92 protein-coding genes, 1 pseudogene and 1 riboswitch (2 of these 94 running past the window's edge) are annotated in these 114,763 nt (G+C 66.9%); of the genes and pseudogenes, 42 read left to right on the forward strand and 51 right to left on the reverse strand.

Features of this window, described 5'->3' with window-relative positions; translation table 11 throughout:
* From ACZ5AC_RS05715 to ACZ5AC_RS05740, 6 genes are all read left to right on the forward strand, one after another.
* Positions 1–3, forward strand: partial view of a hypothetical protein gene (locus tag ACZ5AC_RS05715; RefSeq protein WP_464249992.1) — the end only. Its footprint begins 1,110 nt before the window's first position; 3 of the gene's 1,113 nt are visible here — the last part of the coding sequence; the start codon falls outside the window, past its left edge; the stop codon is at positions 1–3.
* Between the two features lie 94 nt (positions 4–97).
* Positions 98–4,381, forward strand: a complete 4,284-nt coding sequence (locus tag ACZ5AC_RS05720; protein WP_464249993.1) for a hypothetical protein — start codon at positions 98–100, stop codon at positions 4,379–4,381.
* A 39-nt stretch (positions 4,382–4,420) separates the two neighbouring features.
* Entirely contained in the window at positions 4,421–5,584 is a 1,164-nt protein-coding gene (locus tag ACZ5AC_RS05725) for a WD40/YVTN/BNR-like repeat-containing protein (RefSeq protein ID WP_464249994.1), read from the forward strand.
* A gap of 25 nt (positions 5,585–5,609) precedes the next feature.
* Positions 5,610–6,926, forward strand: a complete 1,317-nt coding sequence (locus ACZ5AC_RS05730) for a hypothetical protein (protein ID WP_464249995.1) — start codon at positions 5,610–5,612, stop codon at positions 6,924–6,926.
* Positions 6,927–6,980: 54 nt separating this feature from the next.
* Positions 6,981–8,573, forward strand: coding sequence for an outer membrane protein assembly factor BamB family protein (locus ACZ5AC_RS05735; RefSeq protein WP_464249996.1), 1,593 nt, complete (start codon positions 6,981–6,983; stop codon positions 8,571–8,573).
* Between the two features lie 33 nt (positions 8,574–8,606).
* A complete protein-coding gene (locus tag ACZ5AC_RS05740; protein ID WP_464249997.1) occupies positions 8,607–11,177 on the forward strand; it encodes a hypothetical protein in 2,571 nt (856 codons plus the stop codon).
* A gap of 100 nt (positions 11,178–11,277) precedes the next feature.
* Here ACZ5AC_RS05740 and ACZ5AC_RS05745 read toward each other — a convergent pair whose 3' ends face one another.
* Entirely contained in the window at positions 11,278–15,012 is a 3,735-nt protein-coding gene (locus ACZ5AC_RS05745; RefSeq protein ID WP_464249998.1) for a hypothetical protein, read from the reverse strand.
* Positions 15,013–15,196: 184 nt separating this feature from the next.
* Between ACZ5AC_RS05745 and ACZ5AC_RS05750 the strand changes: the two genes are divergently transcribed.
* Together ACZ5AC_RS05750 and ACZ5AC_RS05755 are read left to right on the forward strand one after the other, a co-directional pair.
* Positions 15,197–17,731: a hypothetical protein gene (locus tag ACZ5AC_RS05750; protein WP_464249999.1), complete on the forward strand. Its 2,535-nt coding sequence runs from the start codon at positions 15,197–15,199 to the stop codon at positions 17,729–17,731.
* A 1-nt stretch (position 17,732) separates the two neighbouring features.
* On the forward strand, positions 17,733–20,966 hold the full coding sequence (locus ACZ5AC_RS05755; protein ID WP_464250000.1) for a hypothetical protein: 3,234 nt from the start codon (positions 17,733–17,735) through the stop codon (positions 20,964–20,966).
* 91 nt (positions 20,967–21,057) lie between these two features.
* On the opposite strand, the gene ACZ5AC_RS05760 is transcribed toward ACZ5AC_RS05755, so the two are convergent.
* The gene (locus ACZ5AC_RS05760) at positions 21,058–25,602 is read right to left on the reverse strand and encodes a glutamate synthase-related protein (RefSeq protein WP_464250001.1); all 4,545 of its coding nucleotides are present in this window, start codon (positions 25,600–25,602) and stop codon (positions 21,058–21,060) included.
* Positions 25,603–25,739: 137 nt separating this feature from the next.
* Between ACZ5AC_RS05760 and ACZ5AC_RS05765 the strand changes: the two genes are divergently transcribed.
* From ACZ5AC_RS05765 to ACZ5AC_RS05780, 4 genes are all read left to right on the forward strand, one after another.
* On the forward strand, positions 25,740–26,081 hold the full coding sequence (locus ACZ5AC_RS05765) for an HU family DNA-binding protein (protein ID WP_464250599.1): 342 nt from the start codon (positions 25,740–25,742) through the stop codon (positions 26,079–26,081).
* 99 nt (positions 26,082–26,180) lie between these two features.
* Entirely contained in the window at positions 26,181–27,110 is a 930-nt protein-coding gene (gene cysK / locus ACZ5AC_RS05770) for a cysteine synthase A (protein WP_464250002.1), read from the forward strand.
* A gap of 2 nt (positions 27,111–27,112) precedes the next feature.
* Positions 27,113–28,006, forward strand: a complete 894-nt coding sequence (gene epsC / locus ACZ5AC_RS05775) for a serine O-acetyltransferase EpsC (RefSeq protein WP_464250003.1) — start codon at positions 27,113–27,115, stop codon at positions 28,004–28,006.
* 212 nt (positions 28,007–28,218) lie between these two features.
* Positions 28,219–29,370: an iron-containing alcohol dehydrogenase gene (locus ACZ5AC_RS05780; RefSeq protein ID WP_464250004.1), complete on the forward strand. Its 1,152-nt coding sequence runs from the start codon at positions 28,219–28,221 to the stop codon at positions 29,368–29,370.
* Between the two features lie 57 nt (positions 29,371–29,427).
* Here the strand turns inward: ACZ5AC_RS05780 and ACZ5AC_RS05785 are convergent, their stop codons facing one another.
* Positions 29,428–31,143: a potassium channel family protein gene (locus ACZ5AC_RS05785; RefSeq protein WP_464250005.1), complete on the reverse strand. Its 1,716-nt coding sequence runs from the start codon at positions 31,141–31,143 to the stop codon at positions 29,428–29,430.
* 180 nt (positions 31,144–31,323) lie between these two features.
* On the opposite strand from ACZ5AC_RS05785, the gene ACZ5AC_RS05790 reads away from it, so the two are divergent.
* The 3 genes from ACZ5AC_RS05790 to ACZ5AC_RS05800 all read left to right on the forward strand — a co-directional run bounded on the left by ACZ5AC_RS05790 (position 31,324) and on the right by ACZ5AC_RS05800 (position 34,112).
* On the forward strand, positions 31,324–31,806 hold the full coding sequence (locus ACZ5AC_RS05790) for a GNAT family N-acetyltransferase (protein WP_464250006.1): 483 nt from the start codon (positions 31,324–31,326) through the stop codon (positions 31,804–31,806).
* An 81-nt stretch (positions 31,807–31,887) separates the two neighbouring features.
* Entirely contained in the window at positions 31,888–32,550 is a 663-nt protein-coding gene (locus ACZ5AC_RS05795) for an HAD family hydrolase (RefSeq protein ID WP_464250007.1), read from the forward strand.
* A 44-nt stretch (positions 32,551–32,594) separates the two neighbouring features.
* A complete protein-coding gene (locus tag ACZ5AC_RS05800) occupies positions 32,595–34,112 on the forward strand; it encodes an NAD(P)/FAD-dependent oxidoreductase (protein WP_464250008.1) in 1,518 nt (505 codons plus the stop codon).
* Positions 34,113–34,163: 51 nt separating this feature from the next.
* Here ACZ5AC_RS05800 and ACZ5AC_RS05805 read toward each other — a convergent pair whose 3' ends face one another.
* Positions 34,164–34,715, reverse strand: a complete 552-nt coding sequence (locus tag ACZ5AC_RS05805) for a hypothetical protein (protein ID WP_464250009.1) — start codon at positions 34,713–34,715, stop codon at positions 34,164–34,166.
* 428 nt (positions 34,716–35,143) lie between these two features.
* Here ACZ5AC_RS05805 and ilvB point away from each other — a divergent pair, with 428 nt between their 5' ends.
* The 3 genes from ilvB to greA all read left to right on the forward strand — a co-directional run bounded on the left by ilvB (position 35,144) and on the right by greA (position 37,742).
* Positions 35,144–36,823 (forward strand): acetolactate synthase large subunit, encoded by a 1,680-nt coding sequence (gene ilvB, locus ACZ5AC_RS05810; RefSeq protein WP_464250010.1) that lies wholly within the window; start codon positions 35,144–35,146, stop codon positions 36,821–36,823.
* Positions 36,816–37,100, forward strand: a complete 285-nt coding sequence (ilvN, locus tag ACZ5AC_RS05815; RefSeq protein WP_464250011.1) for an acetolactate synthase small subunit — start codon at positions 36,816–36,818, stop codon at positions 37,098–37,100. The genes ilvB and ilvN overlap by 8 nt, the downstream gene beginning before the upstream one ends.
* A 153-nt stretch (positions 37,101–37,253) precedes the next feature.
* Complete coding sequence (greA, locus tag ACZ5AC_RS05820; protein WP_464250012.1) at positions 37,254–37,742, forward strand: transcription elongation factor GreA; 489 nt, start codon at positions 37,254–37,256, stop codon at positions 37,740–37,742.
* A 168-nt stretch (positions 37,743–37,910) separates the two neighbouring features.
* Here greA and ACZ5AC_RS05825 read toward each other — a convergent pair whose 3' ends face one another.
* The 9 genes from ACZ5AC_RS05825 to ACZ5AC_RS05865 all read right to left on the reverse strand — a co-directional run bounded on the left by ACZ5AC_RS05825 (position 37,911) and on the right by ACZ5AC_RS05865 (position 47,199).
* Positions 37,911–41,120, reverse strand: a complete 3,210-nt coding sequence (locus tag ACZ5AC_RS05825) for a PAS domain S-box protein (protein WP_464250013.1) — start codon at positions 41,118–41,120, stop codon at positions 37,911–37,913.
* Complete coding sequence (locus ACZ5AC_RS05830; RefSeq protein WP_464250014.1) at positions 41,120–41,470, reverse strand: SUI1 family translation initiation factor; 351 nt, start codon at positions 41,468–41,470, stop codon at positions 41,120–41,122. The genes ACZ5AC_RS05825 and ACZ5AC_RS05830 overlap by 1 nt, the downstream gene beginning before the upstream one ends.
* A 93-nt stretch (positions 41,471–41,563) precedes the next feature.
* A complete protein-coding gene (locus tag ACZ5AC_RS05835) occupies positions 41,564–42,520 on the reverse strand; it encodes a phosphotransferase family protein (protein ID WP_464250015.1) in 957 nt (318 codons plus the stop codon).
* On the reverse strand, positions 42,508–43,173 hold the full coding sequence (locus ACZ5AC_RS05840; RefSeq protein ID WP_464250016.1) for a TIGR04282 family arsenosugar biosynthesis glycosyltransferase: 666 nt from the start codon (positions 43,171–43,173) through the stop codon (positions 42,508–42,510). The genes ACZ5AC_RS05835 and ACZ5AC_RS05840 overlap by 13 nt, the downstream gene beginning before the upstream one ends.
* 1 nt (position 43,174) lies before the next feature.
* Positions 43,175–43,879 (reverse strand): TIGR04283 family arsenosugar biosynthesis glycosyltransferase, encoded by a 705-nt coding sequence (locus ACZ5AC_RS05845; RefSeq protein WP_464250017.1) that lies wholly within the window; start codon positions 43,877–43,879, stop codon positions 43,175–43,177.
* A complete protein-coding gene (locus ACZ5AC_RS05850) occupies positions 43,876–44,130 on the reverse strand; it encodes a FeoA family protein (RefSeq protein ID WP_464250018.1) in 255 nt (84 codons plus the stop codon). Before ACZ5AC_RS05850 ends, ACZ5AC_RS05845 begins: the two co-directional genes overlap by 4 nt.
* Positions 44,130–46,295, reverse strand: coding sequence for a ferrous iron transport protein B (gene feoB / locus ACZ5AC_RS05855; protein ID WP_464250019.1), 2,166 nt, complete (start codon positions 46,293–46,295; stop codon positions 44,130–44,132). The genes ACZ5AC_RS05850 and feoB overlap by 1 nt, the downstream gene beginning before the upstream one ends.
* A complete protein-coding gene (locus ACZ5AC_RS05860) occupies positions 46,288–46,512 on the reverse strand; it encodes a FeoA family protein (RefSeq protein WP_464250600.1) in 225 nt (74 codons plus the stop codon). Before ACZ5AC_RS05860 ends, feoB begins: the two co-directional genes overlap by 8 nt.
* Positions 46,513–46,689: 177 nt before the next feature.
* Positions 46,690–47,199, reverse strand: a complete 510-nt coding sequence (locus ACZ5AC_RS05865; RefSeq protein WP_464250020.1) for a metal-dependent transcriptional regulator — start codon at positions 47,197–47,199, stop codon at positions 46,690–46,692.
* 197 nt (positions 47,200–47,396) lie between these two features.
* On the opposite strand from ACZ5AC_RS05865, the gene ACZ5AC_RS05870 reads away from it, so the two are divergent.
* A complete protein-coding gene (locus ACZ5AC_RS05870) occupies positions 47,397–47,747 on the forward strand; it encodes an Hpt domain-containing protein (protein WP_464250021.1) in 351 nt (116 codons plus the stop codon).
* Here ACZ5AC_RS05870 and ACZ5AC_RS05875 read toward each other — a convergent pair.
* The 3 genes from ACZ5AC_RS05875 to ACZ5AC_RS05885 are packed head-to-tail and all read right to left on the reverse strand — an operon-like array spanning position 47,744 to position 50,359.
* Complete coding sequence (locus ACZ5AC_RS05875) at positions 47,744–48,955, reverse strand: aminopeptidase (RefSeq protein WP_464250022.1); 1,212 nt, start codon at positions 48,953–48,955, stop codon at positions 47,744–47,746. The two genes, ACZ5AC_RS05870 and ACZ5AC_RS05875, sit on opposite strands and share 4 nt — an antisense overlap.
* Entirely contained in the window at positions 48,949–49,563 is a 615-nt protein-coding gene (locus tag ACZ5AC_RS05880) for a class IV adenylate cyclase (protein WP_464250023.1), read from the reverse strand. Before ACZ5AC_RS05880 ends, ACZ5AC_RS05875 begins: the two co-directional genes overlap by 7 nt.
* Positions 49,564–49,567: 4 nt before the next feature.
* Positions 49,568–50,359: an undecaprenyl-diphosphate phosphatase gene (locus ACZ5AC_RS05885; protein WP_464250024.1), complete on the reverse strand. Its 792-nt coding sequence runs from the start codon at positions 50,357–50,359 to the stop codon at positions 49,568–49,570.
* Positions 50,360–50,485: 126 nt separating this feature from the next.
* Between ACZ5AC_RS05885 and ACZ5AC_RS05890 the strand changes: the two genes are divergently transcribed.
* Positions 50,486–51,289, forward strand: a complete 804-nt coding sequence (locus tag ACZ5AC_RS05890) for a hypothetical protein (RefSeq protein ID WP_464250025.1) — start codon at positions 50,486–50,488, stop codon at positions 51,287–51,289.
* On the opposite strand, the gene ACZ5AC_RS05895 is transcribed toward ACZ5AC_RS05890, so the two are convergent.
* A complete protein-coding gene (locus ACZ5AC_RS05895; protein WP_464250026.1) occupies positions 51,290–52,831 on the reverse strand; it encodes a flagellar hook protein FlgE in 1,542 nt (513 codons plus the stop codon).
* On the opposite strand from ACZ5AC_RS05895, the gene ACZ5AC_RS05900 reads away from it, so the two are divergent.
* Positions 52,830–53,534, forward strand: a complete 705-nt coding sequence (locus ACZ5AC_RS05900) for a DUF3047 domain-containing protein (RefSeq protein ID WP_464250027.1) — start codon at positions 52,830–52,832, stop codon at positions 53,532–53,534. The two genes, ACZ5AC_RS05895 and ACZ5AC_RS05900, sit on opposite strands and share 2 nt — an antisense overlap.
* Before the next feature lie 171 nt (positions 53,535–53,705).
* On the opposite strand, the gene ldhH is transcribed toward ACZ5AC_RS05900, so the two are convergent.
* The 3 genes from ldhH to ACZ5AC_RS05915 form a co-directional block, all read right to left on the reverse strand.
* The gene (ldhH, locus tag ACZ5AC_RS05905) at positions 53,706–55,844 is read right to left on the reverse strand and encodes an L-lactate dehydrogenase (quinone) large subunit LdhH (RefSeq protein WP_464250028.1); all 2,139 of its coding nucleotides are present in this window, start codon (positions 55,842–55,844) and stop codon (positions 53,706–53,708) included.
* Positions 55,844–56,476, reverse strand: coding sequence for a LutC/YkgG family protein (locus ACZ5AC_RS05910; protein WP_464250029.1), 633 nt, complete (start codon positions 56,474–56,476; stop codon positions 55,844–55,846). The genes ldhH and ACZ5AC_RS05910 overlap by 1 nt, the downstream gene beginning before the upstream one ends.
* A 205-nt stretch (positions 56,477–56,681) precedes the next feature.
* Positions 56,682–59,495, reverse strand: a complete 2,814-nt coding sequence (locus ACZ5AC_RS05915) for an FAD-binding and (Fe-S)-binding domain-containing protein (RefSeq protein WP_464250030.1) — start codon at positions 59,493–59,495, stop codon at positions 56,682–56,684.
* Between the two features lie 276 nt (positions 59,496–59,771).
* Between ACZ5AC_RS05915 and ACZ5AC_RS05920 the strand changes: the two genes are divergently transcribed.
* The 3 genes from ACZ5AC_RS05920 to ACZ5AC_RS05930 all read left to right on the forward strand — a co-directional run bounded on the left by ACZ5AC_RS05920 (position 59,772) and on the right by ACZ5AC_RS05930 (position 62,689).
* A complete protein-coding gene (locus ACZ5AC_RS05920; RefSeq protein ID WP_464250031.1) occupies positions 59,772–60,827 on the forward strand; it encodes a DctP family TRAP transporter solute-binding subunit in 1,056 nt (351 codons plus the stop codon).
* Between the two features lie 90 nt (positions 60,828–60,917).
* Positions 60,918–61,415 (forward strand): TRAP transporter small permease, encoded by a 498-nt coding sequence (locus ACZ5AC_RS05925; protein ID WP_464250032.1) that lies wholly within the window; start codon positions 60,918–60,920, stop codon positions 61,413–61,415.
* Positions 61,415–62,689 (forward strand): TRAP transporter large permease, encoded by a 1,275-nt coding sequence (locus ACZ5AC_RS05930; protein WP_464250033.1) that lies wholly within the window; start codon positions 61,415–61,417, stop codon positions 62,687–62,689. The genes ACZ5AC_RS05925 and ACZ5AC_RS05930 overlap by 1 nt, the downstream gene beginning before the upstream one ends.
* 72 nt (positions 62,690–62,761) lie before the next feature.
* Here the strand turns inward: ACZ5AC_RS05930 and ACZ5AC_RS05935 are convergent, their stop codons facing one another.
* Positions 62,762–64,213 carry a GGDEF domain-containing protein gene (locus tag ACZ5AC_RS05935; RefSeq protein WP_464250034.1) on the reverse strand — a complete coding sequence of 484 codons (1,452 nt, stop codon included), beginning with the start codon at positions 64,211–64,213 and terminating at the stop codon, positions 62,762–62,764.
* Positions 64,214–64,389: 176 nt separating this feature from the next.
* Between ACZ5AC_RS05935 and ACZ5AC_RS05940 the strand changes: the two genes are divergently transcribed.
* Complete coding sequence (locus ACZ5AC_RS05940) at positions 64,390–65,982, forward strand: glycosyltransferase family 4 protein (protein WP_464250035.1); 1,593 nt, start codon at positions 64,390–64,392, stop codon at positions 65,980–65,982.
* Positions 65,983–66,005: 23 nt separating this feature from the next.
* Here ACZ5AC_RS05940 and cobJ read toward each other — a convergent pair whose 3' ends face one another.
* From cobJ to ACZ5AC_RS05990, 10 genes are read right to left on the reverse strand one after another with little or no spacing between them, the layout of a single operon-like run.
* Positions 66,006–66,758, reverse strand: a complete 753-nt coding sequence (gene cobJ, locus ACZ5AC_RS05945; protein ID WP_464250036.1) for a precorrin-3B C(17)-methyltransferase — start codon at positions 66,756–66,758, stop codon at positions 66,006–66,008.
* Between the two features lie 2 nt (positions 66,759–66,760).
* Positions 66,761–68,545, reverse strand: coding sequence for a precorrin-4 C(11)-methyltransferase (gene cobM, locus ACZ5AC_RS05950; RefSeq protein ID WP_464250037.1), 1,785 nt, complete (start codon positions 68,543–68,545; stop codon positions 66,761–66,763).
* Complete coding sequence (gene cbiE, locus ACZ5AC_RS05955) at positions 68,542–69,858, reverse strand: precorrin-6y C5,15-methyltransferase (decarboxylating) subunit CbiE (RefSeq protein ID WP_464250038.1); 1,317 nt, start codon at positions 69,856–69,858, stop codon at positions 68,542–68,544. The genes cobM and cbiE overlap by 4 nt, the downstream gene beginning before the upstream one ends.
* Positions 69,855–70,916 carry a cobalt-precorrin-5B (C(1))-methyltransferase CbiD gene (gene cbiD, locus ACZ5AC_RS05960; RefSeq protein ID WP_464250039.1) on the reverse strand — a complete coding sequence of 354 codons (1,062 nt, stop codon included), beginning with the start codon at positions 70,914–70,916 and terminating at the stop codon, positions 69,855–69,857. The genes cbiE and cbiD overlap by 4 nt, the downstream gene beginning before the upstream one ends.
* Entirely contained in the window at positions 70,913–72,265 is a 1,353-nt protein-coding gene (locus tag ACZ5AC_RS05965) for a cobyrinate a,c-diamide synthase (RefSeq protein WP_464250040.1), read from the reverse strand. Before ACZ5AC_RS05965 ends, cbiD begins: the two co-directional genes overlap by 4 nt.
* 15 nt (positions 72,266–72,280) lie before the next feature.
* On the reverse strand, positions 72,281–72,991 hold the full coding sequence (cobI, locus tag ACZ5AC_RS05970; RefSeq protein WP_464250041.1) for a precorrin-2 C(20)-methyltransferase: 711 nt from the start codon (positions 72,989–72,991) through the stop codon (positions 72,281–72,283).
* Positions 72,988–73,857: an ABC transporter substrate-binding protein gene (locus ACZ5AC_RS05975; RefSeq protein ID WP_464250042.1), complete on the reverse strand. Its 870-nt coding sequence runs from the start codon at positions 73,855–73,857 to the stop codon at positions 72,988–72,990. Before ACZ5AC_RS05975 ends, cobI begins: the two co-directional genes overlap by 4 nt.
* Positions 73,841–74,626, reverse strand: coding sequence for an ABC transporter ATP-binding protein (locus ACZ5AC_RS05980; protein WP_464250043.1), 786 nt, complete (start codon positions 74,624–74,626; stop codon positions 73,841–73,843). The genes ACZ5AC_RS05975 and ACZ5AC_RS05980 overlap by 17 nt, the downstream gene beginning before the upstream one ends.
* The gene (locus tag ACZ5AC_RS05985; RefSeq protein ID WP_464250044.1) at positions 74,623–75,630 is read right to left on the reverse strand and encodes a FecCD family ABC transporter permease; all 1,008 of its coding nucleotides are present in this window, start codon (positions 75,628–75,630) and stop codon (positions 74,623–74,625) included. The genes ACZ5AC_RS05980 and ACZ5AC_RS05985 overlap by 4 nt, the downstream gene beginning before the upstream one ends.
* Before the next feature lie 2 nt (positions 75,631–75,632).
* On the reverse strand, positions 75,633–76,517 hold the full coding sequence (locus ACZ5AC_RS05990; protein ID WP_464250045.1) for a sirohydrochlorin cobaltochelatase: 885 nt from the start codon (positions 76,515–76,517) through the stop codon (positions 75,633–75,635).
* A gap of 88 nt (positions 76,518–76,605) precedes the next feature.
* A riboswitch (cobalamin riboswitch) is annotated at positions 76,606–76,784 on the reverse strand.
* A 164-nt stretch (positions 76,785–76,948) separates the two neighbouring features.
* On the opposite strand from ACZ5AC_RS05990, the gene ACZ5AC_RS05995 reads away from it, so the two are divergent.
* The 4 genes from ACZ5AC_RS05995 to ACZ5AC_RS06010 all read left to right on the forward strand — a co-directional run bounded on the left by ACZ5AC_RS05995 (position 76,949) and on the right by ACZ5AC_RS06010 (position 80,500).
* Complete coding sequence (locus ACZ5AC_RS05995) at positions 76,949–77,545, forward strand: TetR/AcrR family transcriptional regulator (RefSeq protein WP_464250046.1); 597 nt, start codon at positions 76,949–76,951, stop codon at positions 77,543–77,545.
* A gap of 53 nt (positions 77,546–77,598) precedes the next feature.
* Positions 77,599–78,609, forward strand: a complete 1,011-nt coding sequence (locus ACZ5AC_RS06000) for a TRAP transporter substrate-binding protein (protein WP_464250047.1) — start codon at positions 77,599–77,601, stop codon at positions 78,607–78,609.
* 98 nt (positions 78,610–78,707) lie between these two features.
* Positions 78,708–79,193: a TRAP transporter small permease gene (locus tag ACZ5AC_RS06005; protein ID WP_464250048.1), complete on the forward strand. Its 486-nt coding sequence runs from the start codon at positions 78,708–78,710 to the stop codon at positions 79,191–79,193.
* Positions 79,190–80,500 (forward strand): TRAP transporter large permease, encoded by a 1,311-nt coding sequence (locus ACZ5AC_RS06010; RefSeq protein ID WP_464250049.1) that lies wholly within the window; start codon positions 79,190–79,192, stop codon positions 80,498–80,500. Before ACZ5AC_RS06005 ends, ACZ5AC_RS06010 begins: the two co-directional genes overlap by 4 nt.
* Before the next feature lie 269 nt (positions 80,501–80,769).
* Here ACZ5AC_RS06010 and ACZ5AC_RS06015 read toward each other — a convergent pair whose 3' ends face one another.
* The 12 genes from ACZ5AC_RS06015 to ACZ5AC_RS06070 form a co-directional block, all read right to left on the reverse strand.
* Positions 80,770–81,057 (reverse strand): amphi-Trp domain-containing protein, encoded by a 288-nt coding sequence (locus tag ACZ5AC_RS06015; RefSeq protein WP_464250050.1) that lies wholly within the window; start codon positions 81,055–81,057, stop codon positions 80,770–80,772.
* A 60-nt stretch (positions 81,058–81,117) separates the two neighbouring features.
* Positions 81,118–81,876 carry an MlaA family lipoprotein gene (locus tag ACZ5AC_RS06020; protein ID WP_464250051.1) on the reverse strand — a complete coding sequence of 253 codons (759 nt, stop codon included), beginning with the start codon at positions 81,874–81,876 and terminating at the stop codon, positions 81,118–81,120.
* On the reverse strand, positions 81,869–82,447 hold the full coding sequence (locus ACZ5AC_RS06025) for an MlaC/ttg2D family ABC transporter substrate-binding protein (protein WP_464250052.1): 579 nt from the start codon (positions 82,445–82,447) through the stop codon (positions 81,869–81,871). The genes ACZ5AC_RS06020 and ACZ5AC_RS06025 overlap by 8 nt, the downstream gene beginning before the upstream one ends.
* Positions 82,444–82,902 (reverse strand): outer membrane lipid asymmetry maintenance protein MlaD, encoded by a 459-nt coding sequence (mlaD, locus tag ACZ5AC_RS06030; RefSeq protein WP_464250053.1) that lies wholly within the window; start codon positions 82,900–82,902, stop codon positions 82,444–82,446. The genes ACZ5AC_RS06025 and mlaD overlap by 4 nt, the downstream gene beginning before the upstream one ends.
* Entirely contained in the window at positions 82,899–84,089 is a 1,191-nt protein-coding gene (locus ACZ5AC_RS06035; RefSeq protein ID WP_464250054.1) for an ATP-binding cassette domain-containing protein, read from the reverse strand. Before ACZ5AC_RS06035 ends, mlaD begins: the two co-directional genes overlap by 4 nt.
* A 4-nt stretch (positions 84,090–84,093) precedes the next feature.
* Positions 84,094–84,885 (reverse strand): MlaE family ABC transporter permease, encoded by a 792-nt coding sequence (locus ACZ5AC_RS06040; protein WP_464250055.1) that lies wholly within the window; start codon positions 84,883–84,885, stop codon positions 84,094–84,096.
* Positions 84,882–85,724 (reverse strand): HAD hydrolase family protein, encoded by an 843-nt coding sequence (locus ACZ5AC_RS06045; protein WP_464250056.1) that lies wholly within the window; start codon positions 85,722–85,724, stop codon positions 84,882–84,884. Before ACZ5AC_RS06045 ends, ACZ5AC_RS06040 begins: the two co-directional genes overlap by 4 nt.
* Positions 85,721–86,593 (reverse strand): pyridoxamine kinase, encoded by an 873-nt coding sequence (locus tag ACZ5AC_RS06050; RefSeq protein ID WP_464250057.1) that lies wholly within the window; start codon positions 86,591–86,593, stop codon positions 85,721–85,723. Before ACZ5AC_RS06050 ends, ACZ5AC_RS06045 begins: the two co-directional genes overlap by 4 nt.
* Positions 86,594–86,704: 111 nt before the next feature.
* A complete protein-coding gene (locus ACZ5AC_RS06055; protein ID WP_464250058.1) occupies positions 86,705–86,980 on the reverse strand; it encodes an HU family DNA-binding protein in 276 nt (91 codons plus the stop codon).
* Positions 86,981–87,367: 387 nt separating this feature from the next.
* Complete coding sequence (locus ACZ5AC_RS06060) at positions 87,368–89,224, reverse strand: YgiQ family radical SAM protein (protein ID WP_464250059.1); 1,857 nt, start codon at positions 89,222–89,224, stop codon at positions 87,368–87,370.
* A gap of 109 nt (positions 89,225–89,333) precedes the next feature.
* A complete protein-coding gene (locus ACZ5AC_RS06065) occupies positions 89,334–89,891 on the reverse strand; it encodes a periplasmic heavy metal sensor (protein WP_464250060.1) in 558 nt (185 codons plus the stop codon).
* Between the two features lie 185 nt (positions 89,892–90,076).
* Positions 90,077–90,418, reverse strand: a complete 342-nt coding sequence (locus ACZ5AC_RS06070; protein ID WP_464250061.1) for a nucleotide pyrophosphohydrolase — start codon at positions 90,416–90,418, stop codon at positions 90,077–90,079.
* A 172-nt stretch (positions 90,419–90,590) separates the two neighbouring features.
* Here ACZ5AC_RS06070 and zraS point away from each other — a divergent pair, with 172 nt between their 5' ends.
* Together zraS and ACZ5AC_RS06080 are read left to right on the forward strand one after the other, a co-directional pair.
* Positions 90,591–91,955 carry a two-component system sensor histidine kinase ZraS gene (gene zraS, locus ACZ5AC_RS06075; RefSeq protein WP_464250062.1) on the forward strand — a complete coding sequence of 455 codons (1,365 nt, stop codon included), beginning with the start codon at positions 90,591–90,593 and terminating at the stop codon, positions 91,953–91,955.
* A complete protein-coding gene (locus ACZ5AC_RS06080; RefSeq protein ID WP_464250063.1) occupies positions 91,952–93,289 on the forward strand; it encodes a sigma-54-dependent transcriptional regulator in 1,338 nt (445 codons plus the stop codon). Before zraS ends, ACZ5AC_RS06080 begins: the two co-directional genes overlap by 4 nt.
* Before the next feature lie 6 nt (positions 93,290–93,295).
* Here the strand turns inward: ACZ5AC_RS06080 and ACZ5AC_RS06085 are convergent, their stop codons facing one another.
* Both ACZ5AC_RS06085 and ACZ5AC_RS06090 read right to left on the reverse strand, forming a co-directional pair.
* Entirely contained in the window at positions 93,296–94,081 is a 786-nt protein-coding gene (locus tag ACZ5AC_RS06085; RefSeq protein ID WP_464250064.1) for a carbon-nitrogen hydrolase family protein, read from the reverse strand.
* An 84-nt stretch (positions 94,082–94,165) separates the two neighbouring features.
* Positions 94,166–94,546: a response regulator gene (locus ACZ5AC_RS06090; protein WP_464250065.1), complete on the reverse strand. Its 381-nt coding sequence runs from the start codon at positions 94,544–94,546 to the stop codon at positions 94,166–94,168.
* Between the two features lie 416 nt (positions 94,547–94,962).
* Here ACZ5AC_RS06090 and ACZ5AC_RS06095 point away from each other — a divergent pair, with 416 nt between their 5' ends.
* The 4 genes from ACZ5AC_RS06095 (at position 94,963) to ACZ5AC_RS06110 (ending at position 99,352) form a co-directional block, all read left to right on the forward strand.
* Positions 94,963–95,274: a DUF485 domain-containing protein gene (locus ACZ5AC_RS06095; RefSeq protein WP_464250066.1), complete on the forward strand. Its 312-nt coding sequence runs from the start codon at positions 94,963–94,965 to the stop codon at positions 95,272–95,274.
* Entirely contained in the window at positions 95,271–96,818 is a 1,548-nt protein-coding gene (locus ACZ5AC_RS06100; protein WP_464250067.1) for a sodium:solute symporter family transporter, read from the forward strand. Before ACZ5AC_RS06095 ends, ACZ5AC_RS06100 begins: the two co-directional genes overlap by 4 nt.
* 36 nt (positions 96,819–96,854) lie before the next feature.
* On the forward strand, positions 96,855–97,904 hold the full coding sequence (locus tag ACZ5AC_RS06105; RefSeq protein WP_464250068.1) for a putative nucleotidyltransferase substrate binding domain-containing protein: 1,050 nt from the start codon (positions 96,855–96,857) through the stop codon (positions 97,902–97,904).
* 146 nt (positions 97,905–98,050) lie between these two features.
* Positions 98,051–99,352: a (Fe-S)-binding protein gene (locus ACZ5AC_RS06110; protein WP_464250069.1), complete on the forward strand. Its 1,302-nt coding sequence runs from the start codon at positions 98,051–98,053 to the stop codon at positions 99,350–99,352.
* 90 nt (positions 99,353–99,442) lie between these two features.
* Here ACZ5AC_RS06110 and ACZ5AC_RS06115 read toward each other — a convergent pair whose 3' ends face one another.
* From ACZ5AC_RS06115 to ACZ5AC_RS06125, 3 genes are all read right to left on the reverse strand, one after another.
* A complete protein-coding gene (locus ACZ5AC_RS06115) occupies positions 99,443–99,979 on the reverse strand; it encodes a carboxymuconolactone decarboxylase family protein (RefSeq protein ID WP_464250070.1) in 537 nt (178 codons plus the stop codon).
* Between the two features lie 67 nt (positions 99,980–100,046).
* Positions 100,047–100,625 carry a TetR/AcrR family transcriptional regulator gene (locus tag ACZ5AC_RS06120; protein WP_464250601.1) on the reverse strand — a complete coding sequence of 193 codons (579 nt, stop codon included), beginning with the start codon at positions 100,623–100,625 and terminating at the stop codon, positions 100,047–100,049.
* A 60-nt stretch (positions 100,626–100,685) separates the two neighbouring features.
* Complete coding sequence (locus tag ACZ5AC_RS06125; protein ID WP_464250071.1) at positions 100,686–101,912, reverse strand: HD domain-containing phosphohydrolase; 1,227 nt, start codon at positions 101,910–101,912, stop codon at positions 100,686–100,688.
* 238 nt (positions 101,913–102,150) lie between these two features.
* Here ACZ5AC_RS06125 and ACZ5AC_RS06130 point away from each other — a divergent pair, with 238 nt between their 5' ends.
* Together ACZ5AC_RS06130 and ACZ5AC_RS06135 are read left to right on the forward strand one after the other, a co-directional pair.
* Entirely contained in the window at positions 102,151–104,466 is a 2,316-nt protein-coding gene (locus tag ACZ5AC_RS06130) for a cysteine synthase (protein WP_464250072.1), read from the forward strand.
* A gap of 37 nt (positions 104,467–104,503) precedes the next feature.
* Positions 104,504–105,088, forward strand: coding sequence for a flavin reductase family protein (locus ACZ5AC_RS06135; protein ID WP_464250073.1), 585 nt, complete (start codon positions 104,504–104,506; stop codon positions 105,086–105,088).
* Here the strand turns inward: ACZ5AC_RS06135 and sbtM are convergent.
* From sbtM to ACZ5AC_RS06150, 3 genes and pseudogenes are all read right to left on the reverse strand, one after another.
* Positions 105,085–106,671 (reverse strand): thio(seleno)oxazole modification radical SAM maturase SbtM, encoded by a 1,587-nt coding sequence (gene sbtM / locus ACZ5AC_RS06140; RefSeq protein ID WP_464250074.1) that lies wholly within the window; start codon positions 106,669–106,671, stop codon positions 105,085–105,087. The two genes, ACZ5AC_RS06135 and sbtM, sit on opposite strands and share 4 nt — an antisense overlap.
* 162 nt (positions 106,672–106,833) lie before the next feature.
* A pseudogene (sbtA, locus tag ACZ5AC_RS06145) lies at positions 106,834–107,010 on the reverse strand (SbtA family thio(seleno)oxazole RiPP natural product precursor).
* Positions 107,011–107,234: 224 nt separating this feature from the next.
* Complete coding sequence (locus ACZ5AC_RS06150) at positions 107,235–108,641, reverse strand: aspartate kinase (RefSeq protein WP_464250075.1); 1,407 nt, start codon at positions 108,639–108,641, stop codon at positions 107,235–107,237.
* A 217-nt stretch (positions 108,642–108,858) separates the two neighbouring features.
* On the opposite strand from ACZ5AC_RS06150, the gene ACZ5AC_RS06155 reads away from it, so the two are divergent.
* From ACZ5AC_RS06155 to ACZ5AC_RS06175, 5 genes are all read left to right on the forward strand, one after another.
* On the forward strand, positions 108,859–110,670 hold the full coding sequence (locus tag ACZ5AC_RS06155; protein ID WP_464250076.1) for an extracellular solute-binding protein: 1,812 nt from the start codon (positions 108,859–108,861) through the stop codon (positions 110,668–110,670).
* A 276-nt stretch (positions 110,671–110,946) separates the two neighbouring features.
* Entirely contained in the window at positions 110,947–112,050 is a 1,104-nt protein-coding gene (locus tag ACZ5AC_RS06160) for a microcin C ABC transporter permease YejB (RefSeq protein ID WP_464250077.1), read from the forward strand.
* Positions 112,047–113,063, forward strand: a complete 1,017-nt coding sequence (locus tag ACZ5AC_RS06165; protein ID WP_464250078.1) for an ABC transporter permease — start codon at positions 112,047–112,049, stop codon at positions 113,061–113,063. The genes ACZ5AC_RS06160 and ACZ5AC_RS06165 overlap by 4 nt, the downstream gene beginning before the upstream one ends.
* A gap of 43 nt (positions 113,064–113,106) precedes the next feature.
* The gene (locus ACZ5AC_RS06170; RefSeq protein ID WP_464250079.1) at positions 113,107–114,672 is read left to right on the forward strand and encodes an ABC transporter ATP-binding protein; all 1,566 of its coding nucleotides are present in this window, start codon (positions 113,107–113,109) and stop codon (positions 114,670–114,672) included.
* A gap of 4 nt (positions 114,673–114,676) precedes the next feature.
* A protein-coding gene (locus ACZ5AC_RS06175) for a TrkH family potassium uptake protein (protein ID WP_464250080.1) crosses the window boundary here: on the forward strand, positions 114,677–114,763 show its 5' portion. Its footprint extends 1,260 nt past the window's final position; 87 of the gene's 1,347 nt are visible here — the first part of the coding sequence; its start codon is at positions 114,677–114,679; the stop codon falls past the right edge of the window.

Below are 114,763 nucleotides of genomic sequence, written 5' to 3' on the forward strand. Positions count from 1 at the left end.
TGATGCGAAAGGCGTTGGTTGTGGTATTTTCCGGAGTCTTTTACCCCATATCAGGCGGCCCTGTTCCAGGGCTGGAAATGTCCATCACGAGGTGTTCATGAAGAGGAAGCTTCTTTTCGGCGGCCTGCACGTGTTTCTGCTCGTATTCCTTCTGCCTTTCCTCGCCCTGGCCTGGACCGCAGGGCTGCAGGAGGCCGCCGAAGCCGTGGCCCGTGGCGCGGCCACGCCGGCTCAGGAGATGCTCGTGTTCGTGCACAACAAGGAGGTCAACCTCCTGGCGCAGGAGGGACGGATTTCGCTGTCCAGCTACGAGACCTGCCAGGACAAGTTCTTCGAACTCAACGAGGACCTGGTCAAGAAATCCGTTCGGGATGCCGGCTTCGACTCGAGCATCAGCGACCGCAAGTTCAACCCGGGCACGGACACGGATGTCAACGTGAAGGGCACGGGCGGCAGGCAGGTGACCCTGGAGGACATCAAGAACATCGACGCCAACTATCAGAAAAATCTCAAGCAGCACTTTAAGGAAAAGGGGCTCGATCCCCCAACCGGCAAGGTCAACACCGAGACGGACTTCATGCCCCATCCGGACCACACGGATCCCGACGAGTTCAAGCGCATCGTCAAGTACGTCAACGAAAACGGCGGCACGGCCTACACGGACCCAAGGGCGGCCTCGGCCCAGGGCAAGCTCGGCACCGACAGGGTGATCCGGGTCGACGAGGCCTCGTCGTTCAGTTCGACCATGAAGGACATGGCCGACATGAAGATCCAGAAGGCCAACGCCCTGCGCAACGAAGCCGGCGCCATCCGCAATTCCAACCCCGGACGCGCCGAATACCTCGAAGCCCAGGCCCGGCAGTACGACTATCAGGCATCCAAATACCACGAGCGCATCCGCGACATGAACGCGCAGATGCGGCGGGACTACCTCGGGGAGAAGGGGGCCGTGCCCGGCGCGGCGGACGACGCCGCAAAGGGGACTGGGAACGTGAAGAAAGGGCTGGAGAAGGCCTCGGGCAACATCAAGTCCGGGGGGCGCAACCCCTTCACGGGCAAGGACGCCGCGGCCGTGCACAACCTGCATCAGAGCGGGCTGCAGGGGGCCACGGACGACATGATCGACACCCTGACTGCCATTGCCAAAAAGGACCCGACCCAGCTCACGCAGGTCCGCAAGGCTCTGGAGGTGGAGGTCAAGAGGCTGCCGGCCAACAGGGCCGTGCAGGCCGTGGACCGCATCGACGACGCCTTGAAGGGCGTCAAGGGCGTCGACGGCAGCTTCGCCAAGGTCGTCTTCGGAGAGGCCAAGTCGGCCAAGCAGGCCGCGGATGCCGCCGCCAAATGGGGCGCGTACAAACAGTCCCTGAAGAACGTCAGCGGCATCAGGAGCATGACCAAGATTTCCGTGGTCATGACCGCCGGCGGGGCTCTGCTCACGGGTTATCAGGGGGTGAGCATCGCCTTGGACAACGTCAAGGCCACGGACACCCTGTGGGATTTTTTCCGCAACTGCTACTACCACTCCGCCTGGGAGGGCACGGGCATCGGACCGGCCTTCGAGCAGGCACAGCGGGAGGAGATCGAGCGCTACATGAAGGAGTTCGAGGCCGGGCAGTCGCCGTCCATGACCAAGCACGTGACCTTCACCATCCTCAAGACCGGCGTGTACCTCGGCAAGGAGGCCCTCATCGGCGTGCTGTACCTGCCCGACACCATCTGGGAGTACTTCACCCAGGAAAAGGAGATGGAGGCCTACGCGGCCATGCAGAACGAGCTGGCCAAGGTCATGCGCCAGATGGTGCTGGACCGCCAGGCCTTCGAACAGGTCATGGCCGACATGAAAAAGATGGGTCTGCACGACTCCGACGCCAAGGACTACCTGAACTGCCTCTGCGGGGGCTGCGGCGGGTCCCTGGGCGGGTTCTTCAACCCCGGGTGCACCGCGGAAGTCGGCCACGGCCCCTGCCAGTGCAACGGTCCCCTGTCCATCTGGAAGACGCCCCTGCCCGCCGGCGACAAGCAGGCGCAGTACGACTGCTTCAACAAGGTGGCCAAGATGCGCTACGACGAGGCCCGGGCAGTCTTCGACCAGTGGAACCGGCAGGCGGCCGAGGAGAACGCCAAAAGCGTCCAGCCGCAGATGGACAAGATCCGGGCGGACATCGTGAACCGCAAGGCCATGGAGGATGAGGATACGGCCCGGGCCATTTCGGACCGCTTCGAGGGCGTCAGGGAGCTTCTGCGCCCCGAGGACGCCGACTACGTACGCGGTACGGTCGGGCCCTACCTGGAGAATTTCGCGGCCAGGAATGTGGAGCGCGGCGACATAGCCAGGGCCGTCGACAACCAGGGCCGGGCCGTGAACAAGGTCGGCACGCGCGACTTCCAGTCCGAGGCGTACGCCAAGCAGCGCCTGGCCCAGTACGAAAAGTGGGACAAGGCGTGGGGTGAGGCCAGGAAGACATTCCCGCAAATCGAGGGCCTGGCGCGGGCCGGGAAGGTGCAGCAGGCCGCCGGCGCCATCGAGAACCTCGAATACCGCATGCTCAAGGACCACCTGCGTCCCTTGCCGCCGGCCGTGAAGGACCCTGACTTCCTGGCTCTCAAGAAGCGCGTGGACGGCTACATGGCGGAGTACCGGGAGTTCCTGGCCAAGGAGTCCGAGCGGATCTCGGCCCTGGTGCGGGAGCGGGAGCGACGCGCCGCCGTCAGGGCCATCGGGGAGCTCATCGAGTCATGGGAGCACGCGCCGGCCAAGCTCAACGAACTCAACCAGTGGCTGGCGGCCTGCAAGGCGGGGGTCAAGGAGGCCGAGAACGCCAAGGCCATGGGTGAGCACTACGAAAAGGCCGGGGACATCGCCCAGGCCATCCATCAGTACAAGGTCAGCCTTACCCTGCAGGTCGATGGCGACGTGACGAGGGCCCTGGAGAGGCTGCAGCAGCAGTCGGCGCAGGGCGCCGCCGCCGAGCCCAAGACAGCGGCCAAGGCGCAGCCTGCGGCCTCTGCCTCCCCGGTGCCGTCCCCGGCATCGGCTCCGGTATCGGCTCCGGCATCGACTCCGGCTCCGGCATCGACCGCGGCGTCGGCTCCAGGCGCCACGCAGACGCCCGCGGCCCCTCCGGCCCCGAAGGTGGAGATGTCCAGGGGGTTCGTGGGCCAGTGGGAAACGGACTGGGGAGTCATGGTCCTGCAGATCGCGTCCGGATCGGGACAGGTCACGGGCACGTATCCTCATGACGAGGGCCGGATTTCCGGCCAGCTCTCCCCGGACGGCACGGTCCTCACCGGGACGTGGTCCGAGGCGCCGACGTACAAGCCGCCGCAGGATGCCGGGCGCATCGAGTTCGTGCTCGGGAGCGATCTCAATTCCTTCACCGGCAAATGGGCGTACGGCGACAAGGACATGACCGGCACCTGGGTCGGCAGGCGTTGGACCGGAAGCCAGGCCGCTGCGGGTTCCTCCGATCAGAAGGCGCCCGGCGCCGCTTCACCGCCCGCGCCGAGTCAGGACGCGGCCCCCGCCAAGGGCCGGGATGACGCGGCCGCTGCGATGTCAAAGGCCCCGCAGGGGTGGCAGAGCGTGACCATGGGCAATGTCCGCTTCGCCGTTCCGGCCTCGTGGCAGCACCAGACCCGCGAGGAGAGCGCCGTGGACGTGCTCCATCTATACTGGGAGGGCGGTTTCGAGAACCCGGTGCACGGCGTGTCCGGGGGCGTCACCCGGGACTATGCCCGCGCCCGGCAGGAGCTGCCCGGAGGCCGCGTGGTGCGCATCGGCGGGGCCGAAGTGCTGCGCGCTGACGACGGCCCGGCCGTCAACCTGCTCTTCCCGGCCATGGAGGGCGACACGGGCGTCATGCTGGTGCTTTTCCGCGGCCCTGCAGGGAGCCAAGCGACCATCGACGCCATCATCGAGACCATGGAAGTCGGGGCCGCGGCGCCCGCCGGAAACGAGGCCGCTCCAGACGGAGCTGGGGCCATCCCCCAGGGCTTGGACGGCACGCCCGAAGTCGTCTTCAACAACGGCAACATCTACACGGTCCTGAACGGGCCGACCCGCGCCACGACCTTCACCCTGGACGGACCGAACGTCCTGGCGCTGATCGAGAACTACCACTGGAACAACGGCCAGGGCGCGACCCCGGGCACCATCGCCCTGCGCGGCGCCGACGGGAAGACCTACGGCCCGTGGCAGGCCGAGGGCATGGAGGGCATGGGCGGCGTGCCCAACGCCTCCTGGACGGTCTGGCCCATGGTCCGCCTAGCCGCCGGAACGTACACGGTCATCGACTCGGACCCCGGCACCTGGGCTCACAACGAACAATCCGGCGGCAGCGGCTTCACCCGGGTGGAGATCCTGCGCCATGACCAGTAAGCCCCGGGGAATGCGCCTGCGGGGGACAGGGAGGATCACGTGGCCCTTTGCACGATGAAGAGAACGCTGCTTGCGGGCCTGCTGCTCGTCGCGGGCGTCCTGACCTCGGGCGTCACGGAATGCCGAGCCGGGGAAGGCCCGCGGATCACGCAGCTCGCCGCCCTGGACGGCGGACGCGTCCTGGTCCTGACCACGGAAAAGGGCGGGGTGTACCTCGCTCAGGGACAGGGCTGGCGGCGCGCCGGCGGCGCGCCCGAACTGTTCGTCCACCGCGCCGCGGCGTCCCGGGGCGGCCGCGTCCATATGGCCACGTCCCAGGGGCTCTACGTCTTCCGCGACGGCGTCTGGGACAAGGCGGCCGCGGGCGCCTTCGCCGGCTTCTTCCCCGACGCCGACGGAGCGCAGGCCCTGCTGCACTTCTGGGGTCTGGGTCTGCACATCCTCGACGCGCGGGGCATGACGCAGGAGTCCCTGCAGCTGCTGCGCGAGGCCTCGGCGCGGGAGGAGGCCCTGGCCCGCGAAGAGGAGGAGCTGCGCCGCCAGATGGCCCTCCTGCCTCGCGGCGATGCCGCCACCCTCGACGAGAAGCGGGCGGTGATGCGCGTCTACCAGCAATGGCAGGACGTGCAGCGCCGCCTGGAGGAGGCCGCGGGGCAGGCCCGTGCGGGTGAGCCCCGGCCGGTCATGGAAGGGCTGCCCGATGGCGCGTTCGTTTCGGGCGCGGCCCGGCGCGGGGACGGCTGGGTCGCCGGGGTCTTCGGGCACGGGACGTTCGCCCTGTCCGCGGACCGGCGGCGCTGGGAGCCCCTCGGCCACGGCCTGCCCGGGCCCTGGGTCCTGGCCGTGGAGGCCGCGCCCTGGGGTGCGGTGTATGCGGGACTCTACGGCGCCGGCCTGCATGTCCTGGCCCCCGGCGCCACGGTCTGGGAACGGGTGGACGGGGTGCCGGGCGACAGCACGGTGCAGGGCGTGTCCTTCGGCCGGGACGGCCAGGTCCTGGTGGCCACGCGCGAGCACGGCGCGCTTTTCTCCCCGGACGGCGGGCGGACCTGGCCGGGCCCGGGCGGCGGCCCGGAGGGCAACGTCCAGGGCGTGGCCGTCGGCGACGATGGCAGCCTCTGGGCCGGACTGTGGGAAGGGGGGCTATTTGTCTCCACTGACGGCGGGACCACCTGGCGGCCCTGCGAACGACTCGAATATTGAACGCCGCCTGCGGGGCGGAGGTAGCATGATTCTTTTGCTCAGAAACATCGTCGCGGCCTGCGTCATCGCCGCCGCGGTCATGGCCTGGTGGTACCCGGAGCCGGTCCTGCTGCGGGGCGAACTCGTGAACTGGGGCAAGCTCTACGAGGACCGCAACACCCCGCCCGGCCGCATGTCCGGCGCCATGGGCCTGGGGAAGGCGTTCGTGCAGTCCGTCTCGGAGCCCCTGCCCCTGACGGAGTTCATCGCCGCCAAAACCAGGGGGCGCACCGTGACGGTCACGGGCCCCGCCTGGGCACAGGCCTTCGGCGAACTGGAGCGGGCCTTGGCCGCCGGCAGCCGACCGGTGCGATTCGACCGGCCGGACCTGCGGCCCTTCGGCGAACTGCCGGGGCCGTCCGGGTACGCCGAGTTCCGCGACGGCTCGGGTATCCGCCACATGGACTACAGGCGCATCCCGGCCAGGGAGTACGGGACGTCCGACGTCCCCGACGAGGCGGCCTTTCCCCTGCGCCGTCACTGGTCGTGGCTGCTGGGGGCCGGACTGGGCGCCCTGGCGATGGGCCTACTGGCCGGCAGGGCGGGTGATGTGGTCGCATGGAGCTCGGCCGGCAGGGGGGTGCGCTGGTCGGCGGTCTGCGCGGTCTTGTTCGGCGCCCTGGTCCTGTGGCCCTTCGTCTTCGACACCGTGGGCAGCGGGGCGAGCTACGCATCCATCGTGGTCGGCGGCCTGTTCCTTTTCGGCTCGCTCCTCGGCGTGTGGCTCTTCGGACGTCAGGTCGGCCTGCTCCGCGACATGGTTGAAGGGGGGCGGCACCTGGCCCATTTCACCTTCGAACCCGAGGAGTGGAAAGCCTTCGCGCGCTGGGAGTACGGGGAGGAGTCCTCACAGAAGAGAAGCCTCTGGCTGCTCATCTTCGGAATCTCCGTGGTCGTCGGCGCGGGCCTCATGATCGTCAAACGCGACGAGGCCTCGTTTGTGGTGTTCGGCTTCCTCATGGCCTTCATGGCGCTGCTCCTGCTCCTGGCCACGGGCCTGCCGGCCCTGACCTACCGTCGCAACCTGCGCAGGCTCGGCGAGGTCTATGTCGGGGAGCGGTGCGTGTACGTCAACGGGACGGTGCATTCCTGGGGCACGCTGGGCAGCAGGCTCGATTCCGTGAAACGCGAGCGCAAGCCCCTGCCGCACATCCGTCTCGTCTATTCGTACATCATGGTGGCCGGGCGTTCCCTGTATTTTTTCCGCAATTACGTCACGGTGCGCATACCCGTGCCGAGCAGTCAGGCGGACGGCGGGGACATGATCGTCAAGGCCCTGGAAAAATCGGCCCACGGCGGCTGATCGTATTCGGTCACGCGAACTTTTTGCGGCATGTCTGCCGCGCATGGAGGTTTCATGCGACTCTGGCTCCTGCTTCTGTTTTTGTTCGTTTGTCCGGCGTACGCTTCGGAACCCGCCGTGGACGCGCTGCCGCCCGAGCTGGTCAGGCTGCGTGACGACGGGCGTCTGACGGTGCGGGCCCTGTGGGCCTGGAAGCTCGTGCCCGCGTCCACCGCGACCACGGCCATGGAGCTGCGGACCATGGGCCTGGACCTCATCGGGGCCGACCGCGCGCAACTGGCGGCGTGGGTCCGGGAGGCGGAGGAAGGGACCGCGGCATTCTCGCCGGCTCAGCGCGAGGTCCTGTCAGGCCTGCTGGCGATGATGGATTCCGGAAATGCCGCCGCGCCTGCGGACATGCAACCGGCCGATGCCTCGGCCGCTGCGGCTCCGCCTGCGCCCGACGCGGTCCCTGCGGTGTCCGACGCGGTCGATGCGGTCCCTGCGGTGCCCGACATGGCCGCTGCGGCCCCTCCTGTGCCTGACACGGTCGCTGCGGCCCCGCCTGCATCCGAAGTGGCAGGTTCTGCCCCGCAGCTACCCGATGCGGTCGAGGCCGCACCGTCCGTGCCCGGCGGCGCTTCGGGGCCGGCCATGTATCGCGGAGGGGCGGCCCGCACGGGCGTTTCCGAAGCGTCGGGCCCGGCCGGGCCTGCGGCCGTGCTGTGGAAGCTCAAGGTCGGCGGCGGGACGTGCACCGCCCCGGTCGTGCTCGACGGCCTGGCGTGCTTCGGCAGCGTGGACGGCCATCTCTATGCGGTGGATGTGGCCGCAGGAGCGCTGAAGTGGAAGTTCTTCGCCGAGGACTGGGTCGACCAGCCTCCGGCCATGGCCGGAGGAACGGTCTTTTTCGGCAACGTCGTTGGCGATAGGAGCGGCGACCGCCATCTTTTCGCCTTGGACGCGGCCACGGGCAGTGAGAAATGGCGCTTCAAGTCCCTGTATTACGGCGTGAATTCCTCGCCGGCCATGGTGGACGGCGCCATCTGCTTCGGAGCCGGAAAGCACGTGTACAGCGCCGACCCGCAGACGGGCGACGCGAAATGGGGTTTCGAGGCGTCTGATACCGTCGGCACTCCGGCCGTCTCCGACGGCACGGCCTTTTTCGCCCATGCCAACCGCCTGACCGCCGTGAACCTGGGCTCCGAGGCGGAAAAATGGACGTTCCGCGCCGGAGCCAACATCACCACCTGTCCGGCCGTGTCGGATGGGCTGGTGGTCTTCGGCAGCGACGATTTCAACATTTACGCGGTGGACGTTCAGACTGGAGTGGAGAAATGGAAGTTCGGCACCGGGCTGATCCATCACCCTGCGGCGGTGCATGACGGTGTGGTCTATGCCGTCAGCGCCGACAACCTGCACGCCCTCGATGCCGCCACCGGCGCCGTGAAGTGGACGGTCAACACGCAGCGCGCCCACCTGAAGGCCCCAGTCGTTGACGGTGATGCCCTCATGCTTGCGGCCGGCAATTTCCTGCTCAGACTGGACAGGGCTTCCGGTCAGGAGAGCTGGAGATTCGAGGCCGGCGGTGAAATTACGTCCCCGGCCCTGTCCGGCGGCGTAGCGTATTTCTGGAGCGAGGACGGGCATCTGTATGCCGTCCGCTAGTCTTGTGATCAACGCGGCAACGAGGAGGCTCACATGCGTTCTTCCCTGATCATTCTGATGCTGGCCGGGCTTCTGTGCGCGGCAGGCCCGGCATTGTCCGTTCCTGCGCAAGGGGCCGCGCCCGAAGTCGAGATAGCCACGGGCCCGGACGGGCTCCTGCAGATGGAAGCTGAGGGCAAGGTCACGGTCCGCGCCCTGCGCGGCTGGGGGCGCCTGCCCGACACGTTCGTCAAGCTGGCGCAGCGGATGCGGCAGGAAGCGGGGCTAGATCTGCTGGGCGCGAATCTGGATCAGGTCCGGAAATGGACCGCCGATGAGGCCGCGGCCGCGTACAGGGCCGACCTGCAGGAATTGGCGACCTTCATGGAGCGCGGCGAGCATCTGGACTGGTCCCCGTCCGCTCCGGGCGCCGCCGTGCCTGCGGGCACCCTGCTGCGCAGCGGCGGCGTCCGCTGGGCACAGGCCGCCGACGGGCCCGCCGTGGCTCCCGCCGCGCCAGCCGAAGCCGCACCTGCCCAGGCCGAGACGGAGCGGGGGGCGGGAACGGAGGCGGCCTCTGCCCTGCCTCCGGCCGCACCGAGCGATTCGGGCCCGGCGGAAGGCGTGGAATTTCCCATCAACGACCAGGTTCAGGGCACGTACAGGGTCAGGCTGCAGGCCGAGGGCATCACGGTGGCCGGGCCGCAGGACGACCCCTATTTTCAGCGGCGCCTGCAGGCCTTGCTGCCGGGGGCCCCGGCGGTCGCGGAAGGGGAGAAGCGCCATTTCGACAAGCTTGCCGAGAACATGGGCGTCAAGGCCGCCCTCGACGGTGACGCCCCCTACAGCCGGGTCCTCGGGTTCGTCACGGCCGATACTCCCGTGGTCATCCGCGTCGACGCCCCGGAGAACCCCGAGATTCCCCTGAGCGAAAAGGAGGCCAAGGACGGGGTGTCCTACCGCGTGGCGGGCAAATCGGTGTATGTCTACCGGCACGACGACGCCGGGGGCGACGCGGACATCGGGTTCGAGGAGAGCCGGGACGGCGAGGTGCGCTGGACCCCCCGCCTGGACCCCGCCACGGGCCGCCCTGTGGGCCCTCGGGCCTTTGGCGTCTACATGGCCTACCGGGTCAAGAAATTCATCGGCGACAACGAACTGGGCACCCTCAGCACTAGCGTGCACCGTGTCGGCTGGGTCGTGACGGCCATGCCCGGCGACGTTTACGAGCACGAGGGGACGCTCTACGCCGTGGGGCAGGAGGAATCCCTGTCGGCCGGCGCGCCGGGCGGACCGGCTGCGGCCGCGGAGAACTTCGATTTCGAGCTGCCGCAGTACGCCCTGGACGAAAGGGCCATCAAGCTGTCCGACGACCTGCGTCACGTGGCCTGGGTCGAGGGCGAGAAGAAGGGGAAGAAGCGCGTCGCGGTCAACGGCGTGCCCGGAAAATGGTACGACGACGTCAAGGGGTACTCCATGCTCTTCACGCCCAAGGGCGAGACCTTCTGCTTCGAGGCGGAGCTGGGCGACAAGGAGGTTCCGGTATGCAACGGGGCCGACGGCCCGGTCTTCAGCGAAATCGATTTCCTGAAAATGAGCGAGGACGGGGCCCATGTCCTGGTCGGCGGGAAGGCCGGCGACGTGTACCGGGTCTATCTCGACGGCAAGCAGGTGCGCGAGACGCCCGTCCCCGTGCGGGAGGGGGCCGTGGCCTGGAACGGCAAGGCCGCCTGGGTCGAGCGGGGGCGTGACGAGCAGACCGGCGCCGACTTTGCCATGGTCGTGACCGCGGACGGTGCCGTGGGGCGGAAGTACCCGGCCGTTCACGGCAACCTCCTGTTCACGCAAAACCGCGCCGAACTCTACTACATCGCCGAGAAAGAGGGCGGAGACCGCTTCCTGGTTCGGGACGCCGAGGAGCTCACCCCCACCATGGGCAGCGGCTACAAGTTCACGGTCACCCCTGACGGTGCGTATTACGCTTTTGTGGCCCATGTGGACGACACGGTCAGGTCCATGGTCGTCAACGGACAGATCGGTCCCGATTTCGAGGATATCTGGGATCCGGCCACGTTCAGCCCCGACGGGTCGCGGCACGCCTACGAAGCCAAGAAGGGCGGCGAGGCGTTCCTGGTGGTCGACGGGCAGGTCTTCACCCATGATTTCGGGGCGCTCAAAAGCGTAGCGGGTGAAACCTTCAGCCCCGACGGACGGCATTGGGCCGCGGGCTTCCAGATCGGCGACGAGGAATACGTCGTGGTCGTGGACGGCAAGGAGGTCGGCCGCGGCCAGGGCTCGCCCAGGGGCATCGTCTTCAGCCCCGACGGGACGAAGGTGGCCTGGCTGGAGAAGGGCAAGTCGTCCTGGCGGGCCTTCCTCGACGGCCAGGCCGGCCCGGAATTCCGGGAGATCTTCGGCGACGAGCCCCCGCAATTCAGCCCCGACGGCAGGCATCTGGTCTACTTCGCACTCGACAAGGAGAAGAAGGTGCACATCGTCGTCTTCGGGGGCGAGGACCGCGTCCACGACATCATTCCGCCCCGGGCGGCGTTCGCCAAGGGCGGCGTGGAGTACCTGGCCGTCGACGGGAACCGCTTCCGGCGGCAGAGCGTGCCGCTGCCCTGAAACGGTTCCGTCTCGGCCGTCCCTCCCGGCGGCCCGGACAGACATGAAAACAGGCCGGAAACCGCCATGGTTTCCGGCCTGTGTCTTTTCGGGGTGACGCCTAGGAACGTTTTCCGAACTTGACCGCCCCTTCCAGGAGGTAGGTCATGTCCTCCACGACCTCGGGGATGCTCTTGCCGCCGGTCAGTTCGCGGATGCGGCGGTCGGCGGTGACGGGATCGATGTTGTTCTCGCCGAAGTCGGCCAGGATCTGGCGGACCTTGTTCCAGTGCTCGCGGGCGTTCTGGAATTTGGTCAGGCTCTGGCCCGTGGGTTTGACCTGGTCGAGGATGGGGTTCAGCTTGGTCTGCATGTCCTTGGCCGCGCCGCGGCTGATCTCCTGCAGTTTGGTCATTCTGTCGAGGCTCGGGTCGTTTTGCATGTGCCAGGACTTGTAGCGCGTCACGTCGGCCGCCTGCTCTCCCCAGGCCTTGGATACGCCGGACTTGTCGGGAGAGAGCCAGGCCAGGTCCTTGTAGCTCTCGGCATGGCCGCTGGTGGTCACGGTTTCCCAGGCCTGTCCGGCATTGCGTCCGGTTGACGCCTCGTAGGCCTCGTTCCAGGCCCTCTGGGCGTCCTCCTGCCACTGGTTCAGCTTGGCGGGCTTGCCGTCCCGGGTCAGGGCGCGGGCCGCCTGCTCGTCCAGGCCGATGTCGAAGTCCATGCCTACGGACCCGGCGCTCGCGGAGTTGCGGAACTCCTTGAGGGGTTGCTGGTTCCACCCCTTGGCCTGCATGTTGGCGTGGAACTTGGCCTCCACGTCGGCGTGCACGGCCCGCAGGTGGGCGTTGTAGGCCTGCTGCGAACCGGCGTCCCCCTTGTACTTGAGGAAGTTCTTGGCGTGGGGGCTGCCGTTGACCGCGGCCACCTTGTCGCGGACCTCGGCCTGGAGTTTCATGATCTCCGCGGGCGAGGCTCCGGCAGCGCCCGCCTCGGAAAGGCGCTTCTGGGCCTGCCGGAAGTCCTCGACGAGGTCTTCGCCCTGCTTCCTGGCCTGCCTGAACTGCTCCAGGGCGCGCTGGTCCCCGGATTTCGGCAGCTTGGCCACGGCCTGCGGCGCCGTCCCGGAGGACGCCGCCGGCTTCGCCGCCTGCGCACCCGGCGCGGTCCCCTTGGCGGCGGGCGCGTCCGGGCCGTCGACGCCGCCCCCTTTGCCCATGACCTTGCCCATGCCGTACTCCATCCCCTTGGCCGTGGCCAGGGAGAAGGCTCCGCGCTTCAGGGCCTCCTGCACGCCGCCCTCTCGGTAGCCGCGCATGGCCTCGGCCGCGGCACCGGCCGTGGGCCCGAACATGGAGGCCGTGCGCAGGGCGGCTTCGGCGGGCCCTCCCTCGATATAGCCCGTGGCCGCCTGGTAGGCCGCATCCACGTATTTTCCGCCGAACAGGGACAGGACCATCATGCCCGAGTCGGCCGCGGTCTTGATGTTCTCGGCCGCCTCCAGGCCAAGGGTGGCGTAGGCGGACTCCTCGTCGCTCTTGGCCTGCTGCCCCAGGTAGTGGCCCTCCACCTTCTTGCCCAGCGCGTCGGCGATGCGCTTCACGGCGGCCTGGTCCATGTTCAGGCGCACCTCCGGCGTCAGTTGGCGCTCCACGAAGGCGCGGGCCTCGCTGCCCTCATCCCCCGGGAGCATGCCGGCGAGCTTGAAGAGGGCGTCGCTGGAGCGCTGGAAGTTCTCCATCTGCCGCTGGCTCTGCCTGATGTTGGCGATGAATCCGGCATGGGCGTAGTCGTCGAAGGCGGTGCGGGTGCGGACCAGTTCTCCGGTCTCCACGGATGCGACGAGGTCCTTTTCGCCCTGCAGGTCGGACATGGCGCCGACGATGCGGAACTCCAGCTGCGCCCGCCGATTGGGGTCGGTTTCCTTTTCCAGTTCGGCCCGGTCCCGGTCCAGGTTGCGCTGGATGATGACCATGTTTTGCTTGTGGAACTCGATGCGTTCGAGTCTTGCCGCTTTTTCGGCCTCGGACGCGTCGTCCGCGGCCTTCGGCGCTTCGGGCGCGGCGGCCTTTTCGGACGCCTGGGCCACTGCGGTCTGAGCCGATTGCGGCGGCGCCTGCTGCGGGCCCAGGAACCTGGCGAACATGACTGACATGGCCTGGCGGTCCTGGGCCAGGGTGGTCCCTTCGGAAAAGGGGCGATCCTTGAGCCACTGCCGCGCGGCGCGGAGGAAAGCCGGGGTCCACTCGTTGTGGCGGCGGACATCGTTCAGTTCCGACACGGCGAACTTCTCGAACATGGAGACCATGGCCACCCCGACGACCTGCTGGGCCGTCTGCTTGAGGGCCTGGTCGGTGCTTTCGGCCGGCGCGGCGGGGGCGGACTCCAGCGTCTCGCGTTTTTCGGCGTTCTTCTTGGTCGCCTTTTCGAAGGCTGCCTCGACCGTGTCCAGGGCCACAGGCGGCGGGTACTCGAAGGAATCGGCGCCGTCGGCCAGGCGATCGGCCATGACCGTGATCACGTAGGTGTCCTCCTCGTCCTTCATTTCGTAGGTAGTGCGCAGGGAGCCGTCCCCGAAGGCGGGGAGCATCCCGGGCATGTCGGGCGAGTCACCGTCGCTCAGGCCGAAAATTTCGATGTAGGGATCCGTCTTCTCGTCGTAGGTCGCGGCGTCCATGCGCAGGGCGCGGTAGCGGGGGTTGGCCGGGTCGCCCACGGCATAGACCACGAAGAGCAGCGGCGACCCCTTGATGCCGTCGATCCAGCCGTCCTCGTCAAACTCCGAGGACCCGTACCAGATGCCTTCCAGGGACGGGGCCTCGACGAGGAGTTCCTTGACCGTGTCGACGGCGGACTTGTGGCGCGAGCGCGCCTCCTCCTTTTCCGCCACAGGGTCCGGGGCCTCGCCCAGTTCCTGCAGGGCCTGGGCCAGCTGGCGGCCCCGGGCCTCCAGGGAGACGAGGTAGTCCTTGAGCATGTCGGCCTGGGCCAGGGCCGCGTCGGCCCCGTCCAGGCTGTCGTACTCGGCGGCCAGCCCGGCTTCGTTCCAGGCTTGGTCGAAGGTGGCGGAGGTGGTCGCAATGGCTTCGCGGATGTTCAGGAATTCCGAAAGAATGGGCGTGGCCGCCCGGAAGTGTTCAACGATCTCGGCCGAAGGGTGGTCGTAGTAGGCCGCCCAGCGCTGCTCGAATTTCCGGGTTTCGGCTTCGGAAATGTCACCCATGAGGGTGCGGGTGGCCTCCTTGGCCGTGGTGATCATGCCCGCGTACTGGGCGCTGCCGAGTTCGACCATGGGCAGGGCCGGGGGCAGCGGCATGGGCGGCAGGGGGGCCGGGGCCGGGCGGGCAGGCACGGTGGCTCCTGCTGCCTGCGCCGGAGGTGTGGCGGACGTTTCGGCTACGGAGACGGCGACCTCTTCTTCCTGTGCAGCAGGCGGGGAAGAGGGCTCGCCGGACGCCTCTTTGCCGGTCTCGCGCATGATGCCCGCCACCCGCTCCAGGGCCTGCTTTTCGGCCGCGCTCAGGGTGCCTCCGTGTTCCTTGAGGATGGCGTCGAGCTGCTGCGGCGTGGCCCCGAGCACGTCGATGCCCTTGCCGCGCAGGCCGGACAGGGGGGCCATGGCGGCTGCGGGGATGCGGCCGAATCCGACGAGGGCGCGGACCGTCAGGGCGTCCTTTTCCATGAGGCCGCGCAGGGCCTCGGCGTCGGCGCCGGTCGAGGCCCCCTGCCGCGGGCCGGACGCGGCCGGAGTCCCGCTCTGGGCGTGCACGGGCCATGCGGTCAGAAAAAGGAGGAGGAGGGAAAGGGCGAGAATCGGCAAGCGGTCCGGGGTGGTCGTGACGCGGGAAAAGAGCATGGCATCCCCCTGAATGTGGTTTAGCGGAATACCTAGGAACTTTTGCCGGAAAAAACAATCCGGCCGCTGCACTCCCGCAGCGCAAGCGGCTTGCCCTGCCTGTCGTCTTGTGGGTATGCGTAAATATGGTCCGATGACTGATTCGTTCCTGCTGTCATTCACATCGTATCCGGGAGGGCCCACGATGCATTTTCGTTTCGCCATGGCGGTATTTCTGTTGCTGGCTGTTGCCGCGTCCTGTCCGTCTCGTGCTGCCCATGCAGCGGGCCTGGAGACGGCGGTCGGGCCCGAAGCCCTGGTTCGGCTCGAACTGCAGGGAAAGGTCACGGTCAGGGCCCTTGGCGCATGGGGGAAGATGCCGGAACGGTTCGTGCGCCTGGGGCAGACTCTGCGCACGGAGGCGGGTCTGAACCTCCTCGATGCGGGCACCGCCCAGGTCGCGGACTGGCTGGCCTTGGCCCGTGGAGGTGACGCACGACTCGCTCCATCTGCGGAAGGGCTCGCGGATCTGCACGGCTACCTTGAACGCGGCGATTTTCTGGAGTGGGTGGCCGTGGCCGACGAGGACGCCGCCGCGCCGGGCGCGCTGCTGCGTCGCGACGGCCGTCGATGGGTTCGGGGGCCCGACGGACAGGGGCCGGCATCCGCGTCGGGGTCTTCCGCACCGGCCGCGCAAGTCGCACAGGCAGCCGAACCGCTTTTTGCCGGCGACATGTCCGCGATGTGGGCCCCGTACCAGGCTGATGGTGGAAAATTCAAGAATTTCGCTAAAATTGAAAACGGCATGTTCATCGTGGACGTGCCGGAAGGGAATTCCTGGGGGCGCACTGGCATGTACACCAACGCCACCGTCGTCGAGCATCCCCGCGGCACGCAGCATGGGGTCAGGCTGACGGCGCTGCTCGACCCGGGCGCCTCGACCGACCTTGTCCTGTCCCTGGTCCCGGCCGAGGCCAGGACCGACGAAGAGTGGCGGTTCCATGATGTGCGCGTGGGCATGCATTTGGAAACGGTCGACGGCCCCCGGACCCTGACCCTGTGGATCGAGCAGCAGGTGGTCATGACCCGGGAGATCGCCGAGGTCCCGGAGCGCATCGACCTCGTCCTGCGACCCGACGACGCTGTCGTGGTCACCGACGCCGGGGGCAAGGTGCTGCTGCAGGGCATCATGCCCGGCGACGTCCCAAAGGACGGCTACCGCCTCTACGCCCTCGCCGGCGCCACGGCGAGCCGGCGCGGCAAGCCCGTACGCCTGGCCCTGAAGCGGATCGAGCGCAGCCGGGAGCCTTTCGCCGTGCAGGCTGCGCATGACGCGCCCCTTGACGGGGCTCGGCGGACCATCCTTTTCGAAGACGGCGTGCTGGGCCGCTGGCTGACTCCACTGGCCGGGCAGGGCGGGGATTTCCGCAAGCATGCCAGTCTGGAGGACGGTGAGGTCGCGGTGGACGTCCCTGCCAATTCCAGCTGGGGCAAGGTCGGCGTCTATACGCCGGGTCCCGTGCTGTGGCTGGACGGATTCGGCCCCGGCTCCGAGGCGGGCGTGACCTTCGAGTTCGATCCGGACCGCACCACGGGCTTCGTCGTGGCCCTGTCCCCGCGGTACAATCTCAAGAACAACGACCCGAGCACGCCGTACGTCTGGGCCCAGTGGAACCGCAAGGAGGACGGCTCGGGCGGCAGGGGCATGCTGCTGATCGATCCGGACTCGCGCGAGGGGGTATGGAGGGTCGAGACGGGAGCTCAGGCCCCGGGCAGAGTGACCCTGCGCATCTCGCCCGAAGGGGTCATGGCCCAGGGCCTGGGCGGGCCCGAAGAGCGCTTTCCCTGGAAATGGGCCGTGCCGAATCTGGGTTTTCGGGTCTACGCCTTCAGTCAGGCCGAGAAGTCGGGAGCGCCCGTGCGCATGGCCCTCAAGCGCATCGTCATGGACCGCGTGACCGGCGTTCCGCTGCCCCCGGAGGAACCGGCGCCGGGCGTCGAGCCTCTGGAGGTGGAAACCCTGTTCGACGGCCGGGACGGCGAGGCCTGGGAAGGTTATGGCATCCGCGGGGCCGAGTTCGCCAAGCACGGCCGTTTCGAAGGCGGGGCCCTTGTGGCCGAGGTGCCGGCCGACACCTTTTCCTGGCCCAAGGTCGGCGTGGTCTCCAGCAAACCCGTGCTGAGCTTCAACGAGCGTATCCTGCGCACGCCCTACGCCGTGCGCATCGCCTGCGACCGGACGCGCACCAGCGGCGTCGAGGCCGTGTTCCGGTCGGCCAAAACCCCGGAAATGGACAAGGGTACTGAGGTTCAGGCCAGTTTCGTCCGCCACGACACAGGGCCCGACGCGGGGAAGTACGTCCTGTCCCTGAGCGGCGAGAACGCCATCTACCTGAACTGGTCGCGCCGACTCGACGCGCGCTGGGTGGACGCCAACTGGGACGGCGTGCTGGAGGTCCGCTTCGGCGACGGCTGGGTCGAAGCCGGTCTGCCGGGCGGTCCCCGGATCCGCGGCGTGGGCCTGAGGTCCGGGAAAGGCTGGGAATACCATGTGGCCCTGACCACGTGCCCCGCGATCAAGAGCGGTGCGTCCTCCCTCGCTTTGAAAGGCGTCGTCGGAGGCTGGGTCACCCCGTCGGGCATGACGGCCGACGAGCGCTGGACGCTGGTCGACGACGAGGACTTCCAGGCGGAGGCGTTCATCGACCATGTGGCGGAATCATTGCCGGAGGAGAACTGACATGATCCAGAGACAGCACAAATCCGTCCGATCCCGCGTCCACGGTCCGGAAATCGCCCCGCAAGGCGTGCGGTTCCTGACGTATCTCCTGGCCGCGGCGGCCCTGGTTTTCTGGCTGGCCGGACCAGCGCACAGCCATGACCTCGAATCGCTGCGCTCCCTGCAGCAGAAGGAACTCGACGCCATCGAGGCCAAGTACTCCGAGATGGCCCGGAAGGCGGCCGGAAACCCCGACGGTACGGTCAATGTCGACAGCGAGGCCTACCGCAAGGTCGAACAGGAGTATTTCCAGCAGATGCAGAAGACGCGGGAAAAGTACACCAAGTTGGACCCCCGCATGCAGGAGCTCACGCGTATCCAGGAAAAATATGACGGGCTCATCGAGAATTCCGGCTCGGGCGCCACGGCGGCCGACGCCAAGGCCGAGAAGTCCTCTGCCAAGACCGATGCTTCCTCCGAGAGCGGGAAAAAGAAGAAGGACCTCAAGCCGCCCAAGGACGTGCGCGCGGACCTCGATCTCACGGCCAAGACCGACGAGGCGGCCCGGCAGCTCGTGGACGAGTGGCGCAAGAACGGCGACTACACCATCACCTACGACCCGAAGACGGGCAAATACGTCAGCAAGATGCATGACGCCACCATCTGGGAGCCGGCCACGCCCGAACGGCAGAAGGCGCGCCAGGCCGATTCCGACGCCTTCGTCACCCCTGGCGGCAAGAAGGCCGTGGGCGTGACGGGGCCCGAGGCCATGACCGACCCCCTGGGTTATGCCCTGGACAACAAGCAGAAGTTTCAGCACGCCCGCGAGGTCAAGGACATGAAGACCCTGGGCAAGAGCCTCAGCAAGGTCGCGGAGACCGTGGGGCACACGTCCCCGGTCACCCGCCAGGCCGACGATTTGCGCAACTACAAGAGCCTGAACGAGGCGGGCGTCACCCGGCTGGGCGAATCCAAGGAGGTGCAGGAGCGCAAGATCAAGGAATACACGAACAAGGCCGAGGCCGATTTCGAGGTGGCCGAGCACAAGGCCCGGCAGCGCAGCGAGAGGCTGCAGGAGGCGCGGCGCAACATGGCTGACACGGTCGAAAAGACGTCCAAAAGCAGCGCCGATCAGAACTGGAAGGACCAGCTCGGCGACGAGCCGGGGCAGAGCAAAAAGAGCAAGGGCGGCGGGAGCGACGACACGGCCGAGCAGGTCCGGAAACGGGCCGACGCTCTCGACGAGGCCAACGCCGAAGCGAAGAAGCGCGTGGACGGGACGGATACGAAGCCCGCACCCGGTTCCGGCGAGCAGGGGGCGGGGGAACCCGACGCCCCGGCGCAAAAGGCCGATGCCGATTCGGACGCGAAGCGCACTGCGGACGGTGATGCCGACGCGGGACGGAAATCTCCGTCCGATGCCGACGCGGACGCGAAGCGCACTGCGGACGGTGATCCCGATGCCGGGCAGAAAGCTTTGGGCGATGCCGATGCCGGGCAGAAAGCTTCGGGTGACGCCGATGCGGACGCGAAGCGCACTGCGGACGGTGACGCCGATGCAGGGCGGAAATCTTCGGCCGACGCCGATGCGGACGTGAAGCGCACCGCAGACGCCGCCGGGGAGGCCGATGCGGGGCGGAAGTCATCGACCGATGCCGACGCGCCCGCCAGGCGCACCGCGGACGCCGACTCGACGTCCGGGGGCAAGCGTGCCGCCGCGGATGCGGACGGGCCGGCCAAGCCCGGGGTCCCGTCGGGGGACGGCATCGTGCAGAAAGGCATGAACGCCGCGGACAAGGCCGACATGATCATCCAGGGCATCGAGATCACGACCACCGTCGTCGAGGGCATCAAGGAGGGCGACGCGGCCAAGGCGGCCTCGCCCCTCCTGGGCCAGGACACGTCCGAGCGGGCCAGGATGAAGAACGCCTACGAGTGGGCCGAACTGGAGGGCAAGGCCTTCGAGGCCAAGGACCGGGAGGTGGCCGCCGAGATCGAGGCCAAGCTGCGCCGCATGGGCGCCACGCAGGCCGAGGCCCGGGAGGCCCGGAACAGGTTCGAAAGCGGCGACCGGAGCGGGTTTCGCCAGAACGTGGCCCGCATCAAGGAAAAGGGGGTCAAGGACGACGGCCAGCGGGCCCTGGACGCCGGCGGGCCCTTGCAGGAGGAGGACGGCATGAAGGAGCGCCTCAAGGAGGGCGGCAGGCAGGCAGGCAAGTATGTCGACTGGTTTTACGGGGGCATCGTGGAGAAGACCGAGGCCGCAATGGAGGGGCGCAAGCAGTTGGGTGCCATTCAGGACCGGACCCAGGGCGGCATCCAGGACGACGTGGACAACCAAGTGGTCAAGAAGATGATGCGCATGGGCGTGCCCTACGATGAGGCGCGCCGGGCCGTGGACATGAGGCGCGCGGGCGATTCGTCGGAGTTCAACAGGATCGCCGAGCGTCTGCACCGGGAGGGTGTCGTGGACCCGGAGGCCGGCACGTCCGGTCTGGATGCCACGGGACTGACCGATACCTTCGAGGGCGGCGACATCTGGAAAGAGGTCTCGGGCAACGCGTGGGAGATGGTGGAAAGCAAGGGCCGGACTGTGCTCAAGCCCCTGGACATGATCTACGAGTGGCAGGAGGAGAACAACCTCGAGGCCATGCGCAGGAACGAGCGCGCGGCCAAGGTCTACCAGGTCCTGCGCGGCAACGGCGTGCCCAAGGACGAGGCCCTGTCCGCGGCCAGGTCCTTCGCCGAGGACGAGAATTCCGCGGAGCTGCGGGAGGTCTACGACAAGTACGTCAAGGGCAGGAAGGGCGGCAAGGCCCCGGCCGCCGAGGTCGAGGTCAAGCACAAGAACCTGGTGGAGTTTTTGAAGAGCCTCAACCACACGAAGCTGGAGAGCGTCTTCGCGCAGATGGGGGTCGCCCCGTCCCAGGAGTTCCTGAACTGCCTGTGCCGCTCCGCCGGATACGGCAGCCCGGGCACGACGCAAATCTACCACCCCGACACCATCGGGGACTACAACCCCAAATACAGCTGCAACAAGCCGGGCGAGCCGTGCATCGTGTCCGGCTTCGGCTGCCTGCGCCATCCCCTGCCCTCGGATGCGAACATCTGGGAGGGGTGCATGGCTGCGCACAGGACGAACATGGTCACGGGCAGCGACGGCAAGGTGGTGCCGGATTCCGGGGAGCGTCTGGACGACGTGATGATGCGGAAGATCCGCGAGCGCAACGCGGCCAAGGCCGCCATGCGGCAATAGGAGGCTCGGTCGCGCCCCGTTCGGGGCTGGACCGGTATCGAAGACGAGTGAAGCGGATGGCGCCGGAGTCTTGCCGGCGCCATCCGCGTTTCTATTCCGGTTTGATGCCGGTGCTCGATCCCGGCACGATCTTCACGAAGCGGCTTTCGGCCTCGTCGGCCAGGGCCTGGACCAGATCGGCCTCGGCGTTCTGGAAGCTCTGGCGCAGGGAGGCCGTGTACTTGCCCAGCAGTTCCCTGATCTGTTCCGCGTCGTCGCCGTCGAGGCCCCGGACGACCACGTGGGCGCCGCGGGCGAAGCGGCGTTTCAGGTTCTCGCGGCCGAAGCCGAACTCGGGGTAGAGGCACTGGTAGACGACGCCGCCGGTCATGCCAGCGCACATCCACGGGCCCGGGTCGCCCAGGACCACGGCCCGGCCGCCGGTCATGTACTCGAAGGCGAAGCCCTTCAGGTGCGCGCGCGAGGCGATGTTGCCCAGTTCGTCGCGCACCGGCGCGGTGATGCGGCCGCCGAAGATGGCGTCGGCGCCGGACATTCGGATGCAGGCGCGTGAGTCGGCGAAGTTCTGGACCACGACGGTGCCGGACAGGGCGCCGTAGGCCAGGGACTTGCCCACGGAACCGTCCACGCGCTGGCCCAGGATGTTGGCCCCTTTGAGGATGCAGACCCGGCCGCCGCGCGCGCCCTTGGCGATGCCGTCCTGGCCGCCGCCCTGGACGCAGGTGCTGATGCCGTCGACGTTGAAGGCGCACAGGCCGTTGCCCGGAACCGAGGAGTCGAGCATGAGGTCGACCTTGGCGCCGTCGCCCTCGCGGACCATGGCGCCGGCCAGGTAGGTGCCCACGGCCCGGTCGACGGAGCGCACGTTCTCCTCCCGGTACTGCACGTAGCCGCAGCCGTCGCGGGCCGTGGAGAGGGCCATGTCGGAGATGAGCCGCGTCAGGTTGTCCAGGGGCTTGCGCACGATGCGCGGCACCGGGCAGTAGGCCTGCATGGCGTCCATGGGCGCCGGGACGAGGAGGTCCGTCAGGTCCACCTTGTCCTTGCCCCGGGCCTGGACCAGGAGGTCCGTGCGGCCCACCAGGTCGGCCAGGCGCCGCTCTCCCAGGCCCGCCAGGATGTGCCGGATCTGGTCGCCGAAGGCGCGCAGGAGGCGGGCCAGGTTCTCGGCCTCGACCTCGCCCTGCAGGGGCTTGAAGAGCTTCACGCCGCGCTGCTGGGCCTCCTCGATGCTGCGCAGCTGGGTGGAGATGCCGCGTGGGCAGACGTCCAGGTGGCACTGCTCGCAGCTGATGCAGCCCACGCCCATCAGCGCCACGGTGCCCACGCCGACGCGGTCGGCGCCGAGGCAGACGAGCTTGACCACGTCGGCCCCCGAGCGCACGCCGCCGTCGCACCAGATCTCGACCTGGCGGCGCAGGCCGGCCTCCACCAGGCCGCGGTGGGCCTGGGTCACGCCGATCTCGACCGGCAGGCCCACGTACTTCTTGGCGTGCTCGCGGGCCGCGCCCGTGCCGCCCTCGAAGCCGCTGATGTTGACGATGTGCGCGCCCGCCTTGGCCACGCCCACGGCGATGGTGGCCACGCCGCCCGTGACCGGGATCTTGACGGAGATGCGCGCGCCGGGGTTGGCGGTCTTGAGCTCCGTGATGATCTGGCAGAGGTCCTCGATGGAGTAGATGTCGTGGTGGTTCGAGGGCGAGATGAGGGCGATGCCGGGCTTGCAGTGCCGGGCCTGGGCGACCATGTCCGTGACCTTGGAGCCGGGCAGATGGCCGCCCTCGCCGGGCTTGGCGCCCTGGCCGATCTTGATTTCGAGGTAGCGGGCCGAGTTCAGCAGTTCGATGGACACGCCGAAGCGGCCCGAGGCCACCTGCTGGCCCCGGTTCTCGCGGTACTTGCCGAGCATGTCGGGGATCTCGCCGCCTTCGCCGTTCATGCAGATGATGTTCAGCTTGCGCGCGGCCTCGGCGTAGGCCCTAAACGAGCTCTCGCCCTGGGAGCCGAAGGACATGGCGCTGATGAGCAGGGGCATGGCGTGCTGGCCGATGGAGATGTCCACGGCCTCCAGGGGCAGGGGGGCGGAGCTGCGCGGGGCGATGTCCAGGAGGTGGCGCAGGCCCACGGGGGTGTCGCGGTCGACCTCCTCCAGGCCTTCGGCCATCTGCAGGTAGCCGGTCTTGCCCACGGCCACGGAGCGCAGGATCTTGCCGACGCGGGCGTTGCGCTTGGGGTCGGCCGGCAGCTTGCCTTCCAGACCCTCCCGGACCAGGGCGATGCGCCGCGCGGCCCGGCTTTCCAATTCGGCGTAGCCCAGCCCCGCCGCGTCGGACGAGCAGAAGTTGGCGCAGCCGAAGGCCTCGGCCAGCTCGGCCTTGAGGCCGATGGACGAGAAGATGCGGCCGTACCCGCACAGCTCGTGGATGCCCATGGTGGACATGATCTTCTCCACGCTGGCCTGCAGGGCCGTCAGGGTGTTGGACAGGGTGCGCTGCAGCCCTTCGGCGTTCTCGGCCTGGGCGTAGGCCTGCTTCCAGAGCATGTAGGGGTTCACGGCCGCCGCGCCCAGGCCCAGGACGAACATGACGTCGTGCATGTTGCGGATGGCGCCGCTGCGCACGATGAGCGAGGGCAGGCGCGGGATGCGCCCCGATTCGGCTGCGCGGCGCAGCCGGGCCGTGGCCAGGCCGGGGTCGATGTAGCAGCGGCCGTCCACGAAGCTCGCGCTGTCGTCCAGAACCAGGATGGCGGCCCCGGCCGACACGGCCCGGCGGGCCTCGGCCTCCATGGCTTCCAGGCGGCTTTCAAGCCCCTCGCCGGGCACGAAGGTCGCGTCGAGGATGGCCAGGCGCGACGGGTCGCGCTGCTGGGCGGTGAAGAAATCCAGGACCTGTTCCAGGGTGTGGGTGCCGTGCTCGCGGCACACGGCCAGGATGTCCAGGGAGGACAGGGCCGGCGTGAACTCGCCGCCCAGCAGGATGGGCGTCTTCAGGCGCAGGCCCACGGGCGGCCGGTCGGGGTTGTCGGGCCGGTCGCCGAGGATGACGGCCGTGGAGAAGTGCTCGGCCTCGCGCTCGCGGTCGATGGCCGGGTTGGTGACCACGGCCACGTTCTCCTTGAAATACTCGCTGACGTTGGACAGGCCGTCGGCCTCCAGGCAGGCCAGGGGGCCCTGGTGGCCCATGGAGCCGATGGGCCCCTTGCCCGTGGCCGCCACGTGCTTGCGCATGTCCTGGTCGTACTTGCGCCAGCCGAAGGCGGCCAGGACCGTCGTGGCGTCGTGGCCGGGCCGGTCGTCGAAGACCTGCCTGTCCCGGAAGAAGCGGCGCAGGTCGCGGCAGGACCCTTCGGGGCAGGCAAGGATGGGCTCGGGGATTTCGCCGTGCAGGTTGTCGGCCAGATGGGACAGGCGCCCCTGCTGGAAGAGCCGCAGCAGGCGCTCCTGCAGGGCGCAGTGGTCCACGACCTCGCCGCGCTTGCCGGGCCCCGAGACCACGGCGATCTTTTCGCCGGGCGCCAGGGGGCGCGGGTCGTGGATGGTGTTCTGCAGGTCCACCACGCCCTTTTCCGAGGACAGGAAATAGTCGTAGTCGCTCTCGCCGAACCACAGGGGCCGCAGCCCCAGGGCGTCGACGCTGCCCATGCACGTGTCGCCGAAGCGCGAGACCACGGCCGCCGGCCCCTGGGCCGAGGGCATGAAGAACCAGCGGTAGAATCCGTACATGCGCCGCAGTTCCGGGCTCATGTGCTCTACCTCCGAGTGGATGGCCGGGAAGACCATTTCCAGGGCCTCCATGAAGTCGAAGCCGTGGAGATGGACGAGGCCCTCGAGGATGCGGTTCAGGTCCTGGGAGTCGCTGCCGCCGGGCGTGGGCGTGATGCCCAGGTCCAGGGCCGAGGAGCGCATCTTCTCGATGGTGTTGATCTCGCCGTTGTGCCCCAGCAGGGAAAAGGGCTGGGCGCGCTCGGCCGTGGGCAGGGTGTTGGTGGAGTAGCGGCTGTGGCCCAGGGTGATGATGGACTTGCTGGCCGGGTCGCGCAGGTCGGGGTAGACGCGGGGCAGCAGGTCGGGCGTGCCGCGCAGCTTGTAGACGGCGCTGTCGAGGCTCAAGGAGCAGACGTGGGCCTCGGGCGCTTTGCTTTCGACGGCCGTCTGCATGGCGAAGAGCCTTCTGGCCCCTTCCTGGCGCGTCTCGTCGCGGACCAGGCCGCAGACCTGCCAGAAGAGAGGGGCTTCGGATCGGGCCATGGGGCCGAGTTCCGCGGGCTGCATCCGGTCGTCGACCTCGACGAGCACTTCGCTGCCCTCGCCGGTCAGGATGGCGCGCACGCGTTCCTTGGTTTCGTCGGCCCCCGGGCCTGCGGGCAGGAAGAAGTGGCCGACGAAGAAGCCCCGGCTCTCGCTCAGGTGGCGGCTCAGTCCCACGTCCTGCAGGCGCTGCCCCCAGATGGCCCGCGGGATGTCCGTCAGGACGCCGCAGCCGTCGCCCTCGCTGTTGATGTCGCCCGAGCGGTGGGCCATCTTCTTCAGGGCGTCTATTGTCTTGACTATGTTGGCGTGGGAGGCCCGGCCGCGCTTGTCCACAAAGGCGATGATGGCGCAGGCGTCACGTTCTTCGACGAGGCGTTGGTTCATGGGAAGTCTCCGGAAAGGTGTGTCAAATCGATACTCGTTTATATGCGCGAGATGCGGGCACGGCCATTTTAATAAATATTTCACAAAGCTCGAGGAAGGTCTTTACCCGCCCGCCTGTATTGCCTATATACTGAATCATAGAAAATCGCCATTCCCCGCGCTCAAACCCCGAGGTTCACATGCAAAGGACCGACTTGATCGAAAGGCTCCGCAAGGAGATGGGATATTCCGAAGAGGAGGCGTCCCGCGTCGTGGACGCCATGATGGAGAGCCTGACAGAGTCCTTGAGTCAGGGGGACAGGATCACCCTGCCCGGCATCGGGACCATGGCCGTGGTGGACCGCGCCCCACGCAAGTCCGTCGACCCCGAGACCGGGGAGGAGACGGACAGGCCGGTCCGGGGCATCAAGTTCTCTCCCGGCAAGCGCCTCAAGGACGCCCTCCTGTCCCTGGACTTCATCACCAAGGGCCTTGAGTAGCCCCGCACCGCAGCACGCCGGCCTCTGGCCGGTTTTTTTTGTCTGGACTTCGCCGTGGCCATGGGTCATGCCCAGGCTTTCCCGATTCGAGGAGGAAACATGAAGATCGCCAACTCCATGACCGAACTGGTCGGCAACACCCCCCTGGTGCGGCTGAACAGGATGACCGAGGGCTGTCTGGCCGAGGTCGTGGTCAAGCTCGAATTCTACAACCCCCTGTCGTCCATCAAGGACCGCATCGCCCTGAACATGATCGACGAAGCCGAGCGGGCCGGGCTCATCCGTCCCGGCACGGTCATCGTCGAGCCCACCAGCGGCAACACGGGCGTGGGTCTGGCTTTCGTCTGCGCCGTGCGCGGCTACCACCTCATCCTGACCATGCCCGAATCCATGAGCGTCGAGCGGCGCATGCTGCTGGCCGCCATGGGCGCCGAGCTGGTCCTTACCCCGGCGGCCAAGGGCATGGCCGGGGCCGTGGCCGAGGCCGAGAGGATCCTGTCCTCCATGGAGGACGCCTTCATGCCCGGGCAGTTCGTCAACCCGGCCAACCCGGCCATGCACGAGCGGACCACGGCCGAGGAGCTGTGGCGCGACACCGACGGCCGCATCGACGCGCTGGTGGCCGGCGTGGGTACGGGCGGGACCATCACCGGCGTGGGGCGGACCCTCAAACGCCGCAAGGAAGGTTTCATGGCCGTGGCCGTGGAGCCGGCAGCCTCGCCGCTGCTGAGCCAGGGCACGGCCGGGCCGCACAAGATCCAGGGCATCGGCCCCAATTTCGTGCCCGAGGTGCTGAACCGCAAGGTCATCGACCGCATCGTCACCGTGACCAACGAGGACGCCATGGCCACGGCCCGTGCCCTGGCCCGCGAGGAAGGCATCCTCGCCGGCATCTCCTCCGGCGCCAACGTCTGGGCCGCCCTGCAGCTGGCCCGCGAACCGCAGATGGAGGGCAAGCTCATCGCGGCCATCGTCTGCGACACGGGCGAGCGCTACCTTTCCACCGAACTTTTCGCTTCCCAGAGCTGAACATGGCAAAATACCTGAAGATCGACAGTGTCCTTTCGGGCGTGGTTGAAAGCCTCTGCGCCCCGGAATCCTACATGGGCGTCTACCACCAGCCGTCCTTCGGCTCGCCCATGCCCTCGGTGGAGCTCCTCTCGGACATCGTCGAGCGACTGCGCTCGGTGCTTTTCCCCGGCTTTTTCAAGGAGCCTTTCATCACCCCCGAGAACATGGCCTATTTCGTCGGCTCCAAGCTGGAGAAGGTCCGCCGCGAGCTGACCAAGCAGGTCGAGCGGGGCTTCTGCTTCGCCTGCGACAAGGACGAACACGCCTGTTCCGCCGACTGCGCCGTGCGCGCCGAAAGCATGTGCAACCAATTCCTGCAGACCCTGCCCCATGTGCGCCGTCTGCTGGCCACGGACGTGCAGGCCGCCTTCGCCGGCGACCCGGCGGCCAAGAACCCGGGCGAGACCATCTTCTGCTACCCGTCCATCCGGGCCGTGACCAACCACCGCATCGCCCACGAACTGCACAAGCTCGGCATCCCGCTCATCCCGCGCATCATCAGCGAGATGGCCCATTCGGCCACGGGCATCGACATCCACCCCGGCGCGACCATCGGCGAGTCCTTCTTCATCGACCACGGCACGGGCACGGTCATCGGCGAGACGTGCATCATCGGCCGGAACGTCCGCCTCTACCAGGGCGTGACCCTGGGCGCCAAGAGCTTCCCCAAGGGCGAGAACGGCCATCTGGTCAAGGGCATCGCCCGCCACCCCATCGTCGAGGACAACGTGACGGTCTACTCCGGGGCGACCATCCTCGGCCGCATCACCATCGGCGAGGGCGCGGTCATCGGCGGCAACATGTGGATCGTGGACGACGTGCCCCCTGGGGCCAAGATGTACCGCAACCTTTAGGCCATGCCGCCGCGCCACGAACAAAGCCGCTTCCGCAAGGTCGCGGCTTTTTTCGTGGCACCCGCCGGGAAAGTCCGGGTTGTGGCCATGCGCAGGGCGGGGTATGGAGCGTGTTCGGACGGTGGATTCCCGCGAAGGCGGGAATCCATGGCATTCCAGACGACCGCACGGCGGCACCGTCGTGTCGCGTCTTCAAGCAGACGGGAGGTATCATGGCGTTCACGTTCTCCACTGCCCGCGTTCTTTTCGGCCCCGGCACGCGTCTGCAGATAGCGGCGCAGGCCTACCGCCTGGGGAGACGCTGCCTGCTGGTGACCGGGAGCCGGCCCGAAGGCTGCGCCTGGCTTGCCGACGACCTGTCGGGCGTCATGGACGACGTGTTCGTCATGCCCGTAAGCGGGGAGCCTGAAGCCGTCTCCATTGCCGCCAATGCCCTGTCGGCCAGGGCTTGGGGGTGCGACGTGGTCGTGGCCGTCGGCGGCGGCAGCGTCCTGGACGCCGGCAAGGCCCTGGCCGCCCTGGTGACCAACACGCAGGACATCTTCGACTATCTCGAAGTGGTGGGGCGGGGCATGCCCCTCGAACATGCGCCCCTGCCCCTGATCGCCGCGCCGACCACGGCCGGGACGGGCTCCGAGGCCACGGCCAACGCCGTGCTCCTGTCCAGGGCGCACGGCGTCAAGGTCAGCCTGCGCTCCCCCGAGATGATCCCGAGTCTGGCGGTGGTCGACCCGGAACTGTCCGTGTCCCTGCCGCCGAGGCAGACCGCGGCCACGGGCCTGGACGCCCTGACCCAGCTCATGGAGGCCTTCGTCTCCCACGCGGCGAGTCCCCTGACCGACCCCCTGTGCCGGGACGGCATGGCCCGCGTCGCACGTTCCCTGCGCCGGGCCGTGGCAGAAGGGAGGGACCTGGCGGCGCGCTCGGACATGGCCCTGGCCAGCCTCTTTTCGGGCATGGCCCTGGCCAACGCGAAACTCGGGGCCGTGCACGGACTGGCCGCGCCCCTGGGCGCCATGCTCGGGGCCGCCCACGGCGAGATCTGCGCGGCGCTGCTCCCGCACGTCATGGAGGCCAACATCGCGGTCCTGCGCGCAGCCTACCCGACCCACCCGAGCCTGGACCGCTTCGCCGAGACGGGGCAGCTCCTCGCGGGCGAGCGAGACGCATTGGCCGGGGTGCGCTTCGTGCATGCGCTCTGTCGGGACCTGGGCGTCAGGAACCTGAGGGATCTCGGGCTGGGGGAGGGGATGGTGGACGACGCGGCCCGCAAGGCTGCCGGGGCCTCGAGCATGAAAGGCAACCCGGTCGAACTGGATCATGGCCGGCTTTCAGCCATCCTGCTCCGGGCGCTGGACGGCTGACACGGTGGGCCGGGCGAGGTTACGGGGCGGCGACGCGCTCCGCGCACGAATGGCTTTTCATTTCCGTGCGCATGCGGGTTCCTGGTACCGCTCCATGAATTTCTTCTCGGCCTCGGCCGTGGCGATGAGGATGAGCTCGTCCGTCGCCTCCGCCACGGTGTCGGGGTCGGGGTTGATGAGCATGGCCTCGCCACGCCTGATGGCGATGACGCTGCAGCCGGTCTCCTCACGGATGTCCTGGTCGCGCAGGGCCTTGCCGATGATGGCCTTGCCCGGCTGGGAACGGAAGATGTTCAACCCTTCGGAGATCATGAGCAGCTTTTCGGGCTTGAGCAGGTTGATGATGGTCGTGGTGCACAGCGACGCGTAGGACATGACGAGGTTGGCCCCGGCGCGGTGCATGGTGTTGACGTTGCGGTCCAGGCTGGCCCGGCTGATGATCTGGGCGTCGGGCCGCAAACGGCGGCAGTAGATGGTCAGGAAGATGTTCAGGTCGTCGTCGTGGGTGGTGATGATGATGGACGGCGTGTCCTGGATGCCCGCCTGGATGAGGACATCCAGATCCGACGCGCTGCCGATGATGAGGCGCTCGTCGCCCGCGATTTTCGGTGCTTTTTTCTCCACGATCCTGTAGTCGATGCCCCGCCCGGCCAGGGTCCTGGCCACGGACATGCCGACCCGTCCACCGCCGAGGACCAGGACCGGCCCCCTGTTTTCCGCGGTGCGCTGCTCCGCGCCCACGAGCCTGTCATAGCTGTCCAGCTGCTCCCGCGAGCCGGCCAGGACCAGGACCGTCGACGCCTCGATGACGGTCCGCGGACCCGGTAGCCGGATCTGGCCCTTTTCCCACACGCCCACGACGTTGACCCCGGTCAGTTGGCGCAGGCGGCTCTCGGCCAGGGTCTTGCCCTGCAACGGCGAGTCCGAGACGGGGGCCTCGGCGATGAGCAGTTCGTTGAAGCCGCCGATGACGTTGGCCTTCGTGTTCAGCCCCAGAACCCGCCTGGCCAGGACTTCCCCGAGCATCTTCGTGAACTGGAAGGTTTTCGTGCTGCCCGCCAGGTCGAGGATGTCGACGGAGTCCTCCTGGTCGGCGTTGGCCACGACCGGCACGGTGTCCGTGACCTCGCGGATGGTGAAGATGATGTTGGTGCTGGCCACGTCGTCGTTCATGACCACGACCATGGCCGCGTCCTGCACGCGCAGGCGGTTGTATGTCTCGGGGTCGTCGACCTCGCCCACGACCACGTTGAGGCCCGTGTCGTGCAGGTTCAGGGCCTGCTGCAGATCGGCCACGAGGATGACGTTGGGGATGCCGTACTGGTCGAGCTTCTCCACCAGGTTGAGGGCCACGGCGTCGAAATGGGTCAGGATGACGTGGCCGCGCACGTCCTCCGGCACGAAGCGAGGGGCCCTGGCCCTGTTCTGTGCGTCCAGCCAGGGCGCGTAGAAGAACTGGATGAAGGTGAAGGGGAAGACGATGAGCAGGAAGACGACGCCGCTCAGCATGACGATGATGGAGAAGAGCCGCCCGAGGTCCGAGGTGAAGGTGATGTCGCCGAAGCCCAGGGTGCTCATGACCGTCAGGGTCCAGTACAGACCAGTGAGCCAGGAGTGTTCCTGCCCCTCGTAGGCCATGATGAAATGGAAGATGACGGTGTAGCCGAGGAAGAAACCCAGCAGGATGAGCAGGAACCTGTTCATGAGCCGCGTGTTGCTCCTCTGCTTGGCGCGGTTGACCAATGCCGTCATCTGCGAAACCAGAAATTTCATGCGTGTCCTTCGGTGTTGGCGTTGAAACGCGAGCCTAGCCCAGGATGGCCGCGGGGATCAAGGCGCAGAGGCAGGAATCTTCCGTTGCACGGGCTCAAGCCGTCGCGCCTGCATCGGCGGTTGACAGCGGGGACGCGTCGGGACATCAGCGGGTTTCTTCACGATGCAGGGAGGCTTTCCATGGAAATACGCGACGTCGACGACGCAAACATCCACGTTTATCTGAACCTCTGCCAGGCCTACGAGGCCGAGTTCTCGGCCATCACCGGCAAGCTCCCGGGCCAGGACGGCCTGTTCGCCCTCGACACGACCCTGGGCGGGCCAGTCAGGGGCTACCTGCTCCAGGTCGACGACGTCCCCGTCGGCTTTGCGGCCATCAAGATCGCGGAAGGGGAGGGCTGCGAGGTCTGCGAGTTCTACGTCGTGCCGTCCATGCGGGGGCGCCGCCTGGGCAGGGACTTCGCGAGCCGCCTCTTCGCCGCGCACCCCGGTCCCTGGCAGGTCAAGCAGCTCCGGGGCGCGGGGTACGCGACCTGCTTCTGGTGCCGGGTCATCGACGAGTTCACGGGGAGCGACTACTCCCAGGACGAGTTCGACGACCCATATTGGGGGCGGGTCGTGCGCCAGTGCTTCGTTTCCGTCCCTTCCGCCGAAGGGTGCTGACCCGGCGCGCCGTACCCAACGCCGTCCCGCCGGTCGATTTGACTCTTGCTTCCTGCCCCGTTCGGCCTTAGCTCCTTCCCCATGAACACCAAACGCCCCGCGGCCGTCCTCTTCGACATGGACGGCCTGCTTCTCGACACCGAGGTCACTCTCAAGCGGATCTGGCAGCGCGAGGCCGCCCTGCTGGGTTTCGATCTCGACGACGCGCGCTACGCCCATCTCGTGGGCGTTCCCAATGTGCTGTGCGAGCAAAAGCTCGTGCAGTGGTTTAAGGATTTTCCCCTGGACGAGTTCCGCCGCAACTGGAAGGCGGCCCGCGAGGAGGAGCGCAGGACTGCGGCCATCCCGCCCAAGGAGGGCGCCCTGGAGATGGTGCTGTGGCTCGAAGGCCAGGGCGTGCCCATGGCCCTGGCCACGTCCTCGTCGCGCGAGGCCGTGGAGCGCAACCGCGAGGCCTGGCCCGGGCTTTTCCGTTTCTCGGCCATGATGACCGTCGAGCAGGTCGAGCGCCCCAAGCCCGACCCGGACATCTACCACCGGGCCAGCGCCTGCCTCGGGGTGCGAGCCGAGGACTGCGTCATCTTCGAGGACTCGAACCCCGGCATGCGGGCGGCCATCGCATCCGGCGCCCGGGCCATCATGGTCCCGGACCTGGCCGTGCCCGAGGACGACGTGCGCCGGGGGGCCGCAGCCATGTACCCGTCCCTGTCCCAGGCCCTGCTCATGCGGGAGGAATGGTTTTGAAGCATCAACGGATATCGCCAGACGAAACGGTTCATGTGGAGATCATGGTCGAGCCCGACCGGATCGGCGACGCCGAGCACATCCGCGCCCTGGCCCTGGCCAAGGCCGGGCGCACGGACAGCGACCCCGCCCCCGTGCGCGTGGTGCGCCGCTCCATCGACGCCCGCGCCCGCATGCCGCGCTTCCAGTTGCGCGTGGCCGTGGGCGGGGAGGAGCGGGGCGCCTCGGTCTTCCGGCCTGCCGCGCCGGGCGGAAAAAGGGCCGTGGTGGTCGGGGCCGGACCCGGCGGGTACTTCGCGGCCCTGACGCTTTTGGAGGCGGGCATCAAACCAGTGCTTCTGGAACGCGGCCGTGACGTGCGCTCGCGCCTCAAGGACGTGAAGAAGATCTATTCCGAAGGGCTCATCGACCCGCACTCCAACTACTGCTTCGGCGAAGGTGGGGCCGGCACCTACTCCGACGGCAAACTCTACACCCGCGCCACCAAGCGCGGCGACGTGGACCGCATCCTGGACCTCTTCGTGTCCTTCGGGGCATCGGAAGACATCCGCGTGGAAGCCCATCCGCACCTGGGCTCCAACGTCCTGCCGCGGATCGTGCGGGGCATGCGCGAGGCCATCCTGGCCGCCGGCGGCGAGATCCATTTCGGGGCCCACGTGTCCGACCTCCTCCTCGACGGGGGGCGGGTGCGGGGCGTGCGTCTGGCGGGAGGGGAGAGCGTCGAGGGCGACGCCGTGATCCTGGCCACGGGGCATTCGGCCCGCGACGTCTACCATCTCCTGCAGCGGCAGGGCGTGCGCATCGAGGCCAAGCCCTTCGCCCTTGGCGTTCGCATCGAGCACCCGCAGGCCCTGGTGGACCGCATGTTCTACCACCAGTCGCCGCGCCACCCGGCCCTGCCCGCGGCCAGCTACCGCCTGGCCTGCCAGACGGCCGAGCGGGGCGTCTTCTCGTTCTGCATGTGCCCGGGCGGGTTCGTGGTGCCGGCCTCCACGGCACCGGGCGAGCTGGTCCTGAACGGCATGAGCCTGGCCGGCCGCGGCGCGCCCTTCGCCAACGCCGGACTGGTGGCCGAGGTCCGGCCGGACGACGTTGCGGAACGCGATCCCCTGGCCCTGCTGCGTTTTCAGGCGTCGGTTGAGCGGGACATGTTCCGGGCCGGCGACGGGACGACGCAGCGCGCCCCGGCCCAGCGCGTGCCGGATTTCCTGGCGGGTCGACTGTCCGGGGTCCTGGGCAGGACCTCCTACATCCCCGGGGTGTACGCGGCCCCGCTGCACGAGCTGCTGCCCGGCTTCGTGGCTCGGGCCCTGCGCGAGGGCCTGTCCATCCTCGGCGCCAAGCACAAGGGGTTCGACAGCGCCGAGGCCACGCTCCTGGCCGTGGAGTCGCGCACGAGCTCGCCTGTGCGCATCCCGCGCGACCGCGAGACGCTCATGCACCCGGAGGTGTCCGGGCTCTTTCCCTGCGGGGAAGGGGCGGGTTATGCGGGCGGCATCGTCTCGGCGGCCATGGACGGGGTGGCGGTGGCGGAGGCGGTGGTGCGGGAGATGAAAAAATAGGTCCTATGGGTCGGATGGGACCCATAGGACCTATGGAAAGGCGGGATGGCTCTATTTGCCGAAGGACTTGGCGAACAGGTCGGCGATGGCCTGGCGGCCGTTGTCTTCCAGGAAGCGGGTGCCGGTGCCGCAGAAGTGGTGGCTGGTGATGGTCGGGGTTTCGCAGCGTTCCCAGATCTCGCCGGTCCACTTGTGCCAGGCGTTGCGGACCTGGCCGAAGGCGTAGAGGGGCTTGTTGCAGATCTTGGCGAACTCGGTGCCCCAGCCCGTGCCGCCCTTGACCGTGCCGTCCTCCATGATGGTGCCGACGACGAAGACTTCGTGGCCCGAGTCGATCTGATACATGATGGTCTGCAGGATGCTGCGCATCATGGGTGCGTTGGTGAAAGTGCGGTTCAGCAGCTTCGAGACGTAGCTCAGGCTCACGTCCTTGCGCATGAGTTCTTCGGGGGTCAGGACTCTCAGGCCTCTGGAACGCTCGATCTTGTGGCCTTCGAAGGTGAAGGTCACTTCCTGCACGCCGTATTTTTCGGCCATCCGGCCGAATTCCGTTTCCGTTCCCGGGGCGCCGCCGCTGAAAAGCGTGTATTCTGATGTGGGCATGAGCCCTCCTCTGTGTGGTTGAAGGTGAACACGAAGATTGGCCGCGGGGTCACTATGCCCGCATCGCGGGTCTGAATCAAGGCCCGGCGCGAATTCTCCGCACAGGCCGGGCGCGGCCGCCCGAAGGTGTTTCTGACCTGCCGGCCCTTCGCGGTCAAGAGCCCCTTGACATGGAATTTCGAAAGTCATAGGCACGAATCATTCGATTCTCGATTACCCGAAATCCCGAGGAACACCCATGAACCGCATCTGCAACGCCTTCGTCAGCCTAGTCGTAGTCGTAGTAGTATGCGTAGTTCGGGACGCCCTGACGCTGTAACGGGATTTGGACGACGCTTCACCCCCGCCAGCGCAGGCGCCGGCGGGGGTTTTCCTTTTTCGGCTCACCCCCTCGCCGGTCAACGGACGAGCCGAACAAGGAGTGCACGATGTTTTCCATGACCGGCGCGCAACTGACCATCAGCCTTCTCGAACGCCAGGGCATCCGCACCATCGCGGGAATTCCCGGCGGCGCAAACCTCCCCCTCTACGACGCGCTCTCGCGCAGCACGCGCATCCGCCACGTCCTGGCCCGCCACGAGCAGGGCGCGGGTTTCGCGGCCCAGGGCATTGCCCGGGTCACGGGCCGTCCGGCCGTGTGCTTCGCCACCTCCGGCCCCGGCGCGACCAACGTCCTGACGGCCATCGCCGACGCCAAGCTCGACTCCGTGCCCGTGGTCTGCATCACCGGCCAGGTGCCCCGGGCCATGATCGGCACCGACGCCTTCCAGGAAGTGGACACCTACGGCATGAGCATCCCCGTCACCAAGCACAACTTCCTGGTGCGCGAGGCCGCCGACCTCCTGCGCGTCATCCCCGAGGCCTTCTCCATCGCCGCCTCGGGCCGCCCCGGCCCGGTGCTCATCGACATTCCCCGCGACGTGCAGCTGGAGAACGTGGCGTTCGAGGCCTGGCCGGAGCCCGGCGAGCGGGAACCCGCCCCGGCCTTCTTCGACGCCGACCTGGACACGGCCGTGAGCATGATCGACGCCGCCAGGCGGCCCGTGCTGTGGGTCGGCGGCGGAGTGGTGGCCTCGGGCGCGGGCAGGGAGATCCTTGAACTGGCCGAGCGCGCGTCCATGCCCGTGACCTCGACCCTCATGGGCCTCACGGCCGTGCCCCACGACCATCCCCTGAGCATGGGCATGCTCGGCATGCACGCCCAGCGCCACACCAACATGGCCATGGAGGCCTGCGACCTCATCGTGGCCGCGGGCGTGCGCTTCGACGACCGGGCCACGGGCAAGGTGGCGGAGTTCTGCCCCCAGGCCAGGGTCATCCACATCGACATCGACCACAGCGAACTGGAGAAGCTCCGGCCCGCCTCGGTGGCCATCCTCGGCGACGTGGGCGACGTGCTGCGGGCCATACTGCCCAAGGTATCGCCGGCGCCGCGCCGGGAGTGGCTCGACTACATCGCGGCCCTCAAGCGCGCCTTCCCGTCGTGCATCCCGGACAAGGGCGGGCACGCCACCCCGCAGGAATTCATCCGCCGCGTGGGCGAGCTGTGCGGCGACACGGCCGTGGTCGTGACCGACGTGGGCAAGCATCAGATGTGGACGGCCCAGAGCTACCCGTTCCGGCCGGGCATCTCCTGGCTGACCTCGGGGGGCCTGGGGACCATGGGCTTCGGCCTGCCCACGGCCATCGGAGCGGCCCTGGCCGCGCCCGAGCGCAAGGTCGTCTGCGTGAGCGGCGACGGGAGCCTGCTCATGAACATCCAGGAGATGGCCACGGCCGCCGAGCAGGGCGTCGACGTGACCGTCGTCCTGCTTAACAACGTCTGCCTGGGCCTCGTGCACCAGCAGCAGGAGCTCTTCTTCAAGGCCAACCACTTCTCGTCCATCTACGAGGTCAGCGTCGATTTCCCGCGCATCGCCCAGGGCTTCGGCTGGAAGACCTGGGACCTGGCCGGAGCGGACGACCCCGACGCCGTGCTGCGCGAGGCCCTGTCCCACAAGGGCCCGGCCCTGATCCACGTGCCCGTTGAGCGCGACGAGAAAGTCTGGCCCATGGTCCCTCCAGGGGCCGCCAACAGAACCATGCTCGGAGGTGAGAACCATGACTAGCCCGCGCACCGTCCTCGATGTCCTCGTCAGCAACCACCCCGGCGTGATGTCCCACGTCTGCGGGCTCTTTTCCAGGCGCGCCTTCAACGTGGAGGCCATCCTCTGCCTGCCCCTGAACGGCGGCGGCGAGAGCCGCATCTGGCTCCTGGTCAACGAGGACGACCGCCTGGAACAGATGATCCGGCAGATGCGGAAACTGCAGGACGTGCACGACGTCCGCCTGCGGCCCGCGGCGACGGAGACCTTCGCCCGCCTGGGGGAGGTCATGGCCGATTGAACCGATGGGGGCCCTTGACCCGCAGTGCGCGATGCACTACCTAGGGGCCAGTTTTGCTTTTGAAATACGATCCCGCTTTGCCCGTCAGTCCATTGGCGGGCAAAGCATCTTTTTTTATTGCCATATGACAATCTCTGCACAGTAAGGACGACGATGAACAGGATTCCCATTTCAGTCGAAGGCTACAAGCGCTTGGAAAAGGAACTGGACGAACTGAAGAAGGAAAGGCCCGCCGTCATTCAGGCCATCAAGGAGGCCCGCGAGGAGGGCGACCTGCGCGAGAACGCGGGGTACGACGCGGCCCGCGAGCGCCAGGGGCTCCTGGAGGCCAGGATCAGTCACATCGAGTCGCGCATGATCCGCTTCGACGTCATCGACATCGACACCCTGCAGAGCGACCGGGCCGTGTTCGGCGCCACCGTGACCCTCGAGGACATGGAAACGGGTGATCAGAAGACCTACACCCTGCTCGGCCCCGACGAGGCCGATCACACCAAGGGCACCATCTCCATCGAATCCCCCGTGGGCCGCGCCCTGCTCGGCAAGCGGGAGGGCGACGAGATTTCCGTGCAGGTCCCCAAGGGCCGCGTGGACTACGAGGTCGTCTCCGTGATCTTCCAGGGCACGGCCGGGCTCAAGTAAACCACTCGCGCAAAACGCGTGCGACATGACCTCCGCTGGGCGACCTGTGGAGGTTTTTTTGCGCCCGTTTTGGGGGAAAGAGTGGATTCCCGCGAAGGCGGGAATCCATGCCTTTCGTCGTGCCGAATCATGCCGTGCGCCAAGCGAGGCGTCGCGGCCTGTCGGAAATCAGAAGAAGCGGTGCAGCAGCGCCTGCAGGCGGGTGTGGTCGAAGGGTTTGGAGAGGTAGGCGTCCATGCCGGACGACAGGAAGCGCTCCTCGTCCCCGGCCATGGCGTGGGCCGTCAGGGCGATGATCGGGACCCGGGCGTAGGGCGCGAAGCGCGCGTCGGTGCGGACGATGCCCGTGGCCTCCATGCCGTCCATGTCCGGCATCTGGATGTCCATGAGCACGATGTCGATCCCGGGGGTCTGCAGGCAGTCGAGGGCCTCCAGGCCCGTGCGCGCGCAGACGACGCTGTGCCCCATCTTTTCGAGCATGCGCCTGGCCATGGTCATGTTGACCACGTCGTCCTCCACCAGCAGCACGTGCAGGGGGCGGACCTCGCCGGCCGGATCGGCGGTTTTCGCCTTCCTTTCGGGCAAGGATTCGGACCGCAGCAGGGGAAGGACGAAAAAGATGGTCGTGCCTTCGTTCTCGGCGCTCTCCACGGAGATGTTGCCGCCCATGAGGTGCACGAGCCTGCGCACGATGGGCAGCCCCAGCCCGGTGCCCTGGTAGCGCCGCGAGTAGCTGCCGTCGACCTGGGTGAATGACTCGAAGATGTAGTCCAGCTTTTCCGGCGGAATGCCGATGCCCTGGTCCCGGACCGCGAAGAGCAGGCGCTCGTGGCCGTTGGTCCGGCCAACGGGCCAGGCCTCCAGGGTGACCTGGCCTGCGTCCGTGAACTTGAGGGCGTTGCCCATCAGGTTGAAGAGGATCTGCCGCAGGCGCCCCTCGTCCCCGACGAAGCGGCCCAGGCTCTGCGGCTTTTCCAGGTGCAGGCGTATCCTCTTGTCCATGGCCAGGGCCTTGAAGAAATTCACGGCCTGCCCCAGCAGATCGTCCAGATCGAACGCCCGTTCCAGCAGCTCCATCTTGCCCGCGTCGACCTTGGTGAAATCGAGGACGTCGTTCAGCACGCGCAGCAGGTTGCGCGATGACTCCAGGGCAGTGCGCAGGTATTCCGCCAGCTCCGGGGGCGCTTCGGACTGCAGGCAGAGTTGCAGCATGCCCATGATGCCGTTCAGGGGCGTGCGCACCTCATGGCTGATGTTGGCCAGGAACTCGCTCTTGGCCCGGTTGGCCGACTCGGCCGCCTCCTTGGCCCGGATCAGGGCCTGCTGGGTGTGCTGGCGTTCCGTCACGTCGTCGAAGGCCACGGCCAGCTTTTCGCCGGGCAGGGCGAAGGCGTGGAGGCGGAAATACCCCTTGATGCGCTCGTCCTCGTAGCAGTGGGCGTCGCAGTTGAAACGGACCTTGGTGCGCAGGCAGTTCAGGTAGGTATCGAGCATGGTCCCGCGCGGCCAGAGGTCCGTGAAGAGCATGCCACGGGCCTCCGACAGCTGACGGCCGATGAGGCGCAGGGCCATGGGGTTGGCGTTCTCCAGGACGAGGTTGTCGGGCTCGTGGTACTTGTAGATGAAGAGGCCCGCGGGGATGTCCCGGATGATTTCCTCGGCCGTCTGGGAGAACTCGTCGTGCCGCTGGCGCTCGATGGCCAGGGCGATCTGCTCCGATACCTCGAGCAGGATGTCCAGGTCGTGTCGGGTGTACTGCTTCGCGGTGGCGTAGTTCTGCACGATGAGCGCGCCGATGCCCGTGCCACGCACCGTGAGGGGCACGCCCATCCAGCTCTGCGGGATGCCGCCCACGACGAGAATCTTCCCGGCCGCGGCCAGATCGCGCATTTCCTCGCCGCTCAGGATGTTGGGGATGTTGCCGCGCATGAGTTCGAGGGTCAGCCGCCGGTTGTCGGGATCGTCCACGTTGTCGATATGCGGGGATGCGGCGGCGATGTCGGTCGTTTCGTCGACCCAGTATGGGAATTCCAGGGAGTTCCTGTCGGTGTTGAGGATCGCCGTGATGAGATTTTTGGCGTCGATGGCCTCGCACAGGATTTCGTGCACGCTGCGCATGAGGGCCGAGAAGTCCTTCGTGGAGTGGGCGGCCTCGTGGATGCGCAGGCGCATGGAGTGCAGGAGGGCGCTGCGGGCCAGGGTGTCGCCGGCCTTGCGGATGGCCGTGATGTCCACGCCCATGCAGGTCACGCCCGTGACCACGCCCTGGATGTCCGTTTCGGTCACGGTGTTCCAGCGGATGAGCAGGCGCCTGCCCTCGCGGGTCATGATCTCGGCGTCGGACTCGCGGGGAGCGGCTGGCGCGGTGTCGGATGCCGCTTTGAGGACCGAGCGCATGGCATCGCCCTGGTCGGCGGGCACCAGGCTCTCGAACCAGTTGCGGCCGAGCAGTTCCTCGTCGCTCCAGCCCGTCAGGCGCTGCAGGTAGGGGTTGGCGAAGACGATGCGGTCACCCAGGTCCAGGGTGACGGCGATGAAGTTGATCCTTTGCAGGAGGTTCTGGAAGCGTTTTTCCGACTCCATGAGGGCCAGCTCGAAGCGCTTGCGGCGGCTGATGTCGTCCATGGTCCCGAGCAGGCAGGGTTCGCCCGTGGCCGCGTCCCGGATCAGGCTTGCGTTCAGGGACACCCAGATGACCGAACCGTCCTTGCGCCGCATGCGCGTCTGGAAGCCGCGGATGCTCCCGTGTTCGTGCAGCAGGTCGAGGTAGCGTTCGCGGTCTTCGGGGTCGACGTAGAGTTCGCGGTCGATGTCGCCGATGGAGGCCATGAGCTCCTCGGGGCTGTCGAAGCCGAGGATCGAGGCCATGGCGGCGTTGGCGCTCAGGAAGGCGCCGCTCGTCGTGGTCTGGGAGATGCCTTCCAGGGCGTGGTCGAATATGGAGCGGTAGCGGGCTTCGCTGCGGCGCAGGGCGTTTTCCGTGTTGCGCCTGCGGGTCACGTCCTGGAAGGTCCCCGAGACGATGCTCATGTTCCCGCTTTCGTCGGCCTCGAACTCGGCCCGGATGTGGGCCACGCGCGGGGAATCGGGCTTCAGGACGTAGCGGATCTCGATGCGGAAGGGGCGCCCGGTGACGGCGCTGATGCGTATCTTGCGCAGGAAGCGCGCCCGGCTCTCCTTGATCAGGAGCTTCAGGAAATGGTCCAGGGACGGGGAGACCTCGCCGGGTTCGAAGCCCAGCAGGCGGTACATCTCGTCGGACCAGAAGGTCTGCCCCGTGTGCATGTCGTGCTCGAAGGACCCGATGCGCGCATGACGCTGGGCGCGTTCGAAGTGGGCGAGCCGACGCTTGAGGGAGAGTTCGCTGTCGCCCGGCATCAGCTCCCCGACTTCTTTGCGGCGATGCCCATTCCGGCGAGATGGGCCAGCAGGGCGTCGCGATGCTCGCCCTGGAACTCCAGCACCCCGTCGCGCAGGGTGCCGCCGCAACCCAGGCGCTTCTTGCAGGCCGAGAGCAGGTCCCGAAGCTGGGTTTCGCTCATGGACAGGCCGGTCACGACGGTGACCCCGGCGCCCTTGCGACCCTTCGTTTCCCGCCCGACGCGCACGGGCCCTGCGGCCGCGGCGGGTTTGCCCGGCTTGGCGGAGCAGACGCAGGCCGGGCGGCCGCATTTGCGGCACACGGTTATTTCGGTGGAATAGACAGTCTTGCAGGCGTCTTTGGACATGGAATTTCACCCTCACGGCGGCATTGGCGCGTCAGACATTGCGGCAAAGCCGGGCCGCTGGCAAGTGTCTCTGTCATACGCCGCCCGCCGGCCTCAGGCGCGGGAGGCGATGAAGAAATCCAGCTCGCGCATGTAGCGGCCGATCTTCTCCCTGGTCAGCGGGTCGGTCAGAGGCTTCATGCCGTGCGAGTATTCGTGGTGGGCCATGAAGCACCAGGACAGGCCGCGCAGGACGATGACCCGCTCCATGACGGCGCAGAGACGGTCCAGGGCCTCCAGTGGGGGCGCGTCGTCCAGGTCGGCGTGATAGGCGGCCAGGAAGGCCCGGCGCCGGTCTGGGGCGATGACGGTTTCCGTTCGCCACAGGGTGGTCGTCGGGGCCAGGAAGTGTCCGAGGTCCTGGTGGCGGCTGGAGACCACTGCTTTTTCCCAGTCCACGAGAAAGGCCCCCTCCGGCCCGACGAGGAAATTGCCTGAGTTGACCTCGGTGTTGACCACGCACGGCCGATCCCCGGCGAAGAGCGGGCGGTTGTCCTCGCCCAGGCGGACGATGCGTGCGTGGTAATCGAGCAGGCGGGCGCGCTCGCCGGTCAGCGCGTGGTCCGCGTAGCGGTTGATGAGCCCGAGGCTCTCGGCCGCGATGGCCGCCACCGGGTCCTCCTGGGCGAGCAGTCCGGGGCAGGGCGGCAGGGCGTGGATGCGGGCGAAGATTTGGGCCGCCCTGTGCAGGTCGCGGCCGTAATCGAGTGCCGCGCCGGGCAGGAACTCCATGAGCATGGCCCCGCCCCCGAATGGCTCACGGTCCGGGTGGACGCGCAGGGGGCGCGGCGTCACGCCCGAGGGGGCCACGCACTTGAGGACCCGGAACTCGTAGCCGATCTGGTCGTCCAGGCCCAGCTGGCTGCCGCGGTTGATGCGGAAGACCATGTCCCGGCCGCCGCTGCGTACGAGGAAGTTCTGGTTGTACTCGCCGGCGGCCAGGAAGGAGATTGCGGGAACGTCCATCACCCAGCCCTGTTCGAGCAGAAAGTCGGAGATCAGCTTTTCCATGCGTCTGGCACCAGGTTGAAGCGGCGGATGCAGGCCATGGTCTGCGAATCGGCGTCGCGGTTGCGTCGGGCATAGTCGGCCAGGTCCTCGACCGTGTCCACGTCGGGCCAGGCGTCGAGGAGGATTGGTGGGAGCCCGAGGCGGCGGCAGTTGTCCAGGGTGCGGGCCAGGACATGCGGGCCTCCCCACTGCACGCCCGCAAAAACGTTGGCCGGCAGCGGGGTGGCCAGTCCCAGGAGGTGGAAACCGCCGTCGGGCGTCGGGCCCAGGCAGAGGGGGGCCTGCCCCAGGGCGGCAAAGGCCTTTTTAATGTGTTCTGCCGGGAGGTCCGGCAAATCGCTGCCGATGAGCACGGCGCCTGGCTCGCCTGCGTCCAGCACGTCGCGCAGGGCGCCCAGCATGCGCTCGCCCAGGTCCGCCCCGCGCTGGGCGGCGTAGTCGTGGTGCGGCCCGAAAAGGGCCCGGTATTCCCCTGTCGGCGTCGAAGGTTCGCAGCAGACGGTCACGTGCGCCCCCAGGCTTTGGAGCATGCGCAGTTCATCGCGGATGAATGCGGTCTGCAGGGCCGCGGCCCGGTCCATGCCGACGACGGCGCCCAGCCGCGTCTTGGCCGCCCCGGGGCGGGGGTATCTGGTGAAGAGCAGGACGCGCACACTAGCCTCCGTGCCTGCGGTACAGGCCGGCCAGGCGTCCGGCCGGGACGCCGAGGTGGTACAGCAGACGCAGGAAAAGGTTGCGCAGGGTGCAGCGCACGAGGCCTTCGCGCAGCTGCCTGCGGCCGGAGGTGCGCACGGGGAATGCCAGGATGCGGATTGTGTGCCCCCGGCGGCGCAGCCGGGTCATGAACTCCAGGTCCTCCATCAGGGGAAGGGGGCGGAATCCGCCGAGCTGTTGGAAGACCTCGCGCCGCACGAAGACGGCCTGGTCGCCGTAGGGCACGCGCGTAAAGTTGGAGCGCGCGTTGGCCGCGGCCGCGATGAACGTCAGGCCCGGGGAGGCTTCGGCGTAGCCCAGGCTGAAGGCCCCGCCGGCCGGCGCCGGGTCGGCCAGACACTGGCGTACGAGAGAAAAGGCGTTGTCCGGGAGGCGTGTGTCGGCGTGGAGGAAGAGAAGAATGTCCCCGCGTGCGGCCCCTGCCCCGGCGTTCTGCTGCACGCCCCGGCCGGGCGGGGAGGCCAGGAGGGTCAGGCGCGGGTCTGCGGCCAGCTGCGCGGGGATGCGGCCCAGGGTGTCCTGTCCGGGAGCGCCGTCGACCACGATGACTTCGAGCGCGCCGGCATCCGGTCTGGCCAGGAGGTCGGCCAGCAGCGCGGCGATCGCCTCTTCCCTGAAGACCGGAATGACGACGGAGATCTTCATTCCACGACGACGGCCTGCCCGAGGCTGCGGCAGAGGCAGAGCCGGCTGGAGCGGACCAGGACCAGGAGCGGGCCGCCGGAGTTGGAAAGCATCTCGATCTCGGTGCCCGGGGTGATGCCCATGGCCGTGAGCTTGCTCAGGTGGCAGCCCTGGGAACGGGAAAGGCAGCGCACCACGGCCTTCTCGCCGTCCTTGAGGTCGTTCAGGGTCCGTACCCCTCCGGCCGTGTCCTTGGCTTTGCAGAAGAACATCACCACCCCATGCTCATGCCGAGTTGATAGGTCGCCGTGGCCAGGGCAAAGGCGAAGGCCGTGTTGAAGACGACGCTGAAGGCCGCCCAGCCCCATGACGCCTCGCGGGCGATGGCCACCACGGTGACGAAGCACGGCGAGTAGAGGAGCACGAAGATCATGAGGCTCACGGCCACGCTGGTGTTCCACCCCGGTGCGGAGGCGATGCGGGCGGCGAAGTCGGTGTTCTCGGCGTCGCTCAGGGCGTGGGCCGTGGCCAGGGTGGAGACGATGACCTCCTTGGCCGCGATGCCGCCCAGCAGGGCGATGTTGGTGCGCCAGTCGAAGCCGGCCCAGGCCGTGACGGGCTCGATGGCCTGGCCCAGGCGGCCGGCCAGGGAATGGGTCAGGGCCTCTTCCTTGAGGCGCAGCTCCAGGGCCGCGAGGGAGGCCTCGAGTTCGCCGCGGGCCGCCTCGCCGGTTTCGGCCTGTAGCTGCTCCTGGATGCCGGCCATTTCGGCCTCGTAGGGCGCGGCCATCTCATGGGGCAGCCCGGGGAAGGTCATCATGGCCCATATCAGCACGGCGATGGCCAGGATGACGGTGCCGGCCTTTCTGATGTACTGCCAGCCGCGCTCCCAGGTGTGCAGCACGAGGCCCATGGCCGTGGGCATGCGGTAGGGCGGCAGCTCCATGACGAAGGGGGTCGACGGGCCTCGGATGATCGTGGAGCGCATCATTTTGGCCGCAACCAGGGCCGCCGCCCAGCCGGCTAGGGTGATGAGGAACATGACCCGCGCCCCGTGTTCGGGGAAGAACGCGGCCGCGAGCAGGATGAAGACCGGCACCTTGGCCCCGCAGGCCATGAAGGGCGCGGTCAGGAGCGTGGCCAGCTTCTCCTTGGGGCTTCTGAGCGTGCGCGCCGCCATGACGCCCGGCACGGCGCAGCCGCCGGGGATGCCGCCGGAGATGATGAACGGGACCACGGAGCTGCCGTGCAGCCCGAAGATGCGGAAGACGCGGTCGAGCATGTAGGCCATGCGCGCCATGTAGCCCGAATCCTCCAGGAAGGTGATGCCGAGAAACATGATGAGGATGAGGGGCACGAAGCCGAGCACCCCGCCCACGCCGGCGATGATGCCGTCGATGATCAGGGAGCGCGTCAGGCCGGGCGGCATCTTCCCGGCCAGTTCGGCCAGCCATGCGAAGGCGGTCTCGACCCATCCCATGGGGATCTCGCCCAGCGTGAATGTCACGCTGAACAGGCCGTAGAGGATGGCGAGCATGATTGCCGGCCCGGCCACCTGGTGAGTCAGCACGGCGTCGATCTTGTCCGAGAGGTCGGCCCGGCCCTGCAGGTCGGGCATGACGGTCAGCACGCCCTGGCGCAGGATGGAGGAGATGTAGCCGTAGCGATAGTCGGCGATGAGAAATTCGGGCTGGGTCTTGAGGGTCTTCTCGCAGTGGCGGGCCACCTCGTCGGCCATGTCGCGCATGCGACGGTGCAGCTCGTAGTCGGCCTCGAAGAGCTGGCGCACGACCAGGTCGTTTTCCAGGAACTTGAGGGCCAGCCAGCGCGGCGGGTACGTGTCCGCCAGAAAGCCCGCGCAAGAGATCAGTTTCGTCATTTCCCCGAGCACCGGGTCCAGGTCCGGGCCGTAGGAGATGAACAGCGGCTCCCAGGATTTCCGGGGATGCGTCAGGGCGGCCTGCAGGGCCTCGCGCACGCCCAGGCCGCTCCGGGCCACGGTGCGGACCACGGGCAGGCGCATGAGGTCGGCCAGGCGGTCCGAGTCGATGCGGATGCCCTTGGACTCAAGGGCGTCGACCATGTTCAGGGCCAGGGTCACCGGGATGCCCAGCTCCAGGAACTGCACGGTCAGGTACAGGTTGCGCTCCAGGCTGGTGGCGTCGATGACGTTGATGATGCCCTGGGGACGTTCCTTGACGAGGAAGTCGCGGGCCACGAGCTCTTCCTGGGAGTAGGCCGTCATGGAGTAGGTGCCGGGCAGGTCGATGACGCGGACCGCGCCCGAGGGCATGTCCACGAAACCTTCCTTCTTCTCCACGGTGATGCCGGGATAGTTGCCGACGTGCTGCCTGGACCCCGTCAGGGCGTTGAAGAGCGTGGTCTTGCCGGCGTTGGGGTTGCCGGCAAGGGCGATGGTGGCGATGGCTTCAGACAAGGTCGTCTTCCGGGAGTTCGACGGTGATGAAGTCCGCCTCGCTGTTGCGCAGGGTCAGCGTGAAACCCTTGAGGCGCAGGGCTACGGGGTCCTTCAGAGGGGCGCGTCCGATGACGGTGACCTCGGTCCCGGGGACGAGACCCATGTCCCGGATGCGGCGGCCGAGTTCGCCCTGGGCGGCGACGGTCTTGATGATACCGCGCTGATCCACGCGCATTTGTCGCAAGTTGACGATGGTTGACACGAGTTCTCCTTGAAGCTGCATGGCCGACCGGATTCACGCCGGGGAAGAATATTTAGGACGTCTAATTTGTCAAGGGAAGAGGCCGCCGGAGCGAGGCCGCATGCCGCCGGCCTTTTCCGGCCGGTCGGCGCCTGTCGCGCTATCCGTCCGTCAGGACGACTTGGAGCACTTGTCGTCCTGCCGTTCCAGGCAGGAGCGGATGCATTCCGCGCAGTTGGTGCAGGTGCCCCGCTCGCTGCAGGTCCTGGTGAAGTTTTCCAGCCAGTCCTTGCCCGTGCGCGGGCAGGTCATGATGAAGCGTGCGAACCGGGTCAGGGTCTCGAGGCTCTCGTCGTCGATGTGGTGTTCCAGCTTGCAGGCCGTGTCCTCGGCCACCTCGGGACGGATCTGCAGGAACGTGTGCAGGAAGTCGAAGAGCACCTTGTGGCGGTGAACGATGCGCGTGGCCGTGCGGAAACCCTCGGGAGTGAGCGTCACCGAACTGTAGGGCTGGTAGTTGATGAGGCCGCGCTGGGAGAGTTTCTGCAGGGCGTTGGTCACGGAGGCGCGCTGCACGCCCATGGCGTCGGCGATATCCTTGGCGCGGGCCTCGGAATGCGCTGATTCCAGGGAAAATATGACTTCGAGATAGTCTTCCAGATTGGAGGACATGTGGTCCATGGTGTCGTCGTCCTGTTGGCGTTGTGCTCGGGAAAAAGTTAGATAAGTCTATAGGCAAGATTGTGAAGTGGCAAGAGGCGCGCGGGATGGCGAAAAGCCGGTCATGCCGGTTCGGGGAGGAAAAGCGCTTTTCAGGATCGTGAAAAAAAAGTACGTGACTGGCGTCGGATACACTCAGCCGCACGAGGAGAGCAGACGTGACGAATGCACCGCTTCTGTCCATGGAAGAGACCCTGGAACGCATGTCCGGGGACCGGGAACTGCTGGCCAGCCTGTTCCAGCTTTTCGTCAGCGACGCTCCCAAGAAGCTCGAAAAGATGGACGCATGCGCCGCGGAACGGGACCTCTACGGCGTGGAGCGCACGGCCCACTCCCTCAAGGGCGCTTCGGCCACGGTGGGCGCGTCCCGGCTCTGCGAGATCGCGGCCGAAACCGAGCGGGCCGCCAAGGCCGGGGCCTGGGATGACGTGGATCGGCTCCGCCGGGATCTGGACCGCGTCTGCGGCCAGACCCTGGAGGCCATGCGCGATTTCTGCGGCGGTTCCTAGTCTGCCTGCGGCATGGCGAACATGCCGTCTTCATAGATGACCGTCTTCGTGCCGTCGCGCAGGAAGGCGGTCACTTTTTTGGGCTCGGTGTTGACGAGGTCCCAGTGCAGGGCCGAGTCGTTGAAGCCCAGTTCCTTTTTTCTCTCCTCGGTCAGTTCGGCCGGGTCCCCCGCATAGGTGTCCGCGTAGGACGCGCCCACGGCCACGTGGCAGTTGCCGTGCTCGCCGCCGAAGTTCTCGTCGAAGAGGGTATGGGCCATGAAGGCGTCGATGCGCGAGAAGCGCTTGTCCGTGAGGGAGAATTCGCCCAGCTGGCAGGCGCCGGGGTCCATCTCCAGCTGGGACCGCACGAACGCCTCGCCCTGTTCGGCCCCGGCCACGCGGGCCTTGCCTTCCGAAAACTCCAGGGTCACGCCGCTGACGAGGTTGCCGCTGCGGTAGGAGGGCTGATCCGCATGATAGACGCCCTCGGTCAGGCGGTGATCCGGGGACATGAACAGCTCGAAGCTCGGGATATTGTGGCCGGACACGCCGATCCAGCGTCGAGATTCGCCGGGGTAGACCCGGAGGTCCGTAGAGGCCGACTGCACGTGGTAGTACTCGACATCCATGCCGTTGAGCCATGCCTTGACGCCTTCGGCCTGGCGGAAGATGCCCTCCCAGGCCTCCACGGGGTCGGCGTCGTCGAGGTAGGCGGCGCGGATGATCTGGGCGGCGTAGTCGCCCAGGGACAGGCCGGAGTTTTCGGCCAGGGCCGCGGTGGGCATGAGGCACAGGGTCCAGCCGAACTCGCGCATGGCCTCCCGCCGGTCCAGGATGTCGCGCAGGTATTTGCGGGCCAGGGAGAAGCTGGCGATCTTGGCCGGCGGGGTGTCCTTCAGGTGCGTGATGGAATCCGGGGCCAGCAGCGAGACGAGGCCGCCCAGGCGTTCGAAGAGTTCGCGGTCGCCGGGCACGACGAAGGACAGCTGGTCCTGTCCTGCCCCGGTGAAGAAGCCCTTTTCCAGGGTGCTCGGCAGGTTCATGCGCACCACGGGGTTGAGGCCCTTCGCCAGGACCAGGGCCTGCATCTTCTCGGCCAGTGCCAGAGCCTGCAAGTCCGTGCGGATGAGGACGATGTCGCCGGGGGCAAAGGGGGTTACGCGGGCCTTCTGCATGCCCCAGAACAAAACTTTGGCGTATTTTTCGAGCTGGATGTCGCTTAGCATGTATTTCCTCCGGTCCGGGCCTCGCAGCCCAGCAGGGTGTTCAATCGTTCTCGTTCCGCGGGTTCGAAGGCGAAGCTCCCGGCCGGGGGGAGCCCCTGCGCGCTTCGCCACTCACGGTGCAGCCTGTGGTAGCTGACGGCCAGGGCCGCAGCCATGTCCAGGCCCAGGCGGCCGGCCAGTTCCGGGATGGCCTCCGGCGCCCCTTCGATCTCCGCGAAGTGGCCGAAGGGCAGGATGTCCAGGCACACGGCGGTGCCGGCCACATCCCACTCGGCGCGAAATTTTTCGTAGGTGAGGCTCGCCGTGTATCCCAGGCCGCGCAGGATGAGGTCCATGCTTCCGGCATCGTCGACCCGGCATTCCCGCTCCAGGCGGCTCTTGACCCCGGGCGCGTCCGCGCCGGCAGCGGGCTCCTTGAAGGTCAGGGTCGTGACCAGCGCGCGCCGAAGGCGCAAAAGGCGTCCCGTGGACGCGAGCTCCCCTCCGCGGTCGTAGACCGTGTTGGACTCGAAGTGCCAAGGCGTGCGCAGGCTGCCGAGGGCGCGGAGCCGTTCTTCGAGGTCCTGGCAGCCGGTCAGGGAAAATTTGGCTTCGTGCTCGATGGTCATGGCCTCACCAGAAGATCCAGAGCACGACCGGGGCCAGGGCCAGGCGGTACCAGGCGAAGGGCCGCAGGGTCAGGCGGGAGAGCAGGGCGATGAAGACCTTGACCGCGGCCCAGGCCGAAACGAAGGATACGGCGAAGCCCACGGCCAGAACGAGGAAATCGTCTGGGGCAAAGATCCGCCAGCTCTTGAGCAGGTCGTAGCCCGTGGCCGCGAACATGAGGGGAACGGCGACGATGAAGGAGTACTCGGCCGCCACCCGCCGGTCCACGCCAAGGATCATGCCGCCCATGATGGTTGCGGCCGAACGCGAGAAGCCGGGCCACAGGGCCAGGCACTGGAAGCAGCCGACGCCCAGGGCCAGGGCCGGGGTCATCTCGTCCAGGTCGCCGACGTTTTTTCTGATCTTGAGCCGTTCGACCAGCAGGATGCCCAGGGCGCCGATGATGAGGGCGAAGGCCACTGTCACGGGCGAGAAGAGATGCTCCTTGATGGCCGAGTGGGCGAAGAGGCCCAGCAGAGACGCGGGCAGGGATGTCAGGAACAGCAGCCACAGCCCGCGCACGCCACCGAAGGCCCGCCCCGTGGGCCGCACCAGGCCCCAGAAGGTCGGCAGGTACATGGCCACCACGGCCAGGATGGCGCCGAGCTGGATGACGATCTCGAAGGTTTCCGCCTTGGGGCCCGTGAACCCGAGCAGGTGTCCCGCGATGATCAGGTGGCCGGTGGAGGACACGGGCAAAAATTCGGTCAGGCCTTCGACGATGCCCAGGATGATGGCGTTTAGGTATGTTGTCATGCGGTGTGGGGCTGGAACGTGAAAAAAGAACCTCCTACGCGCGCGGGGCGGTGGGGGTCAAGAGCGCCTTGCCCGACGGGTGTTCATGGACTAAGGCAGGCTTTTCGACCGCGCAAGGAGGCAGACGTGCGCACACTGCGATTCTACAAGGCCGTTCCGGGAGGCAACCCCACCATCCTGATCCTCGACCCCGTGCCTGCGGGGGACAGGGCGGCCGTGTCGCGGGTCCTCATGGGTGCGGGGCACCTACAGGCCGAGCAGGTCGGCTTCCTTGACCTTGCGGCCCGGCCCGTGCGCCTGGACATGATGGGCGGGGAGTTCTGCGGCAACGCGTGCCGGGCCGCGGCCGCGGTGATGGCGCGAGAGGGGTCGGGGCTGCTGCCCCACGAGGGCGGCTTGCGCGGCGAGCTTTCGGTGTCCGGGGCCGAAGCGCCGGTGGGCCTGCGCGTGGAGGGTGGCGAGTGCTGGGCGCAGATGCCGTTGCCCGGAGAGCCCGGCATGGGGGTGCGCGAACTCGGGCCGGGCCTCGGGCTGGTGCGTCTGCCCGGCATCGCCCACATCTGCCTCGACGAGGGGCGGCACCCCTTTCCCGGCGATTTCGCAGACGCCGCCGAGGGACTTCGGGCCCGGTTCGACGTGAAGGCCGAGGCCGTGGGCTGCATCTGGTACCGGGCGAACCCGTCCTGCGCCATCAAGCCCGTGGTCTGGGTCCGTTCCACCGCCTCGACCCATTTCGAGACAGGGTGCGGCTCCGGCAGCCTGGCCCTGGCCCTGTGGCTGGGGAGAGGGCAAAATTTTCCTACCGACCTAAAGGTGCTGCAGCCCAGCGGCAACTCCATCGGCGTCCGCCTCGAAGAATCCGGCCTCGTCCGCCGGGCCTGGATACACGGGCCCGTGGACCTGGTGGCCAGGGGCGAAGCCTTCGTATGACTACTTCTTCATCTGCAGGGCCGTCTGCACGACCTGGTCGCTGGTGGTGATGACCTTGCTGTTCGCGTCGAATCCCTTCTGCGTCATGATCATGTGCACGAATTCCGTGGCCAGGTCGACGTTGGAGTTCTCCAGGGAACTGGAGACGACCTCGCCCAGGCGGGCTTCGGTGGGCCAGCCCAGGATCACCCCGCCGGAGTCCCTGGTGGCCGAGAAGAGGTTCCCGCCTTCGCGGTAGAGACCCTGGGGGTTGATGAAGTCGGCCAGGGGGATCTTGTAGAGGGCCTGGATCTGCCCGTTGGAGAAGTTGCCGATCATCGTTCCGCCCGCGTCCACGGACACGCTCTGCAGGATGCCGCGCGAGTACCCGTTCTGGGCTTGCGACAGGGTGCTCGATCCGGCGCTGAAGTTGGTCATGCCCAGGACCTGGCGGTCGGGGTCGAGCATGTTCGGCAGGTTGGCGATGTCCGTGCCGAGGTCGTCCAGGTTTGCCACGCCGGCGGGCAGGCTCCAGCCCCCCGACGAGCGCAGGCCGAAATTGACGGAACTGCTGATTGGCGCCGCCCCGTTCACCGTGGCCGTGAAGACGGGAAAACCGTTTTCGTCGAAGGCCACGGGCGTCCAGGTGCTCTTGTCGTCGGAAGTCCCCGAGAAGGCGGTCATGCCCAAGAGTTCGCCCGCAGGGGTGAAGGTCATGGTGCCGGTCATGACGATGCCTTTCTTGGCGGACAGGGCCGATGCGTCCTCGCCCGGAGGGATGGCCACGACGTATTCCCAGACCCGTGCGCCGTTGGTGTCGCCCGAGATGTCGTTGACCGGGTCGAAGTAGACGCTCAGTTCGTGGGCCTGTCCCGCTGCGTCGTAGATCTTGAGCTGCGACCCGTAGGCGTAGGAACTGGAGGCCAGGGGCTCCTCCCCGGTCGGGTCCCACTTGTCGAAGAGCGCGGTGAAGGGGCTGTCGACAGCGGTGCTGCGTTCCGGTGATCCCGAGTTCAGATTGATGATCATCTGGATTTCGGTGGTCGCCTCGGGCTCGGACACGGCCATGCCGCCTGCATTGGTGGAAAGAACGATATCCTGGAGGCGGGCCGACGCGGCGGGGGGAAGGTTCAGTTCGGCGTCGTCCGGGTCTCCGACGGGCAGCCGGTAGCCTTGCAGGACATTGCCCTGCGGGTCGCGCAGGTACCCGTCCTTGTCGAAGCGGAAGCCTCCGGCCCGTGTGTAGTAGACGGAGTCCGTGGTGTCCGGTGAAACGATGAAGAAACCCTGGCCGGCAATGGACAGGTCCGTGGCCGCGTTGGTCGGCTCCAGGGCCCCGACGGTCATGTCGCGGTGGATGGAGCTGATGCCCACGCCCTGGCCGATCTGGTTGCCTACGGTGGACGCAGGGAGCTGCTCGCTGATAAGGGTGCTGAAGAGCATCCTCGACGACTTGAACCCCACGGTGTTCATGTTGGCGATGTTGTCGGAGATGACGGACATCTGCTCCTGATGGGCGATCATGCCGGTGCTGCCGATATAAATGGACGAGGAGATACTCATGGGCGCCTCCGCGGCTGAGGGAAATCGTGGTCGACGCGGCATTTTTTTCCCGCGCGCAGGACAGGTTGCAGGAAAGGTTCCAGCCCGGCTGACGGCCTGCCTGCTGCTGTGCTGCGTGACGGCGCTGTGGGCCGGGAGCCTGCCCGATCTGACCGCGCACGGTCATCCCGGCTGGAAGGAGAAGGTCTTCTCGGGACGCACGGTCTACACGCCGCTGCCGGACGAGGGTCTGCTCATGGCGGAGAGCAGGGGCACGGCTTCGGGGCTGTACCACGAGGGACGCGTCGATCTGCGCCTCACGCCGTGGCTGAACTGGTCATGGAAGGTCGGCAACGTGCTTGAGGGCGTGAACGAGCGGGAAAAGTCCGGCGACGACTACCCGGCCCGCATTTACGTCGTGGCCAATGGCGGCGTGGCCTTCTGGCGGACCAAGGCCCTGTCCTACGTCTGGTCGAGCACCGAAGGGCAGGGCGCCATGTGGCCCAACGCCTTCACCGCCAACGCCCACATGATCGCGGTGCGCGGCGGCTCGGACCGCCCGGGCGAGCTGGTCGCGGAAAAGCGCAACATCCGGGAGGACTGGAAGCGGGCTTTCGGAGAGGACATCAACGAGATCGACGCGGTGGCCATCATGACCGACACCGACAACTCGGGCCAGAGCGCCCGGGCCTGGTACGGGCAGCCCCGGTTTTCGGCCGACTGAGGAGGAATGGCGCAAGCGGCGCAAGGGACGAAATCGACTTTGTCGGAGCGGCGCGCCTCTTCGAACATCCGATCGTCCCTTGAAGCGAAAAATGCCGGGAGCCCCTCGCAATTGAGGCTCCCGGCGCGCAAGGAGAGAAAAATGCGGGCCGGCTTTCACCGGCCCGTTTTTTTATTTGAGGTGGTCGGCCAGCACTTCGGCGATGTGCCGCACGGCGAAGCCGGACTTGTTCACTTCCGCGCCGCCTCTGAGCTGCATGATGCAGCCCGGGCATTCGGTCACCAGGACCTCGGCCGCGGTGCGGGCCGCGTCGGCCAGCTTGTTCTTGAGGATCTGCTCGGACACGCCCGGGAACTTGGCGGAATAGGTGCCGCCGAAGCCGCAGCAGACCTGCTCCTGTTCGGCCTGGGCGTACTCGTAGCCGCCCAGGGCCAGCAGCTTGCGCGGCTGTTCCACCACGCCCAGGCCGCGGCAGAGGTGGCAGGGGGCGTGCATGGTGGCGCGCTGGTGGGTCTGGGTGAACTTCTCGTCGGTCACGCCGAGCACGTCGGTCATGAAGGCCGAGAAGGGGATGACCTTGGCGGCGAAGGCCTTGGCCTGCGCGTCGTTCTCGCCCAGCAGGAACGGGTAGTTGTGCTTGAGGTGCGAGGCGCAGGAGGCGCACAGGGTGATGACGTAGTCGTAGCTGCCGGCCATGGCTTCGATGTTCTGCCTGGCCACGTCGATGCCGGCCTTCTTCTCGCCCATCATCTGCAGGGGCAGGCCGCAGCATGACTGTTCCATGGGGAAGTCGATCTCGACGCCGTGGGCGCCCAGGACCTTGACGGCCGCTTCGAGCTGCTCGGGGTAGACGAAGTCCTGCACGCAGCCCGAGAACAGGGCGACGCGGTACTTGGGCGCGGTCACTCGCGGCTTGATGGCCTCGAAGCGGTCGCGGAAGGGCTTGGCCGCGATGGCCGGCAGGGCCTTGAACCCGTGGTCCTTGGAGAAGATGTGGGGCAGGTGCCGGATGTACTGCGTGCCGCCCGTCAGCGGGCGCTGGGCCATCTTGGCCGTGCGCAGGAAGGTGTGGAAGAGCTTGCGGTTCTTCATCAGCTTGCCGAGCAGCAGGGACGGCAGCGGGTGGCCTTCCTCGTCGAGGATGCGGGCGTGGAGTTCCTTGATGAGCCTGGGCAGGTCGATGCCCGCGGCGCAGATGTGCTTGCAGGCCTCGCAGTTGATGCAGTTCTGGACCAGGTTGCGGGCCTTCTCCTTGCCGTGGAAGAAGTAGGTCAGGATGAGGCCGATGGCGCCGATGTAGATGTGGCCCATCTGGTGGCCGCCGACCATGCGGTAGACCGGGCAGACGTTGGCGCAGGCGCCGCAGCGCACGCAGCGCAGGACCTGGGCGAAGAGCGGGTCTTTGGCCATTTCGCTTCGGCCGTTGTCGAGGAAGATGATGTGCATCTCCTTCTTGCCGCCGGGAGCGGTCTGGCACTCGTTGGCGCCGCTGATCCAGGTCACGTAGGAGGTGATGGCCTGGCCCGTGGCGTTCTTGGGCACCACGCGCAGGATCTTCAGGGCGTCGTTCAGGGAGCCGCAGAGCTTGTCGATGCCGGCGATGGCGACGTGCACGCGGGGCAGGGTGGTGACCAGGCGGGCGTTGCCCTCGTTGGTCATCAGGCCGATGGTGCCGGTCTCGGCGATGGCGAAGTTGGCGCCGCTGATGCCCATGTCGGCTTCGGCGTACTGGCGGCGCAGCTCGCGGCGGGCGACCTTGACCAGACGCTGGATGTCCGTGGACTGGTCCTGCTTGGTGACCTGGGAGAAGAGTTCGGCCACCTGGTAGCGGGACAGGTGGATGGCCGGCATGACCATGTGGCTCGGGCCTTCGCTGCGCAGCTGGATGATCCACTCGCCGAGGTCCGTCTCGATGACTTCGAGGTTGTCCTTCTCCAGGCGGTGGTTGAGGAGGGTCTCCTCGGCCGTCATGGACTTGGACTTGACGATCTTCTTGCAGGCGTTGTCCTTGGCGATGCGGGCCACGATCTCGTTGGCCTCGTCGCCGTCCTTGGCCCAGTGCACCTTGATGCCGTTGGCCTCGGCCTTGGCCTTGAACTCGGCGTAGAGCTCGTTCAGGCGGGAGATGCCGGCGTCCTTGACCTTGGCGACCTCGTCGATGAGGGCGGCCACGTCGTATTCACGGAAGGCGTTGGCCCGGCCGACGGGGTAGGCCGTGGCGAACTTTTCCATGGCGCCGCGCAGGAAGGTGTTGTCCAGAGCCTCGCGCAGCTCCTTGTTGTAATCGGAAAGTGTTTTGGCCGTCTGCATTATTTGTCCTCCAGAATCAGGATGTGCAGTTCCAGGGGCCCGTGCACGCCCAGGGCCAGAACGCGTTCGATGTCGGCCGTGCGGCTCGCGCCGGTGACGAAGGCCAGGTAGTTGGGCTTGCGGCTCTGGAAGCCCTTGAGTTCGTCGTAGAGGTCCTCGGTCGTGGCCCGGATGCGGGACTTGGGGATGACCGCGACGTGGATCTCGCTGACCATGGTCGCCAGGCGCAGCTCCTCGCTGGAGGAGTCGATGACCAGGCTGCCGGTCTCGCCGATGCCGTAGTCGGCCACGGTGAAGCCGATGTCGATGCCGGCCAGGTGGCTGCGCATGCCGTCCTTGATGACGGAAATCTCGCGGCTGGCGGCCTGCTTGACCAGTTCGGCCATGTCGGCGTCGTTCAGGGCCGGGGCGGCGATGATCTTGCCGAACTCCTTGAGTTCACACAGGTCCCTGCCCTTGTCCGAGAGGGATTCCTCGCACCCGCTCATGAGCAGCTGGCATGCTTCCTTCTGGGAGCAAAGGTCGACGGTATAGGCGATGGCCTGGGCCATGGAATCGACTTCCGAGACGATGGCCGAGACGAGTTCCGCTTTCTTTCTGAATTTTTCCAAAACCTCTGGGGTTGGTCCCATACATCCTCCTGGGTGATTTCGTTTGCCGTTCCATAGGCAGGATGCGTGCCAGATGAAACAGGCGCAAGAGCGCCGTGTTTTCAGCTGGTTGGGTGTTGAAATGATGGCGGGACAGGGAGGGGTTGGGGGATTTCCCCCAATCGTCCTGGGGGGAATGGCGCAGAAATGCGCGGCGGACGAAGCCGAAGCCGAACCCGAAGGCGCGTCAGGAGCTGGGCTGACGGGAGCATTCCTCCAGCAGGTACAGGATGTTGCGGTAGGGGATGCCGCCGTGCACGGCCAGGCCGATCTCGCAGGTGCGCGAGGTCGAGTAGCCTTCGCTGCAGTCCCGGACCTGCTCGGCCAGGCCGGCCAAGGCCGAGGCGTTCAGTTCCGGGCGGTGGAAGCCCTTGTCCCCGGCGAAGCCGCAGCACAGGATGCCCTGCGGGAGAACGATCTCCGCGGCCAGGCCGCGGGCCAGTTCCTGGAATGCGTCGGCCAGGCCCATGAGGCGGGTGGAGCAGGTCGGGTGCAGAGCGATGCGCCGGTCCACCGGCTGAAAGGGCAGTCGGGGCAGCAGGAAGGCGCGGGCGAACTCGACGGGCTCGAACAGCGACAGGCCCCGAATCTCCTTCTTCATCCGCGCCAGGCATGGGCTCGTGTCGCACAGGACGGGGTGTCGGCCATTGTCCGAAGCGGCGCGCAGGGTCCGTTCCAGTTCGCGGAGCTTCATTTCGGCCTGGGTATACAGCCCCTTGGTTTCGAAGGCCTTGCCGCAACACAGGCCCTCGACGCCGTCGGGGATGCGCACGGCGAAGCCGGCCCGCTCCAGCAGGCGCACCGTGACGTCGATCAGACCCTCGTCTGGATCGCGGCGCGTGTCGCCCATGGTGCGCGTGGCGCAGGACGGCAGATAGACGACGGTCTCCCCGTGCGAGGCGGCGGGTCCCCGCCGCGCGGTGTGCGCCGCCCTCCTGGGCAGGCCCGGAGTCCAGACGGGCAGGCGTTGCCCACTCAGCCGGGTCATGAAGTGGCTCACGGCTTCGAGCTTTTCGGCCCCCAGGGCCAGGTGCGCCAGGTCGGCTGCGCCGAGGACGTTCCGGGCCAGGGCCGTCGCGCCTGCGAAATGGGCGGCCGCGGCGTTGGCGACGGTACGGGCCATGGGCGTCAGGGCGTCGTGGCGCAGGTCGCGGATGAATGAGGCCACGTCGATGGCCAGCGGACAGCGCGTGGTGCACAGACCGTCCGTGGCGCAGGTCGATTCGCCCAGTTCGGTGAAGGCGGAGCGCCATTTCCTCGCTTCGTCGCAAAGCCCTTCCTGCTCCAGCCTTGTGATTTCCCTCCAGGCCGCGATGCGCTGGCGCGGGGTGAAGGCGATGTGCCGCGAAGGGCAGACGGGTTCGCAGAAACCGCAGTCCACGCACATGTCGATGCGCGGGTGGCTGGTCAGGGGGAGCTTGAGGCCGCGCAGGTGGGCGTTCGGGTCCTCGTCGAACATGACGCCGGGGTTGAGGACGCCGTACGGGTCCAGCAGGGCCTTGATCTCGCGCATGACCTCGTAGACCGTGTCGCCCCACTCCAGACGCACGTAGGGCGCGATGGCCCGTCCCGTGCCGTGCTCGGCCTTGAGGGAGCCGTCGAAGTCGCGGGTGACGATTTCGGCCAGGTCGTCCAGAAAGCCGTGCAGACGCTCCAGTTCGCGGGGGTCGCTGATGCGCGTGGGCAGGGTGAAGTGGAAGTTGCCGTGGAAGGCGTGCCCCATGACGCCCGCGTCGTAGCCGTGGCGGGCGAAGAGGCGCCGGAAGGCAGCGCAGCCCTCGGCCAGACGTTCCACGGGGATGTTGATGTCCTCGGTGATGACGAACTCGTCGGCGGCCCGGAAGCTGCTCACGGCCGAAAAGAGGCCGCGACGCACGGCCCACAGCCTTTCGCATTCGGCTGCGTCCGAGGTGAAGCGCGCCGGGGCGACCTGTTCGATGCCCTCCAGGGCGGCGAGGATCTCCCCGGTGTTGCGTCGCAGGGTTTCCGGGTCTGCCGCGCGGGTCTCCATGAGCACGGCGCAGGCCGAGTCCGAAAGTTCGCGCAGCAGGGGCGGGGCGGCTGGCAGGTTCTCCACGGCGCGGATGGAGGTGCGGTCCAGCAGTTCGGCTGCCTGCACCGGGCAGCCGCTGCGCAGGGCCATGACCGCCCGGGCCGCGGCGTCGAGGTCCGGGAAGACCGTCAGGGCCGTGGCCCGCAGGGGGAAGACAGGCACCGTCTCCAGGGTCACGGCGCTGACGAAGCCGAGCGTCCCCTCGGAGCCGATCATCAGATGGGCCAGGATGTCGACGGGGTCCTCGAACTCGGTCAGGGCGTTTATGGCGTAACCCGTGGTGTTCTTGATGGAGTATTTGCGTCGTATGCGCGCCGTGAGCTGCGGGTCGGCCATGATGCGCCCGCGCAGGGCCGTGAGGCGCTCCAGAACGTGGGAATGGCTGGCGCGGAAGGCCGCCACGCCGGCCGCGTCGCCCGTGTCGAGAACCGCGCCGTCGGCCAGGATGACGCGCAGGGAGCGCATGGTGGCGAAGGTGTTCTGGTCCACGGTGCAGCACATGCCCGCCGCGTTGTTGGCGACGATGCCGCCGATGGTCGCGGCCGCGGCCGATGCCGGGTCCGGGCCGATGCGCCGCCCGAAGGGCGCCAGCAGCGCGTCGGCCTCGCCGCCCGTCAGCCCGCAGCCCAGGCGGATGAAGCGTCCATCGTCCAGTACCTCGTGCGTTCTCCACTGCGGGCCGCGGATGCGCGCCACGATGTCCTCGCCCGCGGCCTGGCCGTTGAGGCTCGTGCCCGCGCCGCGGAAGGTCACGCCCGCGCCGTGATCGCTCAGCAGCCCGAACAGGGCCAGGACCTCGGCTTCGCTCTCGATGTCCACGACGGCCTTGGCCCGGGGCTGGTAGATGCTCGCGTCCAGGGCGAACACGCGGGTGCGCACCGCATCGAGGTGTACGCGGTCGGGGGGCAGGATGCGCGCCAGCCCGGTGCGGAGATCTGGTGGCAACATGGACGCTCCGTGTGGTCGAAGCCCCGGAAATGCCGAGCCGGGGCGGGTTTGCTGGAAGGTCTGAATCACTAGGTTCCCGTCGTTTCGAAGTCAATGCGCCGCATTGTCCACCGTCCCGAAGAAGTGACCACTGGTCAGAAAATGGTTGCCAAGAGACGTGACGATCGATAATTGTTTATGCTTCGTATACGGTCTTTTTTTTAATATAATCAATAAAAACATGGAGTTATGCTGCTTGTGGCGAAGTCGTCCGGCACGGCTCCGCAGGAGAACCGAATGAAAGCGAAAGGAATTGTGACCCTGGCCCTGGTCATGGCCATCTTCTGCGCCGCCTCGGCCCAGGCAGCGCGCGTCCTCAAGTTCGGCCACATCGCGCCGACCCAGATCGACAACAAGCCCTTCCCCATGCATCGCGCGGCACTGGCCTTCGCCGAGCACGTCGAGAAGGAGACGAAGGGCGAGATCAAGATCGAGGTCTTCCCCCTGGGCCAGCTCGGCAACGAGCGCTCCATGCTGGAGCAGGTCCAGTTCGGCACCCTGGACATGATGGACTGCACCACGGCGGTCATGTCCAACCTCATCCCGCAGGTGGGACTGCTGGACCTCTTCTTCCTCTTCCCGAGCAAGGAGGTGGCCTACAAGGTCCTGGCCGACGAGGAGTTCAAGACCGTCATGGACGCCCTCATGCCGCAGATGGGGCTCATGCCCATCGGCTACGCCGAGAACGAGATGCGCGACTTCGGCGTGCGCGACCGGACCATCACCTCGCCTGAGCAGATGAAGGGCGTGCGCGTGCGCGTCATGGACTCGCCCGTCTTTCTGGACAGCTTCCGGGCTCTCGGCGCCAACCCCGTCGGCATCCCCTTCCCCGAACTGTACACGGCCCTGCAGCAGGGCGCCGTGGACATGCAGGAGAACCCCATCCCGACCTCGGTCATGATGAAGTTCACGGAAGTGGCCAAGTTCCTCACGCGCTCCTCCCACTCCCTGACCTGCCTGTACAAGATGGTCAGCCTGCCGGTCTGGGAAAGCCTGACCCCCGAGCAGCAGAAGATCTTCGTCGACGCGGCCAGGATCGCCGAGGACATCAACCGCTCCGAGAACACGAAGATGCGCGCGGAACTCGAACAGCTGGCCAAGGACAAGTTCGGGGCGACCATCGCCGAACTGACGCCGGAGGAGCGCCAGGCCTTTCACGACGCTGTCCTGCCCGTGCACGAGAAGTTCGCCCAGCAGGCCGGCACCATCCCGAACGACCCCAAGTTCGGGAAGTGGGCGGGCAAGCGCTACTACGACATGATCGTGGCCAAGGTGAGCGAATACGGCAAATAGGCTTTTCCTGACGGTCCTGGACCCGGTGCCGGGGCCGCACATGGTGACAACGAAGCGGGGCCTGCGGGCCCTGCCTTTTTTGAGAGAGACATGAAGAAGTTCCTGAACATTCTCGGCAACCTGGAAGAGCTGGCCGTGGGTGGCCTGCTCCTGCTCCTGGCAGTGGGCACGACCATCCAGGTCCTGACCCGCTATTTTCTCGGACTGACCTTCGACTGGTTCGACGAGGGCAGCCGCTACCTCGTGGTCTTCGCCACCTTTGCCGGCGCCGGCTTGGCCGTGAAACACGGGGCGCATTTCTCCATGGAGGCCGTGACCCAGTACGCCCCCAGGCGTGTCGCGGCGGGCCTTCGCGCCCTGGCCAACATCCTGAGCGCCGTCGTCATGCTGGTGATCGCCTGGTTCGGATGGGAGCAGACCGCGCTGCTGGCCCGCTACGGCATGACCATGGCCTCCCTCGGCCTGCCAATGTGGGTGGCCTACCTGCCCATCCCCGTCTTCGGGGTGAGCATCGCCGCGCGTTTCGGCTTCAAGGCCTGGGAGCACGCGCGCATCGTCTTCGACGGCGGAGAAGGGGAGGGCGCCTGATGATCTGGTTCATCGTCTGCGTATTCCTCGGCCTGCTCCTGCTCTCCACGCCCATCGCCATCGTGGTCCTGGCCACCACGGCCGGGGCCGTCACCCTGTTCATGAACGTGCCCCATACGGCCCTGGTGCAGCAGCTCTTCCGCGGGCTGGACAACTTTTTGCTCCTGTCCATCCCCTTCTTCATCCTGGCCGGAAACATCATGGCCGAGGGGCGCATCGCCCACTACCTCGTCGAGTCCATGAACGCCTGCGTGGGGCGCTTCCGGGGGGGGCTGGCCCTGGCCGGCATCCTGACCTGCATGTTCTTCGCGGCCATCTCGGGGTCGAGCCCGGCCACGGTCATCGCCGTGGGCAGCATCATGATCCCGGCCCTCATCCGCGCGGGCTACGATGAGAAGTTCAGCATCGGCCTCATCACCAGCGCCGGCACACTGGGCATCCTCATCCCGCCGTCCATCCCCATGGTCCTCTATTCCCTGGTGGGCAACACCTCGGTCAGCGACATGTTCATGGCCGGGGTCGTGCCCGGCGTGGTGCGCGTCGTGGTGCTTGGCGCCTTCGCCCTCTACATGGCCCGGCGTCATGGATGGGGTGCGACTTCCTCGCATTCCTTCGGGGAAACGATGCGCATCCTCGGCCGCGCCTCGTGGGGACTGGCCATGCCGGTCATCGTCCTGGGCGGAATCTACTCGGGCATCTTCACGCCCACCGAGGCGGCGGGGGTGTCCGTGGTCTACGCCCTGCTGGTCGAGACCTTTGTCTACCGTTCCCTGACCTGGGCCAAGTTCCGGGCCATCCTGGTCAAGAGCGCCGTGCTGTCCTCGGCCCTGCTGTTCATCATCGCCTGCGCCATGCCCTTCATCTGGCTGCTGACGCGCGAGCAGCTGCCGGCCCAGGCCGCCCAGTTCATCAGCGCGCATATCGGCAACAAGTACGTCTTTCTCTTTCTGGTCAACGTGCTCCTGCTGCTCATCGGCTGCGTCATGGACATCGTGACCTCCATCCTGGTCCTCACGCCCATCTTCCTGCCCATGCTGGCCCATTTCGGCATCGATCCCGTGGCCTGGGGCATCATGATGATCGTCAACGTCGAGATCGGTTTCCTGACCTTCCCCTTCGGCCTGAACCTCTTCGTGGCCATGGGCATCACCGGCAAACCGCTGACGGAGATTGCCCGGTCCGTGCTGCCGTTTCTCGCCCTGCTCTTCCTCTGCCTGCTGATGGTGACCTACATTCCGGTCATCTCCACCTGGCTGCCGTCGATTCTCAGATAGCGCGGAAAAACGAATGGCCGCGGGCATCTCTCAGCCCGCGGCCATTCGCGTCGTTCAGGACATGGCCCCTTTTCAGTGCGCTACGGACGTCTCCTCGATGGCCGAGCAGCAGACCATGTTCCGTCCGCTGGCCTTGGCCAGGTAGAGGGCCTGGTCGGCCTTGAAGATGAGGGATTCGGGCTTGGCCAGGGCACCGGGCTTGACCCCTGCGATGCCGATGGAGGCCGTGACCCGGAAGCGCTTGCGCTGCACGCGGAACACGGTCTGCCCGATGACGTCGCGCAGGCGTTCGGCCAAGGTCCAGGCATGCTCCTCTTTGGTCTGGGGCAGGATAACCACGAACTCCTCCCCGCCGTAACGGGCCGGGAAATCGGATTCGCGCAGGGTCTTCTGCAGGATGCGGCCGACCTCTTTGAGCACCATGTCGCCGGCCTGGTGGCCGTAGGTGTCGTTGACGGACTTGAAGTAGTCCAGGTCGATCATCATCAGGCTCAATTCGTCCTGATGGCGCTGGTGGCGCTTCATTTCCTCGCGCAGACGCATGTCAAAATGGTGACGATTGGAGATGCGCGTCAGGCCGTCATGGTCGGCCCTGGCCTTGGTCTTGCGGAATTCCAGGCTGTTGCGCATGGCCAGGGCCAGGTGGTTGGCGGCCGAGGTCAGGATGCGCAGCCGGTCCCGGCCGAGGGCCGACGCCTCCCGCGAACTGATGATCAGCGCGCCGAAGGGCTCGGGGCCCACGCTCAAGGGGAGGGTGACCAGCTGGTCCAGCTCGGGCGCTTCGTCTTCGATGCCGTCGCGGGGGTTCAGGAAGGACACCTGGTAGCCGCGGATGGCGTCCCTGTTCAGCCGTCCGGCTACGCTCAGCAGGTGGTTGACCCAGTCTTCCTGCCTTGCCTGGGGGAGATTTTCGGGCAGGAACAGTTCCGCCTCGGTCTGGCCTTCGGCGGCGTTCCAGAAGACTCCGAACACGGATCGCACGTCGAGCAGCAGCCCCAGATCCTCGGCGCTGTTCGAGAGGATCACCGCAGGGTCAAGGGTTTGACTGGCCCGGGTCAGGACCTGGTTGAGGAAGGCCAACTGCTCGTTCTTGCGGGCCAGGAGTTCGCGCTCGAGGCTTATTTCCCGCGCCATCATGAAGATATCCTGATACATGCTGGATACTTCTTCCGCCTGGTGCAGGGCACGGGCAATTTTTGCCCCGTCCAGGGGGCAGGTCACGAGGGTCAGGAACGAGCCCGAGGCCATGAATTCGAGGGTTTCCGGATCGGTCTGGTCGGCGACGAGGAGGAACTGCCAGGACTCGTGGGACGCGATCCGCTCCCTGGTCCCTGTGTCCAGTCCCTTCCAAGTGGAGACGGCCACGAAGGCCAGCCCGCCATGCGTAGCCTCGCCCATGAACGAAATGGCCCCGTCGACGGAAAGGTTTTCCAGACGGTGCGTTTCGGGCAGGTGCGGCACCAAACCTGAAACGATTTGCGGGGCGAGGGCCACACCCAGAGTCGGGCGCTTAGGGGTTTCCATGATTCCTCCGAACATCGGAAAAATGACATTTTTTACGTGATTAGCAAGTTTGCTGCCATCGCGGCAGCCGAGGCCCGAGATGCAGGCGTTTTCCTCAGGCGGGGGCGAAGAAGTTTCGAAGCGTCCTCCCGTGCGCAGTGTCCTTCCTTCAGGCCCAGATATTGCTTGGTGCGGGCATGGCGCACGATCCCGGCCCCGTCTGGGGCACTCTCGACCCGTTCGTGGAGGACGGGCCCATTCTCGGCCGCAAGGTCGCGAACACGGGATTTCTGCGCGCCCTGCTGACGGTTGACCCCTTCGCGCACTACCACTTCTTTCTGCCGGACATGCACAGCGGGGCGGCCCTGGAGAGCTTCGTGCGCTCAACCTGCCCCGGCGCAGCGCCCAAGATCCGCATCCTGCCGCGTTCGGCCCTGCCGGAGCATCTGGCCACCACGGCGTATCACTGCTTCCATCTTTCGGACTGCCTGACACACCAGGGCTTCCTGGCGGCCGTGCGCAACCGCTTGGCCTGCAACGTCTTTCCCATAACGGGAGTGACCCATTCCCTGTCCTACGCCCGCTACGGCCAGTCCTTCGCCCAGCATGTCTGGGCCGGGGCCACGGCCCGGGACTGCATCGTGGCCACGTCGCGGGCCGGGGCGGCGGTGGTCCGCGAGGAACTGGCCGCGCTGCGCGAGCATTGCGGGGCTCCCGCGCCGCAGGTGGACGTGGTGCCCCTGGGCGTGTGGCGGGACGAGTTCGCGGAGATCGGGAGGGAGGGGCTGCCGGACGTTTTGGCGGGGAAAACCGTGTTTCTGGTGCCGGGGCGCATCAGCCCCTATTCGAAGATGGACCTGCTGCCGCTGCTGCGCGCCTTCCAGCGCCTGCGCCGGGGCGGCACGGAGCTGGAAGGCGTCTGCCTGGTCCTGGCCGGGAGCCCCGACGAGGGCGCGTCCCTGCCAGGGACCCTGACCAACCTGGCGGCCAACATCGGCCTGCGCCTCGTGGTCGTGCGCTGCCCCGACGACGGGACCAAGAAGGCGCTCCTGGGCCGGGCCGACGTGGTCGTATCCCTGGCCGACAACCCGCAGGAGACCTTCGGCCTGACGCTCCTGGAGGCGGCGGCCGCAGGCAAGCCCGTCATCGCCTCGGACTACGACGGCTACCGGGACCTCGTGGTCCACGGGGAGACGGGACTCCTGGTTCCCACGGCGGACAGCGGCGAGGTCGGCGATGTCTCGCTTCTGGCGCCGCTCCTGTACGACACGGCATACCACCTCTGGCTGGCCCAGGACGTGGCCGTGGACGTGGGGGAGCTGGCCGCGAGCCTCGGCGTCATGCTGCGGCCGGAGGTCAGGGAGGAGATGGGCCGGGCGGCCCGGGAGCATTCGGCGGCCTTCGACTGGCCGGAGGTCATCGGGCGATACCTGGCGCTATGGGAGAGGCTGGGGGCGGAACCTGCGCCCGCGCCGGGAGAGGGAGAGAGCCTCCATCCTCTGGCGCTGGACCACGGCAGGATTTTCGGCTCCTACCCGACGAGGCGGCTGCAAGACGAAGACATGCTGGAGATGACGGACCTGGGGCGGGCCGTGTACCGCGGCAAGGATTTTCCGGTGGTCTATGCGGGCGTTGAGGGCCGGGTCGACCTTGAACTCATGCGCAAGATGCTGGTCTGGACCCGGCATCCCGTGGATTGGGCGTCCCTGAAGGCCCGCGCCGAAGGGCATCCGGCTGCGACGGCCACCGTGATGTGGATGCTGAAAGGTGATCTCCTGCGTTTCACCTGAGCGGTGAGCAACGCAGTCCGGAATCAATTCCCGGCGTTTTCCCGTCCGTATTTCTCGTAATATCCCCGCGGTGTGAGCATTTTGCCGTTCACGAGTCGCGTTGCGGAATTGCCCACGATGACCGTGGTCAGCATGTCCGCCCATTCGGGGTCGCAGGAGCCCAGGGTGGCGGTGCGCACCTCCTGGTCCGGCCGGTAGGCGTTGCGCACGAAGCCTACGGGCGTGTCCGGGCCGCGCTGCGCCGCGATCATCTCCAGGGCCTGGGCCAGGTAGGAGCCGCGTTTGCGGGACTTGGGGTTGTAGAGGGCGATGACGAAGTCGCCCTCGGCCGCGCAGCGCACGCGGCGCATGATGAGCGGCAGGGGGGTCAACAGGTCCGAAAGGGAGACGGCGCAGAAATCGTGCATGAGGGGCGCGCCCAGGAGGGCGGCCGCCGCGCACAGGGCCGGGATGCCGGGCACGATGTCCAGCTCCACGGCATGAAGGAGCCCCTCGCGCTCCAGATACTCCAGCACAAGCCCGGCCATGCCGTAGACGCCGCTGTCGCCGGAGCTGACCACCACCGTGTCCAGGCCCGAAAGGGCGAAGTCCACGGCCTTGGCCGTGCGCTCCATTTCCTTCTTCATGGGGCTCGAAAACAGGGTCTTGCCTGCCAGCAACTCCGGGTTCACCAGATCCATGTACCGGTCGTAGCCGACCACGGCCCCGGCACGCACCAGGCACTCCAGGGCCATGGGCGCCAGGAGGTCCGCGCTGCCGGGCCCCAGGCCCACCACGGTCAGCCGGCCAGGGCCACCGTCACGTTCCCGCGGACGGTCTTGGGCACGATCAGCCGCGCCTTCGGGTTTTTCATTCTCGCCGCCAGCATGCTCGCCGCTTCGCATACGCTTCCCGCTCCTATCCTGTCCCGCACCCGCTGCGAGGGGTTGGGGACCGGCGTTTCGTCCAGCACGGACGGTTCGAAGAAATAAGTGGGCAGGCCCAGATGCCCGGCCGCCTCCAGAAGTCCCTCCTCGTCGGCCTTGAGGTCCACGCTGGCCAGGCCGGCCAGGGCGGCCGGGGCCAGGCCGCCGGCGTCAAGGGCTTCGCGCAGGGCCTGCAGCACCTCGTCCCGCGAGACGCCGCGGCGGCAGCCCACGCCGGCAAAGAGGCGGCGCGGGTGAAGGACCAGCCCGTGGGCCGAAGACGCCTCCAGCGTGACCACGACCTGTGCCGTCGGCTGTTCCGCAAGTTCAAAGAAATCCCTCCATTCGGCATTCCCGCGCAGTCCCAGGTCGTTCTGCGGGTCGTGGACCGTGACCGTGCCTCCTTCGGCCAGAACGGCGTTGACCGCGGCGATGCGTGCCGGGTCGGCGATGGCGCAGCCGCGCTCCGCGGCCAGGGTGTCGATGGCCGGCGTGCCGGCCGTGTCCGTGGCCGTGGTGATGACGGCCCGGCCGCCGAGATGGGCGGCCAGACGGCGGGCCAGATCGTTGGCCCCGCCGAGGTGTCCCGCGAGGAGGCTGATGACGTTGTCGCCGTTCTGGTCGCAGACGACCACGGCCGGGTCCGTGCTCTTGGACTGCAGCAGGGGCGCGATGGCGCGCACGACGATGCCTGCCGCGGCCACGAAGACGTGGGCGTGGTGGAGATGGAAATTGGCGTGGACCTGGTCGGCGATGCGCTCGAACCCGCACACCCCTTCCCCGGCCAGGCGTTTGGGCGCGAACAGGTCTGCCGGGGCCATGGCGGCGATGCGTCGCGCCAGTTCGAGGCCTTGGCGCGTCAGGGCGTACACGGCCAGGCGCGGCCAGGACTCCGGCCGCGCGGCCGCGCGGAAGCCGTGCCCGAAGGCCGGGTCGTAGAGCCGCGACGGGACGACGGGCGCCTTTTCGGCCGGCAGGACGAGGAAGACGGCCTGGCGCGTGACGCCCGCCATGTCGGCTTCGAGCCCGGCCAGGGTGGTGCGGATGATCCGCTCCTGCGGGTGTCCGACCTTGTGCCCGACCACGATGACCGTGTCCTCGGCCAACCCAGCCAGGCGCAGTTCCGCCGTCAGTTCCGAAACCTTGTCGGCCGAGAGGTACACGGCCACGGAGGAGCGGTGCCGGGCCAGTTCCCGCAGCCGTTCGGCCTGCGGCACCGGCGTGCGGCCGTGCAGGCGGGTGATGACCAGGCTCTGGGTGGCCTCGGGCACGGTGAAGGACACCCCGGCCCGGGCCGCGGCGGCGAAGGCCGCCGTCACGCCGGGGATGACGCTCCAGGGCACGCCGTCGCGGTCCAGCAGGGCAGTCTGCTCGCGCACGGACCCGAACAGGGACGGGTCGCCGGTATGCACGCGGGCGACGGTGCCGCCGCGACGCACGGTTTCAAGGATCAGGGCGTGGGTTTCCTCCAGGCTCAAACCGGCCGAGTCGGCCACCCGCGCTCCGGGCTTGGCGCAGGCCACGACCTCGGCCGGGACCAGGGAGCCGGCGTAGAGCACCAGGTCCGCGCGGGACACAAGGTCGCGGCCGCGGACCGTGATCAGGTCCGGGTCGCCGGGGCCTGCGCCGATGAAGTACACGTGCGGTGAAATATTCATGTGTCGCTTGAAGGTTTTTGCGTTTCCAGCAGGAAAACCGGGTTGGACGGCACCAGACGCAGATCGGCCCCCAGGGGGGCACTGGCGTGGTGCATGAGCTGGTGAACCGTGAGGGGCCAGCCCAGTTCGTCGATGACGGCGCGGACGGTTTCGAGGGTCGAGAGCAGCACGGCGGCTGCGACCATGCGACCGCCGGGCCGCAGGAGGCGGGCGCAAGCGACCAAGATGTCGGGGGCGGCGCCTCCACCGAGGAAGATGTGGGTGGGAGGGGGGAAGTGGGGTGAATGGGTCTCATAGGACCCATGGGACCTTTGGGACCTATGGGAACTGTGCTCGGCGTGGGGATGGTCGTCCGTGGTGTTGTGCCTTTCTTCCAGGCGCGTTTCCAGGAATACGGCCAGTTGGTCCTGCACCACCTCCACCAGCCAGGCGCCTGTGCGCGTCACGTTGTCCCGGACCTGCTCCGCCCGTCCCGCCCGGCGCTCCACGGCCACCACGCTACCGCGGTCCAGCAGGCGCGCCGCCTCCAGGCTGACGGCGCCGCTGCCCGCGCCGAGGTCCCACAGGACCGAGTCCGGGGCCAGGCGCAGGAGCGACAGGGCCAGGGCGCGCACGGGCTGCTTGGTCATGAGGCCGTCCTCGCGGGCCAGGGCGACTTCGTCCAATCCCAGGGCCAGGGCGACCGGTGGGGTTTTTGTCCGCTCCAGCACGACGACGTTGAGCGGGTGCCAGGAGCGCTGGGCTGCTTCGGTCAGGGTCGCCGTGGTCAGGCGCTCCTCGGGCGAGCACAGGGCCTCGGCCACGTGCATGCGCCAGCCCGTGACGCCCCTTTCCAGGAGAAGCCGGGCCACGGTGTCCGGGCTCATGCGCGCGTCTGTGTACAAGGCGGCCAGGCGGCCGTGGGTCAGGGCCGCGAAAAGGGGGGTGAGGTCCTCGCGGCCGTGCAGGGACAGGGCGGCGCAGTCGTGCCAGGGCAGGCCGAAGCGGGCGCAGGCCGCCTGCAGGGCGGAGATGTTGGGGTGGAACGTCAGTTCGCCGGGTTCGAAAAAGCGCAGCAGGCTCGCGCCGATGCCGAAAAGCAGGGGGTCTCCGTCGGCCAGGACGCAGATATCGTCCGTGGTTTTCGCGGCGTGGCTGCGCAGGTCGGCTGCGAAACGCGCCACGGAGGTCAGGGTGAGCCTGCGCTGCTTCTCGATGCCCATTTCGTCGAGAATCTTGCGGCCCCCGGCCACAAGGGCGGCGGAACGCACGAGCCGCATCAGCTCCGGGGAGTGGTGTTCCGGGCACAGGCCAATGCCGACGACGTGGATCATGCCGCCTCCGAGGTGTCGTGCAGGACGCGTCCGTCGAAATCGAAGAGCAGGTAGTCCACGGCCAGGCCGCGGCCGCTGAATTCCCTGGCGTACCCGGCGGCCCTGTCCGTCAGCAAGGCGTAGAGCGCAGGGGCCTGCGGCATGGGCGCGACGGTCTGCAGCGCCTGCAGGGCCGTGTTGCCCCCGGCCACGTCGGCGCACACGTCCTGCGGAAACCCGCACTCGGCGCACCAGCCGGCCAGGACGGCGAGGTCCAGGTCCGCGCTGCGGGCGTGGGTGTAGCGGTGCCCCTGGGCCTGCTTGACCAGCTTGCCGAAGAACACGCCCCACTGCACGGCGGCGAAACCGCGCCGCCCTGCCTCGCGCATGGAATAGAAAAAGAAGTCGGCCACCTGCACGCAGGCCGTCTCGGGCGTGTCCGGCCTGGCCCGGCGCAGGAATCGCTCGCTGCGGCCGCCCGTGGTCAGGCAGGGGCGCTTGACGCCGCAGGCCTGCATGACATCGAGGCACTGGCGGATGGTGGCCTGGTAGGCGGCGTTGCTGAAGGGCTTGACCGTGCCCCTGGTGCCGAGGATGGAGATGCCGCCGACGATGCCCAGGCGCGGGTTGAAGGTTTTCAGGGCGATCTCCTCGCCCCGGTCCACGCGGATCTCCACTTCTGCGGCGTCGAGTCCCGCCTCGGCCACGGCCTGCCTGATCTGCTCGCGCGGGGCCGGGTTGATGGCCGCCTCGCCCACGGCCACGGGCAGGCCGGGCCGGGTCACCGTGCCGACGCCATGTCCCCCCTTGAGGACGATCCCTTCGCCGCCTCGCCGGACCAGGGCCCGGATCACGGCCCTGTGGGTCGCGTCGGGGTCGTCGCCGCCGTCCTTGACCACGGCCGCCAGCACGCCGTCACCCTCGCCGCGGCTCTCCAGAACGGCCACGGACAGGCGCCCGCCCATGGGCAGGGGCACGTCGACGGAGTCCGGCGCGCGTCCTTCCAGCAGGTGCAGGGCCGCGGCCTTGGCTGCCGCGGCCGCCGCCGTGCCCGTGGTGAAGCCGTGGCGCAGGGTCATGCCCCGCAGGCCCCGACGAAGCGCTCGGCCATGGCCGGGTTGGAGCCGAAGTGCAGGTGCACGTAGGAGCCCAGGCAGTTGCCTTTCAGGAAGCCGCCGGCCCCGTCGGTCCGGCCGCAGCGGTCGAAGACGCGGTAGGCCTCGGCGGCCGCCGGATCCTCGCCGCGCAGCTGCGAATAGTGGAACTCGTGCCCGCGCACGCGTTCGCCCGCTCCGCCCAGCGCCGTCGCCGACGCCAGCTCCACCTCGCGGTAGCCCAGGGCCTGATGCCGGCCCTGCATGGCGCAGGAGAAGTCGAAGACGCCGGCCATGGCGTGCTCCCGGCCGTCGCGGGTGCGCAGGCTCTTCATCAGGTACATGAAGCCGCCGCACTCGGCGTAGACGGGCTTGCCGCTCGCGCAGAAGTCGCGGATCTTGCCGAGCATGACCGTGTTGGCGGCCAGCCGTTCGGCGTGAAGCTCAGGGTACCCGCCGCCCAGGTACAGGCCCTTCAGGGCCGGCGGCAGGTTGTAGTCCTCCAACGGGGAGAAGGGAACCAGTTCGGCCCCGGCCTGGCGCAGCATGCGCAGGTTCTCCTCGTAATAGAAGCAGAAGGCGCGGTCGCGGGCGTAGCCGATGCGGACCTCGGGCATCTTCACGCCGCCGTCGTTCAGGGAGGGCAGGGAGCACTCGGGCAGGGCCGCCAGCAGGGCGTCGAGGTCCAGGGCGCTCTCGACCCAGTCGGCCAGGGCGTTCAGGCGCTCATCGCGCCGGTCCAGGTCCTCGGCCGTGACCAGGCCCAGGTGCCGCGAGGGCAGTTCCAGGCCGGGGACCCTCGGCAGGCTGCCCAGGACGCGTACGCCCTGGCCTTCCAGGGCCTGGGACAGGATCTGCCCATGGGCCGGGCTGCCGGTCATGTTGAAGAGCACGGCGTCGAGGCTCAAGGCCGGGTCGAACTCGGCGAAGCCCTTGACCAGGGCTGCGGCCGAGCGGGCCATGCCGCGGGCGTTGACCACCAGCAGCACGGGCACGTCCAGAATTTTGGCCAGCTGCGCGGCCGAGCCCTCCTCGCTGACGGCGCCGATGCCGTCGAAGAGCCCCATGGCCCCCTCGATGATGGAGATGTCGCACCCTTCGTGGTTGCGGCGGAAGATGCGCCGGATCTCTTCGGTGGGGAGCATCCAGCCGTCGAGGTTGTGGCTCGGCAGGGCCGTGGCCATGCGGTGCAGGCCCGGGTCGATGAAGTCCGGCCCGGATTTGAAGCCCTGGACCACGAGGCCCTTGCGGGCGAAGGCCTTCATCAGGCCCAGGGCGACCGATGTCTTTCCGCACCCGCTGGAGGTGCCGGCGATGAGGATGGCTTTGGGCATATGCTTATCCTTGGTTCAACGTGGTTCGTTTCCGGTCAGGAGCATGAGCGACAGGTATGTCGGGCTGTCCGGGGCCTCGTCGAGGCTGCGCGTGATGAACTGTTCCTTCATGCCCATCTTCGAGGCGAAAACGCAATGGGTGTGTTTCGGCGACATGCGAAGTTCCTCGCGGATGGCGGCGAAGTTGGTGTAGGCCTTGAGGATGACGGCGTTGTCCGCGCCGCTTAGGTTCCGGCGCAGTTCCCCGGCGTCGCGGATGCCCGGGAGCACCATGAGGTTCTGGGAACCTTTGGCCAGCACGGTCTCCGTGGCCGCGGCCACGGCCTGGAAGGACGTGATGCCCGGGACCACGGTCACGGGCGTCTCCGGGGCCAGGCGGCGCAGGGTGCGCAGCAGGTAGGCGAAGGTCGAGTAGAGCAGGGGGTCGCCCAGGGTCAGGAAGGCGGCGTCGTGCCCTGCGTCGAGTTCCGCCAGGACCAGCCGGGCGTTCTCCTCCCAGGCGGCCTGCAGGGTGTGCTCGTCGCGGCTCATGGGGAAGCCCAGGCGCACGACGCGGGTTTCGGGCCGCAGGTGCGGGCGGGCGATGTCCAGGGCCAGGGAGTCGTCGTTCTTTGTCGAGGACGCGGCCAGGATGAGGTCGACGCGGCCGAGGATGTTCGCCGCCTTGATGGTCAAGAGTTCCGGGTCGCCCGGGCCGACGCCGATGCCGTATAAATGGCCGCTCATGGGCGGACCTCCGTTTTCCAGTTTGCTATGATGGTTGAAAGCTGCCGCACGGCCTCGATGCTGCGCGGCCCGGGCCGGGAAAAGAGGGCCTGGTCCACGGTGAAGACCTGCCCTTTGTCCAGGCACGACAGGGTGCGGAACAGGGGACGCTCGGCCACGGGTTCGGGGGACGGGTTCATGGGTCCCTGCTGCACGAGGTAGATGTCCGGCGCCAGGCGCAAAACTTCCTCCTCGCCCAGACGCGCGAGCTTGTCCGGGGCCTCGACGCAGTTGCGGCCGCCGGCCGCGGCCATGATCTCCGAGACCATGGAGCCCTGGCCCGCTGCCAGGAGGTTCGGGTAGCGGGCCTCGAAGAAGATGCGCGGCTGCGGGCCCTTTCGGGAGGCCTCGAGGGCGGCCAGTTCGGCGCGCATGGTGCTCACGCGCTCTGCGGCCCGTTCGCCGCTGCCGGTCAGCACGCCCAGGCGCTCCATGACCGAGAAGAGCTGCTCGAAATTTTCCAGGTTGAAAACCGCCACCGTAACCCCACGGTCTTCCAGGAATCGCACGGGGTCCAACGCCTCGGGGCGGCCGCCGAGCTGCACGACCAGGTCGGGCGAAAGGCCCAGGATCAACTCCGCGTTGGGCCGCAGGTGGGTGCCGATGGACGGTTTGGCCGCGATGGACGGCGGAAACTCGTCGGCGGCCGTGCGCGCGGCGACGGCCTCCTCCCGGCCCAGGTCGGCCAGGATCTCGCCGAAGGCGCCGTACAAAAACACGACCCGGCCTGCCGGGGCGTCAAGGCGGATCTCCGTGCCCCGGTCGTCCGTGACGCGCACTTCGGCCGCCGCCCAACTCGTCAGGCAGAGGCTAAGGGCGAGGCACAAGATGAGCCTGGGGAGCGCCCGTGAGGGGGTGCGGAGCCACGGCAAGGGGTGTTTCATAGATCTCGCTCAGGGTTTGGGCCGTGAACACGTCACGGGTCGGGCCGTCGGCCGCGACGGACCCGTTTTTCAGAAAGACGAGCCGACGGCAATAGAGGGCGGCCAGGTTCAGGTCGTGGGCCACGGTCAGGATGGTCGTCCCGGCGGCGTTGCGGGCCCGCAGCAGCTCGTAGAGGTCCACGGTCCGGGCCACGTCCAGGCTTGATGCCGCTTCGTCCAGGAGCAGCAGGTCCGTGTCCTGGGCCAGGGCCTTGGCCATGACCACTCGCTGCAGCTCGCCGCCCGAGAGGGTGTCCGCGGCCCGGTCCCGCAGGTGCAGGCTGCGCGTCTCGTCCATGGCCGCCCTGGCGCGCTCCACGTCGGCGGGGCCGTAGCCGCCCAAGAGGGACACGTAGGGGTAGCGGCCCATGAGCACCAGAGACAGGGCGCGCACGCCGGGCAGGGCCGGGGTTTTCTGGGCCACGGTGGCGCAGCGGCCGGCCCGGGCCTTGGGCGTGAGCATGCCGATGTCGTCGCCGCCGATGCGGATGCTCCCCGACAGGGGCGGCAGGACCCCGGACACGGCGCGGACGAGGGTCGTCTTGCCGCTGCCGTTGGGTCCGAGGATGCCGGTGAACTCCCCGGCCGAGACGCTCAGGCTGACGCCGCGCAGCACGGCCCGGCCGTCGTAGCCGGCCGCCAGACCCGCAATCTCGATCATGGCCGCGCTCATGCCGTGCGCCTGCGGGCCATGATCAGGCAGAAGAAGGGGCCGCCGAAGAGGGCCGTGAGCACGCCCACGGGCAGTTCGGCGCCGTGGGCCAGGATGGTCCGGGCCAGGACGTCGGACCACAGCAGCAGAATCCCCCCGCCCAGGGCCGAGAACAGGAGCAGGGAGCGCGAGTCCGGGCCCATGAGCATGCGCACCAGATGCGGCACCACGAGCCCCACGAAGCCGATGATGCCCGAGACGCTGACGGCCGCGGCGGTCAGCATGCCGGCGCCGACCAGCAGGGCGACGCGCACCCGCTTCACGGCCACCCCGACCTGGGCGGCCTGCTCGGTCCCCAGGGCCAGGATGTCCAGTTCGCGGGCCAGCAGAAAAACCGTTGCGCCGCCGACGGCCAGGTAGGGCAGCATGACCCCCACGTGCTCGAACCCCCGGCCCTGAAAGCTGCCCATGATCCAGAAGACGATGGCCGAAACCGACTCCTCGTTCAGGGACTTGATGAGGGCGATGGCCGCGCCCAGAAACGTCGAGACGACGATGCCGCCCAGGACCAGACTCTCGCGCGAAAAATCCCCGGCCAGGCGGCTCAGGCCCAGGACCATCCCCATGGCCGCGAAGGCCCCGGCCAGGGCGGCCAGGGGCAGGGCGGACGGTCCCGGCAGAGTCCAGCCCAGGCCCAGGGCCAGGGCGGCCCCGCAGGCCGCGCCGCTGGAGATGCCCAGGGTGAAGGGGTCGGCCAGGGGGTTGCGCAGCAGGCCCTGGAAGACCCCGCCGGAAACGGCCAGGGCCGAGCCGGTCAGAAACGAAAGGATGATGCGGCCCAGGCGGATGTCGCGCACGATGACCAGATCCTGGGTTTCGGGCCCGCCCCGCAGCCAGGCGGCCAGGGCCTCGTGGATGGCCCCGGCAGGCAGGGGATAGGACCCGAAGAACAGGGCCGCGTAGACCGAGAGGGGCACGGCGGCCGCCAGAAGCAGCCAGGCCCGGGTATGACGCGGCCCGGTCATGGTCAGTTCAACCGCTCCACGGCGGCCTGCAGGTGGTCAAGCCAGATGTCCACGAAGGCCGGGATCTCGGCCGTGCCGCGCAGTACCGGCACGCAGGTCACTCCGTCGGCCGCGAGCACGGACTTCCAGGAGTCCTCCCCGTCGCCGGCCATGTCGTTGACGGCGTGGTCGCCGGACACGGCCATGAAGGGCTGGAGCCAGGCTTTCCTGACCTTGTGCGCCTTCAACGCTGCGCGCACGTCGTCCAGGGAGGGCGCGCCCTCGACGGTGCCGACCAGGACCAGGGGGTCCAGGCGACCCAGGGAATACTGCAGGCCGGGATAGTAGATGTTGGCCGGATGATGGGTGCCATGTCCCATGAGGATGACGGCCTCGTTCTTATTCCGGTCAGGCGGCAGGCTGGCCATGACGGCCTTGGCGCAGGCCTCGACGTCGGCCGGTTCGGCCAGAAGCGGCAGGCCCAGGGTCACCTGTTCCATGCCCTTGGGCAGGCCCGAGAACGCCTCGACCGTGCGCTGCAAGGCGTGGAACTCCTCGCCGGGGATGGTTTGCAGGGACTGCACGGCCACATGGGTGAACCCGTCGTCCATCATGCGCGCCAGGGCCATTGCCGGGGAATCGAAGTGCAGCCCCTGGCCGGCCAGCTTCTGGCGCACGATGCGCGACGAGTAGGCCCAGCGCACTTCCAGGCCGGGGAAGCGGGCCTTGGCTTTTGTGTCGATGTTGTCCAGGGCGGCGCGGGCCTCGGGCACCGTGGTGCCGAAGGCGACCAGCAGGATGCCCTTTTTGGCCGCCCGCTCCGCACCATGGCCGGCAAAGGCCTGGGCGCCGAGGAACATAAGTAAAATGACGAGAACGAGTCCGCAAACATGCGAGGCTTTGAACATGCAACCTCCAGGTTTGGCGGGGGAAATGGATGAAAACGGACGCGGGTCCGGGGCGCGGTCCGCAAAACCCCCGTTGCGGACGGCACAGACTGTGGTTGGTCTTCGGACAGGTCTTCCGACTCGTTTCACCGTCCTCGTCCTTCCCAGGATTGCTCCCAGTGGACAGCGCGGAGGATGGCCTTGCTGAAACTCACGGCGGCGGGTCCGCTCCCGATTTGCACGGGATTCCCTTTTACACCCGAAGGTATCCGAAGTGGGGGAAAGGCTAGTCGGGGCCACGGGGGCTGTCAAGGAAAGGGGCGTGCCTGGAGTTTCGCGACGAAGGTTTCGAAAGCCCTCAAAGCCGCTTGACATTCCGGCCTGTGAGCGAATAAGTGGTCACAAAATGACTTTTGGTCACTTTGTGACCATTGTCCAATAAAGGGGACGACGTGGCTAGGAAACAGCAGGAAAAATCGCTCCAGACGCAGCGGGAGCTGCTCGAATCCGCCGAAAGGCTTTTCGCGGCCAAGGGGTTCGTGGCCACGACCGTGGCCGAGATCACGGCCGAAGCGGGCTATGCCAAGGGGAATTTCTACCGACACTGGCAGAGCAAGGACGAGATCATGCTGGAGATCATCGCCATCAAGATGCAGTCCTACCGGGCCATGCGCGACGCGGCCCTGAAGCATGCCGGCAGTCTCGAAGAGGTCATGGAGCGCATCCTCGATTTCCTGGAAACCATGATCGACGACCGCAACTGGTCCTCGGTCTTCCTGGAGTTCACCATCCACGCCTCCCGCAACGCGGAGCTCCGCACCCAGCTCAACCAGTCCCTCTACCGGCTGTCCAACGACATCTTCGAGGACATCGTCGCCCCGTACGTGAAGAGCGGCTACCCGGCCAGCAAGATCGGGGCCCTGAACACGGCCCTGTTCGAGGGCTTCCTGATTCATTCGCTGCTGGGCACTGGCACCATCGACCGCAAGGATTTCCGCCGGGCCGCCATGCGGCTGGCCCTGGCCAACGCCCTGGACACCCAGGAATGAAACGGGCCGGCGCATGGGGCGCGGCCGCACCTGTCACACGGAGGATTTTCGAGATGAGGCTGTCTTTTCGGGTCGCGGCGCTGGTCGCCGCCGTGCTTGTCCTGGGCTTCTCGGGTTCGGCCATGTCCGCCGGGCCGGTCAAACTCTCCTACAGCAACTTCTTCCCGCCGACCCACATCCAGTCGCAGTTGGCCGAACAGTGGTGCCGCGAGGTCGAGGCGCGGACGAACGGGCAGGTCGTCGTCGACTACTACCCGGCCGGCACCCTGACCAAGCCCAAGGATTGCTACGACGGCGTGGTCCAGCGCATCTCCGACATCGGCCTCTCGGCCCTGGGCTACACCAAGGGGCGCTTTCCGGTCTTGTCCGGCGTTGACCTGCCCATGGGCTACACGTCCGGCATCCAGGCCACCAAGCTGGCCAACGCCGTCTTTGAGAAGTTCAAGCCCAAGGAGTTCGACGACGTCCACGTGCTGTACTTCCACGCCCACGGCCCGGGCAAGCTGCACACCGCCGGCAAGCCGGTCAAGAGCATGGACGACCTCAAGGGCATGAAGATCCGCGCCACGGGCAACAGCGCGGCCGTCATCACCGCCCTGGGCGGCAACCCCGTGGCCATGTCCATGCCCGACTCCTACCAGTCCATCCAGAAGGGTGTCGTCAATGGCGGCATCTACCCCGTGGAGACCAACAAGGGCTGGAAGATGGCCGAGGTCGTCGACTACCTGACGGACACCACGGCCGTGGCCTACACCACGACCTTCTTCGTGGTCATCAACAAGGACGTCTGGGCCGGCCTGTCCCCCGAGGTGCAGAAGGCCATGACCGACGTCAGCGTCGAGTGGGTCGGCAAGCACGGCCAGGCCTGGGATGACAGCGACAAGGAAGGGCTGGACTTCTTCCTGGCCCAGCAGGGCAACGCCGTGGTCACCCTGGACCCGGCCGAGGCCGAACGCTGGACCAAGGCCATGGAACCCATCTTCACCGAGTACGAGGCAGAGTGCGCCAAGGCCGGCGCCGACGGCAAGGCCGTGGTCGAGTTCATGCGGGCCAACCTGAAGTAGGCGGGTCGATTATCGATTGACAGGCGGCGATGGTCTGTGTTGTGGCGGCCGCAACCCAGGCCATCGTCGCCTGCATTTTTGCGTAAAGGAGCGTATTTGTGGAAGGAATCGAGAAAATACTGGCCAAGGTCGAAGGCGTCATGCGCGTGGCCGCGTGCCTGAGCCTGATGGCCATGGTCCTGATCACGGTGGCCGATATCAGCGGGCGGCTAAAGCAAAGTCCGATTTTCGGGTCCGAGGAGTTGGTCAGCTTCCTGGCCGTCCTGGCCCTGGGGCTGACCCTGCCGTACGCACACTCGCACCGCTCGCACATCGGCGTGGAAGTTTTCGTGCAGCTCCTGTCGATGCGGGTGCGCCGTCGGCTCAAGCTTTTCCGGGAGATCCTCTCGATCCTCTTCTTCGCCATGGTTACGGCCATGATAGGCCTCTATGCCCGGGACAAGCAGCTCTCGGGCGAGGTGTCGATGAATCTGGGACTCCCTGAGCACGTGCTGATCTACGTTCTCGCCGCCTGCTTCGCCGTGACCACCCTGGCCATGATCGTCGATTTCATCCGCTTCCTCGGCCAGTGGAGGCAGTCATGAGTCCGGCCTTCATCGGCTTCATCGGCATCGCGGTCATGCTCGTCCTCTTCTGCACGCGCATGCCCGTGGCCTTCGTCATGGCCGTGGTCGGGTTCGTCGGCTTCTCGGTCCTGACCTCGGTCCAGGGCGGCCTGAACATGGTCAGCCGCAGCATGTACGAGGTCTTCGTCTCCTATGACCTGACGACCATCCCGCTCTTCATCCTCATGGGCCAGCTGGCCTTCAACGCCGGCATCAGCCGCCGCCTCTACTCCACGGCCTACCACTTCTTCGGTCACATCCGCGGCGGCCTGGCCATGGCCACGGTTTCGGCCTGCACGGCCTTCGGCGCGGTCTGCGGGTCGAGCCCGGCCACGGCCGCGACCATGGCCACTGTGGCCATCCCCGAAATGAAGCGCTTTGGCTACCGCGACCGCCTGAGCGCCGGGGCCGTGGCCGCCGGCGGGGGGCTCGGCATGGTCATGCCGCCGAGCGTGGTGCTCATCATCTACGGCGTGCTCACGGAGCAGTCCATCGGCAAGCTCTTCGTCTCGGGCATCCTGCCGGCCTTCATGCTGACGGGCCTCTTCCTGGCGGCCATCGCCATTACCTGCCGCCGCCATCCCGACTACGGGCCGCCGGCCGAACACTTCTCCTGGCCCGAGCGCATCAGGTCCCTTTCGGGCCTGACGGATACCCTCATCGTCTTTGCCGTGGTCCTGACGGGTCTGTTCAAGGGCTGGTTCACACCCACCGAGGCCGCCTCCGTCGGCGCCTTCAGCGTGCTCGTCCTCGGTCTGGTCCGGCGCCAGCTGAATCTGAAACTCGTCATGAAATCCCTGGAAGAGACCCTGCGGACCTCGGCCATGATCCTCTTCCTCGTGGCCGGGGCCGTGGTCTTCGGCAAGTTCCTGGCCGTGACCCGCATCCCCTTCACCACGGCAAGCTTCATCGGCGGCCTGGAAGTCCCGGCCCTGGCCGTCATGGGGCTCATCGTCCTCATCTACTTCCTCGGCGGCTGTTTCATGGACTCCCTGGCCATGGTCATGCTGACCGTGCCCGTCTTCTACCCCGTGGTCATGGACCTGGGTTACGACCCCATCTGGTTCGGGGTCATCATCGTGCTCATAACGGAAATGGGCGTCATCACGCCGCCCGTGGGCATCAACGTCTACGTGGTCTACGGCGTGACCACGGGCATGAAGCAGAACATCAGCCTGGAGTCCATCTTCCGCGGCATCTATCCATTCCTGCTGGCCACCATGGTCGGCATCGTCATGCTCTTTCTCTTCCCCCAGATCGTGACCTTCCTGCCGTCGCTCATGTAGCCACAAACGACCGGCGGGCGCATCCCCGCTCCTGTCCCTTCGAACACGCCCGCACCGGGGCCGGAAGACATTCCGGCCCCGGTGCGTTTCAAGCGTGCCAGTAAGGTTTCAACGACGTTTGGTGGGTGCTCCGGCCATCGGGTTCTGAGCCGTGCCGCAACAGTGAAGCCGCGGTAAAGATACAGTAATCGAAAACCCCCGCCGCATAGAGCGACGAGGGTTTCGTGCAGTGAGCCTTCAGCTGGGCTTCGGGTATCGGGCCGGCTGCCTCAGCAGGATTTCCAGCTGATCTCGATCTCCAGCTTGGTCTTGGCTTCGCCGTCCTTTTCCTTCCGTTCCACGCTGTATTCGATCTCCACGTCCTTGGGCACGGCGACCTTCACGGTGCCGTCCTCGGTGGCGAATTCGATCTCGCGGCGGGAGAGTCCCTCGGCGATTTCCTTGAGCAGCACTCCGGCCATGTATGCCAGGCGGGTTTCTTCGATTTCCACGAGCTTCTTCTTGTCGGACATGTCTTCCTCCGTATCGTTGGGGTGATCCAGTTCGAGGTTAGCCATCAAAAGATAGTCCGCTTGGGAAAAAGTCAAGCGTGGCCGCGTGGCGTCACGTTCCCGTCGCTATTCCTTTTCGAGGCCCCGCCTGTATTGGAAGAAGACGTCCTTCATGCTCGTGTAGTGGTCGAAGGACTCTTTCTTGATTTCCTTGTAGGTAGGCAAGGCCGCCGACGCCGCATTGGTCTTGTCATGCCCGATGAGGGCGTATCTGGCGCTGTCGGGCGTGACCAGGGACAGGGGGTTCAGGAACGAGTCCGCCACGGTGCCGAAGATGTCGCGCACCGAGGACGGTCCCATGAGGGGCAGGACGACGTACGTGCCTTCGCCGAGCCCGTAGAAAGCCAGGGTCTGGGAGAAGTCCTCGGGGGAGGACTGCAGGGCCTCCATGTTTCGGGTCACGTTGAACAGGCCACCAACGCCGAAGACCGTGTTCAGGGCGAATGAGGCCGTCTCCTTGGCCATCTTGTCGAACTTGAACTGCAACAGGGCGTTCACCAGCCTGACGGGGTAGGCCAGGTTGCGGTAGAAGTTGCCGAAGCCGTTGCGGATGTCCTGGGGGAAGAAGCCGGTGTAGAACGTATCGAAGGGCGAGAAGACATAGGTGATGAACCCGTCGTTGAAGGAGAACACGCCCCGGTTGAAGCCCTCGATGGAGTCGGGGTAGGGCTCGCCGTTCCCGTTGTCCTCGTATTCGTCGCCGTTTTGGGCGACCGGCGCCGCAGCGTCGGCGGCCATGGAGGGGGCGGTTTTCTTTCCGGCGCAGCCCTGCAGCATGAACACGGCCAGGGCGACGCACACGAGGACGAGGATGCGCTTACTCATTGGTTTTTTCCTTCAGGATGGCGATGAGTTGATCGGGCGAGTTCTTCTGCAGGATGCTCTGGAACTGCGAACGGTAGTTCTTGACCAGACTGACGTTCTCCACGGACACGTCGTAGACCTTCCAGGAGGCGTCCTTGCGCAGCATGTAGTAGATGACGGGAATGTTCAACTGCGGCGAGGTGATGGTGGTGTGCACCTCGGCCTGAGTGTCGGACTTGATGATCTCCTGGTTGAAGGCCACCACTTCGCCGTTGTAGGCCACTGATTTCTTGAGATAGACGCTCTTGATGAGTTCCAGAAACAGGACCTGGAACTCGTCGCGCTGCTGGGGGGTGAAGGTCCGCCAGTATTGTCCGAGGGAGCGTTTGGACAGTTCCTCGGAGTCGAAGAACTCGTCGACGATGCCCTCGATTTTCTGCATCTGCGCGTCACGGGTCGTCTCGTCCTTGTATTCCGGCGAGGTCAGGATTGCGACCACGGCGTCGACGTTGGAGCGGATGTAGCTTGTCGGCGTGTCCATTGCCAGGGCCACGCAGGGCAGCAGAAACAGGAGAAGAAACAGTTTTTTCATTTTTCGACGCTTCCGAATACGTATTTGGAGATCATTTCCTCGATGTCGAGGGCAGCCTGGGTGTCCTGGATCACGCCTCCGGTCTCGAGCATGGCGTCGTCGGCGCCGGGCGTGATGCTGACGTACTTGTCGCCGATGAGGCCGCTGGTCTTGATGGCCGCCACGGAGTCCACGGGGATGCCCACGGCGTTCTGGACCTGCATGGTCACCACGGCCTGGTACAGGGTCTGGTCCAGGGTGATGTCTGCGACCTTGCCCACGGCCACGCCGGATATCTCGACGTTGCTCCCCGGCCGCAAGCCGTTCACGGCCGTGAATTTGGCAGAGACAAGGTACGAGTCGCCGGAGAAGAATGTCGTGTTGGCCAGGGTCATGGCCAGGTACGCCGTACAGCCGAGCCCGATCAGGATGAACAGGCCGATAGAGATGTGCATGGATGAGCTTGAGATTTTCATACGTACTTCTTGGAGGTTGCAAGTGCTTCCTGAACAGCCGTGCAGGCGTTGACACCCCTGGTGGCCAGGGTCCCGCCGATTTCGACCTGCAGTCTGTGCCGGTGGCAGAAGGTTTCGACGCTCAGGGCCCCGAAATAGTCCGCGAGACGCTTCAGGAAGGTCTCAAGGACGGATGTGTCCCTGGTCTTGGCGGCCAGGACGAGAATTTCCTTGGAGAACATCCCGGCGCAGGCTCCCGCCGGCAGGAAGCCCTGCACGTACTTGGCCAGCTGCTTGATGATGGCGTGTGCCAGGAGGTTCCCCTTGTAGTCCATGATGGTCCGCATGCCCACCAGTCGGATGGTGGCCACGGCCAGATGCTCGTCCCGGCCCGATCCGGCGCTGAAATCATCGATCTTGCGGGTCAGGGCCAGTCTGTTGTGCAACCCCGTCAGCTCGTCGATGAGCAGCTCGTGGCCGTGGGTGTAGGGATAGAGCTCCGGGTCGGCCGACTGTTCCAGGGCGATGGGGGAGCCTGAAAAGACGATGTGCCCATCATCCAGGATGTTCACGGTCTGGGCGATGTAGAAGATGTCCGGGATGTCGTGGGTGATGATGACCGCAGTGAAATTCAGCTTCTCGTAATAGTGGTGGATCATGGAGAAGACGGTCTTCTTGCGGATGGGGTCCAGGCCCGTGGTGGGCTCGTCGAAGAAGATGATCTCCGGCTCCGTGACCAGGGCCCGCGCAAGGGCCACGCGCTTCTGCATGCCCCCCGAGATCTGCTTGGGGTACATGTGGGCCACTTCCTGCAGTTCGAGCTGCTCGATGCGCGCCCTGACCTTGTCCTCGATCTGGCGGCGCTTGAAGACGAACTTCTCCCGCAGGGGCAGGGCGATGTTCTCGAAGACCGTCATGGAGTCGAAAAGGGCGTTGTTCTGGAACATGTAGCTGCAGCGCTTCTTCACGGCCGAGAACTGGCGGCGGTTCATGGTCGAGTAGGCCTGGCCGTCGAAGACGATGTCGCCGCTGTCGGGCTCGATGAGTCCGATGATGTGCTTGACCAGGACGCTCTTGCCCCCGCCGCTCTTGCCGATGATGGCCGTGATCTCGTTGCGCCGGATGTCCAGGGAGGCGTTCTTCAGGATGGTCCTGCCGCCGAAGGCCTTCGTGATGTTGCGCAGTTGGATGAGTGGTGTCTCGCTCATGGGCTCACATCAGGAAGGAGGTTATGACGTAGTCGGCGATGAGGACGTACACGCAGGACTGGACCACTGCCGATGTCGTGGAGTTGCTGACGCCTTCGGCGCCGGCGCTCGACTGGTTCTGGTGGGTGTAGTAGCCGCAGTAGCAGCAGATGGTGATGACGATGAAGGCGAAGACGAAGGACTTGATGAAGCCCCCCGTGACGTCCTCCAGGAGCAGGCTCGACTGGATCTTGCTGAAGTAGATGCCCGAGCGGGTGCTCAGGAGCAGGGACGAGAAGTAGCCGCCCATGATGCCCACGCAGTCGAAGATCGCCGTCAGCAGCGGGAAGCATATCAGGGAGGCGATGACCTTGGGCGTGACGAGGTAGCGTACCGGGTCCACGTCCATGGTGGACAGGGCGTCGATCTGCTCGGAGATGCGCATGATGCCGATCTCGGCGCTGATGCTCGACCCGGCCCGGCCGATGAGCATGATGGCCGTCAGCACCGGCCCCAGTTCGCGCACCAGGGACAGTGCCACGGCCACGCCGAGCATGCCTTCGGCACTGAACTTGATGAGGGTGTAGTAGCCCTGCAGGCCCAGAACCATGCCCGTGAAGAAGGCCACAAGGATGATGATGTTCAGGGATTTGAAGCCGATGAAGTGGATGTTGTAGAGCACCTTGGGCAAAAGCTTGCGCACGTGGATCATGCCGAGGACGGACATCAGGGAGAATACTCCCCACTGTCCCACGTTGCGTACGATGGACAGCGAAGTTGCCCCGATCAGCGCGGGGAAGGCGGATAAGCTTTTCATGAACGCTCTGCGTCTGCCTGCAGCAATTCCGTATAGTGCGCGATGGCTCTGGCCACCGCATCGCTGGTGTTCGGGGCGGTGATGTACGTGTCGTCGCCCAAAAATGAATTTTCGATCTTGAAGGGCACATGCGCCATGTCGAGCATGTCCCTGTCGTTGTGGTCGTTGCCGATGGCGGCGATCAGCGCGTCCTGCATTCCGTGACGGTCGATGATATCCCGCACTCCGGCGGCCTTGGAGACGCCCGCCGCGAAAATCTCGATCCACACGGAGTGGCCGTCCAGGGGCGAGGTGGCCCTGATGACGCTTAAGCCCGCGAACTCCCGGGCGAGGCGTGCATGCAGTCCCTCGTCCGCTGCGTCGACGACAGCCAGAACTTGCGACGCGGTGTCCATGTCCGGGCAGTCGTCCATCTCGCGCCCATGCGCCGCATGCAGGGCCAGCCTGCGCTCGAAGTCCTCGACCGGCTTCAGGCCCCGCCTGTAGGCGAAGCCATGGTTCCTCGGAAAATCGTCATGGACCATGAAGTTCAGTCCGAGCCCGCGTAAAGCAGAACAGATAGCCTGAATTTCGTCCGCCAACAAGCGTGAAGAACGCAGCACCTCCCGCGTCCCCCAGTGCATGACCTGATTTCCCGTGGACAGGACGATGTAGTCGGCAGGAAAGCCGTGCGGCAGGCAGGCTTCGGCCGAGTGCAGGGAGCGTCCCGTGGCGATGACCCGCAGGATCCCGCGACAGCCGAGGGTCCCGAAGGCTTCGAGGTCCTCGGGGGAGATGCGTCCGTCGCGCAGCAGGGTGCCATCCAGGTCGCTGACGAAGATGCCGCGGTACGGGCTCATATCAGTTCGAAGCTGCTCATGGACACGGGGGCGTTCAGGCTTGGCAGCACCCGCTCCAGGAAAACGCCTTCGCGTTCCGGAAAATTGTGGCCGAATGTCGTTCTGATGGCCATGGACACGAACTGTACGGCCCTGTCCAGGGACAGGGGGAGCGAGTCGCCCTGCAGGAGGGAGCCGCATATCACGCTGGCGAAAATATCTCCAGTCCCTGGGTAACATGCCGGAATATAAGGGCATGCAACTTTCCAGTAGCGGCCGGCCTCGCGGTCGTAGGCCACGACGGAGGTGCCCCTGACGGAGTCTTCGGGCACGCTGGTGATGATGACGCAGCGGGGGCCCAGATTCGAAAGGGCCCGGGTCCAGGCTTTGATCTCGTCCGTGTCGGACGGCGCGGGCAGGGACGACTCGCCCAGCAGCAGGCCCGCTTCGGTGATGTTCGGGGTGATGACGTCGGCCGAGGCGACGAGGCTGCGCATGCCGGCAACCATCCCTTCGGCCATGGTGTCGTAGAGTTTCCCGTCGTCGCCCAGGACCGGGTCGACGATCACCAGCGTGTCAGGGTTTCTGAAGTCGCGGATGAAGTCGCGGACGATGCCGATCTGCTCGACGGAACCCAGGAAGCCGGAGTAGATGGCGGCAAAGGACAGGGACAGCCTGCGCCAGTGCGTGATGATGAGGCGCATGTCGTCCGTCAGGTCGCGGAAATGGAAGTCCGTGAAGCCGCCCGTGTGGGTGGAGAGGATGGCCGTGGGAAGGCTGCAGACCTGTATGCCCATGGCTGACATAATAGGGATCACTGCTGAAAGTGACCCCCCGCCGAATCCGGAGAGATCGTGAATGGCTGCTACGCGCTGGATAACGGAATGCAATGCCGGAGCTCCATGACACGGCATTCAATCCTTCCTGGGGAGACCGATTGAAACCGTCGTTGAAAGTGTGCCGCGAGCAATTGCGCCGAAACGGCCTGCTGTCAACGGGTTTTAGCTGTTCAGGAAATCCAGCAGCCCTTTGCCCGCCTTGAAGAAAGGCATCTTCTTGGGCTTGACCTGCACGGATTCGCCGGTCTTGGGGTTGCGGCCGACGTAGCCTTCGTACTGCTTGATCTTGAAACTGCCGAATCCGCGGATTTCGATCCGATCCCCGCGCAGCAGCGCGTCGCGCATGGAATCGAAGAAACTGTCGACGATGGTCGACGCTTCATCGTTGGAGATTTTGATTTTTTCTGCAAGGGACTGGATAAGTTCGCTTTTGTTCATCTTCTGCTCCGGATTGCGATTCATGGATACTGCGGATCGCGGTGTGGTTTCCCTCATGCCGGCATGTCACATCCCTGCCATCACAACGCTTGCTCTTCGGTCATGTCCGTGACGCGCGCGGCGTTCCTCCGAAAATTGAACCCTTGATAATAAAAACCAAGAACTTTGGGAAGTTATTCTGGACATGTTTGCAAAAAAAAAAATTGCATTCGGGCACCGTGCGACCGGACCTGACGGCTTCCAGCCCGGGGAAAGGCAGTCGGAAATGTCACTTGTGTCTGATATTACAGCCGAAAAATAAAAAAGACAACTATCTTCTTGAAAAGACAATCATAAAAATAACGGCCCGGTCTTCGGGCGCGAGGTGCCTCGGAAATGGGGAAAGGGCTAGCGTTTTGCGCGCCGCGAGGATTTTCCGGCGGGTCTTTGCGCCTTCGCTGCCCGCTCGCCCGGTTTCGGGCGCGGGCAGGCGGATCGGCAGGCCGCGGGACGGAGAGGCCGGTGTGGCTTGGCGGACTCGTCCCGCTGACGCGCGGGCCTGTGTTCTTCGGGCGGCATGAGGATGCGGTGCTGGCGCAGTCGTTCCTCGTCGGTCCGGGCCACGTGGACGGGTTTGCCGTCGGGGGTGATGCCGGCCACGAACATGGCCGTGGCCACGGCGCCGGGGATGGGGATGAAGCACTGCACCTGCCGGGGCTTCCAGCCGCGGGCGGCGAGCCAGCGCCCCAGGGCGCGCATGTCCTCGTCGGTGGTGCCGGGGAAGGCGCTCATGAGGTAGGGGATGACGTACTGCTCCTTGCCGGCCCGCTCGGATTCGCGGGCGAAAACCGTCAGGAATTCCTCGAAGACGCGGATACCCGGCTTGCGCATGAGGCGCAGCACGTTGTCGCAGACATGTTCCGGCGCGATCTTGAGCTGGCCGCCGACGAATTCGCGCAGGTATCCCTGCAGGGCGGGCATGTCCTGCAGGGCCAGGTCGAAGCGCACGCCGCTGGCCACGCGTAGCCCTTTCACGCCGGGCATTTTGCGCAGCCGGCGCAGGAGGTCCAGGTGGGCCTTCTGGTCCATGCGGAAATGGGGGCAGACCGTGGGCGTCATGCAACTGGCGCGCTTGCAGGGTTTGTCGTCCTTGGCGCACTCGGCCCCCCACATGTTGGCGCTGGGGCCGCCCACGTCGGAGATCTGTCCCCGGAAACCGGGGCTTTTGGTCATACTCCTGACCTCGTCCTCGATGGAGGCGCTGCTGCGCGAGGCGATGCGCCGGCCCTGGTGCAGGGCCAGCGTACAGAAGGAGCAACCGCCGCCGCAGCCGCGGTGGCTCGTCACGGAGTCGCGGATCATCTCCTCGGCCGGGATCGGCTTTTCGTAGGCCGGGTGGGCCTTGCGGGCGAAGGGCAGGGCGTAGAGGCGGTCCATCTCTTTCGTGCTCAGGCGTTGCGCCGGCGGTTCGACCACGACGACGCGGTCGCCAACGCGCTGGACGGCCCGATCCGTCCCGTCGTGGACCTGCTTTTCCATGAGCAGGGTGGCGTGCATGAGGAGCTTCGGGTCGGCCACGATTTCCTCGTGGCCGGGAAATATGATGTCCGCATCGACGGCTTCGGCGGCCGCGCCCGTCGGCGCGGTCACGGTGCCGGGGATGCCCGTCAGGTCCGAGCCCCTCTCCAGCCGCAGGGCGATGTCAATGAGGGCCCGTTCGCCCATGCCGTAGACCACGGCGTCGGCCTTGGCGTCGAGGATGATGGGCTTGCGCAGGGCGTCGGTCCAGAAATCGTAGTGCGTGATGCGCCGCAGGGAAGCCTCGATGCCGCCCAGGACCAGCGTCAGGCCGGGGAAGGCCCGGCGCAGGAGGTTGGAGTAGACGATGCACGCCCTGTTGGGCCGCGCCCCTGCCAACCCGCCGGGGGTGTAGGCGTCCTCGGAGCGCTTCTTGCGGAAGGCCGTGTAGTGGGCCAGCATGGAGTCGATGGCCCCGGCCGAGACCCCGGCGAAGAGGCGCGGACGGCCCATGACGGTCAGATCCTCGGGTCCGCTCCAGCGCGGCTGGGTGACGATGCCGGTGCGCAGGCCGTGGGACACGAGGGTCCGGCCCAGGAGGGCCATGGCGAAGGACGGGTGGTCGACGTAGGCGTCACCGCTGACCAGAAGCACGTCGAGCTCGTCCCAGCCCAGGCGGATCATCTCGTCGCGGGTCATGGGCAGGAAGGGGGGCTGGGCCAGGGAGGGGCGTGTGAAAAGGCTCATGGTTCGGGGCTATAGGCTGCACGGGAGCGCGGGGCAAGGACAAAAAAGGCGGCCCGAAGGCCGCCAGGAGGGAGATCGACGCAATGGCGTCATGCTGTGCGGGTGAGGACTAGATGTTTTCGCCGACCGGGCCGGAATCATCCGTGACCGGGTTCATGGCGCTGGGGGCATAACCGCCCATGCCTCGATGGCCGAAGTCGTTCTGGCCGTAACCGCCCATGCCTCGGTGGCCGAACCCGCCCTGACCGCGTCCGCCCATGCCGCGGTGGCCGGGGCCCATGGGCAGGTCGATGCCCACTTCCTTCTGCACGCGGGATTCCAGGGCGTCACGCTTGGCGTGGATCTGGCCTCGCAGGTCGCTTATTTCGCGCACCAGGGCGGTGATGGCTTCGGGCTTGGTGTTGGGGTTGCCCGAAAGGGCCTTCAGCAGGGTGCGCTTCTCCCACATGGTGTCGCGTAGGGGCTGGGTTTCCTTGCGATGCTCGTCGAGGATGGCCTTCAGCAGGTCCTGCTTTTCCTGGGTCAGCTGGGCCACTGCCGGGTTGCGGTCCAGAGCCTGGCAGTCGCCGCGTCCGCCCATGCCGCGCATGGGGCCCGCGAAGGAGAGGGTGCTGACGGCGATGATGCCGACGATGGCCAGGGTTGCTATAATGCGTGTGCTTTTCATGATATCCTCCGGTGGTTGATGTGACATCGTTTGTGCACAGAGAATATCAAAGGCCGTGCCAAGTCTGTTTTTTTCGATTAACTCCCTGAGTTGAATAAATTTATTTATCTAAATCGATATTCGGGCAGGATTCGGGACGACCCGGCGGATAGAAACTGATCACTCCGGGTGCTCCCCCTGGTCAGTTATTGACCATCCGCGTCCCGGGTCAGCTTGGGGTTGTTCCAGTGCCGGTCCTTGTCGCGCTTCGTCTTCTTTTCCAGATTGCTGCGGACGGCCTCGGTCAGGTCCACGCCGGTCTGGTTTGCGATGCAGGTCAGCACGAAGAGCACGTCGGCCAGTTCGTCGGCCAGGTCGTTCTTCTCGGTACCCTTGAAACTCTGATCCCCGTAGCGCCGGGTCATGATGCGGGCCACTTCGCCGACCTCCTCCATGAGGATGCCGAGGTTGGTCAGTTCGGAAAAATAGCGGACCCCGTAGGTCCTGACCCATGCGTCGATGTCGTCCTGAAGTTCGCGAAGTTGCATTGCCCCTCCTTTTTCTCCCGCCTACGAAATACCGCCCGGCCTGGCAACGCACACCCGGCAGGGCGCCAGGCAGGGAAATTGCTATGCATCCCCTTCACTGGTACCCTTCCTTTCACACCAACAACGCGGGAATATCATGGGAACATCCGGCATACGACCCGCGCGAGGCACCATGGACGCCACACACACGAAAGCCGCGGGCGCGGCAGTGCCCCCCGGCTACCGATGGGCCCTGATCGTCCTGGCCGTCGCCGCGGCCCTTTTCCTCATCTGGATTGCGGTCCAGGGCCGGGCGCGCGAGCAGCGGACCATCGCCCGCATCCTGACCACCCAGGGCGAGACCCTTATCCGCGCCGTCGAGGCCGGCCGGCGCATGGGCCTGCGCGGCCTTGAGGGGCGGCAGTTCCGCCTGCGCGCCCTGATGGACGAGATGGTCCGCGAGGGCGACCTGCGCTTTGTGGCCGTCATCGACGAAAGCGGCAACATCGAGAGCCTGAGCGAGGCAGAGGAGGACGGCGCCGCCGCACAGGCCGCGTCCCTATCCTCGCTGTCGGCCACGGACGAGGCCGCCTGGGTCATCCTGCGCGAAGGCCGGGATCCGATCTTCGTGGTCTTCCGCCTGTCGCGGCCGCCCCGCCGGCCGATGCGCAACTCCATGCACGGGGGCATGCACTCCCCGGAACCGCAGCCCGAGGGGCGAGTGACCATCGCCGTGGGACTCGATGCCACCCTCTACCTGCAGGCCGCGCGCAAGGACGTCCTGACCCTGGCCATGGCCGCAGGGCTCGGGCTGACTCTCGTCTTCGCCGGCGGCGCCTCGGCCTTCTGGCGGCGCAAGGTGGCCGCCCTGCAGGACGAGGTGGCCCGCCAGGAACGCCTGGCCGCCATGGGTACCCTGGCCGCGGGCGTGGCGCACGAGATCCGCAACCCCCTGAGCTCCATCAAGGGGTTCGCCACGTATTTCCGGACCAAGTTCGAACCCGGCTCCAAGGACCATGAGCTGGCCGAGGTCATGATCGGCGAGGCGGACCGGCTGAACCGCGTCGTCTCGGAACTGCTCGACCTGACGCGCCCTTCGGAGCTGCGGCTGGCCGACACGGTCCCGGCGGAGCTGCTGACCCATGCCCTCAGGCTCGTGGAGGACGATTGCCGATCGCGAGGCATCGCCGTGCAGACGCGCTTCGGCGACGTCGGCCCGGTTGCGCTGGACGCGGACCGCATGCTGCAGGCCGTCCTGAATCTGCTGCTGAACGCTATCCAGGCCATGCCGGACGGCGGGACGCTGAGCGTTTCGGCCCAGGCCGTGCGAGACCGCCTGGAACTGCGCGTGGCCGACACGGGCCCCGGCATCCCGCGGGAGGACCTGGACCGGGTCTTCGACCCCTATTTCACCACCAGGAACCAGGGCACGGGGCTGGGGTTGGCCACGGTGCGGACCGTCGTCGAGGCCCACGGCGGCCGCGTGCGCATCGTCTCGGAGCCCGGGCGCGGGACCGAGGTGACCCTGGATCTGCCGAAACGAGGAGAGAAAAGATGAAGGCGCGCATTCTCGTGGTCGACGACGACCGGGCCCACCTGACCATGCTCACGGCCATGCTCGAAAGCTGGGGCTACGAGGTCGAGACGGCCCCGGACGGCTCGGACGCCGTCGACATGGTCCGTCGGAAGGCCTACGACGTGATCCTGACCGACGTGCGCATGGCCGAGGTGGACGGCATCGAGGCCCTGCGGCGCATCAAGGCCTTCAACCCCTGCCTGCCCGTGCTGATCATGACCGCCTACTCCTCCGTGGACACGGCCGTGGGCGCCCTCAAGGCCGGTGCCTTCGACTACCTGCACAAACCTCTGGATTTCGACGAACTGCACGGCGGACTGGAACGGGCGATGGAGCACGGCGGCCTGCGGCAGGGCCAGGAAGGGGAGTCGGCCCCGGCCCCGGCCGGCATGATCGGGTCGGCGCCGGCCATGCGCGAGCTTTTCGCCATGATCCGGGCCGTGGCCCCGTCCGAGGCCTCGGTCCTGGTGCTGGGCGAGTCCGGCACGGGCAAGGAACTGGTGGCCAAGGCCCTGCACGAGGGCAGCCCGCGCGGTGCGCGTCGCCTGGTCACGGTCAACTGCGCGGCCCTGGCCGATAATCTGCTGGAAAGCGAGCTTTTCGGGCACGAGAAGGGCGCCTTCACCGGGGCCCAGCGCCAGCGAGACGGCCTTTTCGTGCAGGCCGACGGCGGGACGCTGTTCATGGACGAGATCGGCGAGATGCCCGTGGCCCTGCAGGCCAAGCTGCTGCGGGCCCTGCAGCAGGGCGAGGTGCAGCGCCTGGGCAGCGACAGGCCCGTGCGCGTGGACGTGCGGATCATCGCCGCCACCAACCGCGACCTGCAGGCCGAAGTGGCCGCAGGGCATTTCCGCGAGGACCTTTACTACCGCCTGAACGTCATCGCCCTGCGCGTTCCGGCCCTGCGGGAAAGGTCGGAGGACATTCCGCTCCTGGCCAGACATTTCCTCGACCGCTTCGCCCAGCGCAACCGCAAGAGCTTCCGCGGGTTCACCCCCCGCGCCATGGACCTCATGCTGCGCCACGACTGGCCGGGCAACGTGCGCGAGCTGGAGAACGCCGTGGAGCGTGCGGTCATCCTCGCCCCGGGCGACATGATCACGGAAAGGGACCTGCCCGCGGGCCTGCGCGCCGACGAGCAGGGGCAGGATGGCCCCGGACACGCCGCAGGGCTGTCTCTGGAGGACGCCGAGCGCGAGGCCATCGCGCGCACCCTGGAACAGGTCGGGCACAACAAGAGCGAGGCCGCGCGGGTGCTGGGGGTGACCAGGGTCACCCTGCGCAACAAGATGAGGAAGTTCGGACTAGACCTGTGAGAGGCTTCAGTAGCGCTCGGGGGCGTAGCGGTCGGCCGCGCGGTTGTCGGCCAAGTCCGTTTCCACCAGCTGGATGAGCAGGCCGGCCTGTCCGTAGGGCTGGTGGGCCAGGCAGGTGCCGTCGGGGGCGATGACGCTCGTGGCCGACTCCTGGCAGGCCAGGGCGTAGTTCACGCTGGCGAAGTAGACGCCGTTCTCCGCGCTGCGGCAGATCATGGCCTTTTCGTAGTAGGGCGCGTCGGGGTCGCACCAGTGCCGGGGCGTCTGCCCGGCCACGTTGCTGCCCGTGCACTGCGGGTGGAAGACGATGCTGGCCCCGCGTCGCGCGGCCCAGCGCACGGTTTCCGGGTATTTCCAGCCTTCGTCGCAGATGACCACGCCGAACCTGACCCCCGCCATTTCGAACATCCGTCTGCCCTTGCCGGGTACATAGATGTCCTCCTCGCCGGGATCGAGCTGGATCTTGCACTGCGTCCCCACGATGCCGCCGGTGGGCGAAATGACCTGGACCATGTTGAAGAGGCCCTTGTCCGAGGGCCATTCCATGGGCAGGATGACGCCGATGGAATGTTCGGCAGCCTTCCGCCGGATGAGGTCGCGGGCCTCACGGATCTGGTGCTGTTCGCAGAGCGGGATGCGGAATTTCCGGCCACGCAGCCCAGGCAGATACGCCGCGGGAAAGCAGAGGAGCTCGACGTCGAAGGACGCCGCATGGGAGATGTAGCCGAGTATCGTCTCGACGGCGTCGTCGATGGACGCGGGAACGGGTGCGGTGGCGAGTCCGATGCGCATGTGCAGTCCTTGGTGGGGCGGTGGTCGGAAACCGCTTTGCACATAATGGAAATTCCCAGGAAATTCAAGGCTAAGGCGAGGGGGTCAGGGGACGGGCGCGAACTCGGCGATCTTGGTGAGCAGGACGTTCATGTCCGTCAGGGGCTTGAACAGGATATCCGACGTGGTCAGTCCGATGGCTGAGAGACTCTCGGGCAGGTTGTATTCCACCGAGCCCGTGAAGATGATGAACCTGAGTTTGGGATCGAGGCGGCAGGCGCGCAGGATGAACTCGTTGCCGTTCATGTCGGGCAGGCGCATGTCCACGATGCAGATCTGGGGCTTGCCCGTTTCCACCTGGCGCAGACCGTCCTCGGCGTTGGGGGACGTCATGACCGTATGGCCGTGGTCCTCCAGGTAGTCGGCCAGCGAGGAGCGGAGAAAATCCTCGTCCTCGATGATCAGGATTACGGGGGGCATGGACATGGGGGCTCCGGTATCGATGCGTTTGTCATACAAATGTCTTACGAATTGTCAGTAAGTAATATTGCATATTCGATGTTTCCAGACAAGACTCAGGATGCGTACGGATGTGCATCCGCCCCCCAAAATGCGCCGTTCGCCGAGGGCTGACCGACGGGATCGACGTTGCGGACCCGTCCCGGAGAGATGTCAGGGACCGACAAATCAGGCGGTTGGCAAGGCCCGGCGCGGGGAGGCGACGGTCAGCGGCGGCGTGGCGCAGGCCAGTGGCCAGTTGCGGGACGCCGATGGCGACGCGCCGTACAGGGGGCCCAACGTCCCTCTGACCGAGAAAGGCGTGCCTGCCTTGTGAACTATGGTACGAAAGGAGCGACCGGAATGAGCCGGACCATCGTATCACCGCAGCAAGGGAGGACTATATGCCAATCGTGTCCATCGGCAGCCTGGATCAGACGCGATTCCAGGAACTCGTCACCAGGAAGAGGGCCGTATCGGCCGTTCTCAGCACCCTCATCCTGGTCATCTGCTTCGGTTTCATCCTGATTCTGGCCTTTCGCCGCGATCTCCTGGCACTCAAGGTCGGTGAGCACCTGACCCTCGGGGTGCCCGTGGGGCTGGCCGTCATTCTCTCGGCCTGCGTGCTGACCGGCATCTACGTGGCCTGGGCCAACAGCGTCTACGACGAATCCGTGCGCGACCTCGTGGACGGCATGAAAGGGGGCGTCAAATGACCGAGTTCACCTCGACCATCGGGCAGCCCAACGCCGTGTCCATCGGCTTCTTCCTGGCCTTCGTGGCCTTCACCCTGGTCATCACCTACTATGCGGCCAAGCGCAGCAGGACGGCCTCGGAGTTCTACGCCGCGGGCCGTTCGGTCACGGGCCTGCAGAACGGCGTGGCCCTGGCCGGCGACTACATGAGCGCCGCGTCGTTCCTGGGCATCGCCGGGCTCGTGTCCCTCAAGGGCTACGACGGCCTCATCTACTCCATCGGCTTCCTCGTGGGCTGGCCCGTCATCATGTTCCTCATCGCCGAGCCCCTGCGTAACCTGGGCAAATACACCTTCGCCGACGTGGTGGCCTACCGCCTGCGCCAGAAACCCATCCGCGTGGCCGCCTCGTGCGGTTCCCTCATGACCGTGGCCTTCTACCTCATCGCGCAGATGGTCGGGTCCGGGTCCCTGGTCAAGCTCATGTTCGGGCTGCCCTACGAGACGGCCGTCATCGTGGTCGGCGCCATCATGATCACCTACGTGCTCTTCGGGGGCATGCTGGCCACGACCTGGGTGCAGATCATCAAGGCCGTGCTGCTCCTTGGCGGCGCGACCATCGTCGTGATCATGGTCCTGGCGCGCTTCGACTACGACCCCGTCAACCTCTTCGACGCCGCCGTGCTCCGGTACGGCCCCAAGGTCCTGGAGCCGGGCGGACTGGTCTCCAACCCCTGGGACGCCGTGTCCCTGGGCATCGCCCTCATGTTCGGAACGGCCGGCCTGCCGCACATCCTCATGCGCTTCTACACCGTGCCCGACGCCAAGGCCGCGCGCAAATCCGTGTTCTACGCCACGGGCCTCATCTCCTATTTCTACATCCTGACCTTCATCATCGGCTTCGGGGCAATGGTCCTCGTGGGCCAAGACGTCATCACCGGCTTCGACAAGGGCGGCAACATGGCGGCGCCCCTCCTGGCCGAGGTCACAGGCGGCATCATGTTCCTGGGCTTCATCGCGGCCGTGGCCTTCGCCACCATCCTGGCCGTGGTGGCCGGGCTGACCCTGGCCGGGGCCACGACCTTCTCCCACGACCTCTACGCCAACGTCTTCCGCTCGGGCCGCTCCACCGAGGAGGCCGAGGTGAAGATGGCCAAGCGCGCCACCGTGGCCCTGGGCATCCTGGCCATTGGCCTTGGCATCGCCTTCAAGGGCCAGAACGTGGCCTTCATGGTCGGCCTGGCCTTCGCCATCGCCGCCAGCGCCAACTTCCCGGCCCTGCTCCTGTCCATCGTCTGGGGACGGTTCAGCACCGTCGGCGCCACGGCGAGCATTGCCGTGGGGGCCGTTCTCGCGGTAGGGCTGATCATCCTGAGCCCCACTGTCTGGGTTGACGTGCTCGGCAATGCCCAGGCGATCTTCCCGTGGAAGAACCCGGCCCTCATCTCGCTGCCCGCCGCCTTCATGGCCGGGTGGCTGGGATCGATCCTGGTTCCTGACGCCGACGCGCAGACCAAGTACGAGAGCCAGCGCGTGCGCAACTACCTCGGGGTGGGCGCGGAATAAACCGGGGCGGCCCTGGCCGCCCCACAGCGGAGTCGCATGGGTTCCGACGAGTCATGCTTCCAAGGCCCGGCAGGCGAGATCGCCGGGTCGGGCCCGGATCTGGCCCGCAGCGTCCGCAGGCTGCGGGATCTGGTCCTGCGTTGCGCAGACCAGGGGATAGACGGGATCGGCGTCGGCCGCCTCGTGGCCGAGGCCAACGACCGGATTCTCTGCAGCGCCGCCGCCATGGCCGAAGCGGAGCTGGGGCCGCCTCCCTGCGGGTATTCCCTCATGGTGCTGGGCAGCGAGGGACGCCGGGAGCAGCTCCTGGCCACGGACCAGGACAACGCCCTGGTCTTCGCCGTGTCCGCCGAGCCAGCCGCAGCCTATTTCGAAGCCTTGGGCCGGCTGTTCCTCTCGATGCTCATCGAGGCGGGCGTCCCGCCATGCCCCCATGGCGTCACGGTGGACAACCCCGTCTGGCGGCGCTGCGCCGCGGCCTGGCGCGACGGCGTGAGCGCCATGACGCGCATGGTCGACGCCGACGCCGTCCTTCATCTGACCCAGCTGGCCGATGCCCGCCACGTCCACGGCGAGGCCCCCCTGTTCGAGAACCTGCGCGGGCACGTGTCGCGTCAGGTCAGGGACACGCCCGTCCTGCTCATGTACATGGCCCGCGAGGCCCTGCGGTTTCCTCCTCCCTTGGGCTTCTTCAACAGCCTGGTCGTCGAACGCCACGGGCCGGGCAAAGGCGCGCTGGACATCAAGAAGGGCGGAGTCTTTCCCCTGACCCAGGGCATCAAGACCCTGGCCTTAGAGCACGGGCTGCGCGAAACGGGCACCCTGGACCGCCTGCATGCCCTGCGCGGCGAAGGCGTCTTTTCCGCGGGCATGGCCACCGGCATGGAGGAGGCGCTGCGCCATTTCCAGGACCTGCGACTGCACGCCCAGGCCGCGGCCGTCCGTGCCGGGATGTCCCCTGACAACTTCATCCATCCGGAGAGCCTGGACGTTGGCGAGCACGAAAAGCTCATAAAGTGCTTTAAGTTCGTGACCGGTTTCCAATCATTTCTCCACGCCAAATACGGCCTGCACCTTATTTCCTGAAATCGATCCCTGATCGCGTCGGAGTTTGTTGCGCACTTATTGTTCGTTATCGAACATAAAATGTTGACTTGTGAATATTGATGCTCAATAGTTTTTCCGTTTCGCTCAGCAAACGGACATTTTATCGCCATTGAGCAAGGGTTTCCGTGAGCACCTCCCCCCATTGCATGAGTCACGAGTTGCGGACCTTCCTGGACCGCTTTGATTTCGCCTCCTGTCTGGTCTGCGGCTCCTGCGCAGGCGGTTGCCCGGTCACGGGAACGCCCGGCATGGACGGATGGGACACGCGCAAGGTAATGCGCCTGCTGGCCAACGGCCTGGTCGGCGAGGTCGTGGCCTCGGACTTCCCCTGGCTGTGCACGGGCTGCGGCCGCTGCGCCGGCGTCTGTCCGGCCGGCATCGACATACCCTCGGTCATGGCGCACATGAAGAGCCTGCGCCCCCGCGAGGCCGTGCCCGGGTCCCTGCACAAGGGCATGGCCAACAACCTGACCACGGGCAACAACCTGGCCATCGGCCGGGAGGAGTACCTCGAAGGCATGCGCGACCTCGGCCGCGACCTGGCCGAAGAGTGCCCCGGCTTCTACGTGCCCGTGGACAGAAAGGGTGCCGACATCCTCTTCTTCCCCAACTCCAAGGAAGTGTACGGCGACTTCGAGGACCAGTTCTGGTGGTGGAAGATCTTCTACGCCGCCCGCGAGAACTGGACCGTCCCGTCCGAAGGCTGGGAGGCCGTGGACTGGGCCCTCTTCACCGGCAACTACGAAGCCAACCGCGAACTGGCCCGGCGCAAGATCGACTACATGCGCGCCAACTCCATCGGGTCCATGATCATGCCCGACTGCGGCGGCGGGTCCTACGGCTGCCGCAAGGGCATGAGCGCCCTAACGGCCGAGAACCCCGACAACGCCGTGGGCTTCGTCTACCTCTACGACTATCTCCTGAACCTCATCCGCACGGGCCGCATCCGCCTGGACAGGTCCGTGCACCGCGGCAAGCGCTTCACCTACCACGATTCCTGCAAGCACGGCCGCGAACTGGCCGCCCACTACGGCCACGGCTACTTCGACGAGCCCCGCGAGATCGTCGCCGCCTGCGTCGATGATTTCGTCGAACTGACCCCGACCCGGGACAAAAACTTCTGCTGCGGCGCCGGCGGCGGCATGTGGCCCATGCCCTACGAACAGCAGTCCGCCTGGCACGCCCGCTACAAGTACCGCCAGATCAAGGACTCCGGCGCCGACGTCGTGGTCGTGGGCTGCTCCAACTGCCGCGACCAGATCATGCGCCGCATCCCCAAGTTCTACCCCGACTGCGACTACGAGGTGAAATACCTTTGGCAGCTCGTGGCCGAGGCCCTGGTCATCGAACCGTGGGATGAGGCGCGCATCGCCGCCGCACGCGTCGAGGAGAGGGAGCAGTGGGAGCGGCTGGGGGTGGAGGAGTAGGCGATGCCTCCGGCGGGCAGGGGGCGCGGCCCCCTGCACCCCGGGCGGGTTTTCGGAAAGTTAACGAGTTGACCACTGGACGGTCGTTATTCAGCCCGGCATGTCCGGGCTTTTTCGTTCCGTAAAAGCGTCGAAGAGGATGGACATGCCGACCAGGGCCGTTCCCTGGGCGCAGGCGTCGAGGATGTCCGAGTCGCGCCAGCCGAGGTCGCGCAGATCCTGGATGTCCCGGGCATCTGTGACCTCCCGCGCCAGCATCTTGCGCACGAAGCGCAGCAGGGCGTTTTCCTCTGCGCTGAAGGCTGCGGCGTCCGCTCCCGCGTCCAGGTTTTCGAGGTCCTCCCCCGTCAGGCCCGCCTTGGTCAGCCACTTCCTGTTCAGGCTTCGGCAATGGTCGAAGCAGGCTTGCCGCGCCGCAAGGAAACGGATGGCCGCCAGCACGGGGAACGTCAGCCGCTCGTGGCGCATGAAATAGCCGATCTGGTCGAACTGCAGGCGCAGAAGCTCAGGGCTCGCGCTCAGGAGCTGCAGGGGGGCGGGAACTTCGGTGCGGCCCCTGAAGTGGCCGTAGATGCCGGCCACGTCGCCCGCAGCCTGGCCGGGTTTCTGGTACTCGAGAAGGAACATGGGGAATCTCCGTAGTAGACCGGTCGTCTAGTAAAAGGTTCAAAAAATGATGCCGGGAGGCATCGGTTCAGGCCAGCAGGACGTCGAAGACCATGGCCTGGAAATTGTCCAGCGGTTCGGGCCCCGCCGCGGCCTTCATGCGCATCAGGGCACCCTGCCAAGCCGAAACTATGAAGCGAGCGGTGGCCTCGGGCTCGAAGCACGGCTTGAGTTCTCCGCGGTCCCGCGCCTGGCGCAGGACAACGGTCACGGCCCGGATCAGGCTTTCGAGGGCGGCGTGGAGCTTTTCCCGGAAGGCCGGGTTCACGTCGCCCATTTCCTGGGCCAGGTTGCCGATGGGGCAGCCCTTGATGAAGCCCTCCGCCGCGAAATAGTCCCGGAACCAGAGGAAAAAACGGGCCAGGCGCGCGAGGGGCGGCAGGGTTTCGTCCCGCAGGATCGGGCCGGTCTCCTCCGCGAGCCAGGCGCGGTAGTGATCCACCAAGGACAGTCCGAACTCCTCCTTGCTCTTGAAATAGAAATAGAAGGAGCCCTTGGGCACCCCGGCCGCCGACAGGATTTCCTGCAGGCCGGTGGCGGCGTAGCCCTTGAGGTGGATGATGCGTCCCCCGATGTCGAGGATGTGCTGGCGGGTCGCGGCTGACATGGTTTTCAAGTAGACCGGTCGTCTATTACCGTCAAGACATTTTCCATCTGCGGCGTCCCTTCATGCCGTGGCGAGGGCCGCGGACATGGCCGCGTCGAAATTGACGTCCAGGACGGACGCGACGTCGGCGTCGATACGGCCGTCCTCGGCCAGGCCGCGCATGAAGCTCCGTGCCTCGTCACGTTTCAGGCCCCGCCGGTACGGGCGGTTCTGGACCATGGCCTGGAAGATGTCCGCCACGCGCATGATGCGTGCCGGCAGCGGCATGTCGGCGGCGTGAAGATGAAAGGGGTAGCCGCTGCCGTCGGGCTCCTCGTGGTGGTAGGAGGCCCAGGCCGCGATGTCGTCGAAGCCCGGGATGCGGTGCAGGATCTGGTAGGTTTCGAAGCTGTGCGTGTTGATCACGAAGCGCTCCAAAGGTTCGAGCCTGTCCGGTTTGTCCAGGATTTCATCGGCCACGCGCAGTTTGCCCAGGTCGTGCAGCAGGCCGGCGATCTCGAGCAGGGCGCACGTTTCGTCATCCAGGCCCGACAGTCGCCCGAGGAGCAGGGCCACCCGGCTCACCCCCTGCGAGTGTTCGGCCGTGAAGGGGCTTTTGGCATCGACGATGCGCGAGAAGATGATCGAGAGCTTGCGCAGGTCGCCGAGATCCACGAATTGGCTGACGGATTTCGAGAGTTCGGCCTGCAGGTAAGCCTCCGCGGCGCGGGGCTCAAGACGAAGCCAGAAGGCCTCGGTGCGCGAGGCTTCGAGAAAATGTGCGACGAGTTCGGGCGCGAAGTAGGTTTCGCTGTGCGACTGGATCTGGTCCCGGATCCGTTCGGCGTGGGCCAGGACGGTCTTGTCGGCGTGAAAGGAGGCGGCCATTGCGTCCACGCGGTCCGTCAGCAGGATCAGGTTGGCGCGCAGGGCCAGTTCGGACGGGACGTCCTCGTCGCGGAGCCTGTTCCAGGGCGTGTGGTGATGGAGAATGGGCTCCGCCATGACCGAAAGGGGGCCGAAGTCGGCCAGCAGGTCATGCCCCGTCCGGCAATGCCGCCAGGCTTCGGGCCAGTCGAACTCCGTGACCAGATGCTGGTGCACACGTGTCGAGGACACGCCGATGTCGTGGAGCAGGCCGAGGTCGAAGAGGAACGACCGCTCATCCTCCTCCAGGCCCATGACCGCAGCGCATTCGGCGGCCATGATACCGACTCGCTTGCCGTGGCCGACATCATCGACGCCGACGAGATCCAGCGCGTCGGAAAGGGTCAGGACGATGCGGCGAAAATCGGTGTGGAACGGCATGGGCGTTTCTCCTGGATGCGAGAGGTGCTCGTAAAGGCCTGGACCGCCGGCTTGCCCCTGGTGCGGCGACCCCGAGACGGATGGGACGGAATGAGCGTCGAGGCTATCACGACAAGCCCGCAAGTCAAGACAAGGCGGACGTGTTCGCGACGGTGACGACGCCGTACAGGCCCTTGCCCACGATATGGTTTTGCCCTAGGTTTGCGCCCTTACGACCAATCTTTCAGCGGGGTTTGCCATGATCCACCCGAACATCCTCTCCCTCATCGGCGCCACACCCGTGGTCTATCTGAACCGCGTCTTCCCGCACCCCCGCATCCGCCTGGCCACCAAGCTCGAAGCCCAGAACGTCGGCGGGTCCATCAAGGACCGCGTGGCCCTGGCCATGATCGAGGCGGCCGAGGCTTCGGGGGAACTGACACCGGACAAGACCGTCATCGAGGCCACCAGCGGCAACACCGGCGTGGGGCTGGCCATGGTCTGCGCCGTCAAGGGCTACAAGCTGACGCTGCTCATGCCCGACTCGGCCTCGGAGGAAAGGAAGCGCATCATGCGCGCCTTCGGGGCGGAACTGCGGCTGACGCCGGGGCGCCTGGGCACGGACGGCGCCATCGAGGAGGCCTACCGCCTGGCGCGCGAGGAGCCGCAGACGTACGTGCTCATGGACCAGTTCAACAACCCGGCCAGCATCGCCGCGCACTTCATCGGCACGGGGCAGGAGATCATCGCCCAGACCGAGGGACGGGCCACGCACGTGGTCGTCAGCCTCGGCACCTCCGGCACGGCCATGGGCATCGCCAAGCGCATGAAGGCCTCGGCCCCGCACATCAAGGTCGTGGCGGTGGAGCCCTACGCCGGGCACAAGATCCAGGGCCTCAAGAACATGCAGGAGTCCTATCCCCCCGGCATCTACGACAAGCGCGCCCTGGACCGCATCGTCCACGTCGAGGACGAGGAGGCCTACGAGTGCGCCCGTCGGCTGGCGCGGGAGGAGGGGATTCTTTCGGGCATGAGCGCGGGAGCGGCCCTGGCCGGTGCCCTGCGCATCGCGGGCGAGCTGGACGCGGCCGGTGAGGAGGGCCTTATTGTCTTCATCTGCCCCGACACGGGCGAGCGCTATCTTTCGACCACGCTCTTCGCGCCGCCGGCCAGGCACGGGCTCGGGGTGCGCAGCGTGGCTTCCGAGTGCCTGGAGATCCTGGTCAGCCCGGCGGGCGGGCACGCCCTGTTCACGCCGGGGCCGAGCCTCGACGAACTGGGGGATCTGGAGGTCTGGCGGCGGATCGTGTGGCTCGACGTCCTGACCCGGGCCCTGGCGGAGCGGGGGCAGCCCGCGCGCATGGCCGTGGGCCTGGCCGATATGGACGACCGCGCCCTGGCCGCGGCCCGCGAGGCCAAGGTCGCCGCGGCGGAGTTCGGGGCCCGGGCCCAGACCGTGATGCTCGATCAGGCCCGCGCCCTGGGCGTCTCGGACAGCGTCGTCTTCCCCCTGGCCGGGGCCAGCCGGGAACGCGCCCTTGGCCTGGCGCGCAAGCTCCTGGCCAAGGGGCAGGCCTACGAGAAACTGCGCTCCGTCTATTTCGACGTGACCCGCGACAAGACCTACGGCCGCACCTCCTGCGTGGACACTGCCGGCATGAACGTCGGCCACACCGTGGACCTGGCCGACTACGTCAAGGAGAATCCGGCCGACTTCACGCTCCTCAAGCGCGCGACCCTGCAGGACCTCAAGCTCGGCGACGTCCTCGAAACGGAGTGGGGCAAGGTCCGCCCCAGCTGGTTCCTGCAGCTCGCGGCCGCGGCCCTGGACTCCCTCGGCACCGTTTCGGTCATGCTCGTGGCCGAGGCGCACCGCTTCCCGCATCTCGACAATTTCAGCGCCATCTGGAACGCGGGCGCCGGCGTGCGGCCCCTGGCCTGGATGGTGGCCCAGCCCGTCACCCCGCGGGAGCCGGACCTCGCCTTGCCGCTGCTGCCCGAGGCCCTCGGCCTGGTGGAAAGCGGGGCGGCCCTGCGCCTGTGGTTCCTGTCGGCCTCGTACCTCAAGTCCCTGGCCTTCTCGCCCGAGAGCCTGGCCATGTGGTCCAAGAACCAGCGCCGCCTGCAGGACGCCTACGCTGCCGCCGTTCTGGGCGGGAAGGGCGAGGGCGTTTCGCCGGACATGGAGCAGGCCATCTACGACCTGAAGACGGCCTTCACGACGGCCCTGGAGGACAATCTGGACCTGGCCCACTTCTGGCCGGCCCTCTTCGCCTTCGCCAAGACCGTCAACGCCCGCGCCGCCAGGCTGAGCGCCCAGGAGGCCAAGCTCGTGGCCGAGCAGCTCCTGGCCTGTGACCGCGTCCTGGGCTTCCTGGACCACGCGCGCCTTCCCCTGGCGCCTCGGAACTGGCCTGCCGCCGCCGCCGACCTGGTCGCCCGCCGCGAAGAGGCCCGCAAGGCCAGGGATTTTGCCCAAGCCGACGCCCTGCGCGCCGAACTGGCGCTCATGAACCTGCGCCTTGAAGATCACCCCCAAGGCCCACGCCTGTTCATCCAGGAGGCCCGTACATAACGTCCATTATACCGTCCATCAACCGACAGGAGCCGCCATGACCCACCATGCCATCGGAACCGTCAACGGCCTTTACCCGTCCCTGACAACCATCGTCGGCAGCGTGGTCGACGGCCGTCCCAACTGGATGACCGTGGCCCACGTCGGCATCATGAATCACGCCATTGGCGAGGTGCCGCAGTACCTGGGCATTTCCGTCCACCCCTCGCACCTGACCAACGTCGGCATCCGCGAGCACGGCCAGTTCAGCATCAACGTGCCTTCGCGTTCCATGCTCGAGGTCACGGACTACGTCGGCATCGTCAGCGGCAAGTCCACGGACAAGAGCGGGGTTTTCGAAGTGTTTCAGGGGGTGCTGGAATTCGCGCCCATGATCGTCGAGTGCCCCCTGACCATGGAGTGTCGGGTGCGGCAGACGGTCATGGTCGGGGAGCATGAGCTTTTCATCGGCGAACTGGTCCAGACGTACGCCTGCCAGGACTGTCTCACGGACGGCAAGGTGGACCTGCGTAAGGTCGACCCTCTCCTGTTCGACTTCACCCGCATCCTCTACTGGTCCCTGGGCGAGGTTGTCGGCAAGCCCTGGAACGCCGGCAAGGCCCTGAAGAAGGACCGGGGCTAGGCAGGTTCCATGGTGACGGTTGGGAGGATCGGGCCGGGGCAGAAGGGGTCGCGGTCCCGGGCGATGTCGAGGCCCAGGCCCGAGGTCACGGCCGGGCAGCCGCCGCAGACCGTCGCGATGGAGCAGTCCAGGCAGGCCCGGCTGCGTTTGCGGTAGCGTGCGGCTTGTGGGCCGTCGTAGATTTCCCCGAGGCCGGACCGGGAGATGTCTCCGATCTGCGAGGGGAACTTGCGGCAGGCGTGCACCTCGCCATCGGGCAGCAGGGCCATGAAGTTGAAGGCCGCGCCGCAGCCGAAGCCCGTGCAGCCCCCGAAGGTCTGCCGCCCCGAGCGGGCCAGATGGGCGTTCAGCATGTTGTCCTTGAAAGACAGCACGGAAAGTCTTTCCGCCGCGCGGCAATACTCCTCGAGAAAGTCCTGGAAGGCGGACGGCTCGGGCAGGGCCAGGGCCGCGCCGCGGCCCACGGGCGAAAGCCGGTTGAAGGCCAACCCCCACACGCGTCCCTCCAGCAGTTCGGCCAGGGGCAGGACCTGGTGCATGTTGTCCCGTGTCAGGGTCAGCATGACCTGGCCCTGTATGTCGAGGTCCCGCAGCACGTCCAGGAAGCCCATGACCCGTTCGAAGTGGCCGCGGCCGCGGATGGCGTCGTTGTGTTCGGGGAGGCCTTCCAGGCTGACCTGATAATAGACCGGCCGAGCGATGGCGGCGATTTCCGCGATCCGCTCCCGAGGCGCCGGGTTGCCGAGGATGGCCAGGGCAAAGCCCTCGTCGGCCGCGCGGCGGTAAACCCCCAGGAAATGCGGGTACATGAGAGGGTTGCCCCCCGACATGCTGATCTGTCCGCGCACGTTGCGCTGCCGGCAGAAGTCCCGGAAATCTTCGATGACATCCATGGCCCGGGCCAAAGGCGTTTCCGGTCGGTCGCTGCGGTCGTAGCAGTGGCGGCAGGACAGGTCGCAGGACTGGGTCAGGTGCCACTGCAGGGTGAAGACCTCGGCCGTTTGCGCACTCTCCGGGCAAGGGGAGCCGCCTGGGCTTTCCGTGACGCCACGCCGGATTCGAGAGGGCGGGGCCAAGATGAGACCCTTGGCCACGGCCCGCTGCAACAGCGTCCGGACCAGTCCCGGCTCGGCGTTGGCCTCGTGCGCGGCCGCGTCCGGGTCGAGGCCTTCCGCCACGATCTTGAGGGCGGCCAGGTCTTCGGGCGCGGCGACTTCGACGCGGACCATGCCGTCCATCTTCCAGACCAGGACCATCTCCTGTCCGGGCACAGCCTGTTGCCGCGCCGGGTTCCCGCGCAGCAGGTCGATGCAGCCCAGCGATTCGAGGGCGCACAGCTGCAGCGCCGGGTTGATCACGGGGCTGTCCCCATCCGGCGGATAGGCTGCGGACAAGCGGCCTACGGCATCCACGGCCAGTTCCAGCGTGCAGAGGTCGGGAGTGAAGAAGGGGGCCTGTCCGAGGCGGACCATGTGCCGCAGGACTTCTGGTGGGGCGGCCTCGTCGTTCAGGGCCCGAATCGTGCCGTCGGCCAGAAAGGATGCCGTCACGGGGCATCTGTCACGGAACGTGGATGTCTTCATGTTCTCGCCGTCCAAAGGGCTGAAGAAGGTGGCCGGATTTCCGGCTGTTCGGTTCCCCGCGCAAAAGACAAGGGGGCCCAAGGCCCCCTGGCTTCAGACATTGAAACGCTACTGTTTCTTGGGTGTTTCGGTGCTCCCGGCACCGGTTTTGGCTCCGCCGCCTCAGCCGCTTCCGCCCGGGGCGGGTTTCGTCGAATTTCCGTCATCGGTGCTCCCGGCACCGGTCTTGGCTCCGCCGCCTCAGCCGCTGGCCGCGAGGACGGTCGTCCCGACGCTTGCGCCGGCCAGCAGCGCCGTGAGACAGCAGCCGGCCAGGACTTTTTTCAGATCATCCTGCATAGTCCACCCTCCATGACACGGTTCGAGCTCTCATCATGCGTATAAATGCGAATGAGAACTATGAATAGTTTGTATCTATTCCAGTATCGCGGAGATAGTCAACACGGATCTGCGCAGACGCGGTTGCGTGACAATGTCTGCGGCGAAGGGCATTCCGTCGGCGAAAAAAAATCCCCCGGGCGGAAGGTCCGGGGGATCGGGTCGGGGCCGTTCGCAGCGGGACGTCAGCCCGCGCACGTCTGGGGCTGGCGCGCGCACAGGGCCTTGTGCAGGGCGATCTGCGCCGTGGCGAAGTGGTCGCGCTCGACCACGAACTGCATGTTGGTCTGACGCGCGGTCTGGGACACGGCCAGGATGTTGATGCCGTCGGCGGCCAGGGCCCCGGCCGCCTTGGCCAGGATGCCGGGCTGGCCGATGTTGGAGCCGATGGCGCAGACGATGGCCACCTTGCGCAGGGTGATCTGCTCGAACCTGTCCTGCAGTTCGGCGATCATCTCCGGCTTGCAATCGCGGTCGCCGATGATCATGCCGATGGTGTTGGCGTTGGTGGCCTTGCTGATGTAGGAGATGTCGTGTTTGGCCAGGACCTGCAGGATGCGCAGGTCGAAACCGACCTCGCCGACCATGCGCGTGTCGTGGACCTCCATGCAGGTGACCTTGTCCGAGCCTGTCACGATCTCGACCATGGACTTGGGGGCGATGAAGTCCTTGGTGATGAGGGTGCCGGCGTGGTCCGGGTCGAAGGCGTTCTTGATGCGGATGGGGATGTTGTTGATCTCCAGGGGCTTCGACGCCTTGGGGTGGATGGCTTCCATGCCCACGTCGGCCAACTGGTCGGCCACGTCGAAGTTGGTGCTGCAGACCGGGTGGATGTTCTCCACGCCCATGAGCACCGGGTCCCCGGAGCAGAGGTGGTATTCCTTGTGGATGATGGCCTCGGACGCGCCCAGGAGCACGGCCACCTTGGAGAAGGTGACCTCGGAGTAGCCGCGGTCGAATTCGCGCATGATGCCTTCGGTGCCCTTGGTGTAGCCCGTGGCGAAGCAGATGGTCTTGAAGGGGTCGATGCCCTCGAAGCTGGCCTTGATGCGTTCGTCGATGGTCAGCTGCCTGCTGTCCTCCCAGCCGCTCAGGTCGACGAAGGTGGCGTCATAGCCTCGGTTCTGCAGGATGTTGGCCGAGTTGAAGGCGCTGTGCATCTCGCCCAGCGAGGCCAGCAGCTCGCGCGCGGCCAGGAGCAAGGCCTTGCGGGACACGTAGCCCGAGGCCAGGACGTTGTCCATGCTGCGCAGGATGTTGATGGCCAGGTCGATGTGGTCGTCGACGAACTCGTTGGCCGCGGCCAAATCGAGACCCGCGGGGACGAAGGTCTCGTTCAGCTTGAAAAGATGGTCGCGCAGGGCCAGCATCTTCTTGGGGTAGTTCTCCTGGTTGCGGAAGAGCTGGTAGATGCCCGGCTCGCCGCTCTTCTTGTGCTCCAGGAGCTCGTTGGTCACGCCGCCGTAGGCCGAGACCACGTAGATGCGGCCGTAGACGTCGCCTGGGTTGCGCAGGATGATGTTGTCGACGATCTCCGGAAAGCGGGACATGGACGTTCCGCCGATCTTTTCGACGCGAAGTTTGGCTTTCATGGGCTGTCCTGGAAGGCTGAGGGGTGAAGGGGCGCCGCGGACAGGGCCGGCCGCGCCCGAAAGCCATTGAGGGATATTTCCTAAGGCGGCCAAGCGTCAATACGGGCGAAAAAGAAAATCGATTTTCGACGACCGCGCCGTGCGGACCCGGGCCAGGTTTGACGCCCGGGACCGCCGGGGCTACAAGGGCGCAAATCAGCAACCCGAGCAGGTAACCATGAAGCGACTCCTTGCCCTCGTCCTCCTTCTCCTTTCCGTCCTGCCCGCCTCGGCCGAGGGGCCCGTGCACGGCCTGGCCATGAACGGCCAGCCCAAGTACGGCCCGGACTTCACCCACTTCGACTACGCCAACCCCGACGCACCCAAGGGCGGGACCGTGCGCCTGGCGGCCACGGGCACCTTCGACAGCTTCAACCCCTTCATCGTCAAGGGCAACTCGGCCGACGGCCTGGGCCTGCTCTTCGACACCCTGACCGAGCAGTCCCTGGACGAACCCTTCACCGAGTACGGGCTTGTGGCCGAGCGCATCGAACTGGCCCCGGACCGTTCCTCCCTGACCTTCCGCCTGCGCAAGGAGGCCCGTTTCCACGACGGCAGCCCCGTGACGGCCGCCGACGTGGCCTTCACCTTCAGGACCCTGGTGGAGCAGGGCAACCCGCACTACGCCCAGTACTATGCCGACGTGGAGCGGGTCGAGACCGCCGATCCCCTGACCGTGACCTTCTTATTCAAGCCTGGCGCCAGCCAGGAGTTGCCCCTCATCCTCGGCCAGTTGCCCGTGCTTCCGGAGAAGTTCTGGCAGGGTAGGGATTTCTCCGCCTCCTCCCTGGAGGTCCCCGTGGGCAGCGGGCCCTACCGCGTCGGCGAGTTCAAGGCCGGCCAGCGCCTGACCTTCGTGCGCGACCCCGGCTACTGGGGCCGCGACCTGCCCGTGAACAGGGGACGGCACAACTTCGATACCATCATCTACGACTATTACCGCGACCTGACGGTCACCCTGGAGGCCTTCAAGGCCGGGGAGTACGATTTCCGCCAGGAGTACAACTCCAAGCAGTGGGCCACGGGATACACGGGCCCGGCCGTGGAACGCGGCCTGATCCGCACCGAGAGCATCCCGCACAAGCTGTCCCAGGGCATGCAGTGTTTCGCCTTCAACACGCGTCGCGCGATCTTCGCCGACTCCCTGGTTCGCAAGGCCCTGACGCACGCCTTCGATTTCGAGTGGAGCAACCGCAACCTCTTCTACGGCCAGTACGCCCGCTCCACGAGCTTCTTCTCCAATTCCGACATGGCCTCCTCCGGCGCGCCGACGGCAGAGGAGAAGGCCATCCTCGAACCTCTGGGGCTGCCCGCCGAGGTGTCGACGCAGGCCTTCAGCCTGCCGGCCACCGACGGCAGCGGCAACATCCGCGAGAACCTGCGCACGGCCGCAGACCTGCTCAAGGAGGCCGGCTGGGTCGTGCAGAACGGCAAGCTGACCAAGGACGGCAGGCCCTTCGTCTTCGAGATGCTCCTCGTGCAGCCGGACTTCGAGCGCGTGGTCCTGCCGTTCCAGCGCAACCTGGCGCGACTCGGCATCACCATGAGCGTGCGCATGGTCGACACGTCGCAGTATCTGGAGCGCCTGCGCGGCTTCGACTTCGACATGATCGTGACCAGCTTCCCCCAGTCCCTGTCACCGGGCAACGAGCAGCGCTCCTTCTGGCACTCGGCCTCGGCCGACATGCCCGGGTCGCGCAACTACTGCGGCATCAAGGACCCGGCCATCGACAAACTGGTGGACCTGGTCATCGCCGCCCCGGACCGCGAGAGCCTCATCCTGCGCTGCAAGGCCCTGGACCGAGCCCTGCTGTGGGGCTGGTATGTCATCCCGCACTGGCACGCCACGTCCTGGCGCGTTGCCTTCTGGGACAAGTTCGGGCGGCCGACCAAACTGGCCGACTACGGGCTCGATTTCCAGTCGTGGTGGGTCGACCCGCAGAAGGAGAAGGACCTGGCCGGGAAGCGCAAGGGTGCGGGGCTGAAGTAGGGTGCGGCTCCATCCAAAAACTGTGTTTGCATGAATATAAGAGAAAAAACATGGATTCCCGCCTGCGCGGGAATGACTCGGCAATCATTGCGACAGTTCGGCGTTCTCTTCCGACGGAAGCCGCACGCATCGTCAGAGTGTCATCCCCGCGCAGGCGGGGATCCAAGGGTCGCGTGGATTGAACTTGCGCCCCCGCTGGCGTCATCCCCGCGCAGGCGGGGATCCATGCCTTTCTTTTGACGCACAACAAACGTGAACCGATAACATCCGGAAACAATGCTCGCCTACATCCTGCGCCGTCTGGCCCTCATCGTCCCGACACTGCTGGGCATCCTGACGCTCAATTTCTTCATCATCCAGGCTGCGCCCGGCGGGCCCGTGGAGCAGATGATCGCGCGCCTGCAGGGCCTCGACGTGGCGGCCGCGGCCAGGGTCAGCGGCCCGGGCGGCGACGCGGGAGGCGGCTCCCAGGCGGCCCAGGCGTCCTCGAAATCGGCCTACCGCGGGGCCCAGGGCCTGGACCCCGACGTGGTGGCCCGCATCGAGCGCATGTACGGCTTCGACAAGCCCATCTGGGAGCGCTACGTGCAGATGCTCGTCAGCTACGCCACCTTCGACCTGGGCGAGAGCTTCTTCCGCAGCAAGGGCGTGCTCGAACTCATCGGCGAGAAGATTCCCGTGTCCCTGTCCCTGGGGCTGTGGAGCACCCTCATCATCTACGCCCTGTCCATCCCGCTCGGGATCATGAAGGCCGTGCGCCACGGTTCGCGCTTCGACGTCTGGACCAGCGCCGTCATGATCGTCGGCAACGCCATCCCGGTCTTCCTCTTCGCCATCCTCCTCGTGGTCCTGTTCGCGGGCGGGAGCTACTTCGACTGGTTCCCCCTGCGCGGCCTGACCTCGCCGGGCTGGTCCGAGTTTTCCCTGTGGCACAAGGTCACGGACTATTTCTGGCATCTGGCCCTGCCCGTGACGGCCATGGTCATCGGCGGCTTCGCCACTCTGACCATGCTGACCAAGAACTCCTTCCTGGACGAAATCGGCAAGCAGTACGTGGTCACGGCGCGGGCCAAAGGCGTCACCGAGCGCGGCATCCTCTACGGCCACGTCTTCCGCAACGCCATGCTCCTGGTCATCGCCGGGTTTCCGGCGGCCTTCATCTCCATGTTCTTCACCGGGTCGCTCTTGATCGAGGTCATCTTCTCCCTGGACGGCCTGGGCCTTTTGGGCTTCGAGGCGACCATCAGCCGCGACTACCCCGTCATGTTCGGCTCCCTCTACATCTTCACCCTCATCGGCCTGCTCACCAAGATCATCTCGGACCTGACCTACGTGCTGGTGGATCCGCGCATCGACTTCGAAGGCAGGGAGGGCCGATGAACCCCATCACCCGTCGCCGGCTGCGCGCCTTCCGGGCCAACAGGCGCGCCTTCTGGTCCCTGTGGATCTTCCTGTTCATCTTCCTGGCCAGCCTCGGGGCCGAACTCGTCGCCAACGACAGGCCGCTGCTGGTCTGGCACGATGGGGGCCTGTACGCGCCGGTCCTGAAGAAATACCCCGAGACCGTTTTCGGCGGGGATTTCGAGACCGAGGCCGTGTACCGCGACGCCTACGTCCAGGAGCTCATCGAGGCCAAGGGCTGGATGCTCTGGCCGCCCATCCGCTACAGCTACAAGACCATCAACTACGACCTGCCCGTGCCCGCCCCGGCCCCGCCCTCGGCCGAGAACTGGCTCGGCACCGACGACCAGGGCCGCGACGTGCTGGCCCGCATCATCTACGGCGTGCGCCTGTCCGTGCTCTTCGGCCTGACCCTGACCCTGGGCAGTTCCGTCGTCGGCGTGGCCGTGGGCGCCTTCCAGGGCTACTACGGCGGGTTGACGGACCTGGCCGGGCAGCGCTTCATGGAGATCTGGTCGGGCATGCCCGGGCTTTTCATCCTCATCATTCTGGCCTCCATGGTCGAGCCGGGCTTCTGGTGGCTTTTGGCCGTGACCATGCTCTTCTCGTGGATGAGCCTCGTGGACGTGGTGCGGGCCGAGTTCCTGCGCGGCCGCAACCTGGAGTACGTGCGCGCGGCCAGGGCGCTGGGGCTGCCTGACCGGGTCATCATGTTCCGGCACATCCTGCCCAACGCCATGATCGCCACCGTGACCTTCCTGCCTTTCATCGTCAGCGGGTCCATCACCACGCTCACGTCCCTGGACTTCCTCGGCTTCGGCCTTCCGCCGGGCTCGCCGTCCCTGGGCGAGCTGCTGGCCCAGGGCAAGAACAACCTGCAGGCTCCCTGGCTCGGGCTCTCGGCCTTCGCGGTCCTGGGCGCCATACTGAGTCTTCTGGTCTTCATCGGAGAAGGAGTGCGCGATGCCTTTGATCCCCGCCACAACGCCTAGCCGGCCGCCCGCGACGCCGGAGGCGGACCGCGCGGAGGCGCTCTTGAGCATCCGCGACCTGCGCGTGGATTTCGCGGTGGAAGGGCGGAGCGTTGCGGCCGTGCAGGGCGTGTCCCTGTCCGTGCTGCCGGGACGGACCACGGCCCTGGTGGGGGAGAGCGGGTCGGGCAAATCCGTGACGGCTCTCTCGGTCCTGCGTCTGCTGCCCCCCTCGGCGCGCGTCGTCGGCGAGATCCGTTTCGAGGGGCGCGACCTGGCAGGCCTGGACGAGGCGTCCCTGCGCGAGGTGCGCGGCGGGCGCGTCGGGATGATCTTTCAGGAGCCCATGACCTCCCTGAACCCCCTGCACGCCATCGGCCGCCAGATCGGCGAGGCCGTCGGCCTGCATCGGCCCGGCGCCGACGCCCGGGCGCGCACCCTGGAGCTTCTGGATCTCGTGGGCATCCCGGACCCGGCCTCGCGCCTGGGGGCCTTCCCGCACCAGCTCTCCGGCGGGCAGCGGCAGCGCGTCATGATCGCCATGGCCCTGGCCAACGACCCGGCCCTGCTGATCGCCGACGAGCCGACCACGGCCCTGGACGTGACCATCCAGTCCCAGGTCCTGGAACTGCTGCGTGACCTGCAGCGGCGGCTGGGCATGGCCATCCTGCTCATCTCCCACGATCTGGGCGTGGTGCGCCACATGGCCGACGAGGTGCACGTCATGCGTGAGGGCCGCATCGTCGAGCACGGCCCGCGCGAGGAGATCTTCGCTACGCCGTCGCACCCATACACCAGGGCCTTGCTGGCCAGCGCGCCGGCGGGGCGGCCGGACCCTCTGGACGAGGCGGCCGGGAACCTGGTGGAGGCCAGGGGCGTGCGGGTCTGGTTCCCGCAGGGGAAGAGTCTCTTCGGGCGTCCCAAGAGTTTCATCAAGGCCGTGACCGACGCGGACCTGACCATCCGTCGCGGCGAGTCCCTGGGCGTGGTCGGGGAGAGCGGCTCGGGCAAGACCACCCTGGGCCTGGCCCTGCTGCGCCTGTTGCCGAGCCGAGGCGAGGTCGTCTTCGACGGGCAGGAGCTGTCGGCCATGCGCGAGAGGCAGGTCCGGGACCTGCGCCGGAATTTCCAGATCGTCTTCCAGGACCCGTATGGCAGCCTCAGCCCGCGCATGACCGTGGGCCAGATCGTGGCCGAAGGCCTCGACGCGCACAGGCTGGCCTCCGGCCCCGAACGGGAGCGGCGCATCGCCGAGATCCTGGAGGCCGTGGACCTGGACCCCTCCGCCATGCACCGCTACCCCCACGAGTTCTCGGGCGGCCAGCGCCAGCGCATCTCCATCGCCCGGGCCCTGATCCTGCGGCCCGAATTCGTGGTCCTGGACGAGCCCACCTCGGCCCTGGACCGCACGGTGCAGTTCCAGATCGTCGAGCTGCTGCGCGATCTGCGGGCCCGCTTCGGCCTGACCTACATGTTCATCACCCATGACCTGGCCCTGGTGCGGGCCCTGTGCCACCGCGTCGTCATCATGAAGGACGGCCGCATCGTGGAGCAGGGGGAGACCGCGGCCATCTTCGAGCGGCCCGGCCAGGACTACACCCGCGCCCTGCTGGCCGCCGCCCTGGAGTGAGACCGTGAACTTCGCGCGCAGATTCGTGTCCCCCGCCTTCCTGCCGGTCTATTTCTTCGCAGCGACAATCCTTCTGGGCGGCTTCCTCCTG

This window comes from Desulfomicrobium aestuarii (assembly GCF_055385525.1).

Bases quoted from the DNA above. Each gene is read 5' to 3' on its own strand.
- ACZ5AC_RS05745 (WP_464249998.1), bottom strand. From the start codon at position 15,012: ATGCTCTTTTCCCGCGTCACGACCACCCCGGACCGCTTGCCGATTCTC.
- cbiE (WP_464250038.1), bottom strand. From the start codon at position 69,858: ATGATCCACGTCGTCGGCATTGGCCTGTGCCCGGAACACCACTCCCCG.
- ACZ5AC_RS05720 (WP_464249993.1), top strand. From the start codon at position 98: ATGAAGAGGAAGCTTCTTTTCGGCGGCCTGCACGTGTTTCTGCTCGTA.
- zraS (WP_464250062.1), top strand. From the start codon at position 90,591: ATGGACGCCACACACACGAAAGCCGCGGGCGCGGCAGTGCCCCCCGGC.
- ACZ5AC_RS06155 (WP_464250076.1), top strand. From the start codon at position 108,859: ATGAAGCGACTCCTTGCCCTCGTCCTCCTTCTCCTTTCCGTCCTGCCC.
- ACZ5AC_RS05930 (WP_464250033.1), top strand. From the start codon at position 61,415: ATGATCTGGTTCATCGTCTGCGTATTCCTCGGCCTGCTCCTGCTCTCC.
- ACZ5AC_RS06040 (WP_464250055.1), bottom strand. From the start codon at position 84,885: ATGAAAAGCTTATCCGCCTTCCCCGCGCTGATCGGGGCAACTTCGCTG.
- ACZ5AC_RS06105 (WP_464250068.1), top strand. From the start codon at position 96,855: ATGGGTTCCGACGAGTCATGCTTCCAAGGCCCGGCAGGCGAGATCGCC.
- ACZ5AC_RS05730 (WP_464249995.1), top strand. From the start codon at position 5,610: ATGATTCTTTTGCTCAGAAACATCGTCGCGGCCTGCGTCATCGCCGCC.
- ACZ5AC_RS06080 (WP_464250063.1), top strand. From the start codon at position 91,952: ATGAAGGCGCGCATTCTCGTGGTCGACGACGACCGGGCCCACCTGACC.
- ilvN (WP_464250011.1), top strand. From the start codon at position 36,816: ATGACTAGCCCGCGCACCGTCCTCGATGTCCTCGTCAGCAACCACCCC.
- ACZ5AC_RS06035 (WP_464250054.1), bottom strand. From the start codon at position 84,089: ATGAGCGAGACACCACTCATCCAACTGCGCAACATCACGAAGGCCTTC.
- ACZ5AC_RS05920 (WP_464250031.1), top strand. From the start codon at position 59,772: ATGAAAGCGAAAGGAATTGTGACCCTGGCCCTGGTCATGGCCATCTTC.
- ACZ5AC_RS06130 (WP_464250072.1), top strand. From the start codon at position 102,151: ATGATCCACCCGAACATCCTCTCCCTCATCGGCGCCACACCCGTGGTC.
- ACZ5AC_RS06095 (WP_464250066.1), top strand. From the start codon at position 94,963: ATGCCAATCGTGTCCATCGGCAGCCTGGATCAGACGCGATTCCAGGAA.
- ACZ5AC_RS05935 (WP_464250034.1), bottom strand. From the start codon at position 64,213: ATGGAAACCCCTAAGCGCCCGACTCTGGGTGTGGCCCTCGCCCCGCAA.
- ACZ5AC_RS05940 (WP_464250035.1), top strand. From the start codon at position 64,390: ATGGCGCACGATCCCGGCCCCGTCTGGGGCACTCTCGACCCGTTCGTG.
- ACZ5AC_RS06125 (WP_464250071.1), bottom strand. From the start codon at position 101,912: ATGCCGTTCCACACCGATTTTCGCCGCATCGTCCTGACCCTTTCCGAC.
- ACZ5AC_RS05910 (WP_464250029.1), bottom strand. From the start codon at position 56,476: ATGGGACCAACCCCAGAGGTTTTGGAAAAATTCAGAAAGAAAGCGGAA.
- ACZ5AC_RS05830 (WP_464250014.1), bottom strand. From the start codon at position 41,470: ATGTCCAAAGACGCCTGCAAGACTGTCTATTCCACCGAAATAACCGTG.
- ACZ5AC_RS05900 (WP_464250027.1), top strand. From the start codon at position 52,830: ATGGGCGCCTCCGCGGCTGAGGGAAATCGTGGTCGACGCGGCATTTTT.
- ACZ5AC_RS06010 (WP_464250049.1), top strand. From the start codon at position 79,190: ATGAGTCCGGCCTTCATCGGCTTCATCGGCATCGCGGTCATGCTCGTC.
- ACZ5AC_RS06020 (WP_464250051.1), bottom strand. From the start codon at position 81,876: ATGAGTAAGCGCATCCTCGTCCTCGTGTGCGTCGCCCTGGCCGTGTTC.
- ACZ5AC_RS05835 (WP_464250015.1), bottom strand. From the start codon at position 42,520: ATGGAAAAGCTGATCTCCGACTTTCTGCTCGAACAGGGCTGGGTGATG.
- ACZ5AC_RS05985 (WP_464250044.1), bottom strand. From the start codon at position 75,630: ATGACCGGGCCGCGTCATACCCGGGCCTGGCTGCTTCTGGCGGCCGCC.
- ACZ5AC_RS05880 (WP_464250023.1), bottom strand. From the start codon at position 49,563: ATGACCATCGAGCACGAAGCCAAATTTTCCCTGACCGGCTGCCAGGAC.
- ACZ5AC_RS05755 (WP_464250000.1), top strand. From the start codon at position 17,733: ATGATCCAGAGACAGCACAAATCCGTCCGATCCCGCGTCCACGGTCCG.
- ACZ5AC_RS05800 (WP_464250008.1), top strand. From the start codon at position 32,595: ATGGTCGAGCCCGACCGGATCGGCGACGCCGAGCACATCCGCGCCCTG.
- ACZ5AC_RS05865 (WP_464250020.1), bottom strand. From the start codon at position 47,199: ATGGACCACATGTCCTCCAATCTGGAAGACTATCTCGAAGTCATATTT.
- cysK (WP_464250002.1), top strand. From the start codon at position 26,181: ATGAAGATCGCCAACTCCATGACCGAACTGGTCGGCAACACCCCCCTG.
- ACZ5AC_RS05980 (WP_464250043.1), bottom strand. From the start codon at position 74,626: ATGAGCGCGGCCATGATCGAGATTGCGGGTCTGGCGGCCGGCTACGAC.
- ACZ5AC_RS05875 (WP_464250022.1), bottom strand. From the start codon at position 48,955: ATGCTAAGCGACATCCAGCTCGAAAAATACGCCAAAGTTTTGTTCTGG.
- ACZ5AC_RS06160 (WP_464250077.1), top strand. From the start codon at position 110,947: ATGCTCGCCTACATCCTGCGCCGTCTGGCCCTCATCGTCCCGACACTG.
- ACZ5AC_RS05845 (WP_464250017.1), bottom strand. From the start codon at position 43,879: ATGAAGATCTCCGTCGTCATTCCGGTCTTCAGGGAAGAGGCGATCGCC.
- ACZ5AC_RS06115 (WP_464250070.1), bottom strand. From the start codon at position 99,979: ATGTTCCTTCTCGAGTACCAGAAACCCGGCCAGGCTGCGGGCGACGTG.
- ACZ5AC_RS05780 (WP_464250004.1), top strand. From the start codon at position 28,219: ATGGCGTTCACGTTCTCCACTGCCCGCGTTCTTTTCGGCCCCGGCACG.
- ACZ5AC_RS05785 (WP_464250005.1), bottom strand. From the start codon at position 31,143: ATGAAATTTCTGGTTTCGCAGATGACGGCATTGGTCAACCGCGCCAAG.
- ACZ5AC_RS06065 (WP_464250060.1), bottom strand. From the start codon at position 89,891: ATGAAAAGCACACGCATTATAGCAACCCTGGCCATCGTCGGCATCATC.
- ACZ5AC_RS05850 (WP_464250018.1), bottom strand. From the start codon at position 44,130: ATGTTCTTCTGCAAAGCCAAGGACACGGCCGGAGGGGTACGGACCCTG.
- mlaD (WP_464250053.1), bottom strand. From the start codon at position 82,902: ATGAAAATCTCAAGCTCATCCATGCACATCTCTATCGGCCTGTTCATC.
- ACZ5AC_RS05925 (WP_464250032.1), top strand. From the start codon at position 60,918: ATGAAGAAGTTCCTGAACATTCTCGGCAACCTGGAAGAGCTGGCCGTG.
- ilvB (WP_464250010.1), top strand. From the start codon at position 35,144: ATGTTTTCCATGACCGGCGCGCAACTGACCATCAGCCTTCTCGAACGC.
- ACZ5AC_RS05885 (WP_464250024.1), bottom strand. From the start codon at position 50,359: ATGACAACATACCTAAACGCCATCATCCTGGGCATCGTCGAAGGCCTG.
- epsC (WP_464250003.1), top strand. From the start codon at position 27,113: ATGGCAAAATACCTGAAGATCGACAGTGTCCTTTCGGGCGTGGTTGAA.
- ACZ5AC_RS05790 (WP_464250006.1), top strand. From the start codon at position 31,324: ATGGAAATACGCGACGTCGACGACGCAAACATCCACGTTTATCTGAAC.
- ACZ5AC_RS05760 (WP_464250001.1), bottom strand. From the start codon at position 25,602: ATGAACCAACGCCTCGTCGAAGAACGTGACGCCTGCGCCATCATCGCC.
- ACZ5AC_RS06120 (WP_464250601.1), bottom strand. From the start codon at position 100,625: ATGTCAGCCGCGACCCGCCAGCACATCCTCGACATCGGGGGACGCATC.
- ACZ5AC_RS06135 (WP_464250073.1), top strand. From the start codon at position 104,504: ATGACCCACCATGCCATCGGAACCGTCAACGGCCTTTACCCGTCCCTG.
- ACZ5AC_RS05795 (WP_464250007.1), top strand. From the start codon at position 31,888: ATGAACACCAAACGCCCCGCGGCCGTCCTCTTCGACATGGACGGCCTG.
- ACZ5AC_RS06090 (WP_464250065.1), bottom strand. From the start codon at position 94,546: ATGTCCATGCCCCCCGTAATCCTGATCATCGAGGACGAGGATTTTCTC.
- ACZ5AC_RS06055 (WP_464250058.1), bottom strand. From the start codon at position 86,980: ATGAACAAAAGCGAACTTATCCAGTCCCTTGCAGAAAAAATCAAAATC.
- ACZ5AC_RS06060 (WP_464250059.1), bottom strand. From the start codon at position 89,224: ATGAGCCTTTTCACACGCCCCTCCCTGGCCCAGCCCCCCTTCCTGCCC.
- ACZ5AC_RS05825 (WP_464250013.1), bottom strand. From the start codon at position 41,120: ATGCCGGGCGACAGCGAACTCTCCCTCAAGCGTCGGCTCGCCCACTTC.
- cobM (WP_464250037.1), bottom strand. From the start codon at position 68,545: ATGAATATTTCACCGCACGTGTACTTCATCGGCGCAGGCCCCGGCGAC.
- ACZ5AC_RS06070 (WP_464250061.1), bottom strand. From the start codon at position 90,418: ATGCAACTTCGCGAACTTCAGGACGACATCGACGCATGGGTCAGGACC.
- ACZ5AC_RS05965 (WP_464250040.1), bottom strand. From the start codon at position 72,265: ATGCCCAAAGCCATCCTCATCGCCGGCACCTCCAGCGGGTGCGGAAAG.
- ACZ5AC_RS06100 (WP_464250067.1), top strand. From the start codon at position 95,271: ATGACCGAGTTCACCTCGACCATCGGGCAGCCCAACGCCGTGTCCATC.
- sbtM (WP_464250074.1), bottom strand. From the start codon at position 106,671: ATGAAGACATCCACGTTCCGTGACAGATGCCCCGTGACGGCATCCTTT.
- ACZ5AC_RS06165 (WP_464250078.1), top strand. From the start codon at position 112,047: ATGAACCCCATCACCCGTCGCCGGCTGCGCGCCTTCCGGGCCAACAGG.
- cbiD (WP_464250039.1), bottom strand. From the start codon at position 70,916: ATGACCCTGCGCCACGGCTTCACCACGGGCACGGCGGCGGCCGCGGCA.
- ldhH (WP_464250028.1), bottom strand. From the start codon at position 55,844: ATGCAGACGGCCAAAACACTTTCCGATTACAACAAGGAGCTGCGCGAG.
- ACZ5AC_RS05750 (WP_464249999.1), top strand. From the start codon at position 15,197: ATGCATTTTCGTTTCGCCATGGCGGTATTTCTGTTGCTGGCTGTTGCC.
- ACZ5AC_RS05740 (WP_464249997.1), top strand. From the start codon at position 8,607: ATGCGTTCTTCCCTGATCATTCTGATGCTGGCCGGGCTTCTGTGCGCG.
- ACZ5AC_RS06000 (WP_464250047.1), top strand. From the start codon at position 77,599: ATGAGGCTGTCTTTTCGGGTCGCGGCGCTGGTCGCCGCCGTGCTTGTC.
- cobI (WP_464250041.1), bottom strand. From the start codon at position 72,991: ATGAGCGGCCATTTATACGGCATCGGCGTCGGCCCGGGCGACCCGGAA.
- ACZ5AC_RS05915 (WP_464250030.1), bottom strand. From the start codon at position 59,495: ATGTTGCCACCAGATCTCCGCACCGGGCTGGCGCGCATCCTGCCCCCC.
- ACZ5AC_RS06045 (WP_464250056.1), bottom strand. From the start codon at position 85,724: ATGAGCCCGTACCGCGGCATCTTCGTCAGCGACCTGGATGGCACCCTG.
- ACZ5AC_RS06085 (WP_464250064.1), bottom strand. From the start codon at position 94,081: ATGCGCATCGGACTCGCCACCGCACCCGTTCCCGCGTCCATCGACGAC.
- ACZ5AC_RS05735 (WP_464249996.1), top strand. From the start codon at position 6,981: ATGCGACTCTGGCTCCTGCTTCTGTTTTTGTTCGTTTGTCCGGCGTAC.
- ACZ5AC_RS05990 (WP_464250045.1), bottom strand. From the start codon at position 76,517: ATGTTCAAAGCCTCGCATGTTTGCGGACTCGTTCTCGTCATTTTACTT.
- ACZ5AC_RS05895 (WP_464250026.1), bottom strand. From the start codon at position 52,831: ATGAGTATCTCCTCGTCCATTTATATCGGCAGCACCGGCATGATCGCC.
- ACZ5AC_RS06025 (WP_464250052.1), bottom strand. From the start codon at position 82,447: ATGAAAAAACTGTTTCTTCTCCTGTTTCTGCTGCCCTGCGTGGCCCTG.
- ACZ5AC_RS05860 (WP_464250600.1), bottom strand. From the start codon at position 46,512: ATGCGCGTGGATCAGCGCGGTATCATCAAGACCGTCGCCGCCCAGGGC.
- ACZ5AC_RS05805 (WP_464250009.1), bottom strand. From the start codon at position 34,715: ATGCCCACATCAGAATACACGCTTTTCAGCGGCGGCGCCCCGGGAACG.
- greA (WP_464250012.1), top strand. From the start codon at position 37,254: ATGAACAGGATTCCCATTTCAGTCGAAGGCTACAAGCGCTTGGAAAAG.
- ACZ5AC_RS06150 (WP_464250075.1), bottom strand. From the start codon at position 108,641: ATGAAAGCCAAACTTCGCGTCGAAAAGATCGGCGGAACGTCCATGTCC.
- ACZ5AC_RS06015 (WP_464250050.1), bottom strand. From the start codon at position 81,057: ATGGCTAACCTCGAACTGGATCACCCCAACGATACGGAGGAAGACATG.